Here is a 113,893-nt window from a genome sequence, read left to right on the forward strand (position 1 = left end):
TCGTCGAACAATGCGTCTGCCGTGTGTCCATCGCGCGAATTACCCACCTTTAACGGTCTTTATCCATCGATCGTCGCCCGACGCCTTTCGCAATAATTGATCGCAATGGGAAACGGTGTATTGCCGGTCCGTCAGTCCGTATACCTCATCGGGGGTCCAGCTTGAACATTCGTAAATTTGTCGGTGCTACCAGTCGCGATGCGTTGCGTCTCGTTCGCGAAGCACTTGGCCCCGATGCGGTCGTGCTGTCGAATCGCACGATGGACGACGGCAGCGTCGAAATCGTCGCGCTCGCCGATAGCGACCTCGCCGCGATCACGCCGAAAGCGCGCGAAGGCGCGCAGGCCGCGGCGCTCGGCACGGGCTCAGGTGCGGCATCGACGCAGGCCCCGCGCGGCTTGTTCGCGGCGCCGACGAATCCGTACGCGAGCGCAATGCCGGACGTGTTTTCGTCGGTGTTCGGCGCGAGCCCGGAAGCGGGTGGTGAAGCGACGCCGGCGATCGAGCCGGCGAATGCGGCTGCGGATTTCATGGCCGGCTCGGTGAACAGGACGGCGCTCAATTCGACGCTCAGCCAGGCGCTCAGCATGTCCGCGAATCGAGCAGCGTCGGCCGCCGCGTTGCCCGGCAATTCGCCAATCGGCCCGGCGATGCCGGGCGCGAGCGGCGCGTCCGCGGCCATCGCGACAGGCCCCGCGCCCGCCGTGAGCCAGTCGGCGTCCAGCGCGGCCACATCGTTCAACGCACCGGCCACGCCCGCCGCTGCCGCCGCGCCTTCCGGCGCGAGCGCCCGCGCCGCGGCCGCGCGCCTGTCGAAAGACATCCGCGCGGATGTGCTGAAAGCTGCCGGCGTGCCGGTACCGCCGGCTATCGCATCGAACGAAGCCGCCGCGCCGCGCACGATGGCCGAGTCGAATCCGTGGCTCATCGATCACGCGCGCCGCCTCGCGGCCGAGCAGCAGCAACAGAGCGGCCAATACAGCGCGCGTCCCGCCGCGATGACGCCCGCCGTCGCGACCGCCAAAGGCCTCGGCAGCGCAGTCGACGCGCGGCCGGCCGCCGTGCCGCCGGTGATCGACACGCCCGACTGGGCGCGCGAAGCCGCCGAGGTCGCTGCGCGCCGCGCCGCTCAGAAGATCGCGCCCGTGCCGTCCGCTACTGACGAAAGCCGCACGCCGTCCGCCGTCGCCGAAGCGATCAAGGGGCGCATGGAGCAGGTCGTCAAGGACACCGTGATGAACGAGCTGTCGTCGATGCGCGACATGATGGAAGAGCACTTCGCGGGTCTGCTGTGGGGCGATCGACAGCGCCGCAGTCCCGCACGCGCCGCGCTCACCAAGCATCTGTTCGCCGCCGGCTTTTCCGCGCAGCTCGTGCAGATGCTGGTCGACAACCTGCCCGAAGAGGTCGACACGATGGACGGCGGCATGGACTGGGTGCGCTCGGTGCTCGAGTCGAACCTGCCGGTGATGGAGGACGAAGACGCGCTGATGGAGCGCGGCGGCGTATTCGCGCTGATGGGGCCGACCGGCGTCGGCAAGACGACGACCACCGCGAAGCTCGCAGCGCGCTGCGTGATGCGCTTCGGCGCGAGCAAGGTGGCGCTGCTGACGACCGACAGCTACCGCATCGGCGGTCATGAACAGTTGCGCATCTTCGGCAAGATTCTCGGCGTTTCGGTGCATGCGGTGAAGGACAGCGCCGATCTGCAGTTGGCGCTCTCGGAGTTGCGCAACAAGCACATCGTGCTGATCGATACGATCGGTATGAGCCAGCGCGACCGGCTCGTGTCCGACCAGATCGCGATGCTAAGCCGCGCCGGCCAGCCGGTGCAGCGTCTGTTGCTGCTCAACGCGACGAGCCACGGCGACACGTTGAACGAAGTCGTGCAGGCGTATCAGCGCGCGCCGGACCAGCAGCCGCTCGCCGGCTGCATTCTGACCAAGCTCGACGAAGCGACCAACCTCGGCGGCGTGCTCGATACGGTGATCCGCTACAAGCTGCCGGTGCATTACGTATCGACCGGACAGAAGGTGCCGGAGAACCTTTACGTCGCGACGAAGAAATTCCTGATCAAGAGCACCTTCTGCATTCCGCGCGACAGCTCGCCGTTCGTGCCGCACGACGACGACATCCCCGCTTTGCTGTCCTCGCTGTCCGCGCGTTCGACGGCCGAGCTGCACGAGGTTCGCTTTGGATAAGTTCGTTTCAGATCAAGCCGAAGGGTTGCGGCGGCTGCTCGGGCGCGGCGGCGCGCGCGTGATCGCGTTGGCGGGTGCGTCGTCGGGCGTCGGTAATACGACCGTGGCGGTCAACCTCGCCGCGGCGCTCGCACAGCAGGGCAAGGACGTGCTGGTGATCGACGAATGCGTCGGTGAGAAATCGGTGAGCTCGATGCTTGGCGGCTTGCGCGGCGCGGGTAACTTCGCGGCGGTGATGCGCGGCGAGAGCCCGGTCGATTTCGCCGCCGCGCGTCACGCGCTCGGTTTTTCGGTGCTGTCCGCCTCGCGCAACAACCGCGAGGGGCATACGGAGGCCGAACTCGGTGTGCTGCTCGGCGGCTCGGCCGATATCGTGCTGATCGACGCGCAGCTCGACGACGAAGGGCATCTGTCGCCGCTCGCCAGGCAGGCGCATGACGTGATGATCGTCGCGCGCATGTCGGGCGAGGCGATCACCGAGGCCTATGCGTGCATCAAGCGTTTGCATTACGCGCACGCGATCGCGCAGTTGCGCGTGCTCGCGAATCACGTGCAAAGCGCCAACGACGCGCAGGCCGCGTTCGCGACTCTCGCCGGCGTGGCCGGCCGTTACCTGAGCGTCGCGTTGGAAAACGCCGGCTGCATTGCGGCCGACGTGCGCATCGCACGGGCACTCGAGCTGTCGCGCTGCGTGGTCGACGCGTTTCCGTCGACACCGGCCGCGCGCGACTTCCGCCATCTCGCCGCCGAATTGCAGTACTGGCCGATGCGGCCAGCGATGTCGTCGCAAACGCCCTGGCGGGCGCCTGCGACAGTTACAGCGGCGCACCACGCCGACCAACCGTCCGCGCATCACGCTTGAAAGGCGTGCACGAAGGACAAGGGGAGCACGATGTACAACGCTCAGGGAAAGATTTCTCAGGCCGAAGTTTTGACGAAGTACGCACCGCTCGTGCGTCGACTCGGCTTGCAGCTTGTCGCGAAAATGCCGGCGAGCGTCGATCTCGACGACCTGATCCAGGCCGGCATGATCGGTTTGCTGGATGCCGCCGGCCGCTACAAGGAAGACCAGGGCGCGCAGTTCGAGACCTATGCCAGCCAGCGGATTCGCGGCGCGATGCTCGACGAGCTGCGCAGCAACGACTGGCTGCCGCGCAGCCTGCGCCGCACGTCGCGCGAAGTGGAATCCGCGGTGCACAAGGTGGAGCAGAACCTCGGCCGCTCGGCGAGCGAGGCGGAGGTCGCCGAGCACCTGCAAATGCCGCTCGACGAATATCAGTCGATGCTGCAGGACCTGCATGGCAGCCAGCTGATCTACTACGAAGACTTCGACCGCTCCGCCGACGACGAACCTTTTCTGGACCGCTACTGCGTCGATCATTCCGATCCGCTCTCGGCGCTGCTCGACGACAGCCTGCGCTCGGCGCTCGTCGAAGCGATCGACCGCTTGCCGGAGCGCGAGAAGTTGCTGATGTCGCTGTACTACGAGCGCGGCATGAATCTGCGCGAGATCGGCGCGGTGATGGAAGTCAGCGAATCGCGCGTGTGCCAGTTGCATAGCCAGGCCGTGGCACGCCTGCGCGCCCGACTGCGCGAAATGGCCTGGGCGAACGCCGAAGCGAACTGACGCCACCGCGGCGCCGGACGCCGTTTTTCAAACGCCGCCTTCAGATGCGGCGGTGCGCCGATGCCGATGCGCGCCTGTGCCGCCTACCGTTGCTCAGGCGTTCGCCATCTCATGCTCGGCGGCGAGCGCGAGAAACGCCGAGCGCGACATACCGCGCGCCTGCGCATACGCGTCGATCTCCTGCACCAGCACCTCGGGCAGCGAGATGTTGATGCGAACCGCCTTCTTCAACGCCGGAATATTGCGCGTCGTCACGAAACCCCATGTGAACCCCGCGAACTCGGGATTGCGCCGATGCTCGCCTAGCGTGAGAGGCTCGGGCAGCGGCAGTCCTTCGTCGAGCAAGGTTTCGAGATGCGATTCGATTGCCTCTTTCGCGTTCACATACGCTTGTTCGAGCGTGTCGCCCGCGGAGTAGCAGCCTGGAATATCGGGCACCACGACGCCGAACGCGTGCGTGTTGTCTCCGGGTTCGATGGCGATCGGAAAGATCAGATGCTTCATTTGAGCCCCGCCTGTTTCAGAATGCTGTTCAGGGTGCCGGCCGGCAAATCTTTTTTCGGATGCGGGACGGTCACGAGCCCCCGTTTTCCCGCGTGCCTGAAATGATGGTGACTGCCCGCTATGCGGACGAGCTGCCAGCCATTCGCTTGAATCAATTTGACGACCTCGGCACTGTTCATACATCATACCCTCCATTATACACACGCCTACACAAACTAACGGGCAAACAAGCTTCCGCCCGTCGAATTGCGGCCGCGTCGAAGCCGCGGCGTTGGCGAAAGCTCGAACGAAGTCACCATTTCAACGTGACGAGGTGGACTAGCGCCAGCTAGCCGAACGGCTAACGCAGCGCGGAACGGACAGGGATTGGGTGGACAAGCGGCGGCGGAAAACGAAAAAGCCCGTCGATGACGGGCTTTTTCATTCATTTCGTAGATTGCTCGATTGCAGGCCGGGCAGGCGGGCCGATCAAAGTCCCGAATAAGCCGGAACTCGCCCGTCCGGCCCGTACAGATTCGTCTTGCGCGGCACGTTGACCTGCAGCGCCTTTAGCGCGCGCTCGTTGTAGTCCATCCGCACGCGGATCAGCTCGCCGTTGTTGGTGTTGACGCGCCGCGCGCGATCCGCGGCTTTCTGCAGCAGCTTCCATTGCGTCGCGACGCGCGCGTCGGTGCTGGCCGCGAGCTCCATGCCGGACCAGCCAGTCGGAAAGCCGAGTTCGGCCAGATGCGAGTCGCGCGCGGCTTCGAGCCTCGCGAGCACCCCGATCAGTTCGGTTTTTTTCTCGACGATCGCCGGCAACTGCTCCAGCGGCGAGACCGCCGTCAGCGCTTTGGTTTCGAGAGTGAGGATCGAGGCGAATGCCTCAACGGTCGAATATTCTTCGATCAGGGTAGCAACGAGGGCGTCTTTCATATCAACAACTCGCTACGCACACTGGCTCGCGAACGGCGCGCGAACCGGGTTGGTCGGACGCCGCCCGGCAGATCACCGCGCGGCGAAATGCCGATCAGTTGCCGGTCGACGAGGTTTTGTTCTGCAACAGGTCGCGCGCCGTCTGCAGCACGCCGTCGGCGATCTTGCCGGAGTCGATCTGCAGCTTGCCGTCCTTGATCGCCTGTTTGATCGACTCGACGTGCGCGGTGTCGATGTCGGCCGAGCCGGAGGCCGCGAGGCTGCGCAGATGCTGCGACAGACCCGACAGGCTCACGCTCGTTTCGCCCGACGCGCTGCTCGCGGCCGGCGCGGCCGTGCTCGTCGCGCCCTGGGTGGTGCTGGCTGCCGGCGTGGCTTCGTCGCTCTGTTGCGAACGGGACAAAGCGTCTTTCAACGACGGCAGATTTGAAGAGGTGGTGGGATCGACTTTCACGATTGGCTTCCCTAACGATTTGATCCTGATAACGGCAACCGCTGATCAAAACTTTAGCGCAATCGCTCGACACCCGGCTCGCCGCCAGGTGGCCACCTACCCCGTTCACTCCCCGTCCGTCTGCCCCGGCCACCGGGGCGCCGACCGTTTCGACGATGCTCGTTGCCGCCAGCCCGCTCACATCGGGATCTCCACCGTGCCGCCGTCCTTGACGATGCCGGAGATGATCTGGCCGTTGGCGGTCTTCACGCGCACCTGCTGGCCCGGCGACGCGTTGTTCATCGCGCTGCCCTCGGACGAGATCGAGAAACCGTCGCCGGCCGCGATGACCCGCACGGTCTGGCCGAACACCACCGCCGACGCGCTCTTCAGCATGTCGCGGCGCAGCGGCATGCCGCCCGCGATCCGCGCGAGCGAGACCGAGCCGACCGCCTGCGAGGGGTCGGTGACGATCGCCTGCGGCAGGCCGGTCAGGTCGCCTTCGCGCGCGACGAGGTCGGCGGCCGTGAGCACTTCGCCCGGCGCCATCGCGCGGGCGGCGAGGTAGTAGGTCGCAAGCAGCGAGATGCGCGCCTGCAGATAGATGGTCCACGGCCGCTCGCCCGCGCAGCGCACGCCGACCGTCAGCCGGCCCCACAGGCGCGCGCCGGTCGGCATGAACGGTTCGAGCGACGTGCACGCGGCGAGGCCGCGCGGAAACGCGGACGCGACAGTGATGTCGGCCTTGCCGGGCAGGCCGACGGCCTGCTGTTGCAGGAACGCGAGCGCGCTGGCGTGAATCGCTTCCGGGTCCTGCTGGCCAGGCAGCGGCGCGGCTTGCGCAGCCGTCGCGGCGGTAGCGGTCTGCGGCGTTCTCTGTGCAATGACGGCCGCCGCTTGGCGCGAGCCAGGCGACGTCGCGGGTGTTCTCGCGATCCCGGGATGCGCCGGCTGCGCCGCAGCGGCCGCGATCGGCTTGCCATTCGCGCCGAACTCGGGCGGCTCGCCGCGCGCGGCGAGACTGTCGAAACCGTCGCCTTGCGGCGCACTGGCCGCGACCACGCGCTGATTCGCGACGCTGGCGACCGGGCCCGCTTCGACATTGACGCGCGCGACGCCTGACGCCCCAGTGCTGGCCGCCGGCGGAATCGTCACGACGCCGTTGGCGTCCGGTTTGAAGTTGGTGCGGATGATGGCCGGCGCGGCGGCAGCGGGCTCGCCCGCGCCCGGAATGACGATCGCGCCGCTTGCGCTCGCGGCGCGCCCGAACGTATCGGTGTCGCGCGACCCGCTCGCGCGGCCGAGCGACTGTGCGGTCGCCGCCGAGAGCGACGCCGCCGACGCGCTGCGCTGCGCCGGCGTCTGAATCCGTTGCGCGAGATCGTTCAGCGCGGCGGGATTTTTCTCGGCGGGCCCGGCAATCACGATCGGACCGCCCGCATCCTGCGCGTGGGTCGTAGCCGGCAGCAACACGATGCCGCCCGCAACCCATACCGCGACGTTGACGGCCGCCCGCGTCAGGCAATGCGCAAGGCAACGCGAGAAAGAGCGCGGTACCGGCTGGGCGAGCGCGCCCTCCGAACCATCGCCCCGTTCATCGACCCGGCCACCCCCCACGCGACGCATCGTCGTGCCGCTCGCCGGCTGCGGCAAGGTGTTGGTGGGCTGGTCCATCGCGGGTCTCCATCGAATGCATCGGTACGCCTTGCATTCTAGTGAGCCCCGCTTTCGCGCAAACGTTGAATAGAAGCCCCCTTTCCCGGTTATTCGTCCGATTGCCGCTTGCGCGCGGCCCATAAGATGCATCACATGCAAAAAGGCCTTCGCACCCGCCGCGTGTCTCTCACGATGCGCACACGGGACGGCCTTGAAAACGTTCTCGGGAGATTCCGATGCTGGACAAGCTCGATGCCGAATTCGCATTCGGCCGGCAGGCGATGGATGTGCGCGCATACCGGCAGGAACTGCTGTCGTCGAATATCGCGAACGCCGACACGCCCGGCTACAAGGCGCGCGATATCGACTTCGCGTCGTCGCTCGCCGGCGCGCTGAAGAAGACGGGCGGCAGCACCGCGGGCCAAGGCGCATCGAACAGCTCGACGCTCGCGATGACGCAACCCGCGGGCGTGACGAGCGGCATGTCGATGAACACGACCGAGGCCGGCCACATGAGCGGCAAGGCCACGCTGACGGCGACGGGCGGCAGCCCCGACGATTACGGCAACCTGCAATACCGGATTCCGCTGCAGCCGGCGCTCGACGGCAACACGGTCGACGTCGACACCGAGCGCGTGCAGTTCGCCGACAACACGGTGCACTTCGAGTCGGGTATGACGGTCGTGTCGAACCAGATCAAGACGATGCTGTCGGCGATCACGTCGGGCTCGTCGTAAGCCGGGCAAGAGCACGGCACCCAGGCAGGGCGCATAGCAGCTGAACACAGGCAGCATGCACGCACGAACAGAAACGCTACGGGACTTAACGTAAAGCCGGTGCGAACCGGCAGGAGAGGTCAGGAAACATGCCATCCCTGATGAACATTTTTGGTGTCGCGGGTTCCGCGATGTCGGCGCAGTCGGAGCGGCTCAACGTGACGGCGTCGAACCTGGCCAACGCGGACAGCACGACGGGCCCCGACGGTCAGCCGTACAAGGCCAAGCAGGTCGTGTTCGCGGTGAGCCCGCTCGGCGGCGCGCGCACACGCTCCGGCCAGCAGGTCGGCGGCGTGCAGGTGACGGGCGTGGTCGACGATCCGTCGCCGATGAAGACCGCGTACGAACCCGGCAATCCGGCCGCCGACGCGAACGGCTACGTGACGCTGCCCAACGTCGACCCGGTGCAGGAGATGGTCAACATGATCTCGGCCTCGCGCTCGTACCAGGCCAACGTCGAAACACTGAACACCGCCAAAACCCTGATGCTGAAAACGCTCACGATCGGAACCTGAGGAGAGAGCCTTGACCACCAACACCACGATCGGCGGCAGCGGCACGACCGTTTCGCCGACGCTGCTCGACACGATGAACGGCACGAGCAGCAGCTCGAGCGCGACCAGCTCGACGAGCAGCACGTCGAGCAGCACGTCGGGCACGTCGGCGGCGGACCTGCAGACCACCTTTCTGCAGCTGCTCGTCGCGCAAATGCAGAACCAGGACCCGACCAATCCGATGGACAGCTCGCAGATGACCTCGCAGCTCGCCCAGATCAGCACGGTGCAGGGCATCAGCCAGCTCAATACGTCGCTCTCCTCGCTGTCGACGCAGCTGTCGGCGGGCCAGCAGTCGCAGGCCGCGCTGCTGATCGGTTCGACCGTGCTCGCACCGGGCAACTCGATCACCGTGGCGAGCGGCAAGACGAACGAGTTCGGCGTCACGCTCGCGAACTCCGTCAGCGACCTGCAGATCGTCGTGAAGAACTCGGCCGGCACGATCGTCAACACGCTCGATCTCGGCAAGCAGTCGGCCGGCACGATTCCGGTTGGCTGGACGCCGACCGATTCGGCGGGCAACACGCTCCCCGACGGCACCTACACGATCACCGCGACAGGCACGATCAACGGCCAGCAGGCGACGGCTACCACGCTCACCGGCGCGACGGTGGAAAGCGTCGTCCAGCAGAGCAGCGGCACGCCGGGCCTCGTGCTGTCGAACGGCTCGACGGTCGACCTGACCGGCGTCGCAGCGATCCTGTAGTCCGGATCCATTCAGTTACGACTTTACAGATACGGAGTACGTCATGAGTTACCAAACAGGTTTGAGCGGTCTGTCGGCGTCGTCTAGCGATCTCGACGTGATCGGCAACAACATCGCCAACGCCAACACCGTCGGCTTCAAGAGCGGCACCGCGGAATTCGCCGACATGTACGCCAATTCGGTCGCGACCGCGACGAGCCAGCAGATCGGTATCGGTACGCAACTCTCCGAAGTGCAGCAGCAATTCTCGCAAGGCACGCTCACGACGACGAACCAGGCGCTGAACGTCGCGATCAACGGCAACGGCTTCTTCCAGATGTCGAACAACGGCACGCTGACCTATTCGCGCAACGGCGTGTTTCAGCTCGACAAGAACGGCTTCATCACGAACGCGCAGGGCCTCGATCTGATGGGCTACGCGGCCAATAGCTCGGGCATCGTCAACACCGCGCAGACCGTGCCGCTGCAGGTGCCAACCGCGAACATCGCGCCGCAGGCGACCACCTCGATCACCGCGGGCCTGAACCTGAACGCGCAGGACAACATCATGCTCGGCGCGCCGACCGCGACGCCGGGCGGCACCAACGCCGGCACGCTGAACACGACCGGCGCGACGATCACCAACGCGGCAGCGGGCACCAACACCGACCAGTACACGATCAACTTCACGAGCCCGACCACCTACACGGTCACGGACAACACGCTCGGCACGACCACGGCGTCGCAGCCCTACACGGCCGGCACCGCGATCACGCTCGGCAACGGCGAGAGCATCACGTTCAGCGGCGCGCCGGTGGCCAACGACAGCTACACGATCACGCAGAACCCGACCACGTTCAACCAGAACAGCTCGTCGACCTACAACTACTCGACGAGCACGACCGTCTACGACACGCTCGGCGGCTCGCAGACCGTCAATATGTACTTCGCGAAAACGGGCTCGGGCACGTGGAACGTGTACGCGGGCCCGTCGACCGGCACCGCTTCCCTGATCGGCACGGCGAACTTCAATTCATCGGGCACGCTGGTCAGCACGACCGACGCGACGACCGGCCTCGCGACCGCGACGCTCGGCGCGTTCACGATGTCGATCCCGACCACCGACGGTTCGGGCACGCCGCAGAACGTCACGCTGAACATGGCCGGCACCACGCAGTACGGCGGCAAGGACGGCGTGAACAGCCTGTCGACCGACGGCTACGCGGCGGGCCAGCTGACGAGCTTCACGGTCGGCTCCGACGGCACGCTGACGGGCAACTACTCGAACGGGCAGACCGCGGCGCTCGGCCAGATCGTGCTCGCGAACTTCTCGAACCAGAACGGCCTCGTCGACCTCGGCAACAACGAGTACGGCCAGACGGCCGCCTCGGGCGTCGCGCAGATCTCGACGCCGGGCTCGACCAATCACGGCGTGCTGCAAGGCGGCGCGGTCGAGAACTCGAACGTCGATCTGACGAGCGAGCTGGTCAACCTGATCACCGCGCAACGCAACTATCAGGCGAACGCGCAGACGATCAAGACCCAGCAGGCCGTCGACCAGACCCTGATCAACCTGTAAGCGAACGGGACCTCTTCATGGATCGGCTGATCTACACCGCGATGTCGGGCAGCGCGCAGGCGCTCGAACAGCAGGCGATCGTCGCGAACAACCTCGCGAACGCGTCGACCACGGGCTTTCGCGCGCAGCTCGAAACCTACCGCGCCGTGCCGATGTCGTTCGGCGACGGCAGCGCGATCAACGACGACACGACCCGCACCTTCGTGCTGTCGTCGACACCGGGCGCCGACTACACGCCGGGGCCGATCCAGCAGACGGGCAATCCGCTCGACGTCGCGATTCAGGGGCCGGGCTGGCTGTCGGTGCAGACCGCCGACGGCAACGAGGCCTACACGCGCGCGGGCAATCTGCACATCGACGAAAACGGCCAGCTCGTGAACGCGACCAATCAGGTCGTGCTCGGCAACGGCGGGCCGGTATCGGTGCCGCCGGGCGCGCAGATCACGATCGGCAAGGACGGCACGGTGTCGGCGCTGACGCCGGGCGATCCGCCCACCGCTGTGGTCACCGTCGATCAGCTGAAGCTGGTCAATCCCGATCCGCAGTCGCTCACGCGCGGCGATGACGGTCTGTTTCGCACCGCCGACGGCAATCCCGCCGACGCCGATCCGACCGTGACGCTCGCGCCGGCGTCGCTCGAAGGCAGCAACGTGAATCCGGTCAGCGCGATGGTCTCGATGATCACCAACGCGCGCCAGTTCCAGATGCAGACGCAGTTGCTGGAAAACGCCGACAAGAACGATCAGTCCGCCAACCAGCTGCTCAGCTTCAGCTAACGGATTGCCACGGGGCGCCCTACGAGGCGCGCTCCGAGACCGCTTTGCATGGGCCCGGAGCAAGCGCTAAAGCGCCAACTCCGCCCGACATTGGAGAACCATAAGTGAACCGCTCACTGTATATCGCCGCCACCGGCATGAATGCGCAACAGGCGCAGATGGACGTGATCTCGAACAACCTCGCGAACGTCAGCACCAACGGCTTCAAGGGCTCGCGCGCGGTGTTCGAGGATCTGCTGTACCAGACCATCCGCCAGCCGGGCGCGAACTCGACGCAGCAAACCGAACTGCCGTCCGGCATCCAGCTCGGCACCGGCGTGCAACAGGTCGCGACCGAGCGTCTGTACACGCAGGGCAACCTGCAGCAGACCGGCAACTCGAAGGACGTCGCGATCAACGGCGGGGGCTTCTTCCAGGTGCAGATGCCCGACGGCACGACCGCCTACACGCGCGACGGCTCGTTCCAGACCAACGCGCAGGGTCAGCTCGTCACGTCGAGCGGCTACCAGGTGATTCCGGCGATCACGATCCCGACCAATGCCACCTCGCTGACGATCGGCAGCGACGGCGCGGTGTCGATCACCGTGGCCAACTCGAGCAATACGCAGCAGCTCGGCACGATGCAGCTCGCGACCTTCATCAACCCGGCCGGCCTCGACGCCAAGGGCGAGAACCTGTTTTCGGAGACGGCGTCGTCGGGTGCGCCGAACGTGTCGCAGCCGGGTCTGAACGGCGCGGGCACGCTCAACCAGGGTTACGTGGAAGCGTCGAACGTGAACGTCGTGCAGGAACTGGTGAACATGATCCAGACGCAGCGCGCGTACGAAATCAACAGCAAGGCCGTGACGACCTCCGACCAGATGCTGCAGACCTTGAGCCAGATGCAGGTTTGAGGACTGGAAATTTAAGGCGGTAAACGATGATGTCGCACTCCACTCGCACTCCGGTTCATTCGCGCACGGCCGAGGCGCTCGTGCAGCTCGCGCTGCTCGCCGCGCTCGGCGGCTGCGCCCAACTGCCGAGGGAACCTATCACCCAGCAGCCGATGAACGCGGTGCCGCCGATGCCGCCGCAGGCGCAGGCGCCGGGCTCGATCTACAACCCGGGCTTCGCGGGTCGGCCGCTGTTCGAAGACCAGCGGCCACGCAACGTAGGCGACATCATCACGATCGTGATCGCCGAGAACATCAACGCAACGAAGAACTCGGGCGCGAATGCGAGCCGCGACGGCAGCACGAACTTCAGCGTGCCGACCGCGGGCTTTCTCGGCGGCCTGTTCGCCAAGACCAACCTGAACGCGACCGGCGCCAACGGCTTTACCGGCACCGGCGGCGCGAACGCGTCGAATACGTTCAACGGCACGATCACCGTGACCGTGACCGGCGTGCAGGCGAACGGCAACCTGATCGTGAGCGGTGAGAAACAGATGCTGATCAATCAGGGCAATGAATTCGTGCGCTTTTCCGGTGTCGTGAATCCCAACACGATTTCGAGTCTGAACGCCGTGTACTCAACCCAGGTCGCCGACGCGAAAATCGAATACTCCGCGAAGGGTTACATCAACGAAGCGGAGACCATGGGCTGGCTGCAGCGGTTCTTCCTCAACGTGGCGCCGTGGTGATCATGGGTACCGTCTTCAACACGCTGTCGCGCGCGGGCCGCGCACTGATGTTCGTCGCGCTCGCCTGCGCGGCGCTGCCGGCCGCGACGCCAGCGCACGCGGAGCGCCTGAAGGACCTCGTGCAGATCCAGGGCGTGCGCGACAACCCGCTGATCGGCTACGGCCTCGTGGTCGGCCTCGACGGCACCGGCGACCAGACCACGCAGACACCGTTCACGACGCAGACGCTCGCGAACATGCTCGCGAACCTCGGCATCTCGATCAACAACCAGGCGGCGGGCTCCAGCAACTCGCAATCGTCGCTGTCGAACATCCAGTTGAAGAACGTCGCCGCGGTGATGGTGACCGCGGTGCTGCCGCCGTTCGCGCGGCCGGGCGAAGCGATCGACATCACGGTGTCGTCGCTCGGCAATGCGAAAAGCCTGCGCGGCGGCACGCTGCTGCTCACGCCGCTGAAGGGCGCCGACGGCCAGGTGTATGCGCTCGGCCAGGGCAACGTCGCCGTGGGCGGCGCGGGCGCGAGCGCGAACGGCAGCAAGGTGCAGGTCAACCAGCTCGCCGCGGGGCGCATCACCAGCGGCGCGATCGTCGAGCGCTCGGTGCCGACGGCGGTGTCGCAGGCGGGCACCATGCAGCTCGACCTGAACGACATGGACTACGACACCACGCAGCGCGTCGTCGCGGCGATCGACAACGCGTTCGGCAGCGGCACCGCGACCGCGCTCGACGGCCGCACGATCCAGCTGCGCGCGCCGGCCGATCCGCAGCAGCAGGTCTCGTTCATGGCGCAATTGCAGAACCTCCAAGTGCGGCCCGGGCAGGCCGCCGCGAAGGTCATCCTGAACGCCCGCACCGGCTCGATCGTGATGAACCAGATGGTCACGCTGCAGAACTGCGCGGTCGCGCACGGCAATCTGTCGGTCGTGATCAATACGCAGCCGGTGGTGAGCCAGCCGGGCGCGTTCTCGAACGGCCGCACGGTGGTCGCGCAGCAGTCGCAGATCCAGATGAAGCAGGACAACGGCTCGCTGAAACTCGTGAACGCCGGTGCGAACCTCGCCGAAGTGGTGAAAGCGCTCAACGCGCTCGGCGCGACGCCCGCGGATCTGATGTCGATCCTGCAGGCCATGAAAGCAGCCGGCGCATTGCGCGCCGACCTTGAAATCATCTAAGGAGTACGCGAGATGAATTCCGATACGACCAATAGCGTCAACTCCGCCAACGATCTGACCAGCCGGTTCGCGCTCGACGTGCAGGGCTTCGGCGCACTCAGCGCGCAGGCGAAGGCCTCGCCGCAAGCCGGCATGAAGATGGCCGCGCAGCAGTTCGACGCCGTGTTCACGCAGATGATGTTGAAGAGCATGCGCGATGCAACGCCGCAGGACGGTCCGTTCGATTCGCACGACACGGCGACGTTCACGTCGATGATGGATCAGCAGATGGCGCAGCAGCTGTCGAAGAAGGGCATCGGCGTCGCCGACGCGATGCTCAAGCAGCTGATGCGCAACCAGGGCATCCAGGTAGGTGGCGCGAGCGGCGCGGGCGCGGCGGGTGGTCTCGCCGGGATGGCCAACGCGCTCGGCGGCGGTAGCGGCGGCGACGAAGGCCAGAGCGCGGCGCTCAACGCGCTCGCGCGTGCCTACGGCAACGCCCAGGCCAACGGTCAGCTCGGGCTCGGCCGCGCCTACTCGGCCAATAGCGCGCTGACGCCGCCGGTGCGCGGCGACGGCAGCTCGTCGAAGGTCGACGCCTTCGTCGACAAGCTCGCCGCGCCGGCGCAGGCCGCGAGTGCGGCGACCGGCATTCCGGCGCGCTTCATCATCGGTCAGGCCGCGCTCGAATCGGGCTGGGGCAAGAGCGAGATCAAGAAGGCCGATGGCTCGACGAGCCACAACGTGTTCGGCATCAAGGCGGGCAACGACTGGACCGGCAAGACCGTGTCGACGGTCACGACCGAATACGTGAACGGCAAGCCGCAGCGCACGGTCGAGAAATTCCGCGCGTACGACTCATACCAGGAAGCGATGGCCGATTACGCAGGCATGTTGAAGAGCAATCCGCGTTACGCGCAGGTGATCAATTCGTCGCGCGACGTGAACGGTTTTGCGAACGGCATGCAGCGCGCCGGTTATGCAACCGATCCGCATTACGCGAAAAAGCTGCTGTCGATCATGCAGAAAATGAGCTGATTAAAAATAACGCACGCGACGGGCATTAAAGCGGTTTTAAAGATGTCGGTAAAAGCGGCGATAAAGGCAGCAGAAAAACCGGCATCGGTAAAAAGCTCCGCAGGGTCCGGGGCGAGCAAGGTCGCGGAAAAATAGGGCAGATACGCTTTTAACGTTTGCGCGAAATTTTCCGGCGAATATTTAAATTGAGCCCCTAAATTTTGGCTCGATGCTGCCGCTAACGAGTTAGACCCGATACCGGAATAGCGCTGTAAGGTCCGGTCGAACGCGTGTGTTGCGGCTTTGCATGAAGACCCTCAGAGTCCATGACTAGGCCCTGGCACGTGCCCGCAAGAACATGCTTACCGGCAAGCCCATGGATATGAACCAGTCGAACGGCCTGACTGACACGAACGGTCAGCCGCACGTCCCGCAAAACGAGAGCGCTTCCGATTTCGGCCGCCGCAATCCGCTGGAAATCGGCGTGCAGCTGCGCAATATCGTCAATCGCGGCGATTTCCTCACCGTCGAATATGCGGGCGGGCAGATCGTCACGCGCCTGCTCGACGTCGACGTGCGCGAGCGCACCTTCACCTTCGATTGGGGCGCGCTTGCCGATCAGAACAACGGGCTGCTCAACGCGCCGCGCTGCCAGTTCCACGCGTCGCCCGACGGCGTGCGCGTCGAGTTCACGACCCCGACGCCACGCGAGACGCGCTTCGAGGGAATGCCGGCGTTCGAGGCCGACTTCCCCGAGGTGCTGTTCTACGTGCAGCGCCGCGAGTACTTCCGCGTCGCCGCGCCGATTCTCGACCCGTTCATGTGTACGGGCCGCCTGCCCGAGGGCGACACGTTCCGCTTCGAGGTGCACGACCTGTCGCTCGGCGGCGTCGGGATGCGCACGACCGACCTGCGCGTCGCCGCGCTGCCGATGGGCGCGCGCCTGATGGACTGCGAGCTCACGCTCGGCGCGCTCGGCCGTCTGTCGCTCGATCTGCAGCTCGTGTCGCATCGCTCGCTCGCGCTGCCGAACGGCACGCAGCGCTATCAGCTCGGCTTCCGTTTCCTGTCGCTGCCGGGCAGCGCGGAAAACACGCTGCAGCGGCTGATCACGCAGCTCGAAATGAAGCGCCGCTCGCTGGCGCGCTGAGCGGCGAGCCAACGCGCGGTGCCGTGCGCGCGACGCCCGGCACCGCGCGAACGTTTTGGCCGACGAAGCAAACGTTGCACTCGCGTCGGAGGCAACAGCGCGGCAACGTCGCGCAAACATCGCGGCGAGCGCAAACGAAGTGGAATGGCCCTCAATTTTTCGCAGGTCGGGCCGTTAAAGAGGATGTTCCACTAACGCGGTGGCATGTCTGCGATGCCGCCCTTCAGGATGACGCATGTCCAGCAATCTGTTGAATATCGGCCTTAGCGGACTCAACGCGGCCCAATGGGGTTTGACGACGACTGGTGAGAACATCAGCAACGCGTCGACACCCGGCTATACGATGGAAACCCCGGTGTATTCGGAGACGGGCGGCACGTATACCGGCTCCGGCTACCTGCCGATGGGCGTCTCCACCGACACCGTGACGCGCGCGTACAGCCAGTACCTGACGACCCAGCTGAACAACGCGCAGTCGTCGAGCAGCGCGCTCACCGCGTACAACACGATGATCACCCAGCTCAACAACCTCGTCGGCAGTCCGACCGCCGGGATTGCGAGCGCGATCAGCGGTTACTTCACGGGGCTGCAGAACGTCGCCAACAACGCGTCGAGCGTGTCGGCGCGGCAGACCGCGATCAGCGACGCGCAGACGCTCGCGAACCAGATCAACGCGGCGGGCCAGCAGTACGACCAGTTGCGCTCGAGCGTCAACACGCAGCTGAGCAACTCTGTTGCGCAGATCAACACCTACACCGCGCAGATCGCGTCGCTGAATACGCAGATCACGCAGGCGAGCAACCAGGGCCAGCCGCCGAACCAGCTGCTCGACGCACGCGACCAGGCGGTGTCGAACCTGTCCCAGCTGATCGGCGTGTCGGTCGTGCAGGACAACGGCAGCTATAGCCTGTTCATGTCGAGCGGACAGCCGCTCGTGCTGGCCGGCAACAGCTTCAATCTCGGCACGGCGACTTCGTCGGGTGATCCGAGCGAGCTGTCGGTCCAGTATCTCGGCCAGGCCGGGGCAAAGCCGACACCGACGCCGCAGACGCTGTCCGACACGAGCGTGTCCGGCGGCACGCTGGGCGGACTGCTGCAATTCCGCTCGCAAACGCTCGATCCGGCCGAGGCGCAACTCGGCGCGATCGCGACCAGCTTCGCCGCGCAGGTCAATGCGCAGAACGAACTCGGCCTGACGCTGAACGGCACCGCGGGCGGCGCGCTGTTCACGGTCGGCTCGCCGACCGTGTACGCGAACTCGCAGAACACCGGCAACGCTACGCTCGGCGTCTCGTTCGCCGACGCGACCCAGCCGACCACGGGCGACTACACGCTGTCGTACGACGGCAGCACCTACACGCTGACCGACAACCAGACCGGCAGCATCGTCGGTTCGGCGGCGAACCTGACCAACCCGATCGGCGGCCTGCAGTTCTCGGTCGCGAGCGGCACGATGAAGGCCGGCGACTCGTTCTCGGTCGAACCGACCCGCGGCGCGCTCGACGGCTTCGCGCTGACCACCACGTCGGCGTCGGCAATCGCGGCCGCGGCGCCGGTGCTCGCGTCGGCGTCGACGTCGAACACCGGCACCGGGACGATCACGCAAGGCACGGTATCTGCCGGCTACAGCGCGCCGACCAGCACCTCGACGATCACTTACACCGCGGGCACCGGCCTGACCGGCTTCCCGGTCGGCACGGTGGTGACAGTCGCCGGCTCGCCGTCCACGCAGTACACGATCAGCTCGGCGACGACCGCGGTGCCATACTCGCCGAGCTCGGGCGCGACGCTGACGATCACCAACCCGAGCAATTCGACGAGCGCGGGCGCGATGAACAACGTGACGGTCACGATCAGCGGCACGCCCGCCAACGGCGACTCGTTCACGATCGGACCGAACACCGGCGCGACCAACGACGGCCGCAACGCGCAACTGCTGTCGAACCTGACTTCGGCGCAGGCGCTCGACGGCGGCACCTCGACGCTGACGGGCGCGTACGCGAGCTACGTCAACAACATCGGCAACCAGACCACGCAGATCCAGACCTCGGCGACCGCGCAAAGCACGCTCGTCACGCAGATCACGTCGGCGCAGCAGTCGGTGTCGGGCGTCAATATCAATGAGGAAGCGGCCAACCTGCTTCAGTACCAGCAGCTCTATCAGGCCAACAGCAAGGTCATCCAGACGGCGCAGACGCTGTTCCAGACTTTGCTTGGCATCTTCTCGTAAGGCGGAACCATGCGAATTTCGACCCAGCAGTACTTCAGCATGAACGTCGCGAACATGAGCAATCAGCAGGCTCAGTTGTCGCAGATCTATCAGGAAATCTCGAGCGGCCAGAGCCTGACCACGCCCGCCGACAATCCGCTCGGCGCCGCGCAGGCCGTGCAGCTCAGCTCGACGGCGTCCGCGCTGTCGCAGTACATGACGAACCAGAACGCCGCGCTCACGTCGTTGCAGGCCGAGGACTCGACGCTCTCCAACGTCATCACGACGTTGCAAAGCGCGAACACGTTAGGCCTGCGCGCCGGCGACGGCAGTTTGAACGACGCCGACCGCACGGCGCTCGCCGCGCAGCTGACCGCCCTGCGCGACCAGCTCGTCACCTCCGCGAATGCGACCGACAGCTCGGGCAATGCGCTGTTCGCCGGTTTCCAGAATTCGACCCAGGCCTTCACGACCGATGCGGCCGGCAACGTCACCTATACGGGCGACACGGGCACGCGCACCGTGCAGGTCACCGGCAGCAACGCGGTCTCGACCGGTGACAATGGCCTGTCGGTGTTCATGAGCGTCGGCGCGACCAACGCGCAGCCGATCGCCTCGGGCGACCCGGCCAATACCGGCAGCGGCGTGATCGGCGCGGTGTCGGTCAAGGATCCGACCAACGCGGGGAACGCGGACTCGTACCAGATCCAGTTCAGCGGCAGCCCGCTCACCTACACGGTCACTGACACGACGACCGGCGTCGCGGGTACGGCGCAGCCGTACACGGCGGGCTCGGACATCACGATCGCGGGCCAGACCGTCGAAATCACAGGCACGCCGGCGGCCAACGACAATTTCACGGTGCAGCCGGCCAACCAGGCGGGCACCAACGTGTTCGCGAACCTGAACGCGATGATCGCCGCGCTCCAGCAGCCGGTGAGCGGCAACCCCGCGGCCTCGGCGAACCTGCAGAACGCGTTGAATACGGGCCTGTCGCAGCTTGGCAACACGCTGAACAACGTCACCGCGGTGCAGGCATCGGTCGGCGGCCGCGAGCAGGAAGTCAAGGCGCTGCAAACGGTTACGGAGACCAACTCACTGCAAACGCAAAGCGATCTCGCGGACCTGACCCAGACCGACATGGTCTCGACGATCAGCAAGTACTCGATGGAGCAGGCGGCCTTGCAGGCTTCGCAGCAAGCGTTCGTGCAGATCCAGAACATGTCGCTGTTCCAGTACATCAACAGCTGATGCCGCTCCCGGCGGCGCAATAAAGAAACCGGCGCGAGCCGGTTTTTTTATGTCCGCGATTTTCGGCGTTATCTCAGCGCCGCCGCGACCCGTCCCATCTCATCGATGCCGTTATCGAACAAGCGCACGAAGAACGGGATCATGTTCGGCAGCATCAGCTGCACGAGCAGCAGGCCGACCAGCATCGTCAGCGGAAAGCCGATCTGGAACACGCCGATCTGCGGCGCCGCGCGATTGAGAATGCCGAGCGCGAGGTTCGCGATCAGCAGTGCAACGACGACCGGCAACGCGAGCAGCAGCCCCGCCGAGAAGATCGAGCCGCCCCAGTTCGCGAGCGTTTGCCAACCGTGCGGCGCGAGCAGGTTCGCCGACACCGGCACCGACTGGAACGTCGTCACGAGCGCGGCGATCATCTGCAGATGACCGTCGACGGCGAGAAACACCAGCGTCGCGATCGTCGTCATGTAGCGTGAGATCACGACGCCCGAGCCGGTCGCCTGCTGGTCGAAGAAGGTCGCGAAGCCAAGGCCCATGCCGAGGCCGATGAAGTAGCCGGTCGCGTCGATCGCCTGGAACACGACCTGCATCGTCACGCCGAGCGCGATGCCGATCAGGAACTGGTTGACGAGAATCCACACGCCGGCCGCGGAAAACACGGTGACCTGCGGCAGCGCGCCGATCGTCGGGGCGACGATGATCGTCGCAAACGCGGCGAGACCGATTTTCACGCGCGAGGGCAGCGACATGTTGCCGAGCACCGGCGCGGTCGCGATCAGCGCGGCGATGCGCGCGAACGGCCACAGGAACGCGGTCAGCCAGACGTTCAGTTGCGCGTAGGTGACCGTGAACATGGAGTGGGGAGGGCAGGCGTGCCAGCGGCGCTCAGTTGACGAGCGTCGGAATGCTGGTGATCGTGTGGCGCAGATAATCGAGCATCGTGGTCAGCATCCATGGTCCGGCGATCACCAGCGTGAGCGCGATCGCGAGCAGCTTCGGGATGAACGACAGCGTGCTTTCGTTGATCTGCGTGGCCGCCTGGAACAGGCTCACGATCAGACCGACGACGAGCGCGACGAGCAGCAGCGGGGCGGCCAGCACGAGGCCGACGTACATGGCCTGGTGGGCCAGCGTCATGACTGCTTCGGGTGTCATCGTGAGTGCCTGAGGAACAAGGAGTCAAAAAATATCAGACGAAGCTCTGCGCGAGCGAGCCGAGCAGCAACTGCCAGCCGTCGACGAGCACGAACAGCATCAGTTTGAACGGCAGCGAAATCGTCGCCGGCGACACCATCATCATGCCCATCGACATCAGTACGCTCGCGACCACCATGTCGATGATCAGGAACGGAATGAAGATCGTGAAGCCGATCGTGAAGCCGGTCTTCAACTCGCTCGTCACGAACGACGGCACCAGCAGCGACAGCGGCACGTCTTCGGGCCCCTGCATCGGCGCCGCGTGCGAGATGCGCGCGAACAGCGCAAGGTCGCTTTCGCGGGTCTGACGCAGCATGAAGGTCTTGAACGGCGCGACACCGCGCGCCATCGCCTGATCCATCGACATCGTGCCTTCGGAGAACGGCTTGTAACCTTCGTTATAGGCTTTATCGAGCACCGGCGACATCACGAACAGCGTCAGAAACAGCGCGAGACCGACGACCACCTGGTTCGGCGGCGTCGTGGTCGTGCCGAGCGCCTGGCGCAGCAGCGACAACACGATCACGATGCGCGTGAAGCTCGTCATCATTAGCACCATCGCGGGCAGGAACGACAGCATCGTGAGCAGCAGCATCGTCTGCACGCTCAGCGAGTAGGTGGTGCCGCCGTTGGGGCCGGGGCTCGTCGTGAACGCCGGCAGGCCGGCGGTTTGCGCGAAAGACAGCGTCGGCAGCGCGAACAGCAGTGCCGGCAGCGCGAGTTGAAGCGCTGCGGGGAGCGCCCGCCCCGCACGGCGCGTAAGCGTGAAGAACCAAGCTGACTGCCTGAAACTGACCTGCATTACCGATCCCCGCCGCGGTGCGCGTTGAAACGTTTGCCCACTTCGCCTTTCAGGGCGTCGCGAAAGCGTTGACCAAAAGTGCCGGAAAGCGGTGCTGGCGAAGCGGCAACCGTATCGGTTGCGACGGAACCCGCCGGCATCGTATGCAGCAGCCGCACGTTGCCGGGCGCGGCGCCGAGCACAAGCCACGTATCGCCGATCTCGACGACCGCGACGCGTTCCTTTGCCACCGAGCGAAGCGCCGCCGACCGTCTTCACAAGAGCGCCGCGCTGGCCCGGTTGCAGGCCGAAGCGTCGGGCGAGCCATGCGCAGCCGAACACGAGGCCGATCACGACCGCGAGCCCGACGAAGGTTTGCAGGACCGCGCCGACGCCGAGCGCCGGCACCGCGCTACCCGCGCCGACACCGGAGGCGATCTTCGCGGCGTTGTTGACCGCGTTCATGTCGGCGGCGTGCGCGACGGTGGACGCGACGGTGGACGCGAAAAACGACGCGAGCAGCACGCCGCGACCTGCCAAACGTTTCATCGATTGAGTTTCCGGATGCGTTCGGACGGCGTGATGATGTCGGTCAGCCGGATACCGAACTTGTCGTTGACGACCACCACCTCGCCCTGCGCGATCAGGCAGCCGTTGACGAGCACGTCCATCGGTTCGCCGGCCATGCCGTCGAGTTCGACGACCGAGCCCTGCGCGAGCTGCAGCAGATTACGGATCGCGATCTTGGTGCGGCCGAGTTCGACCGTCATCTGGACGGGAATGTCCAGGATCATGTCGATGTCGTTGTGCGTCGAGGTCGGCGCGGCCTTCGACAGCGGCTGGAACACGGCGCCCGCGGCCGGGTTGATTTCGTCGTTGCCGTTCTGCTCGGCGAGCGCGCTTGCCCAGTCGGCCATCGCCGCGTCGTCTTCCACGGCGGACAGCTCGCCGGCGGCGAGTTGCTCGGCTGCCGCGAGATCGGTCTCGGGCTTTGCGTTCAGGTCACTCATATCCACCTTCCTTCATCGTGTCGGCTGCGCTGATCATCTTCTGGACCCGCAACGCGTACTGACCATTGAAAATTCCGTAGCCGCATTCCATCACCGGCACGCCGTCTACTTTCGCGGTGATGTGCTCGGGGATGTTGATCGGCAGAACATCGCCTTTGCGCATGTTCAGGATCTGTTCGAACGTGACCGGCACCTGCGCGAGATCGGCGCTCAGCTGCACTTCGGCGGCCTGCACCTGCTGCGACAGCACGCGCACCCAGCGTCGGTCGACGTCCATCGCCTCGCCCTGGATCGGCGACGAGAGAATGTCGCGGATCGGCTCGATCATCGAGTAGGGCATGCAGATGTGCAGCGTGCCGCCCGTCGAGCCGAACTCGATCGAGAACTGCGTGACGATGACGATTTCGTTCGGCGTCGCGACGTTGGCGAACTGCGTGTGCATTTCCGAGCGCACGTATTCGAACTGCAGCGGACGCACGCTCTTCCATGACGCCGCGTAGTGCTCGAACGTCAGATTGAGCAGCTTCGTGATGATGCGCTGCTCGGTCTGCGTGAAATCGCGTCCTTCGACGCGCGTATGGAAACGGCCGTCGCCGCCGAACAGGTTGTCGACCACGAAGAACACGAGATTCGGATCGAACACGAACAGCGACGTGCCGCGCAGCGGCTTCACGTGGACCAGGTTCAGGTTGGTCGGGATCGGCAGGTTGCGCGTGAACTCGCTGTACTTCTGCACCTTCACCGGGCCGACGGAAATTTCCGCCGAGCGCCGCATGAAGTTGAAAATGCCGACGCGCAACAGGCGCGCGAAGCGGTCGTTGATGATTTCGAGGCCCGGCATCCGGCCACGGACGATACGTTCCTGCGTGGCGATGTTGTACGGCCGCACGCCCGTGCGGTCGGTTTGCTCGGATTCCGTGTCGGATTCGCCGGTGACGCCCTTCAGAAGGGCATCGACCTCCTCCTGGGACATGAACTCTTCGTGGCCCATTGCTTATTCCTCGTGCGTCCCTTGGCGATTGATGATGGCAGCGCTTGACAACGTCACGTCACTGCACGACGAATTCGGTGAACAGCACGTCCTGCACGCGGATCGGTGCGGCGCCCTTGTCAATCGGCTCGGTGATCAGCGTCTTCAGCTCTTCGGCGAGCGCGCGCTTGCCTTCGAGCGGCGCGAGTTCTTCGGGGTGCTTGTTCGACAGGGCGAGCAGGATGCGGCTGCGCACTTCCGGCATGTGATCGGTGAGCGCCTGCTGGGTGGCGGCATCGCCGAGCTTGAGCGTGAGGCCGATGCGCAGGAAGTGTTGCTGGCCGTCGTCCGATTGCAGGTTGACGGTCATCGATTCGAGCGGGAAGAACAGCGGCACGGCGGATTGTGCCGGCGCGGCTTCGGCCGATACGGCGACGGGTGCGCGCTTCGACATGAAGAACCACACGCCGGCACCGGCAGCGCCCGCGGCGATCAGCGCAATGAGGACGATCAGGATGATGCGCTTCATGGGGCCCGGCGAGGCGGGCGCGGCTTGTTGCGGGGCGGTCGTGGTTGCCATTTGGTTTGCCAGCTTGTTGCTGGCCTAGTAAGGGTTAGGGTGATTGTTGTTGATTTGCCTGCGGCGCTATGGGTCGAAAAGAAGGGCTATTTCTGGCTATTTCTCGTTGTTCTGGCTTTGTTGGCCTTTCCTTGCTGACTTATCGGTCGATTAGCGTTGCCCCTTGCAGGGCGGGGCTTTTTTCGTTGTTCTGGCTTTGTTGGCCTTTCCTTGTTGTCTTATCGGTCTATTAGCGTTGCCCCTGTGCGGGGCGGCACCTACTTTCTTTGCTGCTGCAAAGAAAGTAGGCAAAGAAGACAGCTAAAACCGCCAACTCTTAAGCGGGTCCCTCGGTCCGCATGAGGTAGTGGTGCATCTGGAATCCGTGCTCCCGCACATTCGGCGCCAGTGACAAGGCCGTCATTCTTCCGGCGGCGCTACGCGCGCCGAAAACCCGTTCAAAACCCACTGGTTGTTTCGGCGCATCGCCGAGGCGCAGCCGATGGCTCCGCTGCGCGGGCAAAACCATTGGTTTCCCAGGCAGACCCCTCCGCGACGCACGTAGTGCGGAGTGGGAGGGATGACGGCTTTGTCACGAACGGGGAATGTGCGGCGGCCCGGATTCCAGATGCACCACTACCCCTTCCAAGCCAGGGGACCCGCTTATGAGCTTGCGGTTTGAGCTGTCTTCTTTGCCTACTTTCTTTGCAGCAGCAAAGAAAGTAGGTGCCGCCCCGCACAGGGGCAACGCTAATAGACCGATAACAAAGCAAGGAAAGGCCAACAAAGCCAGAACAACGACAAAAAAGCGCCCCGCCTCGCTTCAGGCAAACGTATCGACCAATCCAACCTGCTGCCGCACGGCAACATTACCGATGGCATCGCTGGAACTGTCCCCTGCAAGGGCGCCCCCACCATCACTGCCCCTCTTCCCATTCCCCCCACCCGCGCCAGCGCCCTGCTGTTGTTGCCCGCTCTGCCGCGCAAACCCATCACTCACACTCGCGCTGCCGAGCCCAATCCCATTCGACTCCATCGCCTCGCGAAGCTTCGGCAACGCCGCCTCGACCGCCTCCCGCACCGACTGGTGCTGCGAAACGAACAGCGCATGCGCATGGTTATCCGCCACCTGCAACACGACCTGCAACGGCCCCAGATCCTTCGGATTGAGCGTCAGCTCAGCACTCTGCGAATGCGCATTCGACAAAAACACCACCTTCTGGCTCAGCGCGTCTTCCCAGTCGCTCGTGCCGACCTGCGGCGTCAACGCATTCGCGGCGGCGGCCGCGCTCGCATTGCCCGTACTCTGCGCTGCCGCCGTCGTGCTCGCGGCGTTCGCTGCCGCCTGCGTCGCGGCCAGCGCGGCGTTCGCCGCCTCGGACGCGCTGCGCGCCGATGCGAGGTTGTCCGCCTGGCCGCTCGTCGCGGCCGCGGCGCTCAACGCATCGGCGGCCGACTTCGCTGCCGACGGATCGGCCAGCGCGGTCGCGGCGGCCGTCGCCGCCGACGTCGTGTGGGTCGTCGAGGCGCCCTTGCCGTTGCCGAACAGGCCGCTCGCGAGCGCCTTGTCGTCCGACGTGCCGTTCAGGCCGTTTTTCGTGCTGCTCAAGCCGCCCGCCGCGCTCGACACGCTCGCGGCTTTTGCGGCCGCGCCGGCAGCAAGCGCGGCCGCGGGCACCGCGCCCTGGCCGCTCGACAGCGCGGACAGCGCCCTCTGCAACGCATCCTGCAGCGACTTCGGATCGACCGCGCCTTTCCTGCTTGCCGCGGTGGCCGCGAGCGCGCTCGTGGCCGTGCCGGCCAGCGCGCTCGCCGCATCGGCGGCGGAGCTCGCGGCATCGGTCGTGGTGGTGGCGTTCGAGTCGGCGTTGTTGGCGACGACCTGTGCCTGCGCTTGCGCCTGAGCCTGGGCGGCAGCCGCAGCCGCGGCGAGCGCGCCAGCGTCGGTTTGCGCCTTGGTGTCTTTCTGCCTGGCTTGCGTCGCGGTCGCCTGGCTGTTCGATGTCTGCTGCGTTGGTGTCGTCGACGCCGTGGACGACGGCGATGACGCGCTGCTGCTGGCCGCGTTGCTCGCTGTGCCGTTGCCGTTCTGGCTGCCGCTCGCGCTCTGCTGCGAGGAAGCGGGAGCGGACGCGGAAGCGGAAGCGGAAGCGGAAGCGGGCGGCGGCGCACTGGGCGCGCGCGGCGCCGAGGCTTGCGACGCCGTCGCTGAACTGGTCTGCTGTTGATTCGCGCTGTTCTGCTGGTCGATGCTTTGCTGCAAGGTCTGCGCGAACGGGCTCGAGACCGCGGCGTTCGCGGACGCGCTGCTCGACCCATTGCCGCTCGTGTCGAGCAGCGTGCTCAGTTGGGAGCCGATCTGTGAAAGAAGCGACATAAAGAATCCTGTGAGTCGGTCGAACGGGTGTGCCGTAGGGCGTTAGCCGCGAGGCAAGGCCTCACGCGCCGTCGGCTCGCATGCGCAGACTCCGCGCCGCATATTCGTCGGCGTCGCGCTGTTCGCGCCGCGCCGCAACCTTCGCCTCGGCCGCCTCGCCGCGCGCCTGCAGCACTTCGTACGAGCCGAGCTTCTGCTTGTGGCGCTGCCAGTCGGGCTTCGCCGCCTCGAGGCGCGCGCTCGCCGCCGCGAGCAGGCTGCGCTGCTGCTCGATCGCGGCATCGAGCGTGTCGATGAACGCCTGGAAGTTGCGCATGTTGCCGGCCGGCATGCCCGACTGCGCGCTCTCCATGAAGCGTGCGTAGTATTCGTCGCGGTACTGCACGAGCGCATCGAGTTGCGCCTGTACGTCGTTGCGCTCGCGCTGCGCGCGGCCGAGCCGCTGCGCGGCGGCATCCACGTCGTCCTGCGCAAGACCGATCAGCGTCTTGATCGGAAAATGTTTCGACATCGTCAGCCTCCTCGGCCCTAGGCAAACAGCGCGTTCAGCATGTCGATGCTCGGCTGGAAGTTCGCGCACTCGCGAAAGCCTTGCTGCAGGAACGCTTCCATCCGCGGATACAGCGCGATCGCGCGATCGAGCACCGCGTCGCGCCCGCTCGAATACGCGCCGACGTTGATCAGATCGCGGTTGCGCTGATAGCGCGACAGCATCTGCTTGAACATACGCGTTTTATTCAGATGGTTATCGTCGATCAGCGCGGTCATTGCCCGGCTAATCGACGCTTCGATATCGATCGCAGGGTAGTGGCCGGCTTCGGCGAGCGAGCGCGACAGCACGATGTGGCCGTCGAGAATCGCGCGCGCCGAGTCGGCGATCGGGTCCTGCTGGTCGTCGCCTTCGGTGAGCACCGTGTAGAACGCGGTGATCGAGCCGCCGCCCGCCGGTCCGTTGCCGGTGCGCTCGACGAGCGCCGGCAGCTTCGCGAACACCGACGGCGGATACCCCTTGGTCGCGGGCGGCTCGCCGATCGCGAGCGCGATCTCGCGCTGCGCCATCGCGTAACGGGTCAGCGAATCCATTAGCAGCAGCACGTGCTTGCCCTGGTCGCGGAAGTATTCGGCGAGCGAGGTCGAGTACGCGGCGGCCTGCATCCGCAACAGCGGCGACACGTCGGCCGGCGCGGCGATCACGACCGAGCGCGCCAACCCTTCCTCGCCGAGAATCTGTTCGATGAACTCCTTCACTTCGCGGCCACGTTCGCCGATCAGGCCGATCACGATCACCTCGGCGCTGGTGTAGCGCGCCATCGTGCCGAGCAGCACCGATTTACCGACGCCCGAACCCGCGAACAGCCCCATCCGTTGACCACGACCGACGGTCAACAGCGAGTTGATCGCGCGCACGCCGACGTCGAGCACCTTGTGAATCGGCTCGCGATTGAGCGGATTGATGACCGGCGCGGACAGCGGCGCGTCCCTTTGCGTGCCGAGCGGGCCGAGGCCGTCGAGCGGACGGCCGGATGCATCGAGCACGCGGCCGAGCAATTCCCAGCCGACCGGTAGACGCTTCGCGCCCGCGAGCGGGTCGGCGATCGGCGCGCTTTCGAGCGGAAAGACCCGCGCGCCGGGCAACAGGCCGATCACTTCGGTGGTCGGCATCAGGAACAGCTTGTCGCCGGCGAAGCCGACCACTTCGGCTTCGGCCATCGGCAGCGAACTGCCGGGCGGCAACTCGATCATCACTTCGGCGCCCACCGACAGACGCAGGCCGACCGCTTCGAGCACGAGACCGGCCGCGCGTGTGAGACGCCCGCACGCGCGCAGCGGCTTCGCGATCGCGTTGCGCGCGCGCAGCGCGTCGAGCTGGCCGCGCCATGCCTGCATGTGGGGATTGATGTCGAGCGCGGGATCGTAGGACGGCGCGTGCGCAGCGTGAGCGGCGCAAGCACTGCGCGCGGCGTGGTCCGTCGCGGCGGACTCGCGGCTCGCCGCCGCGCCTGTCGCCGGATGTGCGCTCGCAGGAGCGTGCCAAGCCGCATCCGGGGGCTGCGGCATACCGGCCGACTCGACATCGACCAGCGCCTCGGCGCCGAACGACGCCAACGCGAGCTCGCGTTCGAGCGGCGTCAGATCGCTCGCGCGGATCTCGTCGAGCGTCGGCTTCACCACGTGCTCACCTTGCCGAGCGCGGCGGCGACGCGCTGCCAGCGCGTGTCGATGCCCGCGTCGACCTCGCCGGTGCCGGCCTGCGCGCGGCAACCGCCACGCTCCACCGATGCGTCGGTGCGCACGGTCCAGCCGCGCGTTTGCAATTCTTCGAGCAGATACGCCTCGACGACCGGCAGATCGGCGGGACTCACGATCAGCGCCGGCGCGCCGGCGAGCGCGGGCTCGGCCGCGAGTACCTCGCGCGCGGCCGCGATCAGTGCGGTCGGGTCGTGCTGCACGTGCTGGCGCACGACCTGCTGCGCGATGTCGAGCGCGAGTGCGATCAGCGTTTCGGAGATCGCGTGCTGCGCGCCATCGAGCGCGCTCTTGAAGGTTTCGGCGAGCGCGGCGAGCCGCATCGCTTCCTCGCGCGCCTCGGTCTGGCCTTGCGCGAAACCCTGCGCGTGCCCCTGGTCATAGCCCGCCTGATAGCCGAGCGCCTGGCCGGCCACATGACCGGACGCGACGCCCTGTGCATGCGCGGCTTCGCGGCGGTGCTCGAGTTCGGCTTCGAACGCGCGCTCGTCGAACTCGGGTTCGGCCGGCGGCGGCGCCGGCGGAGCCGGGTCGAACGACGCCATCTCCCAGCGCTGGTAGGCCGAGAGGCTTTCCTTTGCCGGGGCGTTCGGATCAGACATAGGCGTCTTCCGCCTTGCCGCCTAGAACGATCTGCCCGCTCTCGGCCAGGTTGCGCACGATCTGCAGGATGCGGCGCTGCTGCGTCTCGACTTCGGACACGCGTACCGGGCCGCGCGCGTCGAGGTCTTCGGCGAGCAACTCGGCCGCGCGCTGCGACATGTTCGACAGGAACTTCTGACGCAGCGCGGGCGCCGCGCCCTTCAGCGAGATGATCAGCGCTTCGGATTCGACTTCCTTCAGCAGCAGCTGGATCGCGCGGTCTTCGAGGTCGAGCAGGTTCTCGAACACGAACATCTGGTCGATGATCTTCTGCGCGAGCTCGGCGTCGTACTGGCGCACGTTTTCGATGACGCCTTCCTCGTGGTTGCTCGACATGAAGTTCAGAATCTCGGCCGCCGTGCGGATACCGCCCATCGGGCTGCGCTTCAGGTTGTCGCTGCCGGACAAGAGGCCGGTCAGCACGTCGTCGAGCTCGCGCAGCGCGGCCGGCTGGATGCCGTCGAGCGTCGCGATCCGCAGCAGCACGTCGTTGCGCAGCCGGTCCGTGAAACACCCGACGATCTCCGAAGCCTGATCGCGGTCCAGATGCACGAGGATCGTCGCGATGATCTGCGGATGCTCGTTCTTGATCAGTTCCGCGACCGCCGCCGAGTCCATCCACTTCAGGCCTTCGATGCCGCTCGTGTCGCTGCCCTGCAGGATCCGGTCGATGATCGCGCCGGCCTTGTCGTCGCCTAGCGCCTTGGTCAGCACGGAGCGGATGTAATCGCTCGAATCGAGCGACATGCCGGTGTGCTGCTCGGCCTCGCGCACGAACTCCTGCAGCACCTCGTCGACCTGCTCGCGGGTGACGTTCTTCAGCGCGGCCATCGCGACGCCGATTTTCTGAACCTCACGGGGGCCCAGAAACTTGAACACCTGCGCCGCCTCTTCCTCGCCGATCGACATCAGCAGCAGCGCGCTCTTCACTACGCCTTCAGCGCTCATCGGACACCCAGTTCTTGACGACGGTTGCTACGACCTTCGGATCCTGACGCGCGATGCTGCGCGCGAACTCCAGGTTCCGCTCGTATTTGTGCTTCGCGTTTTCGAGCGCGAGCTGCTCGCTATCCGCTTCGATTTCGACCACCGCGCCATCGCGCTCCTCGGCCGGGATGCCGTCGAGCAGCACCGGTTCGTCGGGCGCCATCAGCGCGGCAACCGGCTCGGGCGGCGGCGGGAAGGCGCGGCGCAACGCCGGCTTCACCATCACGAAGTAGAGGAACAGGGCCACCGCGCCGATGCCGAGGTACGTCGCGATCTGCTTGTACAGCGCGAGCATGTCGGGCGTGCGCCACCATGGCAGGTCGGCGTTCGGGTCGAGCTCGGTGGTAAACGCGCTGTTGACCACGTTGACCGAGTCGCCGCGCGACGCGTCGAAGCCCATCGCGTCCTTCACGAGCTGGGTGATCTGCGCGAGCTTGTCGGCGCTGACCGGCTGCATCGTCACGTGACCCTTCGGATCGACGACCCGCAGATAATTGACGACTACCGCGACCGACAGCCGGCGGATGCCGCCCATCGGCTGGTCGACGTGGCGCACGGTCTTGTCGAGCTCGTAGTTGGTGGTCGAATCCTTGCGGTCGCTGACCGGCGTCGTGGTGACCGAGCTCGCGCCGTTGCCCGCCACGATCGGCGCGGAGGCCGGCTGCGGCGGCTGGTTCGACAGCGCGCCCGGCACCCCCGAGGCACCGCCTTGCGACATTTCGGTGGCGCTGCTCGACTGCTGGCTGCGGATCGCGGCCTGCTGCGGATTGCCGTTCGGGCCGTAGTTCTCGGAGGTCTGCTCGCTGTGCGAGAAGTCGATGTCGGCGCTGACCTGCGAGCGCGCGTTGCCGGCGCCGAACAGCGGCGCGAGGATCGTGTCGATGCGCTGCTGGGTGTTGCGCTCGATCTGCTGGCGGAACTTCAGTTGGGTCGCATCGAGTCCGCTGCCATTGGTGGGCTGCGTGAGCAGGTTGCCGTCCTGGTCGAGGATCGTCACGCCGCGCACCGGCATTTCCGGCACCGCCGACGCGACCATGTGCGTAATCGCGACGACCTGCCCTTCGTCGAGCACGCGGCCCGGGTACAGGTTCACGAGCACCGCCGCCGACGGCGCTTCCTTGTCGCGCACGAACACGCTCGGCTTCGGAATCGCGAGATGCACGCGCGCCGATTTGACGCTCGAGATCGCTTCGATCGTGCGTTCGAGTTCGCCTTCGAGCGCGCGCTGATAGTTGATCTGCTCGTCGAACTGGCTGATGCCGAATTTCTGGTTGTCCATCAGCTCGAAGCCGACCGAGCCACTCTTCGGCAGCCCCTGTGATGCGAGGCGCAGGCGCATCTCGTGGACCTGCTCGGCCGGCACGAGGATCGCGCTGCCGCTTTCGGACAGCTTGTACGGAATATTGGCCTGCTGCAGCGCGGTGATGATCGAGCCGCCGTCGCGGTCGGACAGATTGCTGTAGAGCACCTTGTAGCTGGGCGCGCGCGACCACAGGAACAGGCCGGCGACGACCGCCACCAGCAGCGCGACCGCGAACACGAGCGGCGCGCGCGGGTTGCCGCGCATCTGCGCGAGTCCGGACAGACGCTGGCCGAAATTGCCGCCGATACCTCCCAGGCCGCCCAGGCCACCGAGGTCGGCCGTGCCGCCGGCCTGGCCGCTACCGGCCTGGCCGGCAGCGGGCTGCGCGCCGGCGAGCCCCATACGGGCGTCGGGGTTGATCAACGAGTTGGCTGACGAATCCATGCGTCGGGTTTCTCCGGGGAATGCCTTGGCGTTCTGTCGTGATGCCGCGCCGGGGCTGGGCGGACGGACAGAGACTTTCACCTTTGAAATTATCCGCAGCGCCGCTGAACCCGATTGCTTGAATAGAGCCGGGTTTTCCCTCTAGTTTCGGGACTTTCCGCGAGGAGCCGCTGCTATGCTTTCGTCCAGATCGGTACACCGTCCGGCGGTCCGATCGCACATCCAACGGAGAAAACATGACCATGCCCGTGAACGCGCTATCGTCGGCGCTGCAACAGATGCAGGCGATGGCGGCGCAGGCGGCCGGCGACGCGACCCCGGCGGCGGAGCAATCCGGCGCGGCGACGCCCACCAACTTCGCGGCGGCGCTGAAGGCTTCGCTCGACAAGATCAGCGGCGACCAGCAGAAGGCGGTCGGCGAGTCGCAGGCGTTCGAGCTCGGCGCGTCGAACGTGTCGCTGAACGACGTGATGGTCGACATGCAGAAGGCCAACATCGGCTTCCAGTTCGGCCTGCAGGTGCGCAACAAGCTGGTCGCCGCGTACAACGACATCGCGCAGATGTCGATCTGAGCGGGACGCTGCCGGCGCTTGCGCCGGCGGCTTCGTGCCGTGTTTCCCGGGCTCGCCCAGCGGCGCTTTCGATCCTCCTTACACCGGACTAAAGCTTTGTCGTCGCGCATCCGATAACCCAATTACAGGTCAGCGAGCGGCGCGTCGACGCGCCGCGCGGCCACGCCACGACTTAACCGCAGCCAGTATAAGAGGAGGAGCGCCGATGTTTTCCCAAGGGCACGCTGGAGCCAACGCGTATGCGCGTGTCGGTATCGAGACATCCGTGATGGGCGCAAGTCCGCATCGTCTGATCGTGTTGCTGTACCAGGGCGCACGTCAGGCGATCGCGCAAAGCCGCATGCATTTGCAGCAGGGCAACGTGGCCGAGCGTGGCATGGCGATCAGCAAGGCGATCCGGATCATCGAAAGCGGGCTGCAGCAGTCGCTCAACCTCGAGGTGGGCGGCGAAATCGCCGAACGCCTCAATGCTTTGTACGACTATATGGCGCGTCGACTGTTGCAAGCCAATATCAATCAGAGCGAGGCGATGCTCGTGGAAGTGGACCGTCTGCTCGCGACGCTCGAAGAGGCATGGATCGGGATAGCCCCGGAGATCGCGCGGATGGCAGCACAGCCAGCCGCGGAAAGCCTGAGATGACATCGAACGCAGAATATTTTGCCCGCTACGAGGCGATCGCGGCGCTGTCCTGCCGCATGCTGATGGCGGCCCGTCGTGCACTGTGGAACGACCTGGTGCACTTGCAGGAAGAGTATCGGCAGCTGGTCGAAGCGCTGCGCGAAGCCGACGTGGGCGTCAAGCTCGACGAGGCCGAACGCCTGCGCAAGTACGCGCTGATCCGCCAGATCCTCGCCGACGACGCCGCGATCCGCGACCTCGCGAATCCGCGCATGGCGCATCTGTCGGCGCTGTTCGCCGGCCGGTCGACGCGCGTGCTGAAGGAGTTGTACGGGGCGCGCTGAGCGCGAGCGGGCGCGCGCGTGAGCTGGCGCTACGCCGCACGCGTCTGAAGGATCGGAGCAATCAGAGCATCGCGCGCATTGCCGCCGATGCGACCAAGGAACCGGCATGAACGGAATCGATTCGGCCCTCGCTTCGGTGCTGTCGAGCCGGATCGACAGCCTGCTCAGCATCGCGCCGGGAACCGCGACCACCTCGCAGACCGGCGCGGCCGGCGTCGATACCGCGGTTCCCGCGGCGCCTGCGAACGTGACGCCCGCGCCCCAGCCGTCCGCGCAAACCGCGCTGTCGGCCGTCGCGCTGACGCTGAATGCGATTGCGCACTCAGGCGGCGAGGCCACACCGGCGGTGCTCGGCCGCGCGCCGATCTGGGCGGCCGCGCCGGCGCTCGACGTCGCCATCGAAAGCTTGCCGCTGACCGATGCGGCGGGCGCCGCGACAGTCAATTTCGCTGCCGGCGATTCCGCCGCTGCTGCCAACACCAATACCAATCCCAACGCTGCCGCCAGCGCAACCGCGGCCGCCACCGCGAGCGTGGCGGCGACCGAAGTGCCGGTCGCGGCGCTCGCGGCCGCGCTGCAACAGACGGTCGCCGACAGCGGCCTGTTCTACGAGGCGCATCTCGCGGCGTGGCTGGTCGGCCAGCGTTCGCCGGCCCAACTGGCGAACGAGGCGCAGAACCAGCTCGTCGCAGATTCTCAATTGCCTCCCGACTGGAGCGCCGACGCTGGCGACGCGGGCGCGCGGTCCGCTGCGGCGAACGGAGCCCCCGAGGCAACGCCACGCGGCACGGCGAACGTTGCCGAGAACAACCCTGCCATGCACGCGATGCCGTCGATCCTGACCGCGCAGGCCGCGCGACTCGTCGCGGGCGAGCTGCTGGCCAGCTCGGTGTCCGACCTGAATGGCCAGTCCACACACGCGGGGCTGCACAGCGCGGTGTCCCAGGCGGCCGATGCCGGCTCGTCGCAGAGCGCGCAGGCGATGGCGGCGGCGGTGCATCCGGCGACGGTGCCGCTCGTGCGCCAGCAGCTCGATCTGCTTGCGACCGGGCAGTTCCGGTGGACCGGCGAGGCGTGGCCCGGCGCGCGTCTGGACTGGACGATCGAGCAGGATGGCGACGAATGGGACCGCAGCGGCGGCGGCCTCGCGAGCGAGGACGACCAGCCGTGGCGCACGCGCCTGACGCTGTCGCTGCCGACGCTCGGCACCGTCGATGCCGAACTGACGCTGACCGGCACGCGGCTGACCGCGCGCGTGCAGGCGAGCCCGCGGGGCGCCGCGCGGCTCGCGATGCAGGGGGACGGTTTCCGTCAGCAGCTCGCGGCGGCGGGGCTCGAGTTGCAGGGATTGACGATTCGCGAGATCGGCGGCGGTGTGCCTGGTACTACCGCGGCGGGCACCTCGGCGGCGGGTGCGCAGGCCGCGGGCGCGTATGCACGGTCGGCGTCGGCGGCTGTGGCCACGTCGACGGCGTCGGCGTCGGGCGCCGCATCGCGCGACGACCTCGATTGGGATATCTGATGAGCCGCACCCAACGTCGCAGCGCGGCTGCGCTTGTTTATGACGCTCATGGCGGCGAGCCCGCCCCGCGTCTGGTCGCCAAGGGGTATGGGCTGCTCGCTGAGATGATCGTGCAGCGCGCGAAGGAGGCTGGGCTCTATGTGCATGAGGCGCCCGAGATGGTGTCGCTGCTGATGCAAGTCGATCTGGATGCGCGGATTCCACCGCAGCTTTATCAGGCTGTCGCCGAGTTGCTGGCCTGGTTGCATCGGCTCGAGAGTGGGGCCGATGCTGAGACGGGCAATGGCGCTGGCGCGCCGGATGTGGTTGATGTTGTTGCTACTGATGTGCCTGGCGGCGCTAGTACTGCGGATCACTGAAGGTGTGTGTTTGCCCTTTGGCAGGGCGGGCGCTTTTTTGGCGTTGTTCTTTGCGGTGTTGGCCTTTCCTTGTTGTCTTATCGGTCTATTAGCGTTGCCCCTGTGCGGGGCGGCACCTACTTTCTTTGCTGCTGCAAAGAAAGTAGGCAAAGAAGACAGCTAAAACCGCCAGCTCTTAAGCGGGTCCCTCGGTCCGCATGAGGTAGTGGTGCATCTGGAATCCGTGCTCCCGCACATTCGGCGCCAGTGACAAGGCCGTCATTCTTCCGGCGGCGCTACGCGCGCCGAAAACCCGTTCAAAACCCACTGGTTGTTTCGGCGCATCGCCGAGGCGCAGCCGATGGCTCCGCTGCGCGGGCAAAACCATTGGTTTCCCAGGCAGACCCCTCCGCGACGCACGTAGTGCGGAGTGGGAGGGATGACGGCTTTGTCACGAACGCGGGATGTGCGGGGGCCCGGATTCCAGATGCACCACTACCCCTCGCAAGCTAGGGGACCCGCTTATGAGCTTGCGGTTTTAGCTGTCTTCTTTGCCTACTTTCTTTGCAGCAGCAAAGAAAGTAGGTGCCGCCCCGCACAGGGGCAACGCCAATAGACCGATAAGTCAGCAAGGAAAGGCCAACACCGCAAAGAACAAAGACAAAAAAAGGCCTCACCCCGCCCAAGGGCAAAATCAAAACCTCATCATCAACTTCAACACCGCGTTCACGCGTCTCCCGTACGGTGGCGAAATCAACCCGCGCGCATTCAAGCGCGCCTGCACGAGCACGGGCTTCATCTTGGAAAAAGTAACGAACCCCTCGTACCCATGGTACGCCCCCATCCCACTCGCCCCGACCCCGCCGAACGGCAAACTCTCACATGCCAGATGCATCAGCGTCTCGTTAACCGCCATGCCGCCGGCGATCGTTTCATGCGTGACACGCTCAATCGTCCGCGCATCGTCGGCATAGAGATAAAGCGCCAGCGGCCGCGGCCGCGCATTGATCCACGCGATCGCGTCGTCGAGCGTGTCGTACGGCACGAGCGGCAACAGCGGCCCGAAAATCTCCTCCTGCATCAGCGCGCATTCGTCCGGCGCGCCAGTCACGGCGATCAGCGGAAAGCGCCGGCTCCCGGCATCGGGCGTCGCGTTGGTCAGCGCATGCAATTGCGCGCCCGCAGCCCGCGCTTCGTCGGCGAGACGTTCGAGCCGCTCGAAGTGCCGCGAAGAAATGATCGACGTGTAATCCGGGTTCTGCGCGAAGTCCGGATACATCCTCGCCATCCGCACGCGCGCCCGTTCGATGAACGCCTGCTCCTTGCCGCGCGGCACCAGCACGTAGTCGGGCGCCACACAGGTCTGCCCCGCGTTCAGCGTCTTGCCGGCGATCAGATTGTCGACCGCGTTGTCGAAACGCGCATGCGCGCCGATCAGCGCCGGCGATTTGCCGCCGAGTTCGAGCGTGACCGGCGTCAGATGCTCGGCCGCCGCGCGCATCACTTCGTGACCGACCTTCGTCGAGCCGGTGAACAGCAGATGATCGAACGGCAACGCGCTGAACGCGGCCGCGAGCGCCGCATCGCCGTTGACGACCGCGACGTGAGTGCGCGCGAACGTCTGACCGATCAGCAGCTCGAATAGCGCCGAGGTGCGCGGCGTCAGTTCGGACATCTTGATGATCGCGCGATTGCCGGCCGTCAGCGCGCTGATCAACGGCCCGACCGCGAGCAGCACCGGATAATTCCACGGCACGATGATGCCGACCACGCCGAGCGGCTGCGGCACCACCTTCGCGCGCGCCGGCAGCAGCCACTTGTTGGTGCGGCGGCGCTGCGCTTTCATCCAGCGCTTGCCGTGACGCAGCGCGGCGTCGATCTCTTCCTTCACGAGCAGGAATTCGGCGAGCAGCACTTCTTCCTTCGCGCGATTGCCGAAGTCCGCGTGCATCGAGTCGGCGAGCGCGTCGCGATTGTCGAGCATCAGCTTGCGCAGCGCACGCAGATGCGTCGCGCGCGTGTCCCACGACGGATACGGCGCGCGCAGATACGCATGACGTTGATCGCGCAACAGTGCTTGGAGCGCGGCGACCTCCGGCACATCGTTCTTCATGTGAGTCCACTCCCAGATGGATGACCGTGCGCGTCGAGCGCACTTATATTGGTGTGAGGTTGAGTCGGAGTTGCGAGCGGCGCGCTCGGGGTTTGCGCGCCCGCCGCGGTTACGCGGGAAAGGCGCGCTTGACGATCGCCGCGTGATCGAACGTGGCCGGCAGCGTGCCGTACACGCGGCCGCTTTCGCCGCAGCCGTCGGCGAGGCGCGTCGCGATGAACGCGTCGGCGACCTCGGCGGGCGCGTGCTGCGCGAGCAGCGTCGCCTGCGCGATCAGCACGATCTGCTGCGCGATACGTCGCGCCGACGCCTCGCGCGGTTCGGCCGGTCCGTTCAGCGTCGCGGCGAGGCGCGCGAGTGCCGCGCCCAACGCCGGATGCGCGCGGGCGACGTCCTGCCAGGCGGCGAACAGCGCTTGCGCGGCCTGCGGCTCGCGCTCCATCGCGCGCAGCACGTCGAGGCACATCACGTTGCCCGAGCCTTCCCAGATCGAGTTGACCGGCGCCTCGCGATAGAAGCGCGCCATCGGCCCGGTTTCGACGTAGCCGTTGCCGCCCCAGACTTCCATCGCCTCGCCGGTGAATTCGAGCGCGCGCTTGCAGACCCAGTACTTCGCGGCAGGCGTAACGATGCGCCGCCAGGCGCGTTCGGCCGATGAAGCCGACGACGCGTCGGCGGATTCCTCGAACGCGCGCGCGAGACGCATGAACAGCACCGTAGCCGCTTCGGATTCGAGCGCGAGATCGGCGAGCACGTTGCGCATCAGCGGCTGCTCGGCAAGGTGCCGGCCGAACGCGCTGCGATGCCGCGCATGATGGACCGCCTGCACGAGCGCGGCACGCATCAGCGCGGCGCTGCCGATCACGCAGTCGAGCCGCGTGTAGCTCGCCATTTCGATGATTGTCGGCACGCCGCGTCCTTCGTCGCCGATCATCACACCGTACGCGTCGAGAAATTCGACTTCGCTGCTTGCGTTGGAGCGATTGCCGAGCTTGTCCTTCAGGCGCTGGATCTGCACCGCGTTCTTGCTGCCGTCCGGCGCGAAGCGCGGCACGAAAAAGCACGACAGCCCCTCGTGCGTGTCGGTGCGCGCGAGCACCAGATGCGCGTCGCACTGCGGCGCCGAGAAGAACCATTTATGACCGACGAGCCGGTAGGCGCCGCCGCGTCCGCCGGCACCGTCGAACGCATGGGCGCGCGTCCGGTTGCTGCGCACGTCGGAGCCGCCCTGTTTCTCGGTCATGCCCATGCCGATCATCGCCGAGCGCTTTTGCGTGAGCGGCACGTCGCGCGGATCGTGCTCGCGTGTGTACAACTGGTCGCGCAGCGTATCGAACAACGTGGATTCGCGCTGCAACACCGGAATGCTCGCGAATGTCATCGTCAGTGGGCATAGCGAGCCGGATTCGATCTGCGCATGCATGAAGTAGCCGGCGCAGCGCGCGGCCATCGCGCCGCTTCGCGGCTCGGCGAACGGCAGCGCGTGTAGCCCTTCGCGGCGCAGCAGCGCGAGCAGTTCATGCCACGCGGGATGGAACTCGAGCGCGTCGATGCGCTCGCCGCGCGGACTATGCGTGACCAGCTCCGGCGTATGGCGGTTGGCGAGCTCCGCGAGCGCGAGCGTGTCGGGCGTCGTCAGCGTCGCGCCGTGTCGTAGCAGCGCCTCGCGATGCCAGCTCGCGCCGTCGCGATCGACGGCCGCGCTCAAAGCGGCGTCGCTCGCGAACAGGTTGTAGTCCGCGAGCGGCGGTGCCTGATTCGTCACTTCGTGAGTCTGGCCGAAGCCGTGCCGTTCCATCTGCTGTCTCCTTGCTTTCGCTATTGTGCGCCGCTTCGCCGACGGCATCCCCGATGCGCTTTGTCGCATCTGTTCGAGCGCCGCGCGTGATGCCGCATGCCGGAAGGAGGGCGCGCGTCGCGCCATGTTTGGAAGCCGCGCGCGGGCCGTACGCGCCTTTCATCATAGGGGCGCGTTGCCGCCGGCGTTTAGAGGAATCGTTCTTTCAGGGAGCCGCCGCAGCCCCAATACGCTCCCTACAATGCGCAGAAAACACACGTAGACAAGTGTGCACGAGACAGGGTCCGCGAGCAACGCGGCCCATCAGGAGGGGCGCATGCAATACGACTACATCATCGTCGGTGCGGGCTCGGGCGGCTGCACGCTCGCGAGCCGTCTCGCGGATAGCTGTCCCGACGCGACCATCGCGCTGATCGAGGCCGGTCCGCATACCGGGCGCAATCTGTTGGTGAACATGCCGGTCGGCGTCGCGGCCGTGGTGCCGAATAGACTGAAGACCAACTACGGCTACCTGACCACGCCGCAGGCGGGGCTCGCCGGTCGCCAGGGCTATCAGCCGCGCGGACGCGGTTTCGGCGGATCGAGCGCGATCAACGCGATGATCTACACGCGCGGCCATCCGCTCGATTACGACGAGTGGGCGCGGCTGGGCTGCGACGGCTGGTCGTGGGCCGAGGTGCTGCCGTATTTTCGCCGCGCCGAAGATAACGAGCGCGGCGCCGATGCGTGGCATGGCGAGGCCGGTCCGCTGACCGTGTCCGATCTGCGCTTCAGGAATCCGTTTTCCAGGCGCTTCGTGCAGGCCGCGCTCGAAGCGGGCTACCAAGCGAACGACGATTTCAACGGCGCGGACCAGGAAGGCATCGGCTTCTATCAGGTCACGCAACGTGACGGGCGCCGTTGCAGCGTCGCGCGCGCATACATCTACGACCGGCCGCGCGCGAACCTGCACACGATGGCCGACGCGACCGTGCTGCGCGTCGTGTTCGACCGCAAGCGCGCGAGCGGCGTCGAAATCGTGCGCGGCGGCCGCACCGAAACGCTCGCGGCGCGCGCCGAGGTCGTGCTCGCCGCTGGGGCGTTCAACTCGCCGCAACTGTTGATGTGCTCGGGCATCGGGCCGGCCGCGCATCTGCGCTCGCTCGGCATCGACGTGCTTCACGATGCGCCCGAGGTCGGCCAGAATCTGATCGATCACATCGATTTCACGATCAACAAGCGTGTGAGGTCGATCGAGCCCACCGGTTTTTCGGTGCGCGGCATCGCGCGGATGCTGCCGCAATTCGTGACCTTCATGCGCCACGGGCGCGGCATGCTGTCGAGCAACGTCGCCGAGGCGGGCGGTTTTCTGAAGAGCCGGCCGACGCTCGCACGGCCCGATCTGCAACTGCATTTCTGCGCGGCGATCGTCGACGATCACAACCGCCATATGCACTGGGGCCACGGCTATTCGCTGCATGTATGCGTGCTGCGTCCGCATAGCCGCGGCACCGTGACGCTCGCAAGCGCCGATGCGCGTGTCGCGCCGCTGATCGATCCGCGCTTTCTGAGCGATGCGCGCGATCTCGATCTGCTCGTCGAGGGCGCGAAGATGGCGCGGCGCATTCTCGGCGCGCCGTCGCTCGCGCTGCACGGCGGCGAGGAGTTGTACACGCGGCCAGGGCAATCGGATGCGGAACTGCGCCAGACGATCGCCGAGCGCGCGGACACGATCTATCACCCGGTCGCGACCTGCCGGATGGGCGGCGACGCGCGCTCGGTCGTCGATCCGCAATTGCGCGTGCGCGGCGTGACGGGGTTGAGGATCGTCGATGCGTCGGTCATGCCGACCCTGATCGGCGGCAACACCAATTCGCCGACGGTGATGATCGGCGAACGGGCTGCGGAGTTGATCGCGACGAGCCGGCGAGAGGGAGCGGGGAGGTCGGCGACGGTGACGCCCCCGAACCCAGGTGACATGCCGGCGCAGGCGGTTTGATCGCCGTTTGCAAGGAGGTCGGCAAACGCGAGCGGCGTAACGCGGCCGGCGGCCGGCCGGCGCCCGTCACTCGCCTGAGGGTGGCAGAGCTCCTTGCGGCGCTGTGATTCCGTTAAAGCCGATCCCAGGTCCGAGTATGAAATCGTCGCTGGCGTGTGTCGGCAGCGTTTCGCGCGCGACGTCGAGCCACGCGCGCGCCGCGTGCGACAGATAGCCGTTGCGGCGCCAGCCGATCGCCATCTCCCACGGGATCTCCGGTTTGACGACCGGGCGGCAGGTGAACTGCGCGGGATCGAGCCGCCGGCAATAGGGCGCGGGCAGCAGCGCGATGCCGACGCCGGCTAGCACCAGCGCCGCCATGAAGTCCCAATGCGCGCTGCGCCCGACGATCGCGGGCGCAAATCCCGCCGCGCGACACGCGTTCAACACGACGTCGTTCAGCGCGAGGCTTTCGCCGTAAAACACGAACGGCTCATCGGCGAGTTGCGCGAGCGGCACCTCGTTCAACGCATCCCAGCGCGAGCCGGCGCGCGCGACGAGCCACAACAGCTCGTGCGACATCGGCAGCACGTCGATGTTGTCGGGGTCGACCGGCTGCAGCACACCGCCCAGTTCCAGTTCACCGTTGATCAGCGCGGCTTCGATCGCGCGCGAGCCCTGCTCGAACAGCTTCAGCTCGATCTTCGGATAGCGCTGGCGGAACGCGGCGATTGCGGGGGTGAAGAGCGCACCGCCCATCGGCGGAATGCCGATTGCCAGTTCACCGCGCCCGAGCGTGTCGAGATCGTTCAGCTCGGCCTGCAGTTGCGCGTGCGCGGCGAGCACGTCCTGGCCGCGCTGATAGACGATCCGGCCCACGTCGGTGAGAACCATCTGGCGGCCGTCGCGCAGCAGCAGCGGCGAGCCGATTTCGTCTTCCAGCGACTTGACCATCTTGCTGATGGTCGGCTGCGTGACGAACATCTGCTCAGCGGCGACGGTGAAGCTTTGCTGACGGACCACTTCGACGAAATAGCGCAGCGCGCGGAGTTCCATGAGGGGGGTCTCCAGAATTCCAGTTCGGAATGGTTTCGATGATTGTAAGTCATTTTATTTATGGCGCGGCGGACCCCATACTAAGTGCCTTCCACGCCAGCCAGGGGATGTCATGTCCGCGCCAGTTTTCACCCGTTCCGCCCGTCCCGCCGGTGGCGGCTCAAGTGGGGACGCGGGTGGCTTCGGCCGTGTCGCACGCATCGCCGTGCAAAGCGCCGCGATCGCGGCGCTGTGGATTGGCGCCGATTTCATCGTGCGGCGGCTGCATCTGCCGGTGCCGGGCGGCGTGGTCGGCCTCGTCGTGCTGCTCGCGCTGCTGTTCTGTGGCGGTATCGCGCCGCGCTGGGTCAAGGCCGGCGCGGACTGGCTGCTGTCCGACATGCTGCTGTTCTTCATTCCGGCGGCAGTCGCCGCCGTGCAATACGGCGGCCTGTTCCGCGCGGACGGCTGGCGCCTCGCGCTGGTGGTGATCGCCGGCACGCTGATGGTGATGGTCGCGGTGGCGTTCGCTGTCGATCAGGCCGCGCGCGTCGAACGGCGTTTCGCGCTGCGCCGCGTGCGGGTTGCGCGTAAGGCAGGCAGTCTGTCGCGCGAGCGCCGATGAACCCGCTCCCGTTCGCTTCGCTGTTGGCCGACGACGCCTCGCGCCTGATCGCGGCCGGCTGCCTCGTGCTGACGATCGCGCTGTACTTCGCGTCGAAGGCGCTGTATGCGCGCGTGCGCTCGCCGTGGCTCACGCCGATGCTGACGGTGCCGGCCGCGCTCGTCGCGCTCGTCGTACTCGCGCACATTCCGTATTCGCTTTACTTCGAGGACACGCGCTGGCTGATGTGGCTGCTCGGCCCCGCGACGGTCGCGTTCGCCGTGCCGATCTACGAGTACCGCGCACTGTTGAAGCGCCACTGGATCTCGCTGTCCGTCGGCGTGACGGTGGGCATTCTGGTCGGCGTCGGCGGCTCGCTGATGCTCGCGAAGCTGCTGCACCTGTCGCCGGACTTGCAGCGCAGCCTGATGACGCGTTCGGTGTCGACGCCATTCGCGCTCGCGGTGTCCGACAGGATTCACGCGCCGAAGGACCTGACCGCGCTGTTCGTGATCGCGACCGGCGTCTGCGGCATGCTGTTCGGCGAAATCGTGCTCGCGTTCGTGCCGCTGCGTACGCGGCTCGCGCGCGGCGCGCTGTTCGGCGCGGCCGCGCACGGCGTCGGCACCGCGAAGGCACGCGAGCTCGGCAGCGAGGAGGGCGTAGTGTCCAGCCTGACGATGATGATCGCCGGTCTCGCCATGGTGCTGCTCGCGCCGATGCTGGGGCTGCTGCCGATCTGAACCAGCGCGCTGCCGCACCATCCGGCACGCGCCGAAGTCATCTCGATTTGCTACAATCGCCGTTCGTCTTCGAGGAGCGTTGCGACGGGTACCGCGAATCCGCATTCGCCGGCCGCCCGCCAGGCTCGAAGGCTTCAATTGGCAGCATGGAACGCGCTTGCGCGATTCCGAACGCTGCCTCAAACCGCGCTCACGTCACATTTCTAGTCAATTTCTTAGAAAGGAGGGCGTGATGAACGCCGCAGTCATCGATTCCCAGAAGCAGGATTACGTTGTCGCCGACATGTCGCTCGCCGCTTGGGGCCGCAAGGAACTCACGATCGCCGAGACCGAAATGCCCGGCCTCATGCAGACCCGTGATGAGTACAAGGCGCAGCAGCCGCTGAAGGGCGCGCGCGTCGCCGGCTCGCTGCACATGACGATCCAGACCGGCGTGCTGATCGAGACGCTGACCGCGCTCGGCGCGGACGTACGCTGGGCCTCGTGCAACATCTTCTCGACTCAGGACCATGCCGCCGCCGCGATCGCGCAGGCCGGCACGCCGGTGTTCGCGTTCAAGGGCGAATCGCTCGATGAATACTGGGAGTTCTCGCACCGCATTTTCGAATGGCCGAACGGCGAGTTCGCCAACATGATCCTCGACGACGGCGGCGACGCGACGCTGCTGCTGATCCTTGGTTCGAAGGCCGAGAAAGACCGCTCGGTGATCGCCAGGCCGACCAACGAAGAAGAAGTCGCGCTGTACAAGTCGATCGCCGCGCACCTCGAGATCGACCCGACGTGGTACTCGAAGCGCCTCGCGGCAATCAAGGGCGTCACCGAAGAAACCACCACCGGCGTGCACCGTCTGTACCAGATGGAGAAGGAAGGCCGCCTGCCGTTCCCGGCCATCAATGTCAACGACTCGGTCACGAAGTCGAAGTTCGACAACCTGTATGGCTGCCGCGAGTCGCTCGTCGACGGCATCAAGCGCGCGACCGACGTGATGATCGCGGGCAAGATCGCGGTCGTGGCCGGTTACGGCGACGTGGGCAAGGGCTGCGCGCAATCGCTGCGCGGTCTGGGCGCGACTGTGTGGGTCACCGAAATCGATCCGATCTGCGCGCTGCAAGCGGCGATGGAAGGCTACCGCGTCGTGACGATGGAATACGCGGCCGACAAGGCCGACATCTTCGTGACCGCGACCGGCAACTACCACGTGATCAACCACGATCACATGAAGGCGATGCGTCATAACGCGATCGTCTGCAACATCGGCCACTTCGACTCGGAAATCGACGTCGCGTCGACCCGTCAGTACCAGTGGGAAAACATCAAGCCGCAAGTCGACCACATCATTTTCCCGGACGGCAAGCGCGTGATCCTGCTGGCCGAAGGCCGCCTCGTGAACCTCGGCTGCGCGACGGGTCACCCGTCGTTCGTGATGTCGAACTCGTTCACGAACCAGACGCTCGCGCAGATCGAACTGTTCACGCAGGGCGCGAAGTACGAAAACAAGGTGTACGTGCTGCCGAAGCATCTCGACGAGAAGGTCGCGCGTCTGCATCTGGCGCGCATCGGCGCGAACCTGACCGTGCTGTCCGACGCGCAGGCCGGCTACATCGGCGTCGACAGGAACGGTCCGTTCAAGCCGAACCACTACCGCTATTAAGCACGCGGCCGTCCGCGGCTCGATGCGCGCGTTCGCGCGCCCGGCCACGCGGGCGGCGGTAAAAGCTTGACGGTCCGATCCCGGGGCGGCGCGCAATGCGCCGCTTTGTTCGCCAGCGCGGCTTTTCGTTTGCTGGACATCTTCTCCGCACAGGTGCTTACAAGGAGTTCTACATGACCGTGCTGCTGACCTGGCTCATCAACGCGCTCGCGCTGCTGATCATCACCTACATCGTTCCGTCGATCCATATCCGTAGTTTTGGTACCGCGCTGATCATCGCGATCGTGCTCGGCCTCATCAATACGCTGCTGCGGCCGCTGCTGATCCTGCTGACGCTGCCCGTCACGATCCTCACGCTCGGCCTCTTCATTCTGGTCGTCAATGCGCTGTGCTTCTGGCTGTGCGCGTCGCTGCTGAAGGGCTTCGAGGTGTCGGGCTTCTGGTCGGCGTTCTTCGGCTCGATCCTGTACAGCATCGTGTCGTGGCTACTGTCCGCGCTCATTTTCGGCAACCGCAGTCTCGGTTGACCTTTTTGACTATGAATCCGATCGAACTCTCATTCGAATTCTTCCCGCCGAAAACGCAGGAAGGCATCGACAAACTGCGCGCGACGCGCGCGGAACTCGTGTCGCTCAAACCGAAGTTCGTGTCCGTCACGTTCGGCGCCGGCGGCTCGACCCAGCAAGGCACGCTCGATACCGTCGTCGACATGGCGAAGGAAGGGCTCGAGGCGGCGCCGCATCTGTCGTGCATCGGCTCGTCGAAGGACAGCCTGCGTGCGATCCTCAACGAGTACCGCGCGTACGGCATCCGCCATATCGTCGCGCTGCGCGGCGATCTGCCCTCGGGCATGGGCGCGGTCGGCGAGCTGCGCTATGCATCGGAGCTCGTCAGCTTCATCCGTGCCGAGTTCGGCGACTGGTTCTGGATCGAGGTGGCGGGTTATCCGGAATACCATCCGCAGTCGCGCTCGCCGCGTCACGATCTCGAAAACTTCGCGCGCAAGGTGAAAGCCGGCGCGAACTCGGCGATCACGCAGTACTTCTTCAACGCGGACGCGTACTTCCGTTTCGTCGACGATGCGCGCCAGCTCGGGGTCGACGTGCCGATCGTGCCCGGCATCATGCCGATCACGAACTTCTCGCAGCTGATGCGCTTCTCCGAAATGTGCGGCGCCGAAGTGCCGCGCTGGATCGCGCGCCGGCTAGAGAGCTTCGGCGACGACCGCGAGTCGATCCGCGCGTTCGGGCTCGACGTGGTGACGGCTCTGTGTCAACGGCTCGTCGATGCGAAGGTGCCCGGTCTGCACTTCTATACGCTGAACGCGGCCGCGTCGACCAAGGCGATCTGCGAACGGCTCGCCGTGTAACTGCGATGCCCGCGCGGCCGCAACGGCCGCGCGGTCCCCGCCAGTCTGGCATGGGTCGCAAATTTGTCCCAAATAGCGTGGTAAGTCCCTGTTGAAGCTCATTTTTGGGCTGTCTATCATCGAAACGCAGCCAACCCGGCTGCTGTGCGGAGGACGATATGACAGTGACAAGAAAGACTGCGACACACCGGCGGTTCGCGCTTCACCAGTTCTGCCTGCCGGCTCTCGCCGCGCTCGCGGTCGCCACGAGCGGCCTCGCGCCCGCCGCGTCGCAGGCGGCCACGCTGCCCGACAAGACGCTGGTGTTCTGCTCCGAAGGCAGCCCGGCGGGTTTCGATACCGCGCAATACACGACCAGCGTCGAATTCAGCGCCGGCTCGTACACGGTCTATAACCGGCTCGTCGAATTTGCGCACGGCAGCACGGACATCGAGCCAGGACTCGCCGAAAAGTGGGACGTGTCGCCCGACGGCCTCACCTATACGTTCCATCTGCGCCACGGCGTCAAATTCCAGACCACGTCGTACTTCAAGCCGACCCGCGAATTCAACGCGGACGACGTCGTGTTCACCTACGAACGCATGCTCGATCCCGAGAACCCGTTCCGCAAGGCGTATCCAGTCAATTTCCCGTATTTCAACGACCTCGGTCTCGCGAAGAACATCGCCAAAATCGAGAAGGTCGATCCGTACACGGTGCGCTTCACGCTGAAGGAAGTCGACGCGCCGTTCCTGCAGCAGATCGCGATGCCGTTCGCGTCGATCCTGTCGGCTGAATACACCGATCAGCTGCTCAAGGCCGGCAAGGCGTCCGACATCAACCAGTACCCGGTCGGCACCGGTCCGTTCATCTTCCGCAGCTATACGAAGGACGACACGATCCGCTTCGACGGCAATCCCGACTACTGGAAGCCGGGCGTCGCGAAGCTCGGCAAGCTGATCTTCGCGATCACGGTCGATCCGGCCGTGCGCCTGCAAAAGCTGAAGCGCGGCGAATGCCAGGTGATGTCGTATCCGCGCCCGGCCGACATCCCCACCGTGAAGGCCGATGCGTCGCTCGCGATGCCAAGCGAAGTGGGCTTCAACCTCGGCTATATCGCGTACAACACGACCAAAAAGCCGCTCGACAACGTGCTCGTGCGCCGCGCGCTCGACATGTCGGTCAACAAGAAGGCGATCATCGAAGCGGTCTACCAGGGCGCGGGCCAGCTCGCGACGAACCCGATGCCGCCGACGCAATGGGGTTACGACAAGAACCTGAAGGACGCGCCCTACGACGTCGACAAAGCGAAAGCGCTGCTGAAGCAGGCGGGCTACCCCGACGGCTTCGAGCTGACGCTGTGGGCGATGCCGGTACAGCGCCCGTATAACCCGAACGCGCGCCTGATGGCCGAAATGCTGCAGGCGGACTGGGCGAAGATCGGCGTCAAGGTGAATATCGTCACGTACGAATGGGGCGAGTACATTCGCCGCGCGCACGCCGGCGAGCATCAGGCGATGCTGATCGGCTGGACGGGTGACTACGGCGACCCTGACAACTGGCTCGGCGTGTTGCTCGGCTGCGACGCGGTCAACGGCAGCAACTTCTCGAAGTGGTGCTACAAGCCTTACGACGATCTGATCAAGCAGGGCCGCAGCACCACCAACATGGCCGATCGCACCAAGGCCTATACGCAGGCGCAGGAGATCTTCAAGGACCAGGTGCCGTTCACACCGATCGCGCATTCGACCGTCTATCAGCCGATCAGCAAGAACGTGACGGGCTTCAAGATCGATCCGTTCGGGCCGACGCAATTCCTGGGGGTTGGGGTGAAATAAGCGGGCGCGGCGCGCTTTTTTGCGCCGCATTCGTCGCCGGGCGGCTCGAATGAGCCCGCCCGGCCCGTGACAAAACCGTGGCAAAACGTTTGCACGAAGTGTTTCCTGTCGTCAACAGAGGGATTTTGCTCCGCTTGGTAGCCGGCCCAAGCTCAAGTAATATCCCGCTACGCCGGCGCAAGCCGGCCCTGAACCTGGAGGAAACATGAAGCAAAACAATCTGTTGCGCGTCGCGCGTAGGTCCACGCTCGTCGCTGCCGCAGCGGCATCCCTGCTTGGCGTCACGAGCGCGCAGGCCGCTGGGATCCCGAACAAAACCCTCGTTTACTGCTCGGAAGGCAGTCCCGCGGGTTTCGATCCGGCCCAATACACGACGGGCGTCGACTTCACGGCCAACACGTTCACCGTCTATAACCGCCTCGTCGAGTTCGAACGCGGCGGCACCAAGGTCGAGCCCGGCCTCGCGGAGAAGTGGGACGTGTCGCCCGATGGCAAGACCTACACGTTCCATCTGCGTCATGGCGTGAAGTTCCAGACCACCTCGTTCTTCAAGCCGACGCGCGAATTCAACGCGGACGACGTGGTCTTCTCGTTCCAGCGCATGCTCGACCCGAACCAGCCGTTCCGCAAGGCGTATCCGGTGCAGTTCCCGTACTTCACCGACATGGGCCTCGACAAGCTGATCACGAGCGTCGAGAAAGTCGACCCGTACACGGTCAAGTTCACGCTGAAGGAAGTCAACGCGCCGTTCATCCAGAATCTGGCGATGGAATACGCGTCGATCCTGTCGGCTGAATATGCGGATCAGCTGCTCAAGGCAGGCAAGGCCGCCGACATCAATCAGTACCCGGTCGGCACCGGTCCGTTCATCTTCCGCAGCTACACGAAGGACGCGACGATCCGCTTCGACGGCAATCCCGACTACTGGAAGCCGGGCGCGGTGAAGATCTCGAAGCTGATCTTCTCGATCACGCCGGACGCCGGCGTGCGCGTGCAGAAGATCAAGCGCGACGAATGCCAGGTGATGAGCTATCCGCGCCCGGCCGACATCGCGCCGCTGAAGGCCGAGCCGAACATCGACATGCCGTCGCAACCGGGCTTCAACCTGGGCTACCTCGCGTACAACGTGACGCACAAGCCGGTCGACAAGCTCGAAGTGCGTCAGGCGCTCGACATGGCGATCAACAAGAAGGCGATCATCGAGTCGGTCTACCAGGGCGCGGGCCAGTTGGCCACGAACCCGATGCCGCCGACGCAATGGTCGTACGTCAAGAACCTGCCGGCCGCCTCGTACGATCCGGCCAAGGCGAAGGATCTGCTCGCGAAGGCGGGCTACCCGAACGGCTTCGAGATCACGCTGTGGGCGATGCCGGTGCAGCGCGCGTACAACCCGAACGCGCGTCTGATGGCGGAAATGATCCAGGCGGACTGGGCGAAGATCGGCGTGAAGGCGAAGATCGTCACGTACGAGTGGGGTGAGTACATCAAGCGCGCGCACGCGGGCGAAGACGACACGATGCTGATCGGCTGGACCGGCGACAACGGCGATCCGGACAACTGGCTCGGCACGCTGCTCGGCTGCGAGGCGATCAACGGCAACAACTTCTCGAAGTGGTGCTACAAGCCGTTCGACGATCTGATCCAGAAGGGCCGTACGACTTCGGACGTGGCGACGCGCACGAAGATCTACGGCGAAGCGCAATATATTTTCGCGCAGCAACTGCCGTTCTCGCCGATCGCGCACTCGACCGTCTATCAGCCGGTCAGCAAGAAGGTGGTCGACATGCGCATCGAACCGCTCGGCTACGCGCGCTTCGACGGCGTCAGCGTCAAGTAATCGTAAAGTTCGCGCAGTAGGCCGCAATACAGTACGCCGCAACACAGTACACTTTTCGCACGGTTAGAAAACTGGTCGAAATGGTCCGGCGACCGGGGTCACGAGCCCTCGTCGCCGGTTGCGTTTTTTCATCACCAGTACCATGGGAGCGAACCATGTTCCGCTTCGTTTTGCGCCGCATCGGCATGGTGATACCGACGTTTATCGGCATCACGATCCTCGCGTTCGCGCTGATTCACCTGATCCCGGGCGACCCCATCGAAGTGATGATGGGCGAGCGCGGCGTCGATCCGGCCATGCATGCGGCCGCGATGCACCGCCTCGGGCTCGACGAGCCCTTGCCAATGCAGTACTTCCACTACATCGTGCGCGCCGTGCACGGCGACCTCGGCACGTCGATCATCACCAACACGAGCGTGATGGGCGAATTCCTCGCGCGCTTTCCCGCCACCGTCGAACTGTCGTTCTGCGCGATGCTGTTCGCGCTGATCGTCGGCCTGCCGGCGGGCGTGTTCGCGGCGCTGAGGCGCGGCACGGTGGTCGATCACGGCGTGATGGGCACCGCCCTGACCGGCTACTCGATGCCGATCTTCTGGTGGGGCTTGATCCTCATCATGGTGTTCTCGGTCAAGCTCGGCTTGACGCCGGTGTCGGGCCGCATCGCGGTCGAATACGACATTCCGCACGTGACCGGCTTCATGCTGATCGACTCGCTGATGTCCACCGACGAAGGCGCGTTCAAATCCGCGCTCAGTCACCTGATCCTGCCCGCGATCGTGCTCGGCACGATTCCGCTCGCGGTCGTCGCGCGCATGACGCGCTCGTCGATGCTCGAAGTGCTGCGCGAGGACTACATCCGCACCGCGCGCGCGAAGGGGCTGTCGCCGGGACGCGTGATCGTCGTGCATGCGCTGCGCAATGCGCTGATTCCGGTCGTCACCGTGATCGGCCTGCAGGTCGGCACACTGCTTGCGGGCGCGGTGCTGACCGAAACGCTGTTTTCATGGCCGGGCATCGGCAAGTGGCTGATCGACGCGATCGGCCGGCGCGATTATCCGGTCGTGCAGGGCGGTATCCTGTTGATCGCCACGCTGGTGATCGTCGTGAACCTCGTCGTCGATCTGCTGTACGGCGTGCTCAACCCGCGCATTCGCCATACGAGGTAAATCACGATGGCTGACATTCAAAACACCGTCCCCCAAGCGGTTACCCCGCCGAGCGGCCGCGGCATCGCGGCACGCGAATTCTGGGCGAACTTCTCGCGCAACCGCGGTGCGGTCGGCGCGGGCATCATCGTGCTGGTGCTGGTCTTCATCGCGATCTTCGCGCCGCTGATCGCGCCACACAGCCCGATCGAGCAATACCGCGACACCGTGAAGATCCCGCCGGCGTGGCTCGACGGCGGCAACTGGAAGTTCATTCTCGGCACCGACGAAGCGGGCCGCGACATCCTTTCGCGTCTGATGTACGGCGCGCGGCTGTCGTTCTGGATCGGCTTCGTCTCGGTGGTCCTCGCGCTGATTCCGGGCGTCGTGCTCGGCCTCGTCGCCGCGTTCTTCGAGAAATGGGCCGACACGCCGATCATGCGCATCATGGACGTGCTGCTCGCGCTGCCGTCGCTGCTGCTCGCGGTCGCGGTGGTCGCGATCATCGGTCCGGGTCTCGTCAACACGATGCTCGCGATCGCGATCGTCGCGCTGCCGGGCTATGTGCGTCTGACGCGCGCGTCCGCCCAGGGCGAGTTGCAGAAGGAGTATGTGACCGCTTCACGCGTCGCGGGTGCGAGCACGTTGCGGCTGATGTTCTCGCAGGTGCTGCCGAACTGCACCGCGCCGCTGATCGTGCAGGCAACCCTTGGCTTTTCGTCGGCGATTCTCGATGCCGCCGCGCTCGGCTTCCTCGGCCTCGGCGTGCAGCCGCCGTCGGCGGAGTGGGGCGCGATGCTCGCGTCGGCGCGCGATTACATCGACAGCGCATGGTGGATCGTCACGATGCCCGGCCTGTCCATCCTGATCTCGGTGCTTGCGATCAACCTGCTCGGCGACGGGCTGCGTGACGCGCTCGACCCCAAACTGAAACGGATGGCCTGACCATGAGCAACTTACTGACCATCCGCAATCTCGCGGTCAACTTCGGTGGCCTGCCCGCGGTCGACCGCATCAATCTCGACGTCGCGCCGGGCGAAGTGGTCGGGGTGGTGGGCGAATCGGGCTCGGGCAAGAGCGTGACGATGATGGCGCTGATGGGCCTGATCGACGCGCCCGGCAAGGTCTCCGCCGACGAAATCACGTTCGACGGCAAGAACCTGCTGAAGGCCTCCGCGAGGGAACGCCGCAAGATCATCGGCAAGGACATCGCGATGGTGTTCCAGGACGCGCTGACGAGCCTGAACCCGAGCTACACGGTCGGCTATCAGATCAAGGAAGTGCTGAAGCTGCACGAGGGCCTGCGCGGCAGCGCGCTGGACAAACGCGCGCTCGAACTGCTCGATCAGGTCGGCATTCCGGACGCGAAGAACCGCATCGGCTCGTTTCCGCATCAGATGTCGGGCGGCATGAACCAGCGCGTGATGATCGCGATGGCGATCGCCTGCAACCCGAAGCTGCTGATCGCCGATGAGCCGACCACCGCGCTCGACGTGACGATCCAGGCGCAGATCATGGAATTGCTGATGCGCCTGCAGAAGGAACGCGGCATGGCGCTCGTGCTGATTTCGCACGATCTGGCCGTGGTGTCCGAGGTTGCGCAGCGCGTCGCCGTGATGTATGCGGGCGAGGTGATCGAGACGAACAAGGTGCCGGACATCTTCGCCGCGCCTCATCATCCGTACACGGAAGCGCTGTTGGCCGCGATTCCCGAGCACAACGTCGGCGCGGTGCGGCTCGCGGCGCTGCCGGGCATGGTGCCGGGCCGCGACGACCGGCCCAAGGGGTGCCTCTTCGCGCCGCGCTGCAAATACGTGGTCGACGACTGCATGAAGGCGCGCCCCGCGCTCGCGCCGCTGCCCGCGCACGCCGAGCTCACGCGCGTGCGCTGCATCAAGCCGCTGAACCTCGAGAAGGACGCCAACGTTCACACGCAAGGAGGCGCCCGATGAGCGCAGTACCCGAAACCCGTCGCCAGTCGGATCGTACTGGCGATCACGTGCTCGTCGCCGACCAGCTCGCGCGCTACTACACGGTCAAGCGCGGCATGTTCGCGCACGGCACGGTGAAGGCGCTGAACGGCGTGTCGTTCGCGCTCGAGCGCGGCAAGACGCTGGCGGTAGTCGGCGAGTCCGGCTGCGGCAAGTCGACGCTCGCGCGTCAGCTGACGATGATCGAAACGCCGAGCGCGGGCCGCCTGCTGATCGACGGCGAGGACGTGGCCGGCGCGAATCACGAGAAGATCGCGGCGCTCAGGCGCCGCGTGCAGATGGTGTTCCAGAATCCGTTTGCGTCGCTCAATCCGCGCAAGACTGTCGAGCAGACGCTCGGCGAACCGCTCGCGATCAACACGCAGATGAGCGCGACCGAGCGCGCCGAGCGCATCGCGCAGATGATGCGCACGGTCGGCCTGCGGCCCGAGCACGCGAAGCGCTATCCGCACATGTTCTCCGGCGGCCAGCGTCAGCGTGTCGCGATCGCGCGCGCGATGATCCTCGATCCGCAGATCGTGGTCGCCGACGAACCGGTCTCGGCGCTCGACGTCTCGATCCAGGCGCAGATCCTGAACCTGTTCATGGACCTGCAGGACGAGTTCAAGACGAGCTACGTGTTCATCTCTCACAACCTGTCGGTGGTCGAGCATATCGCCGACGACGTGATGGTCATGTACTTCGGCGGCGTCGCTGAACTCGGCGACAAGCAGCGCATCTTCTCGAAGCCGCGCCATCCGTACACGCGGGCGCTGATGTCGGCGACCCCGTCGATCTTCGAGGCCGACCGCACGATCAAGATCAAGCTGCAAGGCGAAATGCCGTCGCCGCTGAATCCGCCGTCGGGCTGCACGTTCCATCAGCGCTGTCCGTACGTGATCGACCGCTGCCGCAGCGAGGAGCCGAAGCTGCGAGAAGTGGATGGCCGCCTGGTCTCCTGTCACCGCGCTGAAGAGGTGGGGGACGTGGATGCCTGATGTGGTGGCGGCGCGTCGTCTTGCGCGCCGCTTGTGTGAGGGCGGCTGGATAGCCGCCTTCGCGCGGCGCCGCGGGGCGCGTGCGCTGGGAGGCGCCGCGCCCTGCGGCGCATTTGCTGGAAGGTTCGCCGGCAAGTTTTTTCGCACGTTTCTCTGCGCGTTTGTTCATGCGCTCGCGCGCGCCTTTTTCTCCGTATTTCTTCCCGCGTCGCTGTCCGCTTTATTTCGCGTAGGCTGCGCGCTGTCGGTCGGCGCGGCCGTACCCTGCATCGCTCACGCGGCCGGCGCGGCGGCCAAGGCGCCAGCCCAGGCGGCCCGTCCTGCCGTCACGGCGCCAAGCCCGCCACCGCCGTCAATTGCGCCGCCCCCGGTCCCCGGCACCACGGCGAGCGGCCCGGTGCGCCAGCAACCGGCGCGCATGCCGTTCTATGTCGCGACGCGCGGCAGTACGACGATCTACGTGCTCGGCACGCTGCACGTCGGCGATCCCGCCGACTATCCGGCGGGGCAGCCGTTCCGCGCGCCGATCCTCGCGGCGCTCGCCGCGTCGCCGACGCTCGCGCTCGAACTGTCGCCCGACGAGCTGCTGGTGTCGCAGGACGACGTGTCGAAGTACGGCGTATGCAAGCACGACTGCCTGCCGGGTCTGCTGCCCGAGCCGCTGTGGCACAAGCTCGCATTGCGGCTGCGCGGCAACCCGGCCGCGCTCGATGCGATCAAAAAGATGCGGCCGTGGCTCGCGTCGCTGGTGGTCGAGACCTACGACTCGCTGTCCGCGGGGCTGCAAACGGAATACGGCACCGAAGCGCAATTGCAGAACGTCTATCTGAAGACGCGCGGCAAGATCGTCGGACTCGAAACGCTCGCGCAACAGATGCGCGCGTTCACCGGACTGTCGGCCGCGCAGCAGCGGGAGATGCTCGCGCAGGATCTGGTGCAGACGCCCGCGCAGAACGTCGAGGACGTGCGCACGCTGCACCGGCTGTGGCGGGTCGGCGATGCCGATGCGATCGCCGCGTGGCAGGCTGCCAAATCGGAGAAGCTCGCGCGCGACCTGCGCGTCTCCAATTCGATCGACAACCGGATCGTCTACGAGCGCAATCGCCGCTTCGTCGCGAGAATGTTGCAGATCGCCGCGCCGAACAAGCCGCTGTTCGTCGCGATCGGCGCGCTGCATCTGGGTGGGCCGAAGGGCGTGCTGCAGTTGTTGCGGCAGCACGGCTTCGTGGTTGAGGCGGGTTGAGCCGGTTCGAGACTGCGGCCGTAGCGGCGGGATCGATCAGAAGGCAACTGCAGACCACCGTATAGCGCGATCGCCGTGCTGAGCCAGGCCATCGCGATCAGCGCCGTGAATCTCTGGCGCATTTCTCGGAGGCGTCCGAGTCGTGTTGCATCCTGTGGCTGTTAGCTTCGTCAGAACTTTTAGGAGATCCTATTGGCGGACACGCACCGCGCGCAATGGTTTGCTCTTTACCACATCGACCAACACATTGATGACTGGATGTTCGTGGACGGTGTGCGACGCGGTAGCTTGCGATTGCACCCGGTAGGACGATCCGGAGATCGTTGATATTGGCGGTCGCTCTGTTAGCGATCGTTAGTCATTTGCGTCGGACGCGCCACCGTTGATTGGACAGCAGCAGCTTTCGGACGACGAGGTACTGCGTCAGATGGCCAGCACCTCGTCGATATGAAAGGAACCGCCGGATCGGATCGGCGTGCGGTGTGATCCGACGGTGATGCGAACGCTCAGACGCGCGCGGCGGCCGCCGCATGCACTTCGATGCCGGCGTCGGCGAGCGCGCCGCGAATGCGTCGCGCGAACGCCAGCGCATGCGGGCCGTCGCCGTGCAGGCAGATGGTCTGCGCGTTCAACGGCACCCACTGTCCGTCGACGGCCTTCACGCGTTGCTCGCGGATCATCACGAGCGTGCGCGCGAGCACTTCGTCCTCGTCGTCGAGCAGCGCGCCCGGCTCCTTGCGCGGCACGAGCGAGCCGTCGGCGCGATAGCCGCGGTCGGCGAACACTTCCTCGATCGCGGTCAGGCCCGCGTTGCGCGCGGCGCTCACGAGCCCGCTGTTGGCGAGCGCGAACACCGCCACGGACGGATCGAAATCGTGCACGGCGGAGACGATCGCGTCAGCGATCTTCGCCTCGCGCGCGGCCTGGTTGTACAGTGCGCCGTGCGGCTTTACGTGCGCGATGCGCCCGCCCTCGGCCTGCGCGATCGCCGACAGCGCGCCGAGCTGATACAGCACGCCCGCATAGATCTCGCCCGCCGGCAGATCCATTTCCTTGCGGCCGAAATTCTCGGGATCGTTGAAGCTCGGATGCGCGCCGATCGACACGCCTTTCTGCACGGCCCAGCGCACGCAGTCGCGCATCGCGTTGGGGCTGCCCGCATGCCAGCCGCATGCGATGTTGGCCGAGCTCACGAGGTCGAGCAGCGCCTCGTCGGAGCCGCAGCCTTCGCCGAGATCGGCGTTCAGATCGATTTCCATGGGGATTCCTTTACTTAGTGTCACAGCGCCGCGAGCGCCACCCGGCGCGCGCAACGCTCTTCATGCATCGCGATCGCGGCATCGATCTGCCGCAGATACGTGCGTTCTTCCAGCAAAGCCTGGCGCGCTTCGTAGGGCGTCGTCGGGATGAAACGGACAGCACCGTTCAGGCGCACCTGCGCGAGCTTCCACAGATCGGCCTGAATCACCGCGCCGATCTTCGGATAGCCGCCGGTGGTCTGCGCGTCGCTCATCAGCACGATCGGCTGACCGTTCGGGGGCACCTGGATCGTGCCGGGCAGTACCGCGTGCGACAGCAGGTCAGTCTTGTGCGTGCGCTTCAGCTCGGTGCCGGCAAGGCGATAGCCCATGCGGTTGCTGTTCGGCGTCACGAGCCACTCGTCGGACCAGAACGACTGCTGTGCATCCGCGGTGAAGCTGTCGTATTCGGGGCCGCGCAGCACGCGGATCGGTATGGCCCACGGCACGCCCGACGGATGACGACCGCGCCGCAGCGGCTCGTTGACCAGCACGAACTTGCACCAGGCGGGCGCCTTCACGCCGAACTCGGGCGCCTCGGGCGTGAAGCCGAGGTGGCCGCGCTGCTGCGGCGCGCCGACCGGCAGACGGTCGCCGTCGTTGAGCGCGCGGCCGCCGAGTCCGCCGAAATGGCCGGCAAGGTCGGTGCTGCGCGAGCCGAGCATCGGCAGCACGTCGATGCCGCCCGCCACGCAGACATAGCCGCGCATGCCGCGCTTCGCCGCGTGCAGCACGAGCTCCTGGCCGGCCTGCACGGGCAGACTCCAAAACGAATAGACGGGTTTGCCGTCGAGCGTCGCGCCGAACTCGGTGCCGGTGATCGCGACGCGCGTCGCGCGCAAAAAGCGCAGCGCGGTCGGGCCGAAGGTGATTTCGAGGCCGGCCGCGTCGGGGCGGTTGCCGACCAGCCGGTTGCCGACTTCGAGCGACAGCCGGTCGAGCGCTCCCCCCATCGCGACGCCGAGATGCCGATAGCCGTGGCGGCCGAGGTCCTGAATCGTGGTCTGGAGACCCGCGCGGATCACGTCGATCATGCGTGCATCCCCGCGATCGTGAAGCGCACCCGGTCGCCGGGCTGCAGCAGCGTGGGCGGACGGCGCGCCGGATCGAACAGCGGCACCTCGGTGCGGCCGATCAGCTGCCAGCCGCCCGGCGACACCGCCGGATAGATGCCAGTCTGCTCCCCGCCAATGCCGACCGAGCCCGCTGGCACCTCGAGCCGCGGCGACGCGCGGCGCGGCGTGTGCAGCGCGGTGACGAGCCCACCCATATAGGCGAAGCCGGGCTGGAAGCCGAGAAAGAACACCACGTAGACGCCGCCCGCATGACGTTCGACGACCTCGCGCGCGCTCAAGCCCGTATGTTCGGCGACCGCCTGCAGATCGGGGCCGAATGCGCCGCCGTACTGCACTGCAATCTCGACGTCGCGCCCGGGCGCCACGGCTTTGGCCGCTGCGTTCCAGGCCGTCAGCAACTGCTCGCCGAGCGCGTCGGCGTCGGTCGAGAGCGGGTCGAACACGAGCGTCAGATTGTTCATGCCGGGCACGACTTCGAGCACCTGCGGCCAGTCGCGCGCGGCTTCGGCCGCAGCCCACACGCGCTGCTGGCACTCGAGCGTGGCGGGCGGCGGCGCTTCGCAGACGAGCGCGGCATCGCCGAGGGGAAAAATTCGTGGTTGGCTCATGACTGGGCGGCCCGGATCGAGTCGGAGGATGAGGCGGACAGCGCGGTGCGTTGGCGCATGCCCGGCACGGAGGCGGCGACGTTTGGAGCGTACATTATCAATAAAATATTGACGATTTACCAATAAGCGTTTTTGCCAGGCTCGTCGGCGGCGGGCATCGTCGTACACTTGCGACACTTTTCCAGCCCATTTTCGTCACGGGACCCTCGTATGACGCGTCATCCCACCAAGATCGTTTCGTCGGAACATCTCGTCTCCGAGAGCAGCGCGGAACTCTCGGAACTCGAATACGCGCTGATCATGGCGGGCAATGCGTTCAACCGCTGGATGGTGCGCTGCATGTCGGCGGCGGGCGACAAGGACATGACCGCGATCGAAGTGTCGCTGCTGCACCACGTGAGCCATCGCGAACGCCGCAAGAAGCTCGCGGACATCTGCTTCGTGCTGAACATCGAGGACACGCACGTCGCGACGTACGCGTTGAAAAAGCTCGTAGCTAGAGGGTACGTAAAAAGCGAAAAGACCGGCAAGGAAGTGTTCTTTTCCGCAACCGACGCGGGCCGCGAACTATGCCTGAAGTATCGCGAGGTGCGCGAAAACTGCCTGATCTCGACGCTCAAGGAAAGCGGCCTGACCAACCAGCAGATCGGCGAGGCCGCGCAGTTGATGCGCAATGCGTCGGGCCTGTACGACACGGCGGCGCGCGCGGCGGCTTCGCTGTAACGACGAAACACTGCGCAAGCGCCGGCGCGTCACACGCCGCGCATCGCGCGTTCAGCCCGGCAGCGCCGGATGAAACCCCGCCTCTGTGACGATCAGATCGAGCGCAATGTCATGCGCCTCGCGTTCCAGCGTGTCGGTGCGGCACGCTTCGTAGGCGATGCCGACCGTGATCGGCTTGTGCGCCGCCGGCCAGCCGGCCAGTGTGCGGTCGTAATAGCCGCCGCCGTAGCCGAGGCGGTAGCCGTCCGAGTCGAAACCCACGCAGGGCACGAACAGCAGCTCGGGCAGCACCACGCGCCCCGAGGTGGGCTCGGCAATCTTGTGATGGCCGATTTTCATCGGCGTCGCGGGCGTCCAGGCATGGAATTCGAGCGCCATGCCACGTTCTTTAACGATTGGCAGACTGGCTTCGTGGTGCGAGTCCGCGGCAAGCCAGAGCGCAATCGCGCCGCGCGCATCGAACTCGCCGGCAAGCGGCCAGTAGAATCCCGCGCTGCGTACCGCGTAGTGCTTCAGCGCGTCGAGCATCCGACGCCCGAGCGCGGCATTCTTCGCCGGCTCGGAAGCCGCTTGCAGACGGCTTTCCAGCAACCTCCGGCGCAGCGCCTTTTTCGTTGCCGGGACAGGGTTGCATGCTATGCTTGGGTCCAATTCGCGCTCCAGAAACAACGATGTCAAAACGCCTTTTTCGAGTATATCGCGCGGCCAGTATCGCGCTTGCCGCAGCGGCACTCGTGGCCTGCAGCACTGCCTCGGCCGTCAAGCCCCTTCCGATCTCGCAACTCACGAACGACGACCAGATTTTCGTCCAGCTTCGCGAAGCCTCGCGTACTAACGACGCGGCGCGCGCAGCCCAGCTCGCGAGCATGATCCCGAATTATCCGGCGCCCTCGTATCTGGAGTACTTCCAGATCAAGCCGCAGCTGTTCGATTCGACCGGCCATGCGCGCATCGACGCGCCGGACGCGCCCGTGCTCGCGTTCCTGCAGAAGTACGACGGCCAGGCGATCGCCGATCGCATGCGCAACGACTACCTGACGGTGCTCGGCACGCGTCACGACTGGCGCAACTTCGACCAGCAGTACGCGAAGTTCGTGCTCGACGACGACACTCAGGTCAAGTGCTACGCGCTCGAATCGCGCGCGTCGCGCGGCGAGAACGTCGCGGACGCGGCGCGCGCGCTGCTCGTCGAGCCGAAGTGGTACGGCGACGGCTGCGTCGATCTGATCACGGTGCTCGGCGTGAACCACCAGTTCAGCGCCGACGACATCTGGGCGCAAATTCGTCTCGCGTACGAGCAGAACTACACGAGCACCGGCAGCAAGCTCGTCGACGCGCTCGGCGACCAGCCGCCCGACCCGGTGCTGTTCAGCCAGGCGACCAATGCGCCGCCGCTATTGCTCGCGCGCGGCGTCGGACCGGATGCGCAATCGCATCAACTGGCGCTGCTCGCCATCACGCGCATGGCGCGCAACGATCCGGCCATGGCCGCGGCCACGTTCGCGTCGGTCGCGCCGTCGCTGAATTCGCCGGAGCGCGCGATCGGCTGGGGCACGATCGGCTATCAGGGCGCGCTCAAGCAGATGCCTGGCGCGGTCGACTGGTTCCGGCTGTCGGCCAACGCGCCGCTGTCGAATCCCGCGTATGAATGGCGCACACGCAGCGCGCTGCTCGCGGGCGACTGGAACATGGTGCGCTGGTCGATCGAGCAGATGCCCGAGTCGCTGCGCAAGCAACCGTCGTGGGTGTACTGGCACGCGCGCGCGCTGAAGCAGGCCGGCGACACGGCCACGGCCAGTCAGGAATTCCAGTCGATCGCGTCGAACTTCAACTTCTACGGCCAGCTCGCGCTCGAAGAGCTCGGCCAGAAAATCACCGTGCCGCCGAAAACCACCGTGACCGACGCCGAAGTGCAGCAAGCCGGCACCACGCCGGGCTTCGGTCTCGCGCAGCGCTTCTATGGGCTGAATCTGCGGCTCGAAGGCAATCGCGAATGGAACTGGCCGTTGCGCAATATGTCCGACCGGCAACTGCTCGCCGCCGCCGAGTACGCGCGCCGCATCGAGCTGTACGACCGCACCGTCAACACCGCGGACCGCACGAAGAGCGAGCACGATTTTTCGCTACGCTATCTATCGCCGTTCCGCAACATCGTCGAGCAGGACGCGCAGTCGAGCGGGCTCGACGTCGAGTGGGCGTACGGGCTGATTCGCCAGGAGTCGCGCTTCATCATCAATGCCCGCTCTGAGGTCGGCGCGGGCGGACTGATGCAGCTGATGCCCGCCACCGCGCAACTGGTCGCGAAGAAGATCGGTCTGGGACCGGTGTCGCGCGAGCAGATGAACGACATCAACACCAACATCCTGCTCGGCACGAACTACCTGGCGATGATCTACAATCAGTTCGACGGGTCCGCCGTGCTGGCCACCGCTGGCTACAACGCAGGTCCGGGCCGTCCGCGCAACTGGCGGCAGTCGCTGCAGCGCCCGGTCGAAGGCGCGGTCTTCGCCGAGACGATTCCGTTTCAGGAAACTCGCGACTACGTGAAAAATGTGTTGTCCAACACGGTCTACTACGCGGCATTGTTCGAAGGCCGTCCGCAATCGCTGAAGGCGCGCCTGGGTTACATCGCACCGTAAGCGCCTTGGCGCCGCAATCTCGCTTCGAGGTTGCGGCGCGCTTCACCAGCCGTTGCCGCGGCTTCCATCAGGGAGTCGAAAAATGCGACATCAAGCCATCGCGGTCATCGGCGGTTCAGGGTTTATCGGTAGCTACCTCGTCAACGCGCTCGTTGAGACGGGCAAGGACGTGCGCGTCGCCACGCGGCGACGCTACAACGCGCGCCATCTGACCATGCTGCCGATCGACGTGCTCGAAACCGATGTGTTCGATCCGGTGCAACTCGCGCGCTTCGTCGAGGGCGCCGATTGCGTAATCAATCTGGTCGGTATCCTGAACGGCAAACGCGGCAAGCCCTATGGGCGGGAGTTCGCGCATGCGCACGTCGAGCTGCCGACGCGCATCGTCGCCGCCTGCGAAGGCAAGGGCGTGCATCGGCTGATTCATCTGAGCGCGCTAGGCGCCAATCCGAACGGCCCGAGCATGTATTCGCGCTCGAAGGCCGACGGCGAGAAAGCCGTGCATGCGGCCAACGTCGCGTGGACGATCTTCCGGCCGTCCGTCGTGTTCGGACCCGAGGACGCGTTTCTGAACAAGTTCGCGTTCCTGCAGCGCGTGTTTCCGGCCATTCCGCTCGCGATGCCGGACGCGCAGTTCCAACCGGTTTATGTCGGCGACGTCGCGAAGGCGATCGTCAACGTGCTCGATCTCGATGGCGCGAGCGGCCGCACCTACGAGCTCGGCGGTCCGACCGTCTACACGCTCGAAGACCTGGTTTCGTACTGCGGCGACGTGATCGGCAAGCATGCGCGCATCATCCGTCTGCCCGAGCCGCTCGCGCGCCTGCAGGCATTGAGCTTCGAAATGGCGCCGGGCGAACCGGTGATTTCGCGCGACAATCTCGATTCGATGAAGGTCGCCAACATTCTGAGCGGGCCGCTCGCGCCCGAGCTCGGACTCGAACCGGTCAGCATCGAAGCGATCGTGCCGACGTACCTGACCGGTGCTGCCTCGGGTTCGCGACTCGACACATTCCGCGCCAACGCCGGGCGCTGAAGCCTTTCCCTCTACCTGATAACAAGTATGAAACTGCTGATTGGTGACAAGAACTATTCGTCGTGGTCGATGCGTCCGTGGCTGCTGCTCACGCACTTCGGCATTCCGTTCGACGAGGAACTGATCCTGCTGTACGAAGCGGACACGAATGCGAAGATCCGCGCTCAGGCGCCGCGCGGACCGGGCAAGGTGCCGTGCCTGATCGACGACGCCGGGCAGGCCGTGTGGGATTCGCTGGCGATCGCCGAAACGCTCGCCGAGCGCTTCCCGCAACACGCGCTGTGGCCGCGAGACGCGGCGGCGCGCGCGCATGCGCGCAGCGTCAGCGCCGAGATGCATTCGGGGTTCGGCGAGTTGCGCTCGAAGATGTGGATGAACATCCGTGCGTCGTTCCCGGGCAAGAACGCGACGCCGGGCGCGCTCGCCGATATCGCGCGGATCGAGACGATCTGGCGCGACTGCCTCGAGACCTACGGCGGTCCGTTCCTATTCGGCGAATTCGGCATTGCCGACGCGATGTTCGCGCCGGTCGCGATGCGCTTCAACACATGGAAGCCGGCGTTGTCGGAGACCGCAGCCGCCTATGTCGAGCGGCTCACCGAGCTGCCCGCGGTCAATGCATGGATCGACGCCTCGCGCCGCGAAACGCACGCGATCGCCTGTCAAGACGAATGCCCATGAATATCTATGCAGTAGGTGGCGCGGTCCGCGACGAGCTGCTCGGCGTGCCGGTGCAGGACCGCGACTACGTGGTGGTGGGAGCGACACCCGAGCAGATGGTCGCGCAGGGCTATCGGCCGGTGGGCAAGGACTTTCCGGTATTCCTGCATCCGCAGACGCAGGAGGAGTACGCGCTCGCGCGCACCGAGCGCAAGACGGCGGCCGGCTATCGCGGCTTCCAGTTTTTCTATGCGCCCGACGTGACGCTCGAAGAAGACCTCGCGCGCCGCGATCTGACGATCAACGCGATGGCGCGCGAGGTGCGCCCGGACGGCGAGCTGACCGGCCCCGTCATCGATCCGTTCAACGGCCAGGCTGACTTGCAGGCGCGGCTTTTTCGCCATGTCAGCTCCGCGTTCCTCGAAGATCCGGTGCGGATTCTGCGCATCGCGCGTTTCGCGGCGCGTTTCGTCGATTTCACGGTCGCGCCGGAAACGCTGGCGCTGATGCGCGAGATGGTCGCCGACGGCGAAGCCGATGCGCTGGTGGCCGAGCGCGTGTGGCAGGAGGTGTCGCGCGGGTTGATGGAGAAGAAGCCGTCGCGGATGTTCGGCGTGCTGCGCGACTGTGGCGCGCTCGCGCGGATTCTGCCGGAGATCGACGCGCTGTTCGGCGTGCCGCAGCGCGCCGACTATCACCCCGAGGTCGATACCGGTGTCCACGTGATGATGGTGCTGGACCATGCCGCGCAGCAGGGCTACGCGCTGCCGGTGCGCTTCGCGGCGCTGACGCACGACCTCGGCAAGGCGACCACGCCGGAGGACCTCCTGCCGCGGCACATCGGCCACGAGGGCCGCAGCGTCGATCTGCTAAAGCCGCTGTGCGAGCGGCTGCGCGTGCCGAACGAGTGCCGCGATCTGGCGGTGCTGGTCGCGCGCGAGCACGGCAATATTCATCGCGTGATGGAGATGGGGGCGGCGGCTGTGGTGCGCCTGCTCGAGCGCAGCGACGCGATCAGGAAGCCGGCGCGCTTCGCCGAGGCGCTGCAGGCCTGCGAGTCGGATGCACGCGGGCGGCTCGGCCTCGAGATGAGCGAGTACCCGCAGGCCGAGCGGCTGAGGCTTGCACTGGTGGCCGCGCGAGGCGTGGATGCAGGGGCAGTGGCGCAGCGGCTCGCCGATGCGCCGGCCGGCATCAAGGACGCCGTGCATGAGGAGCGCGTGCGTGCGGTAGAGGCTGCGCTGGCTTGAAGTCGCGCGGGCGTAAAGTAGCGCGACGGCGCCTACAACACCCGCGCCAACAGCGACAACAGCATCGACAGCACCAGCGTCGACATGAACGGAAACGGATACTCGCGGCCGAACAGCCGCAAGGTCACGTCGCCGGGCATCCGGCCGATGCCGAGCTTCCTCAGCCACGGCCAGCACGACGACAGCACCGCGACGGCAACGAAGGTCGTCAAAAGCCAGCGAATCATCGCGAGTCCTCGAGCCAGAGCGGATTCACAATCACAGCGTATGCGAACGATCGCCGCTCGAAAAGGCGCGCAGCGTATCGTCGAGTCCACGCGAAAACGCGATCACCTTGAAGAGCTCGCCCATCTCCGCCTCGGACAGCAGCTTCTGTACCGCGTTGGCGGCAGGAAGAAAGCGCGCGGCGTCGGCGGGATCGATTTCGCCGAGCACCTCGGTGACGCCCGCGTTCAGCAGGAAGCGCGCTTGCGATGTGAAGCCGAGCAGGTCCGCGCCGGTCTCGACGCCCGCCTCGGCGATGCCGGTGAATTCGACGTGCGCGGTGATGTCCTGCAGACCGGGGTACAGGAACGGGTCGCCGTGCGCGCGGTGCCGGTAGTGGCACATCAGCGTGCCCTGCGCGCGCTGGTCGTGGTAGTACTCGTGGCGCGGAAAACCGTAGTCGATCAGCAAGATCGCGCCGCGCGCGAGCATCGTGCAGATGGTGCGCGTGAAGGCGCGCGCGGCTTCGTGCGTTTCTGTCACGTAGTCGTCGCCGGCCGGTTCGCGGGTCGCATCGATTTCGGTCAGCAGCGCGAGGTCCGCGGCGGCCGTGACGGGGCGGTCGTCGAACGCGAAGGCGCCGTCGCGCCACACCACGCCGCGCTCGCGCCAGACACCGCCGTTTTGCGCGAAGAGCCGCACCGGCATCGCATCGAGCACCTCGTTGCCGATCACCACGCCTTCGAAGCGCTGCGGCAACGCGTCGAGCCAGCGCACTTTCGCGAGCAGCGCGGGCGCGGCCGCCGCGATCGTTTCGCGCTGCCGCTCGCGCAGCTCACCCGATAGATCGATGATCGAATAGCTGTCGAACCCGGCGCCGAGCGTGTCGAGCGCATTGAGCAAGCCCGCGGCGAGCTTGCCGGTGCCGGCGCCGAACTCCATCACATCGCGCGTGCCACTCGCCTCCAACGCTTCGGCGAGCGGGCGCGCGAGCGTCGCGGCGAACAGCGGCGACAATTCCGGCGCGGTGACGAAGTCGCTGCCGTCGTCGGCGCGCAGGCCGAATTTACGCGCACCGCCGCTGTAGTAGCCGAGACCCGGCGCGTACAACGCGCGCTCCATGTAGCGGTCGAACGGCAGCCAGCCGCCGGCCGCGTCGAGCTGCGCGCGGATCTCGGCGACGAGCGCGTCGGACTGCGCGAGCGCGCTCGGGCCGGGAGCAGGTAAACTATCGGGTTGGTGAGCTTTGGGATTCATCCCCGCATTGTAAATGACCGTTTCTCCGGACATCGCTGCCCGCGCGGCTCAACTGCCGCCCGAAACGCCCCGCGTCGTGCTGATTACGGGCGCCGCGCGCCGCATCGGGCGCGCGCTCGCCCTCGGCTTCGCCGCGCGCGGCTGGGACGTGGCCGTGCACTACGGTGCCTCGCGTGAGGACGCCGACGAAGTGGTCGCGCAGATCGTCGCGCTGGGCCGCCGCGCGGTCGCGCTGCACGCCGAGCTCGGCGACGAGGCGCAGGTCGCCCGGCTGCTGCCGGACTGTGCCGCTGCGCTCGGGCGGCCGTCGTGCATCGTCAATAACGCGTCGCGCTTCGAGGAAGACACGGCGCGCGACGTCGGCTACGAGCTGCTGCTGAAGCTGACCGCGATGAACGTCGGCGCGCCGCTCGTGCTCGCGCGCATGCTTTACGACGCGACGCCCGATGCGGCGTTGCGCGACGAAAGCCAGCGCGGCGTCGTCATCAATGTGCTCGATCAGAAGCTGTACAACATGAACCCGGACTATCTGTCGTACACCCTGTCGAAGGCGGCGCTGCAGGCCGCGACGGTCGCGCTCGCTCAGGCGCTCGCGCCGAAGCTCCGGGTGGTCGGGCTCGCGCCCGGGCTGACCATGCAATCGGGCGACCAGACCCAGCACGGGTTCGAGGCCGCTCACCGTATGACGCCTCTTGGCCGTGCGTCGCGGCCCGAGGATATCGTCGCCGCCGCGCTGTATCTCGCGGATGCAGCCGGCGTTACCGGAACGACGCTGGTGGTCGACGGCGGGCAGCATCTCGTGCCGCTGCCGCGCGACGTGATGTTTTTGACGGGCGCCTGACACGCGCGCGTGGCCGGCCTTCGAGGCGGTCATCGCGTGTGGCGAAGCGCCCCTTTGCGTGCCCCGCACGCTTTTTTGGACTGGAACGAACATGTTTGCCGCTCTTTCGCACCCCCGGCTCGCCGATTGCCGCCGGCTTTTTCTGCGCAATTACGAAGTGCACATCAACATTGGCGTGCACGACTTCGAAAAGCGCGGCGAGCAGCGCGTCGTGATCAACGTCGAACTGTTCGTGCCGCTCGCGATGTCCACGCCGGTGCACGACAAGCTCACCGAAGTCGTCGACTACGACTTCATGCGCTCGACGATCGCCAGGCGCGTCTCGCAAGGCCATATTCATCTGCAGGAAACGCTGTGCGACGACCTCGTGCGCGCGATGCTCGAACATCCGCAGGTGCGCGGCGCGCGCGTGTCGACCGAAAAGCCGGACGTGTATCCGGACTGCGATGCGGTCGGCGTCGAAGTCTTCCGCATCAAGGAGGACTGAGTGATGAACGCACCGGAAATCCTGACCGCAGACAACGAAGCCGCTGACGCCACCGCGGCACCGAGCGCCGCCCGCGCCCCGAAATCGCCGCTCACGCGCCGCGAGCAGAAGGAAGCGTACGAGAACAACAAGCTCTTCAAGCGTCTCGCGCGCCAGGTCGGCCAGGCGATCGGCGACTACAACATGATCGAGGACGGCGACAAGGTGATGGTGTGCCTGTCGGGCGGCAAGGACAGTTACGCGATGCTCGAGATCCTGATGCGGCTGCGCGAGCGCGCGCCGATCAATTTCGACATCGTCGCGGTAAACCTCGACCAGAAGCAGCCGGGCTTCCCCGAGCACGTGCTGCCCGAGTATCTGACCCAGCTCGACATCCCGTTTCACATCGAGAATCAGGACACCTACAGCATCGTCAAGCGGCTCGTGCCGGAGGGCAAGACCACCTGTTCGCTGTGCTCGCGGCTGCGGCGCGGCATCCTGTATCGCGTCGCCGGCGAGCTCGGCGCGACCAAGATCGCGCTCGGCCATCATCGCGACGACATCCTGCAAACGCTGCTGCTGAACCTGTTCTACGGCGGCAAGTTGAAGGGCATGCCGCCCAAGCTGCAATCGGACGACGGCAAGAACATCGTGATCCGGCCGCTCGCCTACGTGAAGGAAACCGATCTGGAGAAGTACGCCGAGCTGCGTGAATTCCCGATCATTCCGTGCAATCTGTGCGGTAGCCAACCAAACCTTAAGCGCGCGGAAATGAAGGCGCTGGTCCGCGACTGGGAAAAGCGTTTCCCGGGCCGCATCGAGAACATGTTCAATGCGTTGTCGAACGTGGTGCCGTCGCATCTGATGGATCGCCAGCTGTTTGCGTTCGCGGGGCTGCGCGCGAGCGGCGAAGCCGACCCGCAAGGTGACATCGCGTTCGACGAAGAACCATGCTCGAGCGGCGACGAAGGCGCGCCGCTCACCAGTGCGAAGACCATTTCGCTGGTCCAGTTCGACGACCTGTAACGAGCGAAAAGTGCCTGTTCCGACGGCATTCCGGTGCTTTTCCACTGGCTTGCAAGCCCTGCCGAGGCCGCGTCTGCGGCCTTTTTTGCAGGTGCAGCATGATAGAATCGTCCGCTCCAAACTCGTCTATTTGCCGACGCCATGAACATCGTCATTTTGGCGGCAGGTACCGGCAAGCGCATGCGGTCCGCGCTTCCCAAGGTGCTCCATCCTCTGGCCGGCCGGCCGCTCCTCGCTCATGTCATCGACACCGCCCGCGCGCTGGAGCCCGCCCGCCTGATCGTCGTGATCGGCCACGGCGCCGAAGCCGTGCGCGAAGCCGTCGCGGCGCCCGATATCCAGTTCGCGGTGCAGGAGCAACAGCTCGGCACCGGCCACGCGGTGCAGCAGGCGCTGCCGCTGCTCGATCCATCGTTGCCCACGCTGGTGCTTTATGGCGACGTGCCGCTCACGCGTGCGCAAACGCTGCGCGCACTGACCGGGCGTGCCGGCCAGGACGGCTACGGCGTGCTCACCGTCACGCTCGACGTCCCGACCGGTTACGGCCGCATCGTGCGCGATCAGCACGGCAACGTGCAACGCATCGTCGAGCAGAAGGACGCGAGTCCCGAGCAGCTGAAGATCGCCGAAATCAACACCGGCATCATCGTCGCGCCGACCGCGCGCCTTGCCGGCTGGCTCGCGGCGCTCAAAAACGACAACGCGCAAGGCGAGTTCTATCTGACCGACGCGGTCGAAATGGCGATCGAAGCCGGCCTCGAAGTCGTCACCACGCAGCCCGACGACGAGTGGGAAACGCTCGGCGTCAACAGCAAGCAGCAGCTCGCCGAGCTCGAGCGGATTCATCAGCGCAATGTCGCCGACGCACTACTCGTCGCGGGCGTGACGCTCGCCGACCCGGCGCGCGTCGACGTGCGCGGCACGCTCGAATGCGGCCGCGACGTTTTTTTTGTCGATCGACGTCAACTGCGTGTTCGAAGGCCGTGTGACGCTGGCCGACAACGTCAGCATCGGGCCGAACTGCGTGATTCGCAACGCGAGTATCGGCGCCGGTACGCGCGTCGATGCGTTCACGCACATCGAAGGCGCGCAAGTCGGCGCGAAGGCCGTTGTCGGTCCATATGCGCGCTTGCGCACAGGCGCGGCGCTGCAAGACGAGTCTCATGTAGGGAACTTCGTCGAGATCAAGAACGCGGTGCTCGGTCATGGCTCGAAGGCCAACCACCTCACCTACCTCGGCGATGCGGATGTCGGCGCGCGCGTGAATATCGGCGCGGGCACGATCACCTGCAACTACGACGGCGCCAACAAATTCCGCACCGTGATCGAGGACGACGTGTTCGTCGGCTCGGACACGCAACTGGTCGCACCGGTGCGCGTGCAGCGCGGCGCGACGATCGCGGCCGGCACCACGGTGTGGAAGGACGTCGCCGCCGACGCGCTGGTGTTGAACGATAAAACCCAGACGAGCAAGACGGGCTACGTGCGCCCTGTCAAAAAGAAAAGCTGATCGATACGGCGTGCCCACGAGGCGCGCTCACTGAATCCGGCACTGAAAAGGAATACACCATGTGCGGCATTGTCGGCGCGGTTGCGCAACGTAATATCGTTCCGGTCCTGATCGAAGGACTGCGACGCCTCGAATATCGCGGCTACGATTCGTGCGGCGTCGCCGTGCTCGGCGCTCGCGGGCCGAGCCGCGCGCGCAGCGTCGCGCGCGTGGCCGACCTCGAAGGCCAGGTGCGCGACGGTCGCCTCGAAGGCGTGACGGGCATCGCGCATACACGCTGGGCCACGCATGGCGCACCGGTCACCGACAACGCGCACCCGATCTTCTCGCGCGATGCGCTGGCGTTGGTACACAACGGCATCATCGAAAACTACGAGACCTTGCGCGAAATGCTGCGCGGCAAGGGTTACGAGTTCGTCTCGCAGACCGACACCGAGGTTATCGCGCACCTGGTCCATAGCCTGTATCGCGGCGACCTGTTCGCCGCGGTGCGCGAGGCGATCGCGCAACTGCACGGCGCGTATGCGATCGCGGTGCTGCACGAGGATCAGCCGCATACGGTGGTCGGCGCGCGCCAGGGCTCGCCGCTCGTGGTCGGGCTCGGGGACGGCGAAAACTTCCTCGCATCGGACGCGCTCGCGCTCGCAGGCAGCACCGAGCGCTTCATCTTCCTCGAGGAAGGCGACGTCTGCGAACTGTCGCTCGATGGCGTGCGCATCGCCGATCGCCAGGGCGAGGCCGCGCAACGCGAGGTGCGCCAGGTGGCCGCCTATGGCGGCGCGGTCGAACTCGGCCCGTATCGCCACTTCATGCAGAAGGAAATCTTCGAGCAGCCGCGCGCGATCACCGACACGATTCCGCAGGCCGACGCGTTCGATGCGTCGATCTTCGGCGAAGGCGCGCGCCAGGTGTTCGCGGACATCGACAGCCTGCTGATTCTCGCGTGCGGCACCAGCTACTACTCGGGGCTCACCGCCAAGTACTGGCTCGAATCGCTCGCGAAGATTCCGACTCAGGTCGAGATCGCGAGCGAGTATCGCTATCGCGAGTCGGTGCCGAATCCGAAGTCGCTGGTGGTGGTGATTTCGCAGTCGGGCGAAACCGCCGACACGCTCGCGGCGCTCAAGCACGCGCAGGAGCTCGGCCACAAGCACACGCTCGCGATCTGCAACGTCGGCACGAGCGCGATGGTGCGGCAGACCGAGTTGTCGTTCCTCACGCACGCGGGCCGCGAGATCGGCGTCGCGTCGACCAAGGCATTCACGACGCAGCTGGTTGCGCTGTTCACGCTGGCGGCAACGCTCGCGAAGCTGCGCGGACGTTTGAACGACGAGCAGGAAGCGAGTTATCTGAAGCAGTTGCGCCACCTGCCGGCGGCGCTCAACAGCGTGCTCGCGCTGGAGCCGCAGATCATCGCGTGGTCGGAGGAGTTTTCGCGCAAGGAACATGCGTTGTTCCTCGGCCGCGGCATGCACTATCCGATCGCGCTCGAAGGCGCGCTGAAGCTCAAGGAGATTTCGTATATCCACGCCGAGGCGTATCCGGCTGGCGAGCTGAAGCACGGGCCGCTGGCGCTCGTGACCGAAGCGATGCCGGTGGTGACGGTCGCGCCGAACGACGCGCTGCTCGAAAAGCTGAAGTCGAACATCCAGGAAGTGCGCGCGCGCGGCGGCGAGCTTTATGTGTTCGCCGATGCCGATACGAAGATCGTCAACGGCGAAGGGCTGCATGTGATCCGGATGCCAGAGCACTATGGCTTGCTGTCGCCGATCCTGCACGTCGTGCCGCTGCAGTTGCTCGCGTATCACACCGCTTGTGCGCGTGGCACGGATGTGGATAAGCCGCGGAACCTGGCGAAGTCGGTGACGGTGGAGTGACGAAGACGTAGCGGCAAACCGGGCTAGCCGCTTCTAATAGTTTCACTTATCGACCCGTGAAAAGTTTCACTTAAACGGCGACTAGGTTTCGCTTAAGCCAGATGGAGCAAGGCTTAAGCGAAACTATTAGAACTGCAGCCTGGCGCGGTCGCCGCCCCCTGGCGACTGCGAAAATGCCTGCAGATTTCGGCCGAAAAGCCGCATTCATAATTAGGTCCATATGGAATTCGAGGCCACGAATACACGTTCGTTGCGCCTCCGACAGGGCAAGCCGCAGCAGCTTTTCCGTCTGCGAACTAATGATTTCCCAAGGTAGGCGCTGCTAATCCGCATATGACCCTTTTGGAAACGAACGAGCAGCTGGCCGAGACCTACAGGGAAGCTCGCTACTTTTTGGGTCTGGACCAAGCCGCGCGCGCGGAGTCTGACTGGTTCAAGGGTTTCCTGGCCTATGCCCCCGTGCGGAGCTTTTTCAAGCAATCGGTCTTCGGCAAGGGGACCGTGCTGAAGGTAGCCGCGGTTACCCAAGTCGCGCATGCGTACGTGGCCTGCTTCGAACGGGAGCCTTCCGGGCCGCTGCCTACGGCGGCAGAAGTGCGCGGGCTGATGAAGAAGGCCGCCGCCTTCGAGTCCGAGCTTGATGCTGAAGGTTCGTCTTGGGTGCCGCCGGAGTTGGAGAAGAGCTTCCGTAGCCCGATGAAGAACCTTCGGGATGCGGCATCGACGGTCGAACGTCGGTCTGCGGGACGTCCGGCATTCAGCGAGCGGCGCATCTTTGTATTGCATCTTGCTCGGGCGCTCTACGGAATGTGCGGCGACTTTCCGGGCAGGTTTATTGCCACGGTCGCTGCTCGGGTATGGGAAGACACGGACGACCGTGCTGTCCGGAAGATATTGACCGACGATGAGCGAGACGCCATCAGGCGGCACGCCGAGAACAATCGGCGACAGGTTGCAGAAAGCGAAAACGCGACGCACCTGCTGCTGAACCGCGCGAGCATCCCGCCGAAGGCTTCTCCCCAGGCCCGAGAGCCGCAGACGACCAGCGAGATATTTGAAATGATGCTGGCGCTCGCGAAGCGCATTCCGGACGAGACCATATCAATCTCGGCCGTCAATCTCATGGACATGCTTCGCCAAGAAGCCGGAATTGAGCCGGATTTTCCACCAGAATGAAGCGGCCAAAATAGGCGTCAAAATCTGCCGAATTTCGGCCGGATGATTTGCCTGTGAATTTGCCAGGCATTTCGGTAGCAGTGTTTCGAGACGGAAGGCGAACAATACGCCTTGTCTCAACTACTACTGCTTCGAATGCACAATTTCCTGTCCTTCAACTGCATCATCGACAACTGGCCCGATAACACCGCCGCGCACCAGCGCGCACGCCTGCTTGAGGCCATGAGGGTACACGCAGGTGTAACGACGCTGGAGGCGATGCGGTTTCTCGACATCGTCGACCCGCGGGCGCGGATTGTTGAGCTGCGCAAGGAGGGATACCGTATCAATACCTCCTGGGTGCACCAGCCATCCGAGTGCGAGCGACTGCACGCCGTCGGAATGTATACCCTCACGGGCAACGTAGAGCGCGTCGCAATCACCAGGGCCTCGCAGACGCCTCGCGACGCGTCCAGCCAGCAGATGAGGCTCGCGTTTTGGTGACGCTCGTCGGGCCGATGCGCATGCGAGCCGGTCGGCGGCACATCATGGAGTGCCGCAGCGTCAAGTCAGCTTTCCAATCCGGTATCATGCTGCGCTTACCATACGCCCTGGTATCACTGAGAATCCCCGGGAACTGCGTTGCCTGACCACATCTGCTACGAATGTTTCGATGATGAGCACCTCCGCGAGATGGTCCGTCGTGAGGGTGCCATCGACGAATGTCGCGTCTGCGAAGAACAACGCGAAGGCGTCAGCGCCGAGCGGCTAGGTCAAATCCTTGCTCCTGTCATGCGCGATTGTCTCCGCTTGGGCGATTCGGTCCCCGATTTCGGCAATGACGGGCGTTTGTATCATCGTCAGCTCGGCGACTCGCTTTCGCATTGGGTTCAAGAGTTCCTCGGCCAGTATTTCGACTTCGAACGCGAAATCGTGGATGCCATCGTTGCGACCGACAACTGGGACCTACGCGGCGGAGAGGAACCGTTCTGGGATGACATGCAAAACTACGAGCGCGTCGAGTATCACGCGGGCGATTACCACGATAGGTGGAAGGAAACGCTTGCTGATGTGAAGCATCGCCGGCGATTCTTCAGCGAAAAGGCCCGACAGTTTTTCACTGAGCTGTTCGATGGTGTCGAGGACATGTACGTGCCAGGCAAGCGCCGGGCTCCGGTAGTGCGCAGCTTGAGCGCTGGGAAGCGCCTGTTTCGCGCTCGCGTTGTTACAAGCGCCTCGAAACTCCAAGAGATGCTCGATGACCCGCTAAAGCACATCGGTCCGCCTCCACCTGCAGATGCACGAGCGGGGCGAATGAATGCCGAAGGCGTTTCTGTTTTCTATGGCTCACGGAAGGAAAAAACTTGCCTGGCTGAAATGCGTCCCGCCATCGGCAACGACATTGCTTTGATTGAACTGAAAACGACCAGGAAGCTGCGAGTCCTCGATTTTTCCCGGCTCGATGAGGCTCGTTCGAGCAGGAACCTCAGTTGTTTCCAACCTGATTTTCAGGCGGAAAGCGCGCGGCGCCTGTTTCTCCGCCTGCTGCATGCTTTGATTGCGCAGCCGATTACGCCGGGTCGCGAATCGGATTACCTCATCACGCAGACTATGGCCGAGTTCCTATCGCACGTCACGAAGCCATCGTTCGACGGCATCATGTTCCAGTCGGCGCAGCAACGAGGCGGAACGAACGTAGTGTTGTTTCCGAACGCAATGGCTAACCAAGCTGGCGAGCCACAAGACCTTCCGCTTGCACTCACGGACGGTCAAGTGCGCCTCTACACGACCCAGTCGATTGCGTACTATCATGAGCAGAAGCACTTCTATCGAGCCCCCGATTCGGACGAATTCATTCCGATAGGCGAAGTCGACCAGCATCGGCAAATCGACATCGTCGACCCCTTCAAAGGCGAATTCTGATTGCGGCAATGGGCCGCTAAGTGCCGTTCCTAGTGGTCGTAAGTGTGCAAATTTGCTCTGAACCGGGAACATGTTGACCGCGGTATGTTAGTCTCCCCGAACAGATGAGTATCACTCAAAAAGACGCATAATCAAGTATCCGCAAAATGATATACGTGTGAGACGGCGAACTCGCGCGTCGGGGCATGGCCGTGCGCTGAGGCAAACGGGCACAATTTCGGGGCGCTCAAATACGGGTCCCGAACTTGTGGCCTGCGCTCGACTCTCGTGTGAAATCAGTTCCGCGCTATGTTCAGTAATTCATTAACATTTCCTCGCGCCCGAACGTGGAGCCTGCGTGATTCAAAAACTACGGGACACGTTGGCAAACGTGCAGAAGAGCGTTGGGGCTGATTTTTCTGGTATCGGGATTGTCGTTTGTGATGCGGTAGAGGACCTTCCCATCCATCCGCTCAGGACTGTCAGCACAATCCTTGACGCCGGAGACCTGGTCGCTCAGCTAAGTTCTGTCTCGTCGAGGCACAGTACGTTTCATGACGGTTTCCATATTGTGTCGACAGACTGGAAGCTTATAAAGGTCGCACAGTATTTTTCTCCACCGATAGTCGTGAAAGCCGAAATCAACTGGGGCAGGCAGTTTGGCGGGCGTTACCTTGCCGCGCTATTCGGGTCGGCCCTTCCTTCCGTGAAGGCGACCGGGGTTGCCAGTAACGGCTTCGGCCTTGCCATTTTTCAAGATGGCAAAGAGATGTACTTTAAGGGAGTGCAATGATAAGTCTTGTACCATTGAATCGCCTGCTGGTGACCGTTGCGGTCATTTATGCAGCAACAGTCTCCCTTATTAGCGGGGTAATTTGGATATTCTCAAGTGACGCAAGTCCGCTGACTGGTTGGAGAGTCGCCATCGGCGGCGCGACGATACTGAACCTTCTTCTGCTCGGACTGCTGCGCTTCGCCTGGAAACCGATATGGAAAAAAATTCCTATCTTAAACAACGTTCTGTTCCCGAATCTAAGCGGTACCTGGAACATGGAAATTCATTGGAAAAATCCCACGCGAGGACAGCAGGGTGTCGTCAACGCAAGTGCTGTAATCAAGCAGGACTTGATGAGTATCAGCATGGAGGTAATATCAGCTGGCTCAGATTCGGAAACGCTAATCGCGCATCCCAAAAAGGACCCTGTGTCGGGGCGTCCATTGTTGTTCTATGTCTACCGTATTGTTCCCAAGGACAAAAATCTTCATTCGAGCCATGAATATCGCGGCTCTGCTTTGCTGAAGTTTTCGGAGGCCGGGCACGGTGAACTGAGCGGCAACTATTTTACCGACCGACTCACCAAGGGGCACTTCTCACTCACGAGAGCAGGTGCCCAGTAACCAAAGAAGCGTTGCACCTATAAACAATGGCGTCCTTCGCTTCGAATTGACTGCCAATCGGCTCGGTTGGCATGACAGCATCAAGACACTTTCATTGAACAGGTCGCGCAGGCTAGGCGCGCGACATTGGACTGCTACCCGAGCGGGTGGCTACTCGCTGGCGCGTTCAAGACGGAAACGCTCTACTTCGGCGTGGTTCTTCAACACTATTTGTTGGGCTTCGGGTCTTTCTCCCGCGTTGGCATCAAGACCTAACTGTTTCAGCGCATAGAACAAAAGCGCTTGCCGGCAATTTAGGTCTAGCTGGCCTTGCACCATCCCATAGTCCAATTCCACAACGCGCCGCTTGGCCTCGTTGAGGGCCGGATTGGGAACAAGGTTCAGTGTGACGGCGGTATGCCACTCCTCATCTTCCTCGTGCCCGAGACCGGCGGCCTCCTCGCCCTCGACCTTCAGTATCCGTGCAATCACGAAATCCAAGAATCGACTCCTAGTATGGCAATAGGCCCGAACGTGCCATCTAAAGCCGTCGAAGGCTAGCGCATGTGGTGTCATCACACGGCTACTCGGTTCGGTGCGGGACATCGACTGGTAGCTGATACGAAGACCTTTACCCTCGCGAATAGCGCGTAGCAGGGCTGTCAGCACGTCAACGTCGAGCACCCGATGCGGAAGTGGGCTTACTGCTATTGACGGCCACCAGCCGACGAACGTTGCGTCTCTGGGTAGTAGACCGGTAGCAGTGGCCAGCAGCTCGTTGAGGTACCGTGACGGATGGCTGACCGGGTATTGGGGTGAGAAACAATTTGTTTTGACGTAGACCCTCGAACTCCGGTCGTATTCCATATTCTCCGGGCGGAGTTCCTGGTACCTAGCGATGTCCGCCGACGCCTGGGGAACTGAGATGCCGAAGAAGTCGGTAATGTCGCTGCGGTTCAGCCGCTCGTCCCATTGCAACCGAAAGTCGATAAATTCGAGCCGGCGCTCTTGGCCCCAGCGTGAACCGGTCTTCGGCTCGCCCGTCGCGGACGCGATTTTTTGCCCTGTTTGAGTGTTCATGGCAAGAGTGTGCCATAAATAAAATAAGTATACGCGTGTAAAAAATACGCGCATACTTAGTGTACTCATACGAATGTGCGCTAAAGCATGGACGAAGCTGAACAGTCGAAGCCGTTTCACATCCTGGCCCTGTCGGGTGGAGGGTATCGCGGGCTGTACGCGGCGACGGTCTTGCGTTCGTTGGAAGAATCGCTTGGGCGGCCGCTCGCGAAGCATTTCGACCTGATTTGCGGCACCTCCGCTGGCGGCCTGCTCGCGCTAGGGCTCGCAGCAGAGATTCCGGCAGCAGAACTCGAGGCAATGTTCGCGAACGATGGGAAACGAATCTTCGGGGCACGAAGCCTTGTCCGACGAGCGATTGGACAGTGGATAGTGGCGAAACACTCCGCTGACGGCCTTAAGTCAGTGCTCACTGAGCGCCTCGGCTCCACTACCATCGGCGACCTGAAACATCGAGTTCTCGTTCCGGCGGTCAATTACAGCACGGGCAAAGGTCAGTTCTTCAAGACTCCGCATATGCCTGCATTTGAAATGGACTATCGCCGCACATTGGTCGATGTCGGTCTGGCGACTGCGGCGGCACCCACCTACTTTCCGCTGCACCGAATCGAGGGCGAAGGGGTGTTCGCAGACGGCGGGCTGGTTGGAAACTCTCCAGGATTCTTCGGGCTGCACGAAGCCACGAAGGTTCTCTGCGTCGGGGAGCAAACGCGGGTGCGCGTGCTGTCAGTGGGGACTATGACGCTCGGTGCGACCCTTCGAGGTTCGGCCGGGCTCGACCGAGGGATATTCCGGTGGGGCTCGAAAGTGTTCGACCTCGTAATCTCTGCCCAGGAAAGTGCGGTCGATTCAATGCTCACGCATGTCCTCGGGGACTGCTACTACCGTATCGACGACCTCGCGACGCCGGACCAGAGCCGCGATGTTTCCTCACTAGATGCAGTCACTGCCGGCGCGACCAACGTGCTTCGAGACAGGGGCGCTCAAGCTGCGCGCCGAACACTCGGGGATACGAAATTTTCCGTTTTTAAATCGCATCTGGCGGCGGCACCGACCTTCTATCACGGGCCTAACAAAAGCGCGGGAGTTGTCTCATGTTGAACTTGAGTTCTCTGTTCCATTCGACAGTCGAAGCTCCCACGTTGCTCGCCAACTTGGACCTTTCGGACAATCGACGCACTTTCATCGCAGAGGCGAAGTCTGCGGTCCGGATGTGTCTGCGGGAAGAACTGCTCAAGGTCTTGCGCGCGCACGGATATACGGGCCCGGCAGTGCGCCCCAGATTTTTCACGCAGGGTTCATGGGCGTACAAGACCATCAATGCGCCCGCCCAGCATCCACAGCAGGCCGATGTTGATGACGGTGCATACCTGCCCCTCAGTTTCGTGTCGCAAAAGGTGAGGCCGAGCGTCGCCAGCAATATCTTTTTCGCGGCAGCCGAACAGGCGTTACTGCCGCTTGTCGGGCAACGTGGCTGGAAGCTTGTCACGGACAAACCGACTTGCATCCGCGTCGAGATAGCTTCTTTTGCGCATGTTGACGTACCGTTGTACGCCATACCTGACGATGAGTTCGAAACACTTCAGAAAACAGCATCGAGCGTCTACGGCTACCTGTCGCTGGATGCTGCGATGGACCGTGCCGAGCGCGATGCGTGGACGGCTTTGCCGCGCGACCACGTGCTTTTGGCTCACCGCGAAGACGACTGGGTCAAGTCCGACCCCCGGCCGGTGAAGACGTGGTTTCTTGACGAGGTGGAACGGCATGGCGAGCAGTACCGGCGGACGGTTCGGTACTTGAAGGGATTTCGCGACTGGCAATGGAGCGCGGGAGGACCTTCTTCCATTCTGCTGATGGCGGCATCAGCCCCGATATTTGAGGCGCGAGACCGGCGCGACGACCTTGCGTTGCTGGACGTGGTCGAAAAGTTGCCCAAGGCGCTTCGTGAAGGCGTCTGCAATCCAATCGATGCCAATGAATCGTTGACAGACCGCCTGGGTGCTGAAGGGGTAGAGGATGCTGCCAAACGGTTCGGGCGTTTGGAGGTCTATCTGCGCGGCGCACTGAACAGCAACAACTCCAGCCAAGCGTGCACGTGGATAGTCGACCAATTCGGCCAGAGATTTCCGAACGCTCCTCTGCGGGTGAAGGTGACAACAGCGGCAGCTACTGTTCTCGCGGCTCCGGCGAGCGCCGCGGCATCGCCGCTGGTGGGACGGAACCAGGCAGGATGAACGCCGACGACACGAGCGGTGCCCGCATATCCCGTTCGCTTGCGACGCGAGGGTTCACCTACAGCGGGAGAAGCCTCGACAGGTGGTATACGTTCGAAGGTGCGCTGCACGTTGACGGCGTGGACTATCCTGTCAGACTCGACGTCGACCCTACCGGTCAGGCGTTGCCGCGGATTTCTCTGATTCCGATTCCCGATTCACTGAAGCCGGTCGCTCCTCACGTCTCGGCATCGGGAAATCTTTGCTACGCTGCGTCCAACTCCATAACCCTCGACGTGTTTGACCTGGGCGGACAGGTTCTTGCCTGCGTTGAGCGGGCGCAGCTTGTCCTCGGGCAGATACTTCGTGGGGAATTGACCGCAGACCTGGAGGAAGAATTTTTTGCGTGCTGGCCAGCGGAAGGCTTTTGCCTTCTCGACTTCGACGAGGGTTCGAATCGACCAGTCCGTGCGGTCGTCCTCAAGAGCGCAGACGGGGCCCGTCCGATGACTGCTGTCACGGACAACTTACCGGCAACTATCGTAAAGCTAAAGGCCTGCGGACTGACAGTCGACGAGAATCGCTCTGTCAGCGTGCGTCGCGTCGTGACGGCTGCGGCACCGCGTGCGATGCAAGACCAATGGCCGCCCCGCACGGTAGCGGATTTGTTGCGATGGCAAGCTGCGCTCGATAGGCGGACCCGCAAAAAGCTCGAGACGATAATTCACGCAGAGGCAAAGACCGGCGCCAACGGTGTACTTTGTGTGGTTGAGTCGCCGAAATTCAAATACGCCTTCGCGGTGGCATTCGACCGAAAAGCGAATAAACAAACTCACAGTGGCTCACCGCTGCAACTGGCGTACCAGAGCGCCCTGCTGCCAATGATGTGCTTCCGGATGGACGATGCATACCTTGCGCAGCGGAATACGCCGGGTCGGCGAACGCTTGCCGGTAAGCGAATCGCGCTGATTGGATGCGGCACCATCGGCGGGTATCTCGCTGAGAGCCTGGTCAAGGCGGGGGCGGGTACCGGTGGCGGCGAACTCGCGCTGGTGGACTTCGACATTCTCCTGCCTCAGAACATCGGCCGTCACCGGCTCGGGATGAATCACCTATTCCACAGCAAGTCAGCTGCGCTCGCAGAGGAACTGGCACGAAGTGCACCCTCGGCCACCTTCCGTCCGTTGCCCGCCGATGCGATGAATGTTGACTTGTCAGCGGTAGATTTCGTGATTGACGCGACAGGCGAGGAAGCTTTGGGGCATCTTCTAGCGCAAAGATTCTCCTGCGAGGCATTTCGTCCCTCGCTTTCCGTATGGATTGAGGGGCCGGGGACGGCAGTGCGGGCGCTGCTGCGGGACTCCCCAGGCGCCGCATGCGTGCGTTGTCTGAAAACGGTCGACCGAACTCCCATCTATCGCGTCGTTGACGGCGAATTGCCGTCGATGTTCGCGGGTCACGGATGCGAAGGTCTTTACGTCCCATTTCCTGCTACTGCCTCGATGCAAGCAGCCTGTCTGGGTGCGGAGATGGCGGTCGACTGGATAAACGGAGACGTCACTCCCCGGCTTCGAACCCGCGTGCTTGACACTGGCCTTCGGCCTGGTACTGACGATGTTGATGCGCAGCGACAAGCCTCCTGCCCCGCATGCAGCACGTAGATTCTTGGGCGACGCCTGACCGGCGGGTGATGGTGTTATTTTCTGAAGCCGTCATCGCGACCTTTAGCGCTCATCGCCAACTCCTCCCTGGGCAAACGGAAGCGGGTGGCGTATTGCTCGGCAGGCGCCGGGGCAAACATTTCGAAGTTGTTCATGCGACGCAGCCTCTGCGGACGGATAAGCGCACTCGCACATCGTTTGTCCGAGAAAGCTTAGGACATCAGGAACGGGCGATAGAGTTGTGGAAGGCGTCGCATCGGGAGGTAGGATATTTGGGTGAGTGGCATTCGCATCCTGAGACATGCCCGTCGCCGTCCGGCGTAGATGTCAAGCAGTGGCAGCAGCACTCGCGGGAGACATCGGACGAGTCGCCTCTGCTCGCAGTCATCACCGGAACAGAGCAACTCTACGTCGCCCTATTGAGACACGGAAATGTGCATGTCCCTTTGGATTGCTTGCTGGCGGATGGCGCACCGGAAAACGCTGATGCGTGAATTTGCGGCCGACGCGAGACACCTAAACGTCGTATCAAAGCGTCTTTTTCATGCAGACGGCGCTTGCCGGGCACATCAGCACAAACTGTGAACTCTCCTGTACTGCTTCAGGTGCGGTGCACCGTCCGACATCCTCGAATCCCTTTGGTCGGAAGAAGCCAACCGTCGTCATCGTGAGCAGCCACAACTCCGAAACGGCTGACACACGCGCCATCAGTTCGGCGTGGGACAGCAGCCTGGCTCCCAGTCCGTTGCGGCGTGCAGTCTGCGTAACTGCCAACGACCGTAGCAGCGCCTTGGCGCCAAACCGCTCAAGCCCCACACTGCCAACAATCCTGCCGCTGGCGTCTTCCGCCACCAAGAAGTCGACGAGCAAGGCTGCATCCACGTCGTCGACCGGTAGTTCGTTTTCGGCCAGCAATGCTTTGATGACATCGAGGTCATCACTTCGCGCGGCACGTATCTTCATGCTGAATGTATTAGTGTTGGACCTGGAGGGAGGAAATATCAGGCTACGCTGGTCGCAGCGTGGCGGCTAACCCGGACAGCGACAAAGAAGGCGATTGCTGACAGTATCGAAACGAGAAACACCGTCCATTCAACAGCTACATAGCCGTGCGTGAAGCTCCAGATGCTGGCCGCGGCAATCGGTGCAATTCCCTTCGCGACGTTTGACGGAAAGGAAAGCATACCGCTAACCGCGCCATATCCCTCGGTCCACATCAGGTTCTGGACGATGGTACCGCGGAGGATAGTCATCATGCCATTCGCTGCGCCGTAGATGGCCGCAAATAGCCAGAGCAACGCCGCCGAGTGACCAGCACTTATCAGGATAACAGTCGATAGCGGGAACAGCGTCACGATGATGACGCCTACGGCACTAACATGAACTGTTCGTCCGAAGGTGAACCAGATGGCCCGTGCGGCTACCTGAGCGGGACCTGTGAGCGCCATTGTTGTTACGAGCACGGCGTTGGACACACCGCGCTCTACCATCAGCGGCACCAGATGAAATGTGAGCGCGGCGAACGTCGCGTAGTAAGCCGTGAAGCACACCGCGAGCGCCCAGAAGGTTGGCGAGCGGAGCGCGCGACTGGTGGCTGCGTCGTTGGCCAGCTTGACTGCGCCATTGGTGGGACGAGAGCTCCGGTCGGCGCGCGAGGAGCGGATTGCCAGCACATGGATGGGCAGGCAGACAATCAGGTTCAGCGCCGCAAGCACAACGAGCGACGTCCTCCACCCAACCGAGCCAACCAGGAACTGCGTCAACGGGATGAACACCGTGCTGGCAAACCCGGCAACCAGGGTGATGAGAGTAATCTTGGTCCTGAACGACCGGGGATAGCGATGCGTAACGACGGCGAAGACGGGGTCGTAGAATGTCGCCGCCATCGAAATGCCAAGTCCAATCCACTCGACGAAGAGCACCGTTAGCGATTGCGCATCGGCCCAGAGCAATAACATCGCTGCAGCGATGACCGAACCGACGGTCATGACTCTGCGACCATGTGCATGGTCAATCCAGCGGCCGATTGGATAGGCAGCAAATCCGGAGACCAGTAGCCCGACAGACAACGCGGCGTTCGTGGCAGTCCTGCCCCAGCCCATGGACTGCTCCATCGGCACGACGAGCAAGGAGAACGAGTAATAGACGGAGCCCCATGAAACGAGCTGCGCTAACGCCAGCGCCCACGTGGTGAGCTTCGCCGACGGTTCCGCCACACTATTCGACTTCGTTGTCGTCGCTGTCTGCATCGTGCTCATGGACCATTGCTGCGCTGGCCAGCGCAGCCGCAATTTGGGGCGCCCGTTCTTTTCGTTCGCTATATCGGTCGGTCAGGTATGCGGAACGGTCTCGAACGAGCAGCGTAAACTTGTACAGCTCTTCCATGACGTCCACGACCCTGTCGTAATATGACGACGGCTTCATACGACCATCAGCCTCGAACTCCTGATACGCCTTCGCGACCGACGACTGATTCGGAATTGTCACCATCCGCATCCAGCGTCCCAACACACGGAGCGCATTGACGGCGTTGAATGACTGCGAGCCGCCGCAAACCTGCATGACTGCGAGCGTCCGGCCTTGTGTTGGACGGACGCCACCAAGTTCCAATGGTAGCCAGTCAATCTGGTTTTTGAATACTGCGGTTAGTGTCCCGTGGCGCTCCGGGCTGCACCAAACCTGGCCTTCGGACCACTCCGACAGCTTTCGTAGTTCGACGACCTTCGGGTGGTCTGCTGGGACACTGTCGGCAATGGGCAGTTCATGCGGGTCGAACACTTTCGTCTCCGCGCCGAAGTGCTGCAGAATCCGTTCGGCCTCCAGCGTCAGCAGGCGGCTGTAAGAAGTCGGTCGGAGCGAGCCGTAGAGCAGCAAGATTCGAGGTGCGTGGGTTGAAACTGAGCGAGGCTTCAGCTTCTCGTTGTCAGGCGTCGCGAGCAATGGCAGGGTGACGTTACGAAGGTCTGACGACATCAGCGAATTCTCCTGCCATCAGCGTTGACCACGCGTTCGCCGTCTTCCTTTGTGAATTCGCCTTGCTGCTGACACGGAAGGATTTCGAGAACCACTTCCGACGGCCTGCACAACCGAACGCCGAGCGGCGTGACCACGAACGGCCGGTTGATGAGAATCGGATGTTCGAGCATCGTATCCAGCAGATGGTCATCGGTCATCGACTCGTCTGCAAGACCCAGTTCAGCGAAGGGCGTATCCTTCTCGCGTATGGCTCCGCGAATCGTCAGCCCCGAGGAGGAAATCATGCTTTTAAGCTGTTCGCGCGTCGGAATATGTTCGAGATACTCAATCACTTCCGGCTCTATCCCGGCGTTGCGAATCATCGCGAGCGTGTTGCGCGAAGTGCCGCACTTAGGGTTGTGGTAAATAGTGACGCTCATCTTGTCTTCCTCAGTTTGCAGGTGCTTCATACCAACGCTGCGACCGGTTGACCACGCCGACGACCAGCAGCATCACGGGTACTTCAATCAACACGCCAACGACTGTCGCTAGCGCAGCACCTGACTGGAATCCGAACAGGCTGATGGCGGTCGCAACAGCCAACTCGAAAAAGTTGCTCGCGCCAATCAGACTAGATGGACCGGCCACACAGTGAGCGACACCGAGACGGCGGTTCAACACATATGCCAAGCCGGAATTCAAGAACACCTGGATGAGGATGGGCACTGCCAGCATGGCAATAACCAGCGGCTCTTTGACGATGGCCTGTCCCTGAAATGCGAAGAGCAAAACCAGGGTGCCAAGCAATGCGCAGATTGAATACGGACCGAGGGCCGATACGACGCGCTGAAAGTGAGCCTCGCCCCGGGCAAACAATACTCGGCGCATCAACTGCGCGACGATGACCGGAATGATGATGTACAGGCCGACCGACGTAATCAGCGTGTCCCAAGGCACAGTGATAGCGGACAAACCCAGCAAGAGCGCAACAATGGGCGCGAACGCGACAATCATGATGGCGTCGTTCAGCGCGACTTGGGACAGCGTGAAGTACGGGTCGCCCTTGCAAAGCTGCGACCAGACGAAAACCATTGCGGTGCACGGCGCGGCTGCCAGCAGAATCAGGCCGGCAACGTAGCTGTCGAGTTGCGCTGCCGGCAGGTATGGCGCGAATACGTGGCGCACAAAAATCCAGCCGAGCAATGCCATTGAGAACGGCTTGACGAGCCAGTTCACGAACAGCGTCACTCCGATGCCGCGCCAGTGACCTTTCACCTGCGCCATCGCACCGAAGTCAATCTTGACCAGCATCGGAATAATCATCACCCAGATGAGGACGCCGACCGGGATGTTGACGTGCGCGACTTCCACGCGACCGATGGTTTCAAACGCCGCCGGAAACCACCGACCAAGCAATATGCCACCGACAATGCAGAGTGCCACCCACCCAGTGAGGTAGCGCTCAAAGAAGCCAATAGCTGCGGGGCGGCTAGCCGGGGTTACGTTCTCAGCGCTGCTCATTTGCTTCCTCTGCGGGCCTATCGCCAATCGCGCGCAACTCTTTCTGTATGGCGTTATGGTCGAGCACGTCGAGAGGCAGGTTCACGAACTGGCTCACGCGGTTCAGGATTTGGCGGAACACCTTGTTGAATACCTTGCGCTTCTCTTCATCGCTTCCCTCGAATACGGCCGGGTCCTCGAATCCCCAGTGCGCAGCCATCGGCTTGCCCGGCCAGATGGGACAGACCTCACCCGCTGCCTGGTCGCACACGGTGATGACGAAATCCATTTGCGCAGCATCCGGTGCCGCGAACTCATTCCAGCTTTTGCTGCGCACCTTCGCCGTGTCGTATCCAATGTATTCACAGCGTTCGATGGCAAAAGGGTTGACCTTGCCAGTCGGGTGACTGCCTGCGCTGTAGGCAGCAAAGCGCCCCTTGCCGAGCACGTTGAACAACGCTTCGCCCATGATGCTGCGTGCGCTGTTGCCTGTGCACAGGATAAGAACGTTGTATTGGCGGTCGCTCACGTGCGGCTCCGGAAAGCAATGGTTGAGGTTGCTGGGGCACAACAGGCGGCCGATGCTGCGGGTTCGGGGTCATGCCGCGACTGACCATACCTGGGTGCAGCATCCAGCGTCCGGAACGTTTCCCAGGCGACGCCTTGCGGGTCGACAGTCCAGGACTTGTCCGACTTCGCGTAGCAGCAAGTCGTGGCCGCCTGGTCCAGCGTCGGCAATTCCGCGTTTGCAAAACGGCTGCGCATTTCCGCGAGTTCTTCGTCCGTCTCGACCTGAATGCCGAGGTGGTCGACACCCGGCTTTGCGCCTCGTTGCGAGATGGCGAAGTTGACCTTCGGGTCGGTCAGCTCCCATTTGCAGTAGTCGGTTTTCAAGACAGTCGGCTCAATGCCACCAAACATCGCGGTATAAAACCGCGCGCTGTCCGCGAGGTTTTCAACGGCGACGTGGATATGCATGCGCTTCATGATTTGTCTCCACAACATTGCGGCGATGCCGGCAGCGAGCAGTCGGCGCCAGCACAGCAGTTTTCCGTGAGGAAGCCAATGAGGTCTCCCATCGCGTCGAAGTTGGCCGAATAAAAAATGAAACGACCTTCCTGGCGTGCTTTCACCAGCTCGGCATGCGACAAGTCCTTCAGATGGAAGGACAGGCTGGACGGAGACAGCCCGAGTCGCTGGGCAATCTCGCCTGCCGGGATGCCCTCAGGTCCGGCTACGACAAGCGAACGAAAAATCGCGAGCCGCGATTCGTGAGCAAGCGCGCTCAGGGCGCGCACTACGAGATTTGAGTCCATGCGACAAAGCATAACTGCAATATTTCTACATTTCAAATATTATTGAAATTACGGGCGTTTGTCCGCATGCGTCGGTGTCTACAACGCTATTGTTCCGCCTCTCTAGGGCGGGACAATAGCGTTGCCGTGACTTGCGGGACCGACCGCGAGAGTTGGCGTAGGCGTTCCAGAGCGTTCATCGCGTGCGGCGCGCCGGACGTGTGGCCTTCCGCAATTGTGGCCGGCGTGGTCCTGCGCCAGGCCGGGCGGAATCAGAAAAATTGCCGCGCGCCGAGAAAATGTCGTTGAAGGGCATAGTCGGTAGTGGCCGGCGACGACTCTTGGCAGGGTGGTCAACACTTTATGGGGCCGCTCCGACGCCCCACCTCCTAAATCCGGCCTTAAAATGCACTATACTTGGTGTATCGTTGGCAGATAAACACCATATAAAGTGTTTGACTGCTCATTGGAGACATCCCAGAAGTTTATGATTTCCGGTCTGCGCAAGTTGCGCAACCATCGCACAAACCAGGCAACGCATGAGCAGCTTGATTGAGGCAGCCCGATATGGAGACGAGCCACCGTTCACGGAAGGCCGGCTTCGGTACCGCCCTATCGAACGGGTGTCCAACGCGACAAACCTTGTGTTGCGCGGGCGGGTGCAGATTCAAGTCCGTACCGGCAGCGTTTTCGCAATCGTCAAGCTTCTGAAAGACCGCGGCTTTTCCGTCGAATCGGCATGCGCATGGCTCGCGCGATATTTGGGTCTACCCGCCCCAGAAGCACTTTGGGTGTGGGTCGAGGCCAACCGCGTAACTGATGGGTGGCCATATCCGGGGACCTCCCGACTATGCTTCGGTACGGAGCACATTCCTAACGCGTTACCGATGAATCTGGACCGGCTGTCTGATGACTATCTGGCCGCCCACATGAAAATCGACGATGTCCTGCTCGCAAAGATTGCGATGTTCGACGCTTTCATCGGCAACGATGACCGGCACGACGGGAACATTTTGTGGTCACCAGCGAAGGGTGTTTTCCTGATTGACCACGAAAAGGCTATGGGCGGCGAGCACATGAACCTGTTCTCGACGATTCCGCGTCCCGGACCCAACGAATTATTGCGCCGTCTGTGCGCGTTGCCTCAGGCAAGGCGATTGGCCCTCCGCAATACGGTCCACTCCTTTTGCGCCGATTGCGTCAACGCAGTCGAGCGCATTCCAATCGAGCAGTTAGCGTCAACCGCGCAGCTTGCAGACGGAATCGACCGCTATTTGAAGCAAAGCGCCGACCGCCTCAGTGAAGTTGTATCTAAGGCTCTTGGACTTCCCGAGCTGTTCAACATCAAGCGTCCCGACGTTGGCACCTCCCCGCTATGAAGAACTTCGAACAATTGTCGCTACTATCGACAGACGAGATGTGCACGGGATGCGCGCGTCTTGCGTATCTACACATGGAACCTTCCGGTGAAAATATCGCCATTGCCGTTCTTGGGGAACATGCAAATGGCGAGCCCTTCGCTCGCGTCGTTACTCCCAAAGTATTGAGATGCTTGCCCCAGGACCTCGGGGTCGCCGTTCACTCATTTGCCACGCTTATCGTTGCCGACTATCTTGATTGGGCCGCAAGACGAGGTGGCACTGAGGGCTGGGAAAGTCCGCTAGGGGGCATCGAGACGGGAAAGAAGTTTATTGTTGACGCGGAAAGTCGTGAGGCCGTCGTCTATGCCGCGCTTGAGAGGTGCTCGTTGTTCCATCGCCCCTCGATTCCGAAGAATGCCGTGAAGGAAGAGGCGGACCGACCTCCGCGCCCTGCATTTGAGAGCAGATTTGCTCAATCGGTGAAGAGAGATGTCTTGCTGCAAAAACCATCGCTTGAGCCAGGGTTCAACCGCACGTTCAGCCTGACGAATTCTTCAACTGGCTTTGCCATTGACTATATCGGGCACTCGTATGCAACCTGCTATGCAGCCATCGACCCTAGAAGTAAGGGGGCCGTACGTTTGCGCACGTCGTCTGCAGCTCTTTGGCGATTGGCACGAGCACGCGATAGCTTTAACTTTGGATTTTTCACTCCGGATAGATTTGAGCTGACGGCTTGGGTCCCTTCTCCTGATTTACCAATCTACTCGGAGCAGGATTATGACCTTGTCTCTGACATGGTGAACGAGTTGAAACTACAAGCGTCGAAGGAGGAACTCGGTGTCTTCCCAACCCATGACGCTCGCTCTGCCTCGAAGCGATTGCTCGGACACGAAGCTTTGTCAGTTGTGACGTAGCCCACATCCGACATGTAGCTTTGCTGGAACTGAAGCACCGCTGCAGTCGAAATGAAACGAAGTTAGAGCCTCTACTTCGAGTATTGGAGCTGGTCATTTAGATGGCCACGCGACGGGTGACGGTCTGAAATCGCGAGCGAGCGCGGCATGATGCTGCGCTCGTTCTTTAACGAAGGCCGAATCGGCGCATGCGAGGTTCGAGGTTCTGCCTTACCATGGTTTTCTGGGCGTGCTGGCGGCGCTTGACACGGTACGGGAGGCGAACATGGCACTGCTCTCTTTGGTCTGGAGGAACCCTCCAATCATAGTGTTGCCTCTAATCGGCCTGCTCCTCAGCGTCTGGCTGCGACGTGTACAAGCTCGCTATGTCAACGAGGGTCGTCTGCTGCCGAATTGGATGCGGAAAGCAACCCGAGGCTTCGATGTTGACGGGCTCAACGTCGCCGAGAAAAGTCCGCAGTCAACTATGGGTCCCGGAACAATAGTCCGGACGGATGACATGGGAGAGCTTACAGCGGAGTCGCAACTACGGGCGGACGGTCAGACTTCAGTGCCACCCTCGGTCAGGGAGGCGCTCGCTGCACAGCCAGGTACGATTCTCGTTTGGAACATCACGAGAGAGGGAAGCGTCTGCGTACGCGCGAAAGCAGAACGGCATGACCGTGCGGTGTGACGGCGAGGCATGGGCGCTCCATTCCGGCCAGGAGCTGAAGATGATTGACGCTACTTTAACGATGGCTGGAATCGACACCCAGCGCCTTAGCAGTAGGGTACTTGTCGAGCCGCGCGAACCGAGCCAAATATTGGTGGGGAGTTGTACGGAGGACCTGCAGAGGTCAACAGATGCAAACTGAAAAATATCGTGGATATACGCTCTGGGGCCATGCAATCCTGGACCAGGAAAACATCCTGCAACGGGAACGATTCGCAGGAAGCGGCACAATCATGCGCGACACCAAAGTCGTAGAGGTGTCTGGGGTGCTTGGCTCTTTCGATACTGACGAAGAGGCAGAATCAGCAGGCCTTTCGTGGTGTCGCGCGTGGGTCGATAGCCATGGCTAGTGCGAAACAGGACGGATGTACTTCTCTTTCCCCACTCGCACTCGCTCAGATTTCGGGGAAGATGCTCCGAGCGGGTTGAAGTGTTTGTCTCTCGCGACTCTCAAGTCGGTGCTGGGCGTCTCGCGACAAGTGGTGGACGAATCGATGTGAACCGAAGAAGCAGTACGTTTTCTGAACGTCTCGCATGCGTACGCAACTTCGTTTGTCCACGCCGCTGTGCGTGAGCATCACAAATTGCGACGCCGAGAAAGCCACCAAACCAGGCAGTGTCTCGTGACGTGTCGCAATAAGCCGGCATTTACAGTGACCACAAAAGAGGCGAACTGCCGGAGAGCGGAAAACACGAGCCTCGACACGGGCGGTGTTGCGCTTACGGGACTCTCATGCCTGTACAGAGGGCAGCCAGGGAGTGCGCTGCACGGCGGTGACTTCCGAACAGCTTGACGCTTCCTTAAGGGGGCGCCGGCTTGATAGCAGAAACGCCGCTCGTGCGCACAGCCCTTCGTCCTGGTTGCCATAAGCGCTACCCTCGGGGATATTCAGAGCCGTACAACAACAGCACCGAGAGGATTCATCGGAACCGCTGTCTCGAGCCAATCTTAGGGGCTCCTCGCTCACGCATAGGGTTACACAGATTAAAGATTATAAGATTACCGGAGTGCTCGACCGAGAAAACGTCTTGCCTGCAGCACGGTTTTCGGAAGTGGATACCCATTTTCCGTGTGTGAAGGCCAAGCAAAACGTGGGTGGAGGACAAGTTGCGCGTGGGCGGAGGACAAGTAAAACGTGGGTGGAGGACAAGTCACGTCGATGAACTTCGACAGAACAGTTGCGTCACGAGAACGATGCCGAACGCAGCATCTGCAGCTTTGTACGTCCTTGCATCAGGCCGTGGCCGGACATGCCGCAGAGTTTCAGCATCCTCATGAACGGGTTGATAGGCCGCAAGCCGTGCTCTGAACCAGATGATTCGCCGGCGAATCCCGGTTCAGCCAACCAGCCGGCGATAAGCACTAAGGTGCCGAACGAGACCTTGTTTGTCACCACGAATCTCGCTCAGCCGGGCGAGGTTGAAGTGAGCGTCGGCATGCGTCGGGTCAAGTTCTATGCATCGCTGATAGGCTGTCGCCGCAGCGTCGTAACGTTTCAACTCTTCGAGAACGACCGCGCGGTTGAAGTGCAGTAACGCGTCATCCGGGAAGTGCCCTAACGCCCCTTCAAAAACGGACAATGCCTCATCGCAGCGGGTTTCTGCCTCGCAGAGCAATACGCCCAGATTGGTAAAAGCGTGGTAATGCGGTGATGGCGCGAGCTCCAGCACTTTCCGGTAGGCCTGCTCTGCGCCAATAGCATCGGTTCCGGTCAGTTGTTCTGCGAGTGCAAACCATTCCTCCGCTTGCTGTTCCCGACTCGCCAGGTTTCGCGGTGCCGAGTCGAGGAACGCGACATCGCCACGAATAGGTGCGACCTCGAAGTCGAGCAGGTGCTGGCCCGAGGCCGCGTCCCATTGGGCCTGTCCTGACCTGACAGCCACGGTCTCGCCTACCGATGTGATTCGGATTCCAGACAGGGGAAGCTCGTCAGGGAGTTCGGCCTTTAGCTTGGCAAGCGCCTTCAAAATCTTCCGTGATGAGATTTTGGCTGATTGCAACTGAAATGCTGTGCGCAGGACCACTACATCCTGGAAAGAGAACCGAAGTTCGTTTCTTCGGCCGCGTGCAGGGTGAACAAATCCGGCTTCAATCAGCCCAGATAGCACCCGACGCGAGACCCCCAGCAGCGATTGAAGGCTGCGCAACGAGTAATCGTTTGACTGATTCCGTCTGGTCACTTGCGTGCTCGAACCTTTGCCGGTTGCGCCTCTTTCACATCGGCTTTCGGTGTGGCTCGTTTGACAGGGCGCCTTGGTTTGGCTGCCAACACTTCGACGTCAGCGGCGGTGGTCTTCTTCGTTGCCGTTGTCCTGGCCGGCGCCGTCTTCGCCGGTACGTCCCGTTTCGCCTTGTTGGCGCTGAGACTCGCCCGAAGCGCTTCCATCAGGTCAATTACCTGGCCGCCCGACTCACTCGTGGACTCCTCTGGAGACACAATCTGCTTGCCCGCGATTTTCCGGTCGATGGCCTCGAGAATCCGCTTTTTCTCCTCGTCCTCATAAGCCGACGGGTCGTAAGCGTCTTCGGAGACCTGGTCGATGATTTGCAGCGCAAGCTTGAGTTCCGTGGCGGTTACGGGCGCCTGCTCGATATGCAAATCGCTCAATGCACGCACCTCATCGGCAAACAACAGTTGCTGGAAGACCATCCCGTCTTCAGCCGGCCTTATCTGAACGACTCGGGTCTTTCCCTTGTACGACCATTTGGCGAGTGCACACCGTTCGCTTTGGCGCATCGCCTGCTGCAGCAGACTGTAGGGTTTGCCACCCCGTTTGTCCGGCGCAATGAAATACGCCTTGTCGTAGTAGAGCGGGTCGACCGATTTTTCCGGCACGAAGGAGACAATTTCTACAACGTGCGTAGCACCCTCTTCAAGCGCCTTCAGCTCGTCTGCAGCGAAGACGACGAACTGTCCCTTCTCAAACTCGTAACCCTTCTTCATGTCGGCGCGAGCCACCACCTCGCCTGTCGCCTCAGAGATGTACTGCTGCTTCACCCGCCCGCCTTCTGGCGTCAGGAGATTGAAGCCAACCCCTGAGGCACTCTCCGTGGCCGAGTACAGTTTGACCGGGATGGAAACCAGGCCGAAGGAAAGCGTCAGAGACGCGATGGAACGAGCTGCCATGAACTTCTCCTCGTAGCCGGCGGGCCGGAGGTCGCGCGGCTTCTGATTACGGCTGCACAAGCCACCGGTCGGAGGTCAGTCGCTATCCTCCCGGCTTTTTTGCAAGCTTAGCACCGGAAAACCAGTTTCTGGAAAGCCGAAACAAGTGCGGCTACGGGATGCCCCTTCCCATTGAAGAACATTCGGTCAGACGACAACTCACAATGGATACGACCGGACGGAGCGGATTTGCTCCCCTGGAGGTCCGGTTTTTTGGAATGCCAATGCATTGACGGTTCTTCCCCGCACGGAGGCTCTGCGCTGATTTGCGCTCTTGGCGCGGCTCTACCATCGCTCGCCTTCTTGCCGCGCAGGCTGATGCCGCTTCAGGAACAGCCGTTGCGGCCTCTCGGAACACAAACCATCAGGAGTTGGAAATGGCTACCCATCCTACCCAGCAACGCGCGGCCGACGACAAATCGGAAAAGGACGTCGATACAGCTGTCGAAGATACGTTCGCTGCGAGCGACCCGCCGTCGACCGGTGGAGCGACGAAAATCGGGCCGGACGAGAATGCTGGAACGCAGACAGACAGCGACGTTCCAGGAACAGAACCGGACGAAGACGTTCCCGATGAGGAGACGCCTCCGGAGCCGTCTCCCGGCGACCAGCCGCCGGACGAAAAGGCACCGTGACGGGTATATATCCGCGTGTGCAACGAGACCCGAGGCTCGCCCGATTTGCGGCGGGCCCATCCGGGCTGGCAGTAAAGGGCATGAGCTGGATGCGTCGCGCCGAAGCAGTGTCCCGTGGGCCGCCGTCGGCGATGTGGATACACCGTGCGGAATCAACGGCCCCGAGCGGCGCTAGCTCTTCCCCTGACCTACTGGCCCACCCAAATGTCGGTGCGGCGGATGATTCCGCCTCCGGCTGGTTTTGAAATGCAGCGGTGGCGATGCGCGACAATTGTCCTGACTTCGTATGCCTCCGGGTGACTGGAATCTGACACCGAGCCGCACCGGCTAGAATACCGACGGTTTTCGAGCCGCACATCGGTTGAACAGGCCGACGACGAGCGACCGGTCGCCTAGCCTGCATGCTCGCATCTCTTTGGCATTGTCCCCTCAATACGCTCGCCACACCGAAGTTATTTCGCGCTTGAAGCAACGCCAATTCTGACCTTGAAATTTCGAACGCGGATGTAGTTGAACGACTTACTCCCGGTGCATCTCGACTCCGGCGGCGTCGCACGAGCCGGCACGCGTCGCTGAACTGGCAGCAGGCGCCGCATGCCACCGGACTCAACCGGAAAGCTCTGGCGGCAACCCTGACGGCTGGAACGCGTATGGTCCTAGGGCGCTCCAGCCTCGCCCTCGGCGACAGCGTCGTCACGCTCCCGATAAATCGCCGAATGCACTGACGATAGAGCGCCGCCCTCAGCGCACGGCCGCCGAGTACGAGGAACAACAAAGCGTCTTCGAGGGCGCAGGCCGGCGGTTGTGCAAGGCGGCATGCTTAATGCGCAAAATCGATATGTCCCTGGGTTGCTGCGCTATGGCTCTCATTCTCCTGGTCGACGATGACGGTGAATCACTGTGGATGCTTCAGCTGGTTTTCGAGCGAAGTGGTCACCGGGTGCTGCTCGCGGATAGCGGTGAACCGGCGCTGGCGTTGGCGGGGCGCCATCTGCCTGATTTGATTATCACCGACTGGAACATGCCGGGAATGGACGGCATCGCCCTCTGCGAGCGGCTGAAATTTTACCCTTCACTTGCGCAGATTCCGGTGCTGATGACATCTGGCGAGTTGCCGCCCAAAGATAAGTCCGCGCTGTGGAACATGTTCTTCTCCAAGCCCGTCGACCTGAAAGCCCTTGAGTCTGCCGTCAGCTCGCTCCTGGCCCGGCGTTTGTGCTGTTCCAAAAAGAGCGTCAATGTGCCGGCTCCGGCGCCCTCGCGTTGGGCCCCGATGCCCTCAAGGTATTGGGCGTAACCGGTGAACGAACGGCATTCCGAGAGCGCCTCGCGTCTTATCTTGAGGGCGCCATGTACCGAAGTTCGCGTCGGCACCCGCCTGCGGAGGTATGCTGCTTGCTCGTTACGGAGGCACCATTTTCGATGGAGGTGAATCATGGGCTCAATCAACCCGCAAGGTGCTGCCCGAGGCGGAGCGAATATCGTGGGCGGTGGCGTTGGCGAAGGACCGGGACCAGACGTCATGGCTGCCGCGACGCTCGACCGGACCAAGGTGATGTCTTCAGACGGCGAACACGTGGGAAAGATTTCAGACATCATGCTTGATGTCCGCAACGGACGCATCGCCTATGCAGTGCTGTCTGAAGGCGGTTTCCTTGGGATGGGGTCTAACCTGCATGCCATCCCATGGAGTGCGCTGACCCTCGATACGGACCAGAAGTGTTTCTTCGTCGACATCACGGCCCAGCGCCTCAAGGAGGACCCGGGCTTCGACAAGGACCACTGGCCCGCCATGGCAGATGCGAAATGGGGAGAGTCAACATACAGCTACTACAACCGGCAGCCGTACTGGTCCGCGACCCAGGAGGTGGTGGAAAGTGACCCAGCTTTCCGGCCGAGCGAGCATTAAACACTAGCGGTAAGCGGTCCAGGGCGGAGGGCTTCTCTGCCGCTCCAGCGCCTATGCCACTATGGCTTGCTTCGGTGGCATAGGCGCATTGCTTTCCTTAACCACCAGACGCGCGCGAATAATCGCCACTGCAATCTGTATCGCGCTCGCCGCGAAGACGGCGAAAGCGTCATGGTGGGCGTACTGCCGGAACTCACCCCTAGTAGGTTTTTTCATTTCACTACTGGAGGCCGGCGAGCCCACCGCCCCTTTTTTCTGCATCTGCTTTTTCGACTTGCTGCCAGAGTGACCCATCGTGTTAGAGCCGGACGCGCCAGACATCGTGTCCGTCGCGCCACTCGCGTTCGGCGTGCCCATTCCGGTGCCGCCCTGGCCAGCACTGCAGGACGGGCACCCGGAATATCTCGTCGCGATGCTGAGGGCTCATGCGCTGGATTGCGTTATCGGACGTATATCGCACGAACACGCTAGCGAGCTGCGACAGGGGATTCTTTACACCCAGCGACTGAAGCCGCCAACGGGCTCCGGACGCTCACGCCCAAACGCGGTGCCCACGCCGCCCATGCGCGACTGTTCCGATGTGAACACCGGGGCCGAAGGCATGAGAGTCAAGCCGTTTCCGGCATTGACACCGCACGTCAATTAACACTTATTTTTTTGTGCCAGCCGTGACTTGTTCAACGGCCTGTCTGGTCGCCCTGTTTGAGGCGGAAGCTGCTGCGTCAACGTTGTTTCCGGCAATCTCCAGTGTCTGTGCAGCGGCCTTTTTTCCGGCTTCAATCGTTGCGCTCGTCGTCTCGCTGGCGGACCTAACAGCTGATTGCAACGCGTTCATAGCGGGTTCGCTTCCCATCGGTGCATTGCTTGCGACCGTATCGACAAACGCTTGCGTATTCTGCTGTTGCTGCCTGAATTGGCCCTCGGCGCTCCCGGCCAGTTCGGCCTGTGCACTGAACATGATGTTGTACACATGCCGCCAGTAGGACTGTGCTTCTTCCATGGCGGCTTGCGCGCGCTTTGCCAGCAATGCGAACAGCTCCTGCGGGTCGTTGGCTGACAACGCCGTGCTGATGATTGCCTGATTTTCGGAGAGCGTCGATTTAGCCGCCCGCAGGTTCAGCTCAGTCAGCTTTTCGATGCAGCCGAATGCCTTGGTCCATACATCGGACACGGTTTCCAAACTGGCTCTCTGCGAAGCCACCGCCTGTTTGCTGGAAAGACTGCTCATTGCAACCTCCATCTGGGTAACGTGGCGAGTGGTCCGTGAAGCCACTTGAAGGAATCTGAACGACACGCCACAGGGCAGGAATCAGCGGTGCAGCAAGGCTTGGTCCCGGGAACGCGTGCAACGTCAGCTTGTGCTTTGCGTTGCATACAGCGGCGCGCCATCACACAAGGCCCCAGTTATGCACGACGATGCACGGCGAGACAGCTTCCCTTACCCACGAACGACACGTACCGACCTAGCATCCAATCTGGCGAAAGACTCAGCGCGGTACGTGATGGAGGTCGACGCTCCTGTGCACAGGAGCGCCCCCTTCTTGCAGGATGCACGCGACGGTTCGCTCGCAGTATTCTGTGTCAATTCGGAGAGTGGCTGCATTGCCTAGGCGGACTGGCGCCACTATCGGTTTTTCGTCGATGATGAGCGCCATCGGAGCACGCAACGACAGTGCCGCCAGGCGCGTTATGGCATCAAACGACGACTCCGTTGGCGTGTCGGAGATGCCGAACCTGTGCAGTCCACGCAAACGCTCGCACTCGTTCGCGGGACAGAATGACCTTCATAAACCGTCACCCTTGTGGCGTGATGGGTCCAAGATAAACTTAAGGCGCAAAAGATATACCTCGTCGACTTGGAGGCGATGCACGGAAAGAGTGTCGGCCTGGCACTTCTTTTGCGCTACGGAGCATGAAGCATAGTTCGCGATGGAGGCCGACATGAGTAGGGGAACTCGTCGATGGGGCCTGAGCGCCTCAAACCGGCACGCTCTCCGGCACGCAGACGCAGAGATTTCAAATCTAGAAAAAGCGCTGGCGGCGGACGGGACGCACTCGATATTTGCCCAGACCTATTGGCGACGTCGTCTTCACGAAATTCACGCAACGCCGGGGCTCGGGCTTGCCCAACGTATCAAGCTGGAAAAGCTGCTCAGCATCCTGGAGGGACACGAGAAACGGTAGAAATAACGTGCGGAATTGAATGGGGTTTGCGCCTTGGTGAGAGGTTGTCGGCCGCGAGGCGGATGATGCACCGCTGACATTGGTCCGCGATTTCCCCGCGATGTGAGCATGCAGTTGAACCCGGACTCACTGTCAGCAAAGTCACCCGGGCGGCCAAGCCGAAGCTGCCGCCGCCTGTCAGATAGTCGCACAGGCAGACCCATCACATCGGGTCGTTGCCTCCCTCAGGAGGAAACCATGACGAATCAACGAAAGGGACAGACGCGCGACATGCGCCGCGACGATGATAAAGATGAACGGCCTGGAGACGCCCCGAACGCCTCTGGCTCACCTGTGCCTGACAGCGCTCCCCCACTCGTGCAGTCAGAGGACGATGACGCAATGGTTGACGAAGACGCGCCGGGACAGGAGTCGCCGAGGCGCGGTGTTGCGCCGGAACAGACCGTTTCCAGCCAGGCACGCAACGAGAGGAGATAGCTGCAGTGGACGACCGATTTGACCGACGCGAACCGCTGCTGCACCTCGGGGACATGCTCGAAGTTTTGAGCTGTTTAGCCGGGACCGGTCGGCCGGATGCGCTGGTAGTGGAGCTTGCGAAGGAACAGGATTTGTTACAGGACTTTGAGTTCCTCCGCGCACTTGCGCGGAAGATGACAGTGGGCGAGTTCAGCGCACGCGTCGCTAGTGCGTTCTTCCTGTGGCCAAAGGAGCTGCTCGATACTGAACTCAACCGCAATGCGCTCGCGTCAACCGTTCAGCATGACCTCATTGACGGCAACCCTGACGGCTGGAAGGCGTACGTCGCTCACATGCAGAAGAAGGTGAAGTGGTTTGGGACCGGGTTTCCCCAGATGAGAAGGGACGCGTGGGCCGAGCCGTTGCACGACGCCGCGGAGGAAAAGAGTCCAGTCGGGGTCGCGTCGCCCGCGGAGCGGGATGCGCCCGGCTAGCGGAAGGGCGGGCCTTGTCCCGAACCAAAGCCGACGACCTGACCGATGCCGTCGCGACGTTTCTGCCAGACTCAAGGTCAACAGCGCGCCCCGGCTCAGCCTTGGCGACATCATCGTCAACGACGAGGTCTGTCTCGTGAAACGAACCGGCGACAAATTTGACGACTCTTCCGCGGGACGGAGCCGTCGACTGGTCCACGCGTTCACCGAGCCTGCAGGCATGCGCTAGTTGCTTGTCGAGTGAGCCTGTCGCGATGTTAACGCCGCGTGCAGTCCGCTGTTACCACTACTGGCTGTTTTCTTTTGGGCCGTACCGTGGTCTGTTCACGTCGCTGTTCGCGCCGCTACGGGTACCCATATTCAGGCCATTGGCCTTCCCGCGGTTAGAACGTCCGGTCGGAGGGCTGCTCTGCATCGCACCGACGCCACCGCGCGCAACATTCGGCGAACCGTATCCACTGTCGTTCGGGGCTGTCATCGAACCGACCCCCGGTCTTAACGTCCCGCCAGCAGTGCCGCCCGCGTGCACGTATGTGATTGCCGCCAGCGCCATCACGAGGGCCGAAGCGCAAAACGTCCTATTGTTAAGTTTCATGGTTCACCTCCGAAGAGGGGATGTCGTGAAAGCGACTGCCGCTGACGAACGAAGTGCCGCAAGGCCCGTGCCTAGGGCCGCTGATTCGTCGCTTTGCAACGGCAGGCAGGCGATACAACAGACAACGGACGCTCATTCCGTATCCGAAAATGCCGCCCTCACAACGCCCCTTCGCATAGCTGGCGCTCCGCGGCGGCCTGCAGTGCAGCGGACTGTCGATTTCTTTTGCTTTGCCGTGCCTACAGCAACGCTTGGTGCTACCGGTACCTTGGCGGCGGAGGCAGAAGTCACCCTCACGAGAGCCGCCGTATGCCAAAGCGGCTTGGGTGGGGACCTCTTTTTTCCTTGCGTTACCTACGCCTGTTTCCTATCCTCTGAACAATGGAATTAAGGAGCTTCTTGTGTCCCAGATAAGAAAAAAGGTTTCCGTGATATTCACTGCTGCTCGCCTGAGTGCACTCGACGACCGTTCGGCAAGCCGGTTTCGAGGTCGGGTCGGGCAGGTCATAGCGCATGAGCCCACGGGAAAGCACGTAAGCGTCGAATTCCCGGTGGATGGTGAGCGGCGGCCTGAACGGCTTGAGCGGGTTCCGCTGGAATACCTTGAGGTCGTTCATGCGCACTCTGGCGCGGCAGCCCCCTCTCCTGCACACTCACCGCACGCTAATGCAGCTCGAATGCAGCACTCGGCAAGGTTTAAGCGAGACACCTGACGCTTTCATTAGGCCTTGGAGCCACCGCGCTTGCACTTTCAGGGGCAGCGGTGGCTCACGTCGAAGTTACCGGCGCTGCCCTCAAAGAAGGATACGGAAACTGTGCACCGGCAGCCCGTGTCGACCGGTGCGAATAATTGAGCCCATCATGCACCTCCAAAACAAAACCCAAGCCTTTCGAACTCCGCGAAATCGACCCGCTTCACTTCCCGGGAGAAAAACGCCGCAGTGATTTCTGGAATTCTTCTTCGGACTGCACCTTGTCCGCAAGCGCGGCCTTGAGACCCTCCTCGGCATCATGCAACAGGACGAGCCGACCGTGCTCGGCTTCGAGAGCGTGGTAGTAATTCAGCTTTCGGGCGTCGACAATCGCGACGTATGCCGAACCATCCTTCGTCAAGATTTTTTCGGCACCTGCGACGACGCCTTCCGTGAGCTCAGTCAGTCACGAAGAGGTGTCGCACATCAATCTGCTCGTCGCTGGCACGAGTGGACTGATAACCTGGCATGCGAAGGCAATGGGGACAAACTACCTGTCCGCCGGAGCGGCTTGTTGGCGAGGTCCTTGACTTGTGGTGAGATTGCGAGACTGTCCGACACGACGAGCATTCGCAGAAACTCGCCAGTCTCAACAACAACAGCTTTCGTACGTTCTTGAGCGTTGTCATCTAGGTTTCTGAAAGTGGGCAGCAAAGGAAGCCCACGAGTCCCGTCGCGCGTGTCAACGCTGCGCTAGCTTCCGTCAACGCTGTGTACCTCAGCAATTCGAGGCCCCGTCGAGGGGGCGCCGCATGACATCCGTGTATGACGCTGCCGCTCTCTGAGCCATCAAGCCTCGCGGCGAAAAAGGCGGCGCACGATGTAGGTAGGTCCTTCATCGTCGAAAGCGTCGGCGAAACTCGGCCTCGCTAATTACGCGCCCGGTCTTCGCATTGCTGAGGCCAGAAACGGCGTCAGCGAGTAGTAGCTCCTTCGCGCGTTGACGACTCAGCTTGCGCTTTTGCATGCGTTGGGTCGTGATGTATTTGACGCGAGCACACACATTCATGGTTTCGGCCCACGCCCATGGAACCAGGACCCAAAAGGAGCGAGGTATGCCGCCGGCACGAGCGCAGTAAGCCACACCCCATTATCCGAACGAGTGAATTCGTGGCCGTCCGCATGCATCTGTGCGGCATCGACCACCAGTACCAATGGCGGACCGTGGCGAGCACCGACCCGCGTCGCCGTGTCTACGTCTGTGCTTAGATGGACGGCGTGCCTGGTCCGAGGCGTCAACCCTTCATCCGAGATACTCTCCCAGTTGCTCCAGGCGGTGCCGTGATAAAGAACAGTAGCCGGTTCCATATCGGCATATCCAAGGTCCACGGCTATTGAGTGACCCTGCGCCGCGCGTATCCGCAGGCCATCCGGAGATAGCGAAAAGCGCCGTTTCTCGTTTGTGGCCACGACCGCCTGTATGATGTCTTTGGTGATTGTTGGCAGTGTTCTTAGTCGCTTCGTGGCGCCCCCGTTACGCGCGGCACGTTCGATTGCGCGTATCAGCTCATCAATAGATACCCAGCCTTGGCCGTCGAGACGGATACCGACTATCTCGGGTTCGTGGCGCAGAATCTTCGAGAGAAGTCTGCTAACCGCGACGTGGTCGGTTGGGAGCTGCGAATCGGCTTTCATGTTCATGTAGATATGTGTCCGCGGGAGTGTCCCGAACTAGCAGTGGAACCAAGCTACGAATCCCCAAACAGTTCTGTTCTGACAGCCTAAGGCAAAAGAATCGGGAATAGCGTTGCCATGGTTTCCCGTGGCGCCAGCGGTGGTTCGCCAAAAATACCGTAGTGTCTCGACCACTTATCGTTGAAAAACGCCGACGCCTCCTTGAGCACAGTCGCGTGTGAGCGTTTGCCATCTAACCTGGCGTTCGGCCCAGCTGGTCGCATTCGGCTCATTCCTCGTCAGCTGTTGAAGCTTGGTAGGCTTTTGCCGCAGCACGCCGGTCGGCCTGATAGTCCAGCACTGACGCCTTCATCACGAATCGGTTGTTCCCCGTTTTGTGGTGAAGCTTGAGTTTTCCTTGCTCGAGCAGCTTCACCACATGTGGACGGGAAACGAATAGCAGCTTCGCAGCGTCGGCGGTGGACATGAAATCGTCGGCGTCAGCCCGCCGCGAGAAGTGCAGGCTCAGAATCTCGCCGATTATTGCGTCCACGCCGATGGAGAGTTCCCGTTGAACCTCGGCAGGTACACGGGAGCCCAGATTCTGAAACATTTCTTCCAGACGCTTATGAGCGAGTGCCATCGCGTCGGCTTCGGATGGCGGTGAAATCTTCGCGTTCGTCGACATTGTGGCTCACCTTCTCTCAAAACAACCATCCCTACGCGCCTGAGTAACGTTCAACGGGGCTAGCTCGCAGCCGCTGCGGCGTTGCGTTCGCTTCAATCCATTTTCTGCTGCGTGGCGCGCAACTGCTCCAGTTCCTTGCTGAGTGCGTCAATTTGTGCTTGCATGCCGGCCGCTCGTTTCAGTAGCTGTCCGACCTCATACCAGTAGGCATATCCTAAGTCCCCGTCCGCCAAGCCCAATTCGTGAAGCTTGCGAAGCGCAATTTCGAGGTCGAATGCCCTATCTGGTTTCATTTCATCTTCTTCAGTCGATTTGGCGGCGCTGTCGTCGCGCTGACGTGGCGAGCGTCGAAACAAGATTCCCTCATTCACATACCTCTTCTTGACGCGCAACACGAGCAGCGCGAGGACGAATCCGCATGCCGGCACGACCAGCAAGGCCTGATTCCTGAGAGCGAATTGCCAGATTGCGTCCATGGCCTCTATCGGTGCATAACTGCCTCAGGCGGTTTCCGACGACGGAATTCCTCAGCGTTTAACGAATTCTGCAGCGGCGCGTAACACTTGCTTCCTGTCACCATAGAAGAGTGCTTGCAACGGTGTCAGGTCGCCCAGCGCCCAGGTGGGCGTTGTGAAAAAATTCCACTTGCTCCAACCTGTCAAGTCACCGAGCGTTCGCACAACCTTGGCTAAGTCCTTTCGGCGGATTTGCTCAACCAGGAAAAAAGTCGGGAAATACGGTTCACCGCCGACGTCCACACTGAAGATGCGCCGAGCAGCGACGTCCTTGCTAAGCCTTTGGTCTGTGATACCCATGGCTGCACGAAAGTCAGACTCGTGTATTAGTTTTGCTTTGGCAACCAGGGATGCTGGCGTCAACTTCCGTCGAGTTGAATCAGGCTCCTTCCGCCGGGGAGCGCTTCCGTCACGATTTGAACTCAGGTCCAGGTTTAACACGGTGGCTAGGCCGGCAACTCGAACAAGCGCAAGTTTGAAACGGCGGCCGAGTTCCGCAGCCGGAATTTCAAGAAGCGCTTGAGCCCCCACAGGGTCGAACAGGGTCACTGCGACCGCAGCGCTCCGCAAAATCTGTAACACGCGGGCATCTTGGGACGGAGGTTCACTTGTTGAGCTGTTCGGATGGCGCGGCATGGTCTTCCTACCTCGATACGCTATTCGTCAGTCCGTGTTGCGAACAACTGAACCACGCGAGTGCATGCTGTGAGTTCTTCAGGTCGCTCGACAATCGGATGTGCCCAGAGCCCTGGAAGCGCGGACGCTGATGCGTCCAGGTCGACGTTCGAAGGGTAGTGCCTGAGAAGGCCAATCGCGACTGATTGCACTAGACCCCGAATCGTGACTTCTTCTGCATTGCTCAGCATCTGTAGAAAATCCCGCGCATCGACCACAGCTTTCGTACGTTCCGCTGGCGTTGTCATATCTTTCCCTCCACGAGCAAATCGGTAGTCACGTCGGTGTATGAAGTTATCCCATTGACCGCGCACCAACGCTCCCAGATGTATCGACCGTCTGCTGAGCAACCTCGAGGGCCGACCAGCTGATAGACGCGACCAGAAGAGGTGACGCCACGCCGTAGGGTAAGGTCGAACTTCCGAATCGCAGTGCTGACTCGCCCTGTGTAGTCGCGAACGTTGTTGCCCACAAAGTGTCTTGAGCCATTTTCTGTCTTGAAGATTTGCCAGTCAGAAATGGATATATCGGGTTCAGTGCTGACGTCGGGAACACTCCAGACAGGCATAACAGCCTCCGTTTTTGACCGCCGAGAGGTCAACGCAGACATACGGCCGCGTTCATCAGAGTCAGCATCAACGATGTAGATGCCACTGCTGACCAAGCCAGGCAGTTCGTCAGGTATCGGTGATTGGAAGTCGGTGAGCGAATTCAGACCTCGGCAACCTCGGCCGAAAACATGCGCTGCGACTGGCAATGGGACGTCTACGAAGCGAAGAACGTCATTGACTCTCGATGTTGATGGCCATGGACCCGCACTTGTCATCCAAGGCTGTAACACGACGTAGACCAGCTGGAATTCTGCTTGATGTGGTCTTGCGGAAGTGCGAAATTTTTCGCATACATTCAGTCTAGTACACCAACGAAAATCTGCAACCCTCCGGCGGCAAAGCGGGCTGCTCACGTCCGAACTGTACTTCTCGCTGCCTCAGCGAGGTCGTCCTGGTCTATGAATCTTTCGAGCGAGTTTGAGTTCAGCAGGTACAGCAACTGAAGAAAGAGACTGAGCGGGAGCGAGCCATTCTGGATTTGCGTGTCCAAGGTCTTCGCCGCCATCACCGTGCCTAGTCTCGACAAGCTCGTGGTGAGGTCTCTTGCAAGTTCTGGCGGCTGGCTGGACATCTCGGCCCGTGTTACGGCGCTGGCTCTGGCATCCCAATCTTTTCTGCTACGGAGTGCATCGACCCATCGTTCTGGAACACGCGCTCCCGTGACCGACAAGATGTGAAGGAAAAGGCTCAACCTGAGCGTCCCGCGTGAGATACGCGAAACGATGGCCCTGTCTCCGCCAGTCTCACCGTCGTTGGTCAATGCCTCGACCAAAGACCCGTAGGTGTAGTCTTTTCGAGCGAGTGCTACACGGGTAACCCGTGATGCAAGGCGAGCCCAAGGAGTGTCTGCTTCACTCATAAGAAAGTTCGCGCACAGTAAAAAGTTCTTGCGTTTCGAAACCAATGGACTACCCTTAAGTGCGAAATATTTCGCACTTAACTGCGGGGCTCAACAGAAGCACTAGAGCCGGACGAAGCGGCAAGCCCTACCTGTTGGAGATAACTTCGAGGCTCCTCACGGAGTATATCGCCAGCTCTGGCGCGCTTACACGCGTACTTGCGAAAGGGGGTCCAGATGGCCCCGCGGTCTATTCTCTACGTCACGGTCGAGGGTGTCCTCGTTCCCAGCGTCGCCAATTCGTGCCGAATCTCGGATGCAGCGCCTCGCTCGCTGAAGGAGGGCGAACACGTCGAACGGCTCGAAGACCTACTTGCGCACAATGAACAATTCGCGATTGTGCTCAACTCAGGCCTGATAGTTCAGCTCGGCTTCCGTGCCATCGTGCAACTCTTCCCGAGCGCGCTTCGTGGCCGCATCGTCGGCGCTACCTTTCCAGGCAATCGGTTTATCCGCCGATGTAGATTCGGACGTCAAACAGGCAGGTGTACTTTGCTCTCTGCGGACGTTGAACGAAGGCAGCCGGACCAACTAGCCGTGTTGGAGCAAGACGCCCGCTGTGTCCCAGTGCCGCTTAGAGACCGAACCGTCATCGTCCCAAAGGGACTGTGGGCTGCGACGCGTGAAGACTGGAACCGATTACAAGAACTGCTCACGCAATAAGGTTTGCCAACACAATAGCGCGCGGAACAGTAAAGCCGATTTAGTGCTATACGTTAATATAGGTTTAAACCTGTAAAATGCCTATTACTTGATTTTTTCTGTCTGAATATATATTCAAATGGCTAAAGCGCAAATACGCTTGATAATTATTCTGTCTGACGAATTGTATTGAATATAAATGGCCTTTCCGTCAACTCCAAGACCAATTCAAAGAAAAAAACACGTTTTTGAATGAAAAACTATTGACGGGTAGCAATTCGTGGCTACTATGTTCGCAGGTGTCTGGTTGGTAACAAAAACGTAATCAGAGGCCGGGTTGTACAAGTCGAACTGAAGGATGGGAGTTGCAGTAATAGAAGTTGCAGTAGAAGTTGCAGTAGTAGTTGTAGCAGGTGAGATTGTGAGTCAGTTGAAATGGCTCGCTGTCTTGCAGAGTACGTGGCAGCCGTTTATGGCTTGGCCGCTGGAGTCTCTCTTTGGGGAGTTCTGTCGCCGTATGGCGATGAGACTCCCGATTGAGAGGCGTCAACTCAACCGACTGCGCGCCACTGCTGAGTGGAGCGTGAGGAACTGCTCATGTTGTCAGCCGTCGACCATCTGCTTTCTCGGCCCTCGTGGCCCGGTCATTCCCCGCCAGCGCTCGCTCGGCGACCCAGATGCACTGAGACCAGTGCGCTAGCGCCTTCGACACTCGCTCTCCAATCTTCCGCCTGGCCGATGATTCGTCATTAGTCTGGCGGAGGGACAGCCACGGCCGATTGGTTCGAGTTGCATTTATATCGACTCTCGTCGAGGAGAGCGCTCGCGCATAAAGCCGTAGATGCGGTGGCTTTCACCCGTCGAGATAATCTGACAAGGAGAAATATGGAGTAACCGCCTAATTGAATTGGTCGGGACGCGTTGAACTGACCAGAAAAGAAAAATGGGACGGTAGCAGCCGTCCCACTTATCCCGTTGCGCGTTATCAAAAAGACGCTGCGCCCCTAACACGCGCGTAGTTTCTCAAATGATAGCGCCAATGTCAACGCTCGCTCTCCGAAAAATGGTTTTTAAACCAGAACGGAGATATATGGCTGCCTATCATATGAGGAATTCAATGAATTCGCCGCATTCATCACCCGACTTCTGCGCTCAGACCATTACAGACTTTAGCCGCCCGGTCACTCGACCGTGTAAATCAGACAAATGGATTGGTGGCTCCGAACCGGCTTTTTTCCCAGGTCGTCTTAGCATCGGATGCTTCGCGCCGGGCAGGCACCTCTCACAGCAGGCGTCGATTTGCAGTCGTCGTCGCATGTATAGCGCGGCAACTGTTCCAGCCCCATTAAGCGGGGGCAAATAATGGAGACGACGACTGCGACCGCCATTGTGCGGACAACCGATGCTGCGCCGAACTCCACATCAATCGAGGTCACCCGAGAACCAGTAGCGTTAGGCAGCTTCGAATGAAGGCAACCGCGTTATGGGCGTGGCTCTACCGCCACGACCGTGATTGGCTTGTTGAGCATCAGCCGCAGCGCGCCGCGCGTTTTCGTAGCCGAGGAGTTCGACCTTTGCCACGATGCGTCCGAGACGCTATCTACAGCGAACGCGCCGACCCTCGATACTCCGCATATGGTCGCGCTCCATTGCCATCCGCTTATCAGATGCGCGTCGCACACGGGATGAGCGAGGCCGCCTTCAATCGCGCCGTCGCGCAGTTCGGTGGCGTTGGTGCTATGGCAGTCACGCCGGCCAACAAAGAAGTATTTCACTCGCGCCGAATTCAGACCGCCGTGAACGATTTCGGCCTCAGCTTCTCTGCTGCAGCCACCGTTATTGCTCGAGCGGCGGGACTCAGAACGGCGACAGTAGAACGTCAACTTTCTCGCTGCGGCCTTCCGGACCTGGAGGTACTCCCATGATGTATGCGCCGCTGCTACAAACGTCTCTGCCTCCGGAAGAGATGTTATCGACGTACTTCACGAGGATAGGAGCATTGACACCGCATGAGATTCGGACCTCAGGGTGGTTTGCACCGAGCGGCCTCGATGCGCTCATTGCCCCCTTCCGCGACTTAATCGGAACGTTCGAGCAGGTGTCGAGAACGAACACGCATTTGCCACTGCAGACGCGAGTCATGACACCGCGAGACATCGACGTGTATCTGGCCCACTGCAAGACTGAGTACAAGGGTGGCATCCTGGCTTTGATTGGGATGAATGGGCAAGGCAGCGGATGGGCCACCCCTGTACTGGCGTCGTGCCCAGAATGCGTGAAAGTCGACCTCGCTCCATGTGGCACTCCCTTCTGGAATCGTAGGAACTTGGTCGCGGGCTTGCGGTATTGCTCCGGACATAAACGGCCTCTGGAGAGTGCATGTGGAAACTGCCGCGAGTATTTCAAACAGTATCCGGAGCGAAGTTCGAGTCCAAACAAACACTGCGGCTGCCGCCTCCGGCCTCTCTACGGGACTGCTGGCTTATCCAGCAGCGAAGAAGAGGGGGAAATCGAGATGCATCGAATTTCAACGCTCCTCTTGAATCCCGACTATCGGCCAGACATCCGGCGCGATGCGGTCTCTTGGGCCATTTCCCGAAAAGCAAGTGAACTGGGACTGATACTTGACAATCGTCCGCACCTCGCGCGCATAGCAGAGTTGCTGAATGAACATTCAATGCGTTCGTTGCTGCAACGAACAAGAGTTCTCGCAGACAAGTCTTCCCTAAGCGACCTCCTGATGGGAAGGCGAGTCTACGCTAACCCTGTTCAATGCATCGGACTGCTCTCGCTGATGCATGGCACGTGGCTGAATTTCGAAAAGTGGTTGACCAACAATCCCTCTCCAACGGACTCCAAGATGATTCAAAACGAAAAGCCTTCTCGGACACCGTCTACAGCAACACTAAAATTTAAGAAATGGGCCAGCAAACACGAAGAAAGGCTCTTTTCAGAATTCTGCGTGAAGTATGCGCAGGCGCGCCAGGTGCATCCGAATAAGAACCACACAGAAATAGTCAAATCGTTGCGTCGCTCACATGGTCGGATTACCAGTAAATCGAAGCTTCGTGAGGCCGGAATCGACGTGCCGGAATTTTCGCATAGCCGAGAGACTAAGGACTACGAAAAAATTGACCGCTCCTTACACTCTCATGTTCTTGCCCGTGCCAAGGCTCTCATTGAAGATGGATTTCCGAAGCCGATTACCCGTCCAGTTCTAACACAAGGCCACGAGCACGCGGGAGATGTCGGCAATTTGCAAAAGCATCTACCGCGCACGAAAGCCGCATTGGAGGCGTTTGTTGAGGACCGCACCGCGTGGCGACGCCGGCTTGGTGGTGCATCTGGGCCGGGGTCGCGCGTCAAAAGAACGCAACAAAAGCGGGAGACCAAGCAGGAGGATTTTTCTTTTGTTCAACCCGTGACCGGCGTGACGTCGGTCCAGTAATAGGAGAAAGAATCATGATGCAACATCGCGATGGCTCTCATCCCACTCGCCGTACCCCTGGTCACAAATCCATGCCACCGAAAGTCAGTGCGCACGCACTTCGTGACACGGATGTCACGCGTGTTGCGCTCAAAGGCGGCAAGCGCTATGCCAGATTCGAGCGCGGACCGGACGTGACATGTTTGTCCTTCGTTCCAATCGAGCTTGGGAGGGAGCAGGTCGTCGTCAAGTCGCGCTCTCGGCTGGTTGACGATAGAAGCAAGGCCAAGGACTTTCACCTTCGTGATTTGCCCCTGCCGTTTGAGACGCCCCCCAACGTTATGCTGCCGCCGGTCGACGATTACGGATGGCCGACAGGTGAGAAATATGAACCCATCCTCGAAGCTCGTACGCCGATGTCAATAGGCACCAGGGCGACGATGCTGGGCGTGAAATTTCGCAGACGTTTCGAAATGCTGTCGATGGGCGAGCTCGCTGTACAAATCGCCCATATGTTCAACCCTTACGTAGTTGATTTACGCGAACAGTATCCGGTCTACGACCCGAGGGACTTTTGGCGTGCAAACGCATCTGGGCAGCGCATGCAGAGAAGCCAGGTAATGACGATTGACCTTGTCGTGACCTACATACACCCCAACAGCAATACCCTTCGTTATCACGCCATCTCAGTAAAACACGCAGGCTACGAGCCTTCACCAAAGGACCGCGTACGTGAACAAAAGGAACGGAGGGCGATGTCAGCGCGGGGTTGGACCTGGGAACTCATTCGCGCCAACGATATTCCGCGCATCGAAGTTGAAAACTGTATGTTGCTGCTCTCTTTCATGCGTCACACGGACGCTCCCTCCTCTTACGAATCCGCGCGCATTTTCGCTCGCTGCTTGAAACACAGCAGCGCGAAGGGAAAGATGCTCTCGGTCGTCAGCCGTATCGCAAAGCGATTGCGCATTGAGCCCGATGAGGGGTTCAGGCTCTTTGCTGTTGCCGTCGCGTACGGATTCATTACGCTCGACCACAGCAAGCGTCTCAAGCTCCATGAACCCATCGCCCTGATTCGCTGAGCAAATTCCAGGCATGCTGTTCTTTGCAACAGGATGCCTGGCGTTACCACTCCTCGGAGAATGCAAATGTCAGACCCAGATTTCGCACCCCCGGTGCGCAATGTCACCGACACAATGCTCGGCCGGCGGATACTCGACCATCATTACCTTAACGGCTGGCCAGGGAACCTCTTTCGATTTGCGCTGTTTCGCCGTGCGCGTGACCCCGACGGCGTGGCCTACCGGGCAGTCGCGTGGGACCCGCAGAGCCGCCTTATGCACGTCCTAAAAATTGTTGCAGACTCTACACCGACCGGGGTGGGGAAGTGGGAGAACTGGGAGTTACCCAACCCTAATGCTGCACTGGAAGATGCTTACCCGATTCAGGACACAATCACTCCTGTCGAGCTATCTGACCTCAGCAAGGAACTGCCAAAGTCGAGCCTTGCGGGTTCTGAGCGCCGGAAATCCCTCGTCGAATCCTTCTGTTTTGTAGACATTGACTATGAAGGCCGCAATCGGCGTCTCTTCAATCCATTCATTCAAACGGACCGGAGCGAGCGGGCTGCCGCGTTGACCTATGTCTGCGAGAACTTGAGGCAGCCTCCTGGGTACCAGACTTATGTTCTCGAGCTGTTCTACCGCTATGTGTACTTCGGCGGAGTGGAGCGCGCGATGGCGAGGCTGACGCAGCGCCAAGGGAGACCCCAGGTTTCTCGTGTTGGTGTCAACGTCAGGCGGCCTGGACCTCGAACGTTTCAAGAAGAGCAGGACGTGATGAGGTCGAAAATAACTGGAGAAGAATCCCGCCAACGACGTGGTCCTATTCGACCGTCGGACATCGTTAAGTTTGTCTCGGCAATTGTTGAGTTCCATATCGGCGAAAAGCAGTCGCTGCCCATGACGTATGCCAACATGGTTAAGACGCAATACGGGCGCTACCCCGCACGACTACTTCCTGGCGAGCATCGGTTCTTGTACCACTGCAGAGAGCATCTCCTTGAGCAAAACGATGCGGAGAAGAAAAGACTTGGACCCCGTTTAACTGAACAATACGCGAGGTCAAGAACGGGCCAGGCGAGCTGGATGACATTCGGCTTCAACCTCGAAGTAGTCGACGTCGACGGTTTCATCGCCAAAATTCCAATAGTTGCGATGATTGCTGGCAAGCCTCAGAACGTTTTCGTGACAATCATGTTTGCTGTGTCGCGGCGTACCGGAGCGGTCGTGGGCTACGAGATTGAGATGCGGCATGAAAGAGCCGAGTCATTTCGCAGATGTATCGCATCGGTCTATATGCCAAAGGCCGAACGTGCCCAGCAGCTGGGCTTAACAAACACTCGAGGCCTGCTGCACGGAAACATCGACGCTGTCTATTACGACAATGCCGGTATGACGAAGGAGGTCATCCAGACCGCCTGCGAAGAAATGCGCCTCACGCAATTTGTCGCTCCGCCAGCCAGGGGTGACTTGAAGCCAGTTGGGGAGAGTCTGAACAACGTGATGGTGCATCTCTTTCTTGAATTGAAAGGAGCTTTTTCGCGACAGAGAGACATCTTTTCGCGCGAAATGCGACGCATCAAAAGGGACGACGAGGCCATTACGGCCGAACAATTAGGCCTCTTTCAAAATCCGAGTGGCTGGTTTGGCGGGTCAAGTACGGGCGTCAGCCCGGCGAAGCGAATACTTGACGCGCGTTGAAGAAGTAAGCTGGGACAGGGCTGGTTGCGGCAGAATGCGGCAACCAGCCCTGCAAGACAACGTGAACCGATGAACCAGACCCAACTGTTTGAAGCCGCCTTGGGGATCAAGGCGCCGTGGTACGTGCAAGGCGTCGATTTCGATGCCGCGCGGCGTGAGCTGACCATTGCCGTGGACTTTGTCGCGGGTACGCGCTTTCCATATCCCGGTGTGGCGGGCGAACACCCGGCTCACGACACCCAGATCAAGCGGCTGCGGCACCTCAACTTCTTTCAACATGAGTGCTATCTGGAGGTCCGGGTGCCGCGGGTACGTCTGCCGGACGGCTCGGTGCGCCTGATCGAACCCGACTGGATGGGCAAGCTGGACGGCTTTACGCTGCTGTTTGAAGCACTCGTGCTGGCGCTGTGCCGGGAGATGACATTTGCCGCGGTGGCACGCGTGGTGAACCTGTCGTGGCATCGGGTGAAAGCCATCTGTGACCGTTACGTGGACCTGGCCGTGGCCGCGACTGACCTGTCCGAAGTCACTGCGGTGGCTATTGACGAGACTTCGTGCCGGCGTGGCCACGACTATGTTTCGCTGGTCGCCGACATGGACGGGCGGCGTGTGGTCTTCGTCACGCCAGGCAAAGATGCCGGCGTTGTCGAACGCTTTGCCCGGCACCTGGAGGAACACAACGCAACGCCTGCGCAGATCGAGTCGGTCAGCATCGACATGTCGCCCGCCTTCATCAAGGGCGTCGAGGAGCATCTGCCCGATGCGCGGGTGACCTTCGACAAGTTTCACGTCGTCGCGCACGCGTCCAAAGCGCTTGATGGCGTGCGCCGCGCGCAGCAGAAAACCGATCCGTCGCTGAAGGGTATGCGCTGGTCGCTGCTCAAGGATGCCGGGAAGCTCGATCTCGCACAACTGACCGATCTCGAGGCCCTGATCAGCCAGTACACCACCAACCGCACCGCGCGTGCGTGGATGT

At 62.9% G+C, this 113,893-nt stretch carries 109 protein-coding genes, 4 pseudogenes and 1 riboswitch (1 of these 114 cut by a window edge); of the genes and pseudogenes, 66 read left to right on the forward strand and 47 right to left on the reverse strand.

Annotation, left to right across the window (positions count from 1 at the left end; genetic code table 11):
• The first annotated feature begins 161 nt into the window (after positions 1–161).
• Genes flhF through OKW39_RS12625 form a run of 3 tightly spaced genes read left to right on the forward strand, consistent with a single transcriptional unit; the run spans position 162 to position 3,828 of the window.
• A complete protein-coding gene (flhF, locus tag OKW39_RS12615; protein ID WP_429562799.1) occupies positions 162–2,201 on the forward strand; it encodes a flagellar biosynthesis protein FlhF in 2,040 nt (679 codons plus the stop codon).
• Complete coding sequence (locus tag OKW39_RS12620; protein WP_429562800.1) at positions 2,194–3,063, forward strand: MinD/ParA family ATP-binding protein; 870 nt, start codon at positions 2,194–2,196, stop codon at positions 3,061–3,063. Before flhF ends, OKW39_RS12620 begins: the two co-directional genes overlap by 8 nt.
• 30 nt (positions 3,064–3,093) lie before the next feature.
• On the forward strand, positions 3,094–3,828 hold the full coding sequence (locus OKW39_RS12625) for an RNA polymerase sigma factor FliA (protein WP_429335464.1): 735 nt from the start codon (positions 3,094–3,096) through the stop codon (positions 3,826–3,828).
• A gap of 93 nt (positions 3,829–3,921) precedes the next feature.
• On the opposite strand, the gene OKW39_RS12630 is transcribed toward OKW39_RS12625, so the two are convergent.
• The 5 genes from OKW39_RS12630 to flgA all read right to left on the reverse strand — a co-directional run bounded on the left by OKW39_RS12630 (position 3,922) and on the right by flgA (position 7,354).
• Complete coding sequence (locus OKW39_RS12630; RefSeq protein WP_090802498.1) at positions 3,922–4,332, reverse strand: type II toxin-antitoxin system HicB family antitoxin; 411 nt, start codon at positions 4,330–4,332, stop codon at positions 3,922–3,924.
• Positions 4,329–4,511 carry a type II toxin-antitoxin system HicA family toxin gene (locus OKW39_RS12635; RefSeq protein WP_013090886.1) on the reverse strand — a complete coding sequence of 61 codons (183 nt, stop codon included), beginning with the start codon at positions 4,509–4,511 and terminating at the stop codon, positions 4,329–4,331. The genes OKW39_RS12630 and OKW39_RS12635 overlap by 4 nt, the downstream gene beginning before the upstream one ends.
• A gap of 289 nt (positions 4,512–4,800) precedes the next feature.
• Positions 4,801–5,247: a flagella synthesis protein FlgN gene (locus OKW39_RS12640; protein WP_018418771.1), complete on the reverse strand. Its 447-nt coding sequence runs from the start codon at positions 5,245–5,247 to the stop codon at positions 4,801–4,803.
• A 94-nt stretch (positions 5,248–5,341) separates the two neighbouring features.
• Positions 5,342–5,701 (reverse strand): flagellar biosynthesis anti-sigma factor FlgM, encoded by a 360-nt coding sequence (gene flgM / locus OKW39_RS12645; protein WP_090802502.1) that lies wholly within the window; start codon positions 5,699–5,701, stop codon positions 5,342–5,344.
• Between the two features lie 177 nt (positions 5,702–5,878).
• Positions 5,879–7,354 carry a flagellar basal body P-ring formation chaperone FlgA gene (gene flgA / locus OKW39_RS12650; protein ID WP_429562801.1) on the reverse strand — a complete coding sequence of 492 codons (1,476 nt, stop codon included), beginning with the start codon at positions 7,352–7,354 and terminating at the stop codon, positions 5,879–5,881.
• Positions 7,355–7,572: 218 nt separating this feature from the next.
• Here flgA and flgB point away from each other — a divergent pair, with 218 nt between their 5' ends.
• The 12 genes from flgB to flgL all read left to right on the forward strand — a co-directional run bounded on the left by flgB (position 7,573) and on the right by flgL (position 20,105).
• Positions 7,573–8,073: a flagellar basal body rod protein FlgB gene (gene flgB, locus OKW39_RS12655; RefSeq protein ID WP_090802505.1), complete on the forward strand. Its 501-nt coding sequence runs from the start codon at positions 7,573–7,575 to the stop codon at positions 8,071–8,073.
• Positions 8,074–8,201: 128 nt separating this feature from the next.
• Positions 8,202–8,627, forward strand: coding sequence for a flagellar basal body rod protein FlgC (gene flgC, locus OKW39_RS12660; RefSeq protein WP_026225509.1), 426 nt, complete (start codon positions 8,202–8,204; stop codon positions 8,625–8,627).
• A gap of 10 nt (positions 8,628–8,637) precedes the next feature.
• Positions 8,638–9,372, forward strand: a complete 735-nt coding sequence (locus OKW39_RS12665; protein ID WP_090802508.1) for a flagellar hook assembly protein FlgD — start codon at positions 8,638–8,640, stop codon at positions 9,370–9,372.
• Between the two features lie 43 nt (positions 9,373–9,415).
• A complete protein-coding gene (locus OKW39_RS12670; protein ID WP_090802510.1) occupies positions 9,416–10,930 on the forward strand; it encodes a flagellar hook protein FlgE in 1,515 nt (504 codons plus the stop codon).
• A 17-nt stretch (positions 10,931–10,947) separates the two neighbouring features.
• Positions 10,948–11,706, forward strand: coding sequence for a flagellar basal-body rod protein FlgF (gene flgF, locus OKW39_RS12675; protein WP_090802512.1), 759 nt, complete (start codon positions 10,948–10,950; stop codon positions 11,704–11,706).
• A gap of 104 nt (positions 11,707–11,810) precedes the next feature.
• On the forward strand, positions 11,811–12,599 hold the full coding sequence (flgG, locus tag OKW39_RS12680; RefSeq protein ID WP_187612742.1) for a flagellar basal-body rod protein FlgG: 789 nt from the start codon (positions 11,811–11,813) through the stop codon (positions 12,597–12,599).
• Between the two features lie 29 nt (positions 12,600–12,628).
• On the forward strand, positions 12,629–13,327 hold the full coding sequence (gene flgH / locus OKW39_RS12685; RefSeq protein WP_090805528.1) for a flagellar basal body L-ring protein FlgH: 699 nt from the start codon (positions 12,629–12,631) through the stop codon (positions 13,325–13,327).
• Between the two features lie 2 nt (positions 13,328–13,329).
• A complete protein-coding gene (locus tag OKW39_RS12690) occupies positions 13,330–14,499 on the forward strand; it encodes a flagellar basal body P-ring protein FlgI (RefSeq protein WP_429347383.1) in 1,170 nt (389 codons plus the stop codon).
• Between the two features lie 12 nt (positions 14,500–14,511).
• Positions 14,512–15,516, forward strand: coding sequence for a flagellar assembly peptidoglycan hydrolase FlgJ (gene flgJ, locus OKW39_RS12695; protein ID WP_429362727.1), 1,005 nt, complete (start codon positions 14,512–14,514; stop codon positions 15,514–15,516).
• A 355-nt stretch (positions 15,517–15,871) separates the two neighbouring features.
• Positions 15,872–16,645, forward strand: coding sequence for a flagellar brake protein (locus tag OKW39_RS12700; RefSeq protein ID WP_176078843.1), 774 nt, complete (start codon positions 15,872–15,874; stop codon positions 16,643–16,645).
• Between the two features lie 235 nt (positions 16,646–16,880).
• Positions 16,881–18,875 carry a flagellar hook-associated protein FlgK gene (gene flgK / locus OKW39_RS12705; protein WP_429562802.1) on the forward strand — a complete coding sequence of 665 codons (1,995 nt, stop codon included), beginning with the start codon at positions 16,881–16,883 and terminating at the stop codon, positions 18,873–18,875.
• A 9-nt stretch (positions 18,876–18,884) separates the two neighbouring features.
• Complete coding sequence (gene flgL, locus OKW39_RS12710; protein ID WP_429562803.1) at positions 18,885–20,105, forward strand: flagellar hook-associated protein FlgL; 1,221 nt, start codon at positions 18,885–18,887, stop codon at positions 20,103–20,105.
• A gap of 68 nt (positions 20,106–20,173) precedes the next feature.
• Here the strand turns inward: flgL and fliR are convergent, their stop codons facing one another.
• From fliR to fliF, 13 genes and pseudogenes are all read right to left on the reverse strand, one after another.
• A complete protein-coding gene (gene fliR / locus OKW39_RS12715; RefSeq protein WP_184051828.1) occupies positions 20,174–20,956 on the reverse strand; it encodes a flagellar biosynthetic protein FliR in 783 nt (260 codons plus the stop codon).
• Between the two features lie 31 nt (positions 20,957–20,987).
• Positions 20,988–21,257, reverse strand: a complete 270-nt coding sequence (gene fliQ / locus OKW39_RS12720; RefSeq protein ID WP_429335459.1) for a flagellar biosynthesis protein FliQ — start codon at positions 21,255–21,257, stop codon at positions 20,988–20,990.
• Between the two features lie 34 nt (positions 21,258–21,291).
• Entirely contained in the window at positions 21,292–22,101 is an 810-nt protein-coding gene (fliP, locus tag OKW39_RS12725; protein WP_090802526.1) for a flagellar type III secretion system pore protein FliP, read from the reverse strand.
• A pseudogene (gene fliO / locus OKW39_RS12730) lies at positions 22,101–22,629 on the reverse strand (flagellar biosynthetic protein FliO). Before fliO ends, fliP begins: the two are co-directional and overlap by 1 nt.
• Positions 22,626–23,090 carry a flagellar motor switch protein FliN gene (gene fliN, locus OKW39_RS12735; protein ID WP_090802529.1) on the reverse strand — a complete coding sequence of 155 codons (465 nt, stop codon included), beginning with the start codon at positions 23,088–23,090 and terminating at the stop codon, positions 22,626–22,628. The pseudogene fliO and the gene fliN overlap by 4 nt, the downstream one beginning before the upstream one ends.
• Complete coding sequence (fliM, locus tag OKW39_RS12740) at positions 23,083–24,081, reverse strand: flagellar motor switch protein FliM (RefSeq protein ID WP_090802531.1); 999 nt, start codon at positions 24,079–24,081, stop codon at positions 23,083–23,085. The genes fliN and fliM overlap by 8 nt, the downstream gene beginning before the upstream one ends.
• A gap of 58 nt (positions 24,082–24,139) precedes the next feature.
• Positions 24,140–24,640: a flagellar basal body-associated protein FliL gene (gene fliL, locus OKW39_RS12745; RefSeq protein ID WP_090802533.1), complete on the reverse strand. Its 501-nt coding sequence runs from the start codon at positions 24,638–24,640 to the stop codon at positions 24,140–24,142.
• Between the two features lie 802 nt (positions 24,641–25,442).
• A complete protein-coding gene (locus OKW39_RS12750; RefSeq protein ID WP_429562804.1) occupies positions 25,443–26,996 on the reverse strand; it encodes a flagellar hook-length control protein FliK in 1,554 nt (517 codons plus the stop codon).
• 61 nt (positions 26,997–27,057) lie between these two features.
• Positions 27,058–27,507 carry a flagellar export protein FliJ gene (fliJ, locus tag OKW39_RS12755; RefSeq protein ID WP_018418748.1) on the reverse strand — a complete coding sequence of 150 codons (450 nt, stop codon included), beginning with the start codon at positions 27,505–27,507 and terminating at the stop codon, positions 27,058–27,060.
• Positions 27,508–27,524: 17 nt separating this feature from the next.
• Complete coding sequence (fliI, locus tag OKW39_RS12760; RefSeq protein WP_429562805.1) at positions 27,525–29,168, reverse strand: flagellar protein export ATPase FliI; 1,644 nt, start codon at positions 29,166–29,168, stop codon at positions 27,525–27,527.
• Positions 29,162–29,845, reverse strand: coding sequence for a flagellar assembly protein FliH (fliH, locus tag OKW39_RS12765; protein WP_429335453.1), 684 nt, complete (start codon positions 29,843–29,845; stop codon positions 29,162–29,164). The genes fliI and fliH overlap by 7 nt, the downstream gene beginning before the upstream one ends.
• Positions 29,838–30,833, reverse strand: coding sequence for a flagellar motor switch protein FliG (fliG, locus tag OKW39_RS12770; RefSeq protein WP_018418745.1), 996 nt, complete (start codon positions 30,831–30,833; stop codon positions 29,838–29,840). Before fliG ends, fliH begins: the two co-directional genes overlap by 8 nt.
• Positions 30,823–32,619, reverse strand: coding sequence for a flagellar basal-body MS-ring/collar protein FliF (gene fliF / locus OKW39_RS12775; protein ID WP_429562806.1), 1,797 nt, complete (start codon positions 32,617–32,619; stop codon positions 30,823–30,825). Before fliF ends, fliG begins: the two co-directional genes overlap by 11 nt.
• A gap of 236 nt (positions 32,620–32,855) precedes the next feature.
• Here fliF and fliE point away from each other — a divergent pair, with 236 nt between their 5' ends.
• The 5 genes from fliE (at position 32,856) to OKW39_RS12800 (ending at position 36,035) form a co-directional block, all read left to right on the forward strand.
• Positions 32,856–33,191 (forward strand): flagellar hook-basal body complex protein FliE, encoded by a 336-nt coding sequence (fliE, locus tag OKW39_RS12780; RefSeq protein ID WP_090802541.1) that lies wholly within the window; start codon positions 32,856–32,858, stop codon positions 33,189–33,191.
• A gap of 205 nt (positions 33,192–33,396) precedes the next feature.
• The gene (fliS, locus tag OKW39_RS12785) at positions 33,397–33,831 is read left to right on the forward strand and encodes a flagellar export chaperone FliS (RefSeq protein WP_090802543.1); all 435 of its coding nucleotides are present in this window, start codon (positions 33,397–33,399) and stop codon (positions 33,829–33,831) included.
• Entirely contained in the window at positions 33,828–34,154 is a 327-nt protein-coding gene (locus OKW39_RS12790) for a flagellar protein FliT (RefSeq protein WP_090802544.1), read from the forward strand. The genes fliS and OKW39_RS12790 overlap by 4 nt, the downstream gene beginning before the upstream one ends.
• A gap of 106 nt (positions 34,155–34,260) precedes the next feature.
• The gene (locus tag OKW39_RS12795; RefSeq protein WP_429562807.1) at positions 34,261–35,676 is read left to right on the forward strand and encodes a flagellar hook-length control protein FliK; all 1,416 of its coding nucleotides are present in this window, start codon (positions 34,261–34,263) and stop codon (positions 35,674–35,676) included.
• Entirely contained in the window at positions 35,676–36,035 is a 360-nt protein-coding gene (locus OKW39_RS12800) for an EscU/YscU/HrcU family type III secretion system export apparatus switch protein (RefSeq protein WP_184065870.1), read from the forward strand. Before OKW39_RS12795 ends, OKW39_RS12800 begins: the two co-directional genes overlap by 1 nt.
• 673 nt (positions 36,036–36,708) lie before the next feature.
• Here the strand turns inward: OKW39_RS12800 and OKW39_RS12805 are convergent.
• Positions 36,709–38,127 (reverse strand): coniferyl aldehyde dehydrogenase, encoded by a 1,419-nt coding sequence (locus OKW39_RS12805; RefSeq protein ID WP_429562808.1) that lies wholly within the window; start codon positions 38,125–38,127, stop codon positions 36,709–36,711.
• A 109-nt stretch (positions 38,128–38,236) separates the two neighbouring features.
• Positions 38,237–39,925, reverse strand: coding sequence for an isovaleryl-CoA dehydrogenase (locus tag OKW39_RS12810; protein WP_429562809.1), 1,689 nt, complete (start codon positions 39,923–39,925; stop codon positions 38,237–38,239).
• 316 nt (positions 39,926–40,241) lie between these two features.
• On the opposite strand from OKW39_RS12810, the gene OKW39_RS12815 reads away from it, so the two are divergent.
• A complete protein-coding gene (locus OKW39_RS12815) occupies positions 40,242–41,903 on the forward strand; it encodes a GMC family oxidoreductase (protein ID WP_429562810.1) in 1,662 nt (553 codons plus the stop codon).
• A gap of 66 nt (positions 41,904–41,969) precedes the next feature.
• Here OKW39_RS12815 and OKW39_RS12820 read toward each other — a convergent pair whose 3' ends face one another.
• Complete coding sequence (locus OKW39_RS12820; RefSeq protein ID WP_429562811.1) at positions 41,970–42,938, reverse strand: LysR substrate-binding domain-containing protein; 969 nt, start codon at positions 42,936–42,938, stop codon at positions 41,970–41,972.
• Between the two features lie 112 nt (positions 42,939–43,050).
• On the opposite strand from OKW39_RS12820, the gene OKW39_RS12825 reads away from it, so the two are divergent.
• The 13 genes and pseudogenes from OKW39_RS12825 to OKW39_RS12885 all read left to right on the forward strand — a co-directional run.
• Positions 43,051–43,542, forward strand: coding sequence for a CidA/LrgA family protein (locus OKW39_RS12825; RefSeq protein WP_429335446.1), 492 nt, complete (start codon positions 43,051–43,053; stop codon positions 43,540–43,542).
• Positions 43,539–44,264: an LrgB family protein gene (locus OKW39_RS12830; RefSeq protein WP_429335445.1), complete on the forward strand. Its 726-nt coding sequence runs from the start codon at positions 43,539–43,541 to the stop codon at positions 44,262–44,264. Before OKW39_RS12825 ends, OKW39_RS12830 begins: the two co-directional genes overlap by 4 nt.
• 65 nt (positions 44,265–44,329) lie before the next feature.
• Positions 44,330–44,463: riboswitch (S-adenosyl-L-homocysteine riboswitch) on the forward strand.
• A gap of 33 nt (positions 44,464–44,496) precedes the next feature.
• Positions 44,497–45,915: an adenosylhomocysteinase gene (ahcY, locus tag OKW39_RS12835; protein WP_090802559.1), complete on the forward strand. Its 1,419-nt coding sequence runs from the start codon at positions 44,497–44,499 to the stop codon at positions 45,913–45,915.
• A 173-nt stretch (positions 45,916–46,088) separates the two neighbouring features.
• Entirely contained in the window at positions 46,089–46,442 is a 354-nt protein-coding gene (locus tag OKW39_RS12840) for a phage holin family protein (RefSeq protein ID WP_429562812.1), read from the forward strand.
• Between the two features lie 11 nt (positions 46,443–46,453).
• Entirely contained in the window at positions 46,454–47,284 is an 831-nt protein-coding gene (gene metF, locus OKW39_RS12845; RefSeq protein ID WP_176078847.1) for a methylenetetrahydrofolate reductase [NAD(P)H], read from the forward strand.
• Between the two features lie 158 nt (positions 47,285–47,442).
• Positions 47,443–49,101, forward strand: coding sequence for an ABC transporter substrate-binding protein (locus OKW39_RS12850; protein WP_090802561.1), 1,659 nt, complete (start codon positions 47,443–47,445; stop codon positions 49,099–49,101).
• A gap of 205 nt (positions 49,102–49,306) precedes the next feature.
• On the forward strand, positions 49,307–50,938 hold the full coding sequence (locus OKW39_RS12855; RefSeq protein ID WP_429335444.1) for an ABC transporter substrate-binding protein: 1,632 nt from the start codon (positions 49,307–49,309) through the stop codon (positions 50,936–50,938).
• Positions 50,939–51,093: 155 nt separating this feature from the next.
• A complete protein-coding gene (locus OKW39_RS12860) occupies positions 51,094–52,104 on the forward strand; it encodes an ABC transporter permease subunit (protein ID WP_090802564.1) in 1,011 nt (336 codons plus the stop codon).
• Positions 52,105–52,110: 6 nt separating this feature from the next.
• Positions 52,111–53,028: an ABC transporter permease subunit gene (locus OKW39_RS12865; RefSeq protein WP_429362761.1), complete on the forward strand. Its 918-nt coding sequence runs from the start codon at positions 52,111–52,113 to the stop codon at positions 53,026–53,028.
• 2 nt (positions 53,029–53,030) lie between these two features.
• Positions 53,031–54,035: an ABC transporter ATP-binding protein gene (locus tag OKW39_RS12870; RefSeq protein ID WP_184034804.1), complete on the forward strand. Its 1,005-nt coding sequence runs from the start codon at positions 53,031–53,033 to the stop codon at positions 54,033–54,035.
• Positions 54,032–55,051: a peptide ABC transporter ATP-binding protein gene (locus OKW39_RS12875; RefSeq protein WP_184051871.1), complete on the forward strand. Its 1,020-nt coding sequence runs from the start codon at positions 54,032–54,034 to the stop codon at positions 55,049–55,051. The genes OKW39_RS12870 and OKW39_RS12875 overlap by 4 nt, the downstream gene beginning before the upstream one ends.
• Positions 55,044–56,294 carry a TraB/GumN family protein gene (locus OKW39_RS12880; protein WP_429563491.1) on the forward strand — a complete coding sequence of 417 codons (1,251 nt, stop codon included), beginning with the start codon at positions 55,044–55,046 and terminating at the stop codon, positions 56,292–56,294. Before OKW39_RS12875 ends, OKW39_RS12880 begins: the two co-directional genes overlap by 8 nt.
• Positions 56,295–56,492: 198 nt before the next feature.
• Positions 56,493–56,615: pseudogene (locus OKW39_RS12885) on the forward strand (tlde1 domain-containing protein); the annotation flags it as partial.
• 185 nt (positions 56,616–56,800) lie between these two features.
• Here OKW39_RS12885 and pxpA read toward each other — a convergent pair.
• From pxpA to pxpB, 3 genes are read right to left on the reverse strand one after another with little or no spacing between them, the layout of a single operon-like run.
• A complete protein-coding gene (gene pxpA / locus OKW39_RS12890; protein ID WP_187612723.1) occupies positions 56,801–57,553 on the reverse strand; it encodes a 5-oxoprolinase subunit PxpA in 753 nt (250 codons plus the stop codon).
• Between the two features lie 20 nt (positions 57,554–57,573).
• Positions 57,574–58,626, reverse strand: a complete 1,053-nt coding sequence (locus tag OKW39_RS12895; RefSeq protein WP_090802578.1) for a biotin-dependent carboxyltransferase family protein — start codon at positions 58,624–58,626, stop codon at positions 57,574–57,576.
• Positions 58,623–59,276, reverse strand: a complete 654-nt coding sequence (gene pxpB / locus OKW39_RS12900) for a 5-oxoprolinase subunit PxpB (protein ID WP_429362765.1) — start codon at positions 59,274–59,276, stop codon at positions 58,623–58,625. The genes OKW39_RS12895 and pxpB overlap by 4 nt, the downstream gene beginning before the upstream one ends.
• Positions 59,277–59,486: 210 nt before the next feature.
• Here pxpB and OKW39_RS12905 point away from each other — a divergent pair, with 210 nt between their 5' ends.
• A complete protein-coding gene (locus OKW39_RS12905; protein ID WP_018418717.1) occupies positions 59,487–59,999 on the forward strand; it encodes a winged helix DNA-binding protein in 513 nt (170 codons plus the stop codon).
• Positions 60,000–60,050: 51 nt separating this feature from the next.
• Here the strand turns inward: OKW39_RS12905 and OKW39_RS12910 are convergent, their stop codons facing one another.
• A complete protein-coding gene (locus tag OKW39_RS12910; protein WP_167368669.1) occupies positions 60,051–60,650 on the reverse strand; it encodes a 5-formyltetrahydrofolate cyclo-ligase in 600 nt (199 codons plus the stop codon).
• Positions 60,651–60,670: 20 nt separating this feature from the next.
• Between OKW39_RS12910 and OKW39_RS12915 the strand changes: the two genes are divergently transcribed.
• The 4 genes from OKW39_RS12915 to OKW39_RS12930 all read left to right on the forward strand — a co-directional run bounded on the left by OKW39_RS12915 (position 60,671) and on the right by OKW39_RS12930 (position 65,584).
• Positions 60,671–62,638, forward strand: coding sequence for a lytic transglycosylase domain-containing protein (locus OKW39_RS12915; protein WP_187612720.1), 1,968 nt, complete (start codon positions 60,671–60,673; stop codon positions 62,636–62,638).
• An 82-nt stretch (positions 62,639–62,720) separates the two neighbouring features.
• On the forward strand, positions 62,721–63,674 hold the full coding sequence (locus OKW39_RS12920; RefSeq protein WP_090802583.1) for a complex I NDUFA9 subunit family protein: 954 nt from the start codon (positions 62,721–62,723) through the stop codon (positions 63,672–63,674).
• 27 nt (positions 63,675–63,701) lie between these two features.
• On the forward strand, positions 63,702–64,355 hold the full coding sequence (locus tag OKW39_RS12925; protein ID WP_429562813.1) for a glutathione S-transferase family protein: 654 nt from the start codon (positions 63,702–63,704) through the stop codon (positions 64,353–64,355).
• Entirely contained in the window at positions 64,352–65,584 is a 1,233-nt protein-coding gene (locus OKW39_RS12930) for a multifunctional CCA addition/repair protein (protein ID WP_429562814.1), read from the forward strand. The genes OKW39_RS12925 and OKW39_RS12930 overlap by 4 nt, the downstream gene beginning before the upstream one ends.
• A gap of 32 nt (positions 65,585–65,616) precedes the next feature.
• On the opposite strand, the gene OKW39_RS12935 is transcribed toward OKW39_RS12930, so the two are convergent.
• Complete coding sequence (locus OKW39_RS12935) at positions 65,617–65,811, reverse strand: DUF2905 domain-containing protein (protein ID WP_018418711.1); 195 nt, start codon at positions 65,809–65,811, stop codon at positions 65,617–65,619.
• A gap of 31 nt (positions 65,812–65,842) precedes the next feature.
• Positions 65,843–67,045 (reverse strand): class I SAM-dependent methyltransferase, encoded by a 1,203-nt coding sequence (locus OKW39_RS12940; RefSeq protein ID WP_429562815.1) that lies wholly within the window; start codon positions 67,043–67,045, stop codon positions 65,843–65,845.
• A gap of 13 nt (positions 67,046–67,058) precedes the next feature.
• Between OKW39_RS12940 and OKW39_RS12945 the strand changes: the two genes are divergently transcribed.
• From OKW39_RS12945 to OKW39_RS12990, 10 genes and pseudogenes are all read left to right on the forward strand, one after another.
• Positions 67,059–67,886, forward strand: coding sequence for an SDR family oxidoreductase (locus OKW39_RS12945; protein WP_429562816.1), 828 nt, complete (start codon positions 67,059–67,061; stop codon positions 67,884–67,886).
• Between the two features lie 91 nt (positions 67,887–67,977).
• Positions 67,978–68,373 (forward strand): dihydroneopterin aldolase, encoded by a 396-nt coding sequence (locus OKW39_RS12950; RefSeq protein WP_090802589.1) that lies wholly within the window; start codon positions 67,978–67,980, stop codon positions 68,371–68,373.
• A 3-nt stretch (positions 68,374–68,376) separates the two neighbouring features.
• Positions 68,377–69,378: a tRNA 2-thiocytidine(32) synthetase TtcA gene (ttcA, locus tag OKW39_RS12955; RefSeq protein ID WP_429562817.1), complete on the forward strand. Its 1,002-nt coding sequence runs from the start codon at positions 68,377–68,379 to the stop codon at positions 69,376–69,378.
• A 141-nt stretch (positions 69,379–69,519) separates the two neighbouring features.
• Positions 69,520–70,888, forward strand: a pseudogene (gene glmU, locus OKW39_RS12960) (bifunctional UDP-N-acetylglucosamine diphosphorylase/glucosamine-1-phosphate N-acetyltransferase GlmU).
• A gap of 59 nt (positions 70,889–70,947) precedes the next feature.
• Complete coding sequence (gene glmS / locus OKW39_RS12965; RefSeq protein ID WP_429362775.1) at positions 70,948–72,765, forward strand: glutamine--fructose-6-phosphate transaminase (isomerizing); 1,818 nt, start codon at positions 70,948–70,950, stop codon at positions 72,763–72,765.
• Between the two features lie 333 nt (positions 72,766–73,098).
• Positions 73,099–73,941 carry a hypothetical protein gene (locus OKW39_RS12970; RefSeq protein WP_429562818.1) on the forward strand — a complete coding sequence of 281 codons (843 nt, stop codon included), beginning with the start codon at positions 73,099–73,101 and terminating at the stop codon, positions 73,939–73,941.
• A 135-nt stretch (positions 73,942–74,076) separates the two neighbouring features.
• Positions 74,077–74,424 (forward strand): helix-turn-helix domain-containing protein, encoded by a 348-nt coding sequence (locus OKW39_RS12975; protein WP_429562819.1) that lies wholly within the window; start codon positions 74,077–74,079, stop codon positions 74,422–74,424.
• A 138-nt stretch (positions 74,425–74,562) separates the two neighbouring features.
• Positions 74,563–75,843, forward strand: coding sequence for an RES family NAD+ phosphorylase (locus tag OKW39_RS12980; RefSeq protein ID WP_429562820.1), 1,281 nt, complete (start codon positions 74,563–74,565; stop codon positions 75,841–75,843).
• A gap of 337 nt (positions 75,844–76,180) precedes the next feature.
• On the forward strand, positions 76,181–76,615 hold the full coding sequence (locus OKW39_RS12985) for a hypothetical protein (RefSeq protein ID WP_429562821.1): 435 nt from the start codon (positions 76,181–76,183) through the stop codon (positions 76,613–76,615).
• Positions 76,612–77,220: a hypothetical protein gene (locus OKW39_RS12990; RefSeq protein WP_429562822.1), complete on the forward strand. Its 609-nt coding sequence runs from the start codon at positions 76,612–76,614 to the stop codon at positions 77,218–77,220. Before OKW39_RS12985 ends, OKW39_RS12990 begins: the two co-directional genes overlap by 4 nt.
• A gap of 150 nt (positions 77,221–77,370) precedes the next feature.
• On the opposite strand, the gene OKW39_RS12995 is transcribed toward OKW39_RS12990, so the two are convergent.
• Positions 77,371–78,279, reverse strand: coding sequence for a helix-turn-helix transcriptional regulator (locus OKW39_RS12995; RefSeq protein ID WP_429562823.1), 909 nt, complete (start codon positions 78,277–78,279; stop codon positions 77,371–77,373).
• Between the two features lie 87 nt (positions 78,280–78,366).
• Here OKW39_RS12995 and OKW39_RS13000 point away from each other — a divergent pair, with 87 nt between their 5' ends.
• From OKW39_RS13000 to OKW39_RS13015, 4 genes are all read left to right on the forward strand, one after another.
• Positions 78,367–79,380: a CBASS cGAMP-activated phospholipase gene (locus OKW39_RS13000; protein WP_429562824.1), complete on the forward strand. Its 1,014-nt coding sequence runs from the start codon at positions 78,367–78,369 to the stop codon at positions 79,378–79,380.
• Positions 79,374–80,513 (forward strand): CBASS cGAMP synthase, encoded by a 1,140-nt coding sequence (locus tag OKW39_RS13005; protein WP_429562825.1) that lies wholly within the window; start codon positions 79,374–79,376, stop codon positions 80,511–80,513. Before OKW39_RS13000 ends, OKW39_RS13005 begins: the two co-directional genes overlap by 7 nt.
• On the forward strand, positions 80,510–82,153 hold the full coding sequence (locus OKW39_RS13010) for a ThiF family adenylyltransferase (RefSeq protein ID WP_429562826.1): 1,644 nt from the start codon (positions 80,510–80,512) through the stop codon (positions 82,151–82,153). Before OKW39_RS13005 ends, OKW39_RS13010 begins: the two co-directional genes overlap by 4 nt.
• Positions 82,154–82,266: 113 nt before the next feature.
• Positions 82,267–82,647 carry a Mov34/MPN/PAD-1 family protein gene (locus tag OKW39_RS13015; RefSeq protein WP_429563492.1) on the forward strand — a complete coding sequence of 127 codons (381 nt, stop codon included), beginning with the start codon at positions 82,267–82,269 and terminating at the stop codon, positions 82,645–82,647.
• 34 nt (positions 82,648–82,681) lie between these two features.
• Here the strand turns inward: OKW39_RS13015 and arsN2 are convergent, their stop codons facing one another.
• The 8 genes from arsN2 to OKW39_RS13055 are packed head-to-tail and all read right to left on the reverse strand — an operon-like array spanning position 82,682 to position 87,924.
• The gene (gene arsN2, locus OKW39_RS13020) at positions 82,682–83,116 is read right to left on the reverse strand and encodes an arsenic resistance N-acetyltransferase ArsN2 (RefSeq protein WP_429562827.1); all 435 of its coding nucleotides are present in this window, start codon (positions 83,114–83,116) and stop codon (positions 82,682–82,684) included.
• 38 nt (positions 83,117–83,154) lie between these two features.
• On the reverse strand, positions 83,155–84,402 hold the full coding sequence (locus tag OKW39_RS13025) for an MFS transporter (RefSeq protein ID WP_429563493.1): 1,248 nt from the start codon (positions 84,400–84,402) through the stop codon (positions 83,155–83,157).
• The gene (arsH, locus tag OKW39_RS13030; RefSeq protein WP_429562828.1) at positions 84,371–85,126 is read right to left on the reverse strand and encodes an arsenical resistance protein ArsH; all 756 of its coding nucleotides are present in this window, start codon (positions 85,124–85,126) and stop codon (positions 84,371–84,373) included. The genes OKW39_RS13025 and arsH overlap by 32 nt, the downstream gene beginning before the upstream one ends.
• Positions 85,126–85,548, reverse strand: coding sequence for an arsenate reductase (glutaredoxin) (arsC, locus tag OKW39_RS13035; RefSeq protein ID WP_429563494.1), 423 nt, complete (start codon positions 85,546–85,548; stop codon positions 85,126–85,128). Before arsC ends, arsH begins: the two co-directional genes overlap by 1 nt.
• A gap of 10 nt (positions 85,549–85,558) precedes the next feature.
• Positions 85,559–86,629 (reverse strand): ACR3 family arsenite efflux transporter, encoded by a 1,071-nt coding sequence (gene arsB / locus OKW39_RS13040; RefSeq protein ID WP_429562829.1) that lies wholly within the window; start codon positions 86,627–86,629, stop codon positions 85,559–85,561.
• Positions 86,616–87,137: an arsenate reductase ArsC gene (locus tag OKW39_RS13045; RefSeq protein WP_429562830.1), complete on the reverse strand. Its 522-nt coding sequence runs from the start codon at positions 87,135–87,137 to the stop codon at positions 86,616–86,618. The genes arsB and OKW39_RS13045 overlap by 14 nt, the downstream gene beginning before the upstream one ends.
• Entirely contained in the window at positions 87,134–87,595 is a 462-nt protein-coding gene (locus OKW39_RS13050) for an ArsI/CadI family heavy metal resistance metalloenzyme (RefSeq protein ID WP_429562831.1), read from the reverse strand. The genes OKW39_RS13045 and OKW39_RS13050 overlap by 4 nt, the downstream gene beginning before the upstream one ends.
• A complete protein-coding gene (locus OKW39_RS13055) occupies positions 87,592–87,924 on the reverse strand; it encodes an ArsR/SmtB family transcription factor (RefSeq protein WP_429562832.1) in 333 nt (110 codons plus the stop codon). The genes OKW39_RS13050 and OKW39_RS13055 overlap by 4 nt, the downstream gene beginning before the upstream one ends.
• 518 nt (positions 87,925–88,442) lie before the next feature.
• Here OKW39_RS13055 and OKW39_RS13060 point away from each other — a divergent pair.
• The 3 genes from OKW39_RS13060 (at position 88,443) to OKW39_RS13070 (ending at position 91,243) form a co-directional block, all read left to right on the forward strand.
• The gene (locus OKW39_RS13060; protein WP_429562833.1) at positions 88,443–89,282 is read left to right on the forward strand and encodes a HipA family kinase; all 840 of its coding nucleotides are present in this window, start codon (positions 88,443–88,445) and stop codon (positions 89,280–89,282) included.
• Positions 89,279–90,181 carry a hypothetical protein gene (locus OKW39_RS13065; RefSeq protein WP_429562834.1) on the forward strand — a complete coding sequence of 301 codons (903 nt, stop codon included), beginning with the start codon at positions 89,279–89,281 and terminating at the stop codon, positions 90,179–90,181. The genes OKW39_RS13060 and OKW39_RS13065 overlap by 4 nt, the downstream gene beginning before the upstream one ends.
• A gap of 843 nt (positions 90,182–91,024) precedes the next feature.
• Positions 91,025–91,243, forward strand: a complete 219-nt coding sequence (locus OKW39_RS13070; protein WP_429562835.1) for a hypothetical protein — start codon at positions 91,025–91,027, stop codon at positions 91,241–91,243.
• Between the two features lie 988 nt (positions 91,244–92,231).
• On the opposite strand, the gene OKW39_RS13075 is transcribed toward OKW39_RS13070, so the two are convergent.
• Together OKW39_RS13075 and OKW39_RS13080 are read right to left on the reverse strand one after the other, a co-directional pair.
• On the reverse strand, positions 92,232–93,074 hold the full coding sequence (locus tag OKW39_RS13075; RefSeq protein WP_429551343.1) for a tetratricopeptide repeat protein: 843 nt from the start codon (positions 93,072–93,074) through the stop codon (positions 92,232–92,234).
• Positions 93,071–94,021 carry a Ku protein gene (locus OKW39_RS13080; protein ID WP_429551344.1) on the reverse strand — a complete coding sequence of 317 codons (951 nt, stop codon included), beginning with the start codon at positions 94,019–94,021 and terminating at the stop codon, positions 93,071–93,073. The genes OKW39_RS13075 and OKW39_RS13080 overlap by 4 nt, the downstream gene beginning before the upstream one ends.
• A 416-nt stretch (positions 94,022–94,437) precedes the next feature.
• Between OKW39_RS13080 and OKW39_RS13085 the strand changes: the two genes are divergently transcribed.
• From OKW39_RS13085 to OKW39_RS13095, 3 genes are all read left to right on the forward strand, one after another.
• Positions 94,438–94,695, forward strand: coding sequence for a hypothetical protein (locus OKW39_RS13085; protein ID WP_429551345.1), 258 nt, complete (start codon positions 94,438–94,440; stop codon positions 94,693–94,695).
• An 823-nt stretch (positions 94,696–95,518) separates the two neighbouring features.
• Complete coding sequence (locus tag OKW39_RS13090; protein WP_429562836.1) at positions 95,519–95,992, forward strand: response regulator; 474 nt, start codon at positions 95,519–95,521, stop codon at positions 95,990–95,992.
• Between the two features lie 138 nt (positions 95,993–96,130).
• Positions 96,131–96,604 carry a PRC-barrel domain-containing protein gene (locus tag OKW39_RS13095; protein ID WP_429562837.1) on the forward strand — a complete coding sequence of 158 codons (474 nt, stop codon included), beginning with the start codon at positions 96,131–96,133 and terminating at the stop codon, positions 96,602–96,604.
• 51 nt (positions 96,605–96,655) lie between these two features.
• Here OKW39_RS13095 and OKW39_RS13100 read toward each other — a convergent pair whose 3' ends face one another.
• Entirely contained in the window at positions 96,656–96,961 is a 306-nt protein-coding gene (locus OKW39_RS13100; protein ID WP_429562838.1) for a hypothetical protein, read from the reverse strand.
• 292 nt (positions 96,962–97,253) lie between these two features.
• A complete protein-coding gene (locus OKW39_RS13105; protein ID WP_429562839.1) occupies positions 97,254–97,832 on the reverse strand; it encodes a phasin family protein in 579 nt (192 codons plus the stop codon).
• Between the two features lie 1,438 nt (positions 97,833–99,270).
• Here OKW39_RS13105 and OKW39_RS13110 point away from each other — a divergent pair.
• Complete coding sequence (locus OKW39_RS13110; RefSeq protein WP_429551350.1) at positions 99,271–99,738, forward strand: hypothetical protein; 468 nt, start codon at positions 99,271–99,273, stop codon at positions 99,736–99,738.
• A 1,510-nt stretch (positions 99,739–101,248) separates the two neighbouring features.
• Here OKW39_RS13110 and OKW39_RS13115 read toward each other — a convergent pair.
• The 7 genes from OKW39_RS13115 to OKW39_RS13145 form a co-directional block, all read right to left on the reverse strand.
• Positions 101,249–101,446, reverse strand: a complete 198-nt coding sequence (locus OKW39_RS13115) for a hypothetical protein (RefSeq protein WP_429562840.1) — start codon at positions 101,444–101,446, stop codon at positions 101,249–101,251.
• A gap of 644 nt (positions 101,447–102,090) precedes the next feature.
• Positions 102,091–102,726: an RNA 2'-phosphotransferase gene (locus OKW39_RS13120; RefSeq protein ID WP_429562841.1), complete on the reverse strand. Its 636-nt coding sequence runs from the start codon at positions 102,724–102,726 to the stop codon at positions 102,091–102,093.
• 262 nt (positions 102,727–102,988) lie between these two features.
• Positions 102,989–103,387, reverse strand: coding sequence for a helix-turn-helix domain-containing protein (locus OKW39_RS13125; RefSeq protein ID WP_429562842.1), 399 nt, complete (start codon positions 103,385–103,387; stop codon positions 102,989–102,991).
• A 92-nt stretch (positions 103,388–103,479) separates the two neighbouring features.
• Positions 103,480–103,863, reverse strand: coding sequence for a hypothetical protein (locus tag OKW39_RS13130; protein WP_429562843.1), 384 nt, complete (start codon positions 103,861–103,863; stop codon positions 103,480–103,482).
• Between the two features lie 51 nt (positions 103,864–103,914).
• Entirely contained in the window at positions 103,915–104,451 is a 537-nt protein-coding gene (locus OKW39_RS13135; protein WP_429562844.1) for a hypothetical protein, read from the reverse strand.
• Between the two features lie 107 nt (positions 104,452–104,558).
• Entirely contained in the window at positions 104,559–104,825 is a 267-nt protein-coding gene (locus OKW39_RS13140; protein ID WP_429562845.1) for a BPSL0761 family protein, read from the reverse strand.
• Positions 104,826–105,537: 712 nt separating this feature from the next.
• Entirely contained in the window at positions 105,538–106,047 is a 510-nt protein-coding gene (locus OKW39_RS13145; protein ID WP_429562846.1) for a DUF6471 domain-containing protein, read from the reverse strand.
• A gap of 2,102 nt (positions 106,048–108,149) precedes the next feature.
• On the opposite strand from OKW39_RS13145, the pseudogene OKW39_RS13150 reads away from it, so the two are divergent.
• From OKW39_RS13150 to OKW39_RS13175, 6 genes and pseudogenes are all read left to right on the forward strand, one after another.
• Positions 108,150–108,269, forward strand: a pseudogene (locus OKW39_RS13150) (TnsD family Tn7-like transposition protein); the annotation flags it as partial.
• A gap of 144 nt (positions 108,270–108,413) precedes the next feature.
• Positions 108,414–108,653 (forward strand): hypothetical protein, encoded by a 240-nt coding sequence (locus tag OKW39_RS13155; RefSeq protein WP_429562847.1) that lies wholly within the window; start codon positions 108,414–108,416, stop codon positions 108,651–108,653.
• A gap of 590 nt (positions 108,654–109,243) precedes the next feature.
• Positions 109,244–110,176, forward strand: coding sequence for a hypothetical protein (locus OKW39_RS13160; protein WP_429562848.1), 933 nt, complete (start codon positions 109,244–109,246; stop codon positions 110,174–110,176).
• A 14-nt stretch (positions 110,177–110,190) separates the two neighbouring features.
• Positions 110,191–111,237 (forward strand): hypothetical protein, encoded by a 1,047-nt coding sequence (locus OKW39_RS13165; protein ID WP_429562849.1) that lies wholly within the window; start codon positions 110,191–110,193, stop codon positions 111,235–111,237.
• 66 nt (positions 111,238–111,303) lie between these two features.
• Entirely contained in the window at positions 111,304–112,917 is a 1,614-nt protein-coding gene (locus tag OKW39_RS13170; protein ID WP_429562850.1) for a hypothetical protein, read from the forward strand.
• Positions 112,918–112,986: 69 nt separating this feature from the next.
• Positions 112,987–113,893 carry the 5' portion of an ISL3 family transposase gene (locus OKW39_RS13175; RefSeq protein ID WP_429562555.1) on the forward strand. It continues 323 nt past the right edge of the window, so 907 of the gene's 1,230 nt are visible here — the first part of the coding sequence; its start codon is at positions 112,987–112,989; the stop codon falls past the right edge of the window.

Source organism: Paraburkholderia sp. MM6662-R1 (assembly GCF_050436245.1).
In the GTDB taxonomy this organism is placed as follows: domain Bacteria; phylum Pseudomonadota; class Gammaproteobacteria; order Burkholderiales; family Burkholderiaceae; genus Paraburkholderia; species Paraburkholderia tuberum.

Bases quoted from the DNA above. Each gene is read 5' to 3' on its own strand.
- OKW39_RS12625 (WP_429335464.1), top strand. From the start codon at position 3,094: ATGTACAACGCTCAGGGAAAGATTTCTCAGGCCGAAGTTTTGACGAAG.
- OKW39_RS12630 (WP_090802498.1), bottom strand. From the start codon at position 4,332: ATGAAGCATCTGATCTTTCCGATCGCCATCGAACCCGGAGACAACACG.
- OKW39_RS12635 (WP_013090886.1), bottom strand. From the start codon at position 4,511: ATGAACAGTGCCGAGGTCGTCAAATTGATTCAAGCGAATGGCTGGCAG.
- OKW39_RS12640 (WP_018418771.1), bottom strand. From the start codon at position 5,247: ATGAAAGACGCCCTCGTTGCTACCCTGATCGAAGAATATTCGACCGTT.
- flgA (WP_429562801.1), bottom strand. From the start codon at position 7,354: ATGGACCAGCCCACCAACACCTTGCCGCAGCCGGCGAGCGGCACGACG.
- flgB (WP_090802505.1), top strand. From the start codon at position 7,573: ATGCTGGACAAGCTCGATGCCGAATTCGCATTCGGCCGGCAGGCGATG.
- flgC (WP_026225509.1), top strand. From the start codon at position 8,202: ATGCCATCCCTGATGAACATTTTTGGTGTCGCGGGTTCCGCGATGTCG.
- OKW39_RS12670 (WP_090802510.1), top strand. From the start codon at position 9,416: ATGAGTTACCAAACAGGTTTGAGCGGTCTGTCGGCGTCGTCTAGCGAT.
- flgF (WP_090802512.1), top strand. From the start codon at position 10,948: ATGGATCGGCTGATCTACACCGCGATGTCGGGCAGCGCGCAGGCGCTC.
- flgH (WP_090805528.1), top strand. From the start codon at position 12,629: ATGTCGCACTCCACTCGCACTCCGGTTCATTCGCGCACGGCCGAGGCG.
- OKW39_RS12690 (WP_429347383.1), top strand. From the start codon at position 13,330: ATGGGTACCGTCTTCAACACGCTGTCGCGCGCGGGCCGCGCACTGATG.
- flgJ (WP_429362727.1), top strand. From the start codon at position 14,512: ATGAATTCCGATACGACCAATAGCGTCAACTCCGCCAACGATCTGACC.
- OKW39_RS12700 (WP_176078843.1), top strand. From the start codon at position 15,872: ATGGATATGAACCAGTCGAACGGCCTGACTGACACGAACGGTCAGCCG.
- flgK (WP_429562802.1), top strand. From the start codon at position 16,881: ATGTCCAGCAATCTGTTGAATATCGGCCTTAGCGGACTCAACGCGGCC.
- flgL (WP_429562803.1), top strand. From the start codon at position 18,885: ATGCGAATTTCGACCCAGCAGTACTTCAGCATGAACGTCGCGAACATG.
- fliR (WP_184051828.1), bottom strand. From the start codon at position 20,956: ATGTTCACGGTCACCTACGCGCAACTGAACGTCTGGCTGACCGCGTTC.
- fliQ (WP_429335459.1), bottom strand. From the start codon at position 21,257: ATGACACCCGAAGCAGTCATGACGCTGGCCCACCAGGCCATGTACGTC.
- fliP (WP_090802526.1), bottom strand. From the start codon at position 22,101: ATGCAGGTCAGTTTCAGGCAGTCAGCTTGGTTCTTCACGCTTACGCGC.
- fliN (WP_090802529.1), bottom strand. From the start codon at position 23,090: ATGAGTGACCTGAACGCAAAGCCCGAGACCGATCTCGCGGCAGCCGAG.
- fliM (WP_090802531.1), bottom strand. From the start codon at position 24,081: ATGGGCCACGAAGAGTTCATGTCCCAGGAGGAGGTCGATGCCCTTCTG.
- fliL (WP_090802533.1), bottom strand. From the start codon at position 24,640: ATGGCAACCACGACCGCCCCGCAACAAGCCGCGCCCGCCTCGCCGGGC.
- OKW39_RS12750 (WP_429562804.1), bottom strand. From the start codon at position 26,996: ATGTCGCTTCTTTCACAGATCGGCTCCCAACTGAGCACGCTGCTCGAC.
- fliJ (WP_018418748.1), bottom strand. From the start codon at position 27,507: ATGTCGAAACATTTTCCGATCAAGACGCTGATCGGTCTTGCGCAGGAC.
- fliH (WP_429335453.1), bottom strand. From the start codon at position 29,845: ATGTCTGATCCGAACGCCCCGGCAAAGGAAAGCCTCTCGGCCTACCAG.
- fliG (WP_018418745.1), bottom strand. From the start codon at position 30,833: ATGAGCGCTGAAGGCGTAGTGAAGAGCGCGCTGCTGCTGATGTCGATC.
- fliF (WP_429562806.1), bottom strand. From the start codon at position 32,619: ATGGATTCGTCAGCCAACTCGTTGATCAACCCCGACGCCCGTATGGGG.
- fliE (WP_090802541.1), top strand. From the start codon at position 32,856: ATGACCATGCCCGTGAACGCGCTATCGTCGGCGCTGCAACAGATGCAG.
- fliS (WP_090802543.1), top strand. From the start codon at position 33,397: ATGTTTTCCCAAGGGCACGCTGGAGCCAACGCGTATGCGCGTGTCGGT.
- OKW39_RS12790 (WP_090802544.1), top strand. From the start codon at position 33,828: ATGACATCGAACGCAGAATATTTTGCCCGCTACGAGGCGATCGCGGCG.
- OKW39_RS12795 (WP_429562807.1), top strand. From the start codon at position 34,261: ATGAACGGAATCGATTCGGCCCTCGCTTCGGTGCTGTCGAGCCGGATC.
- OKW39_RS12800 (WP_184065870.1), top strand. From the start codon at position 35,676: ATGAGCCGCACCCAACGTCGCAGCGCGGCTGCGCTTGTTTATGACGCT.
- OKW39_RS12805 (WP_429562808.1), bottom strand. From the start codon at position 38,127: ATGAAGAACGATGTGCCGGAGGTCGCCGCGCTCCAAGCACTGTTGCGC.
- OKW39_RS12810 (WP_429562809.1), bottom strand. From the start codon at position 39,925: ATGGAACGGCACGGCTTCGGCCAGACTCACGAAGTGACGAATCAGGCA.
- OKW39_RS12815 (WP_429562810.1), top strand. From the start codon at position 40,242: ATGCAATACGACTACATCATCGTCGGTGCGGGCTCGGGCGGCTGCACG.
- OKW39_RS12820 (WP_429562811.1), bottom strand. From the start codon at position 42,938: ATGGAACTCCGCGCGCTGCGCTATTTCGTCGAAGTGGTCCGTCAGCAA.
- OKW39_RS12825 (WP_429335446.1), top strand. From the start codon at position 43,051: ATGTCCGCGCCAGTTTTCACCCGTTCCGCCCGTCCCGCCGGTGGCGGC.
- OKW39_RS12830 (WP_429335445.1), top strand. From the start codon at position 43,539: ATGAACCCGCTCCCGTTCGCTTCGCTGTTGGCCGACGACGCCTCGCGC.
- ahcY (WP_090802559.1), top strand. From the start codon at position 44,497: ATGAACGCCGCAGTCATCGATTCCCAGAAGCAGGATTACGTTGTCGCC.
- OKW39_RS12840 (WP_429562812.1), top strand. From the start codon at position 46,089: ATGACCGTGCTGCTGACCTGGCTCATCAACGCGCTCGCGCTGCTGATC.
- metF (WP_176078847.1), top strand. From the start codon at position 46,454: ATGAATCCGATCGAACTCTCATTCGAATTCTTCCCGCCGAAAACGCAG.
- OKW39_RS12850 (WP_090802561.1), top strand. From the start codon at position 47,443: ATGACAGTGACAAGAAAGACTGCGACACACCGGCGGTTCGCGCTTCAC.
- OKW39_RS12855 (WP_429335444.1), top strand. From the start codon at position 49,307: ATGAAGCAAAACAATCTGTTGCGCGTCGCGCGTAGGTCCACGCTCGTC.
- OKW39_RS12860 (WP_090802564.1), top strand. From the start codon at position 51,094: ATGTTCCGCTTCGTTTTGCGCCGCATCGGCATGGTGATACCGACGTTT.
- OKW39_RS12865 (WP_429362761.1), top strand. From the start codon at position 52,111: ATGGCTGACATTCAAAACACCGTCCCCCAAGCGGTTACCCCGCCGAGC.
- OKW39_RS12870 (WP_184034804.1), top strand. From the start codon at position 53,031: ATGAGCAACTTACTGACCATCCGCAATCTCGCGGTCAACTTCGGTGGC.
- OKW39_RS12875 (WP_184051871.1), top strand. From the start codon at position 54,032: ATGAGCGCAGTACCCGAAACCCGTCGCCAGTCGGATCGTACTGGCGAT.
- OKW39_RS12880 (WP_429563491.1), top strand. From the start codon at position 55,044: ATGCCTGATGTGGTGGCGGCGCGTCGTCTTGCGCGCCGCTTGTGTGAG.
- pxpA (WP_187612723.1), bottom strand. From the start codon at position 57,553: ATGGAAATCGATCTGAACGCCGATCTCGGCGAAGGCTGCGGCTCCGAC.
- OKW39_RS12895 (WP_090802578.1), bottom strand. From the start codon at position 58,626: ATGATCGACGTGATCCGCGCGGGTCTCCAGACCACGATTCAGGACCTC.
- pxpB (WP_429362765.1), bottom strand. From the start codon at position 59,276: ATGAGCCAACCACGAATTTTTCCCCTCGGCGATGCCGCGCTCGTCTGC.
- OKW39_RS12905 (WP_018418717.1), top strand. From the start codon at position 59,487: ATGACGCGTCATCCCACCAAGATCGTTTCGTCGGAACATCTCGTCTCC.
- OKW39_RS12915 (WP_187612720.1), top strand. From the start codon at position 60,671: ATGTCAAAACGCCTTTTTCGAGTATATCGCGCGGCCAGTATCGCGCTT.
- OKW39_RS12920 (WP_090802583.1), top strand. From the start codon at position 62,721: ATGCGACATCAAGCCATCGCGGTCATCGGCGGTTCAGGGTTTATCGGT.
- OKW39_RS12925 (WP_429562813.1), top strand. From the start codon at position 63,702: ATGAAACTGCTGATTGGTGACAAGAACTATTCGTCGTGGTCGATGCGT.
- OKW39_RS12930 (WP_429562814.1), top strand. From the start codon at position 64,352: ATGAATATCTATGCAGTAGGTGGCGCGGTCCGCGACGAGCTGCTCGGC.
- OKW39_RS12935 (WP_018418711.1), bottom strand. From the start codon at position 65,811: ATGATTCGCTGGCTTTTGACGACCTTCGTTGCCGTCGCGGTGCTGTCG.
- OKW39_RS12940 (WP_429562815.1), bottom strand. From the start codon at position 67,045: ATGAATCCCAAAGCTCACCAACCCGATAGTTTACCTGCTCCCGGCCCG.
- OKW39_RS12945 (WP_429562816.1), top strand. From the start codon at position 67,059: ATGACCGTTTCTCCGGACATCGCTGCCCGCGCGGCTCAACTGCCGCCC.
- OKW39_RS12950 (WP_090802589.1), top strand. From the start codon at position 67,978: ATGTTTGCCGCTCTTTCGCACCCCCGGCTCGCCGATTGCCGCCGGCTT.
- ttcA (WP_429562817.1), top strand. From the start codon at position 68,377: ATGAACGCACCGGAAATCCTGACCGCAGACAACGAAGCCGCTGACGCC.
- glmS (WP_429362775.1), top strand. From the start codon at position 70,948: ATGTGCGGCATTGTCGGCGCGGTTGCGCAACGTAATATCGTTCCGGTC.
- OKW39_RS12970 (WP_429562818.1), top strand. From the start codon at position 73,099: ATGACCCTTTTGGAAACGAACGAGCAGCTGGCCGAGACCTACAGGGAA.
- OKW39_RS12975 (WP_429562819.1), top strand. From the start codon at position 74,077: ATGCACAATTTCCTGTCCTTCAACTGCATCATCGACAACTGGCCCGAT.
- OKW39_RS12990 (WP_429562822.1), top strand. From the start codon at position 76,612: ATGATAAGTCTTGTACCATTGAATCGCCTGCTGGTGACCGTTGCGGTC.
- OKW39_RS12995 (WP_429562823.1), bottom strand. From the start codon at position 78,279: ATGAACACTCAAACAGGGCAAAAAATCGCGTCCGCGACGGGCGAGCCG.
- OKW39_RS13000 (WP_429562824.1), top strand. From the start codon at position 78,367: ATGGACGAAGCTGAACAGTCGAAGCCGTTTCACATCCTGGCCCTGTCG.
- OKW39_RS13005 (WP_429562825.1), top strand. From the start codon at position 79,374: ATGTTGAACTTGAGTTCTCTGTTCCATTCGACAGTCGAAGCTCCCACG.
- OKW39_RS13010 (WP_429562826.1), top strand. From the start codon at position 80,510: ATGAACGCCGACGACACGAGCGGTGCCCGCATATCCCGTTCGCTTGCG.
- arsN2 (WP_429562827.1), bottom strand. From the start codon at position 83,116: ATGAAGATACGTGCCGCGCGAAGTGATGACCTCGATGTCATCAAAGCA.
- OKW39_RS13025 (WP_429563493.1), bottom strand. From the start codon at position 84,402: ATGCAGACAGCGACGACAACGAAGTCGAATAGTGTGGCGGAACCGTCG.
- arsH (WP_429562828.1), bottom strand. From the start codon at position 85,126: ATGTCGTCAGACCTTCGTAACGTCACCCTGCCATTGCTCGCGACGCCT.
- arsC (WP_429563494.1), bottom strand. From the start codon at position 85,548: ATGAGCGTCACTATTTACCACAACCCTAAGTGCGGCACTTCGCGCAAC.
- arsB (WP_429562829.1), bottom strand. From the start codon at position 86,629: ATGAGCAGCGCTGAGAACGTAACCCCGGCTAGCCGCCCCGCAGCTATT.
- OKW39_RS13050 (WP_429562831.1), bottom strand. From the start codon at position 87,595: ATGAAGCGCATGCATATCCACGTCGCCGTTGAAAACCTCGCGGACAGC.
- OKW39_RS13055 (WP_429562832.1), bottom strand. From the start codon at position 87,924: ATGGACTCAAATCTCGTAGTGCGCGCCCTGAGCGCGCTTGCTCACGAA.
- OKW39_RS13060 (WP_429562833.1), top strand. From the start codon at position 88,443: ATGAGCAGCTTGATTGAGGCAGCCCGATATGGAGACGAGCCACCGTTC.
- OKW39_RS13065 (WP_429562834.1), top strand. From the start codon at position 89,279: ATGAAGAACTTCGAACAATTGTCGCTACTATCGACAGACGAGATGTGC.
- OKW39_RS13070 (WP_429562835.1), top strand. From the start codon at position 91,025: ATGCAAACTGAAAAATATCGTGGATATACGCTCTGGGGCCATGCAATC.
- OKW39_RS13080 (WP_429551344.1), bottom strand. From the start codon at position 94,021: ATGGCAGCTCGTTCCATCGCGTCTCTGACGCTTTCCTTCGGCCTGGTT.
- OKW39_RS13085 (WP_429551345.1), top strand. From the start codon at position 94,438: ATGGCTACCCATCCTACCCAGCAACGCGCGGCCGACGACAAATCGGAA.
- OKW39_RS13090 (WP_429562836.1), top strand. From the start codon at position 95,519: ATGCGCAAAATCGATATGTCCCTGGGTTGCTGCGCTATGGCTCTCATT.
- OKW39_RS13095 (WP_429562837.1), top strand. From the start codon at position 96,131: ATGGGCTCAATCAACCCGCAAGGTGCTGCCCGAGGCGGAGCGAATATC.
- OKW39_RS13100 (WP_429562838.1), bottom strand. From the start codon at position 96,961: ATGGGCACGCCGAACGCGAGTGGCGCGACGGACACGATGTCTGGCGCG.
- OKW39_RS13105 (WP_429562839.1), bottom strand. From the start codon at position 97,832: ATGAGCAGTCTTTCCAGCAAACAGGCGGTGGCTTCGCAGAGAGCCAGT.
- OKW39_RS13120 (WP_429562841.1), bottom strand. From the start codon at position 102,726: ATGAACATGAAAGCCGATTCGCAGCTCCCAACCGACCACGTCGCGGTT.
- OKW39_RS13125 (WP_429562842.1), bottom strand. From the start codon at position 103,387: ATGTCGACGAACGCGAAGATTTCACCGCCATCCGAAGCCGACGCGATG.
- OKW39_RS13130 (WP_429562843.1), bottom strand. From the start codon at position 103,863: ATGGACGCAATCTGGCAATTCGCTCTCAGGAATCAGGCCTTGCTGGTC.
- OKW39_RS13140 (WP_429562845.1), bottom strand. From the start codon at position 104,825: ATGACAACGCCAGCGGAACGTACGAAAGCTGTGGTCGATGCGCGGGAT.
- OKW39_RS13145 (WP_429562846.1), bottom strand. From the start codon at position 106,047: ATGAGTGAAGCAGACACTCCTTGGGCTCGCCTTGCATCACGGGTTACC.
- OKW39_RS13155 (WP_429562847.1), top strand. From the start codon at position 108,414: ATGAGCGAGGCCGCCTTCAATCGCGCCGTCGCGCAGTTCGGTGGCGTT.
- OKW39_RS13160 (WP_429562848.1), top strand. From the start codon at position 109,244: ATGCATCGAATTTCAACGCTCCTCTTGAATCCCGACTATCGGCCAGAC.
- OKW39_RS13165 (WP_429562849.1), top strand. From the start codon at position 110,191: ATGATGCAACATCGCGATGGCTCTCATCCCACTCGCCGTACCCCTGGT.
- OKW39_RS13170 (WP_429562850.1), top strand. From the start codon at position 111,304: ATGTCAGACCCAGATTTCGCACCCCCGGTGCGCAATGTCACCGACACA.